This window comes from Anaerostipes caccae L1-92 (genome assembly GCF_014467075.1).
In the GTDB taxonomy this organism is placed as follows: domain Bacteria; phylum Bacillota; class Clostridia; order Lachnospirales; family Lachnospiraceae; genus Anaerostipes; species Anaerostipes caccae.
In genome coordinates this window covers 2,924,629-3,039,971 of record NZ_AP023027.1, presented here as the reverse complement: position 1 = coordinate 3,039,971, position 115,343 = coordinate 2,924,629, and the positions used below count along the sequence as shown (strand labels likewise).

Genomic DNA, 115,343 nt, shown 5'->3' with positions numbered 1-115,343 from the left:
GGAAATAGCAAGATGCATGAGGTATGCATATGAACAGATATTTCTGAACCAGACAGTTCCTCTTGTAACAGTGCTGGAACAGCTAAGTTACAACGAAGAAGAAGTAGAGGCATGGATTAGACAGATGGGAAGATAACAAGAGGTGAAAGAAAAGTGCCACGAAGTAGAAGCCCGGATTCAATAAAAGCAGAACGGATGTATAAAAGCGGAATGAATCTGGTAGACATAGCAAAAGAGATAGGAAAGCCACCGGGAACCGTAAGACGGTGGAAAAGTACTCAGGGATGGGATAGCGAACGTTCGGGTAAGAAAGCGAACGTTCGGAAACAGGAAACAGAACAGAATATCAAGGAGAGAGAAGCCATTGCGCCGGAAGTGGAACAGGTTATAGACAACCCGAACCTCACGGATAAGCAACGGCTTTTTTGCTGCCTATACATAAAGTGTTTCAACGCAACCAAGGCATACAGAAAAGCATACGGGTGCAGCTATGAAACTGCACTCACAAACGGCCCAGGGCTGCTCAGAAATACACGAATCAAAGAGGAAATACAGCGGCTCAAGCAGGGTAGGCTTAATAAAGCGATGCTGGAAGGACCAGACGTATTTCAATGGTATTTGGATATTGCCCGGGCCGATATAACCGACTTTACCGATTTTGGAAACATGGAAATAGAAACGGATAACGGGCCTATGACCATTTCCTATGTCAATATAAAGGATGCTAGAGAGGTAGACGGTACATTACTCTCAGAGGTATCAAAGGGCAAGGACGGGGTAAAAGTGAAGCTGGCTGACCGGATGAAGGCCATGCAGTGGATCAGCGATCACATGGATCTTGCGACACCTGAGCAGAAAGAGAAAGTCAAGCTGTTGCAGGCGCAGCGTAGGAAGTTGGAAGACGATGGGCCTGAGGAAACCGAGGATGATGGATTCATCGAAGCACTAAAAGGGCAGGTGGATGATCTATGGCAGGAAGAATAAAGAAAGCTGTCTTTAAATTCCTTCCATTTTCTAAGAAACAGAAGCAGGTCTTTACCTGGTGGCTGCCTAACTCACCAGTGCAGAAGCAGGATGGAATCATTGCGGATGGTGCAATCCGGTCGGGAAAGACGCTATGTATGTCACTATCATTCGTCATGTGGGCTATGGAATGTTTTGACGGTCAGAACTTTGCTATGTGCGGAAAGACCATTGGCTCTTTTCGTAGAAACGTGCTGTTCTGGCTCAAACTTATGCTGCGTAGCCGTGGATATAAAGTGGAAGATCACCGGGCAGACAATCTGGTGGTGGTCACACGTAAGGGGAAAGCGAACTATTTTTATGTGTTCGGCGGTAAAGACGAACGTTCACAGGATCTCATTCAAGGAATTACCCTGGCTGGGGTTTTCTTCGATGAAGTGGCACTGATGCCGGAATCCTTTGTAAATCAGGCAACAGGGCGTTGTTCGGTCGATGGATCGAAGTTCTGGTTTAACTGCAATCCAGATGGACCGTATCACTGGTTTAAAACAAACTGGATTGACCGGGCAGAGGAAAAGAGGCTGGTCTATCTTCACTTTACCATGGAAGACAACCTGTCCCTTACAGAGCGTATCAAGGCCCGTTATCGGTCCATGTATAGCGGAGTATTCTATAAGCGGTATATCCTTGGCCTGTGGGCCGTAGCAGAGGGCATTATCTTTGATATGTTCGATGCGGAAAAGCACATTGTAAATGGATCACAGGAGAGCATAGGAAGCAGGTATATAAGCATCGACTATGGTACTCAGAACGCCACGGTGTTCCTGCTGTGGGGAAAGAACCTGAAAGGGAAATGGATTTGCAGCAAGGAATACTATTACTCAGGCCGGGATGAGAGCAGCCAGAAAACGGACAGCGAGTATGCAGACGATCTGGAAGAGTTCACGAAGGGTATAGACATAGAGAGGGTGATTGTCGATCCTGCGGCTGCTTCTTTTATAGCAGAGTTAAAGAAGCGAGGATTCCGGATCAAGAAAGCCAAAAATGATGTGCTGGACGGCATCCGGTTCGTGGGAAACATGCTAAACCTTGGCGTGCTGCTGTTCTCGGAGGACTGCCAGGAAACGATTAAAGAGTTTTCCTCTTATATATGGGACGATAAGGCCCTGGAACGTGGAGAGGATAAACCGATTAAGCAGCATGACCACTGCATGGATGCGGTACGGTACTTTGCATATACGATCATCCGAAGAGAACGGAAATGGAGTTGATGAGGTGTTAGGATTTATCGAAAGAATAAGGCAGGTGATAAAAAAGATGCTTGGGAAAGAAAAGGTCAAGGACGCTTTAGGCGTGGACGTGGCTATTTCGGACAGAATGGGCCAGGCAATAGAACTATGGGCTAAGATGTACGAAAATAAGCCTCCCTGGGTAAAAAAGAATGTACTAAGTTGTGGCCTGTCAGCAGCAGTTGCGGCAGAGATGGCAAGACTGGTCACTTTGGAATTACAGACAGAGGTAAGCGGAAATGATTTCTTAGATACCGAATACCAAGCGGTTATAGAAGACATCCGCAGATATTGTGAGTATGGCTGTGCAAAAGGCGGACTTGCCTTTAAACCATATGTGACAGACGGACATATCGAAGTGGATACAGTACAGGCAGACAGATTTTTCCCGACTGGATACAATAGTCGGGGAGAGATCACGTCTGCTGTATTCGTAGAGACGCTTAACAAAGGGAAGCAGACATACACCAGACTGGAACTCCACGAGTGGAATGGCAGTAGCTACACGATCCATAACAGAGTGTATGTAAAGAGCGATACGGATACAACGGAGAACCTCGGGCGGGAAGTTTCACTCACTGCGGTGCCGGAGTGGGCGGATCTGGAACCGGAAACGAACATCGAGAACGTAGAAAAACCACTGTTTGCTTACTTCAAGGTACCAAACGCAAATAACATAGACGATCAATCGCCGCTTGGCGTTTCTGTCTATTCTAGGGCTGTAAGCGACATAAGAGAAGCAGATCGGCAATGGACCCGAATTGTTTGGGAATACGAAGGTTCGGAACTTGCTGTGGATGTGGATAATGGCATGTTCAAGAAAAATGAAAGAACCGGAGAGTGGGACCTACCGGAAGGCCGTGAAAGGCTATTTAGGATCATGGATTTTGAAGACAACGATGAAAAGTATAAAGTATACTCTCCAGCGATCAGAGACGAGAGCCTTTTCAATGGATTTAATAACATCCTACGTCGTATAGAGTTTAACTGTGGTCTAGCATACGGAACACTGAGCAACCCGGAAAATGTTGACAAGACAGCCGAAGAGATCAAAGCAAGTAAACAGAGATCGTACAGCACGGTATCAGACATACAAAAATCTTTGCAAAAAGCACTGGAACATTTAGTCTATTCCATGGATGTTCTGGCGCAGCTTGGCGGGCTTCCCGGAGGGAAAAAGTATGAACTATCATTCAACTGGGATGATTCGATCGTAATAGATAAGGAGCAGGAACTCTTATCTATGCAGCAGGACGCAACTGGCGGATTCATTCGTAAAGAGCTGTATGTCGCTAAGAAATACGGTGTTTCCGAAGAAGAAGCACTAAAAATGATGCCATCACAACAGAATAATCCGTTTGGTATACAGGAAGAGTAGGTGATAGCTTATGCTTGATCCCGAATACCTGGATAAATGCAGTGACCAACTCCTAGCCTTAATAGATGAACTGTCGATCTCTCTTATCGGGGACATTGCCCGCCGAATTGCAAAGACAAAGCACATCACAGACACAGCAAAACATCAGGCTCATGTCCTGCAGAACGCCGGAATGGTCTATCAAGACGCTATTAAACGGATTGGACAGACAACCGGATATATAGATCGGGAGATAGACCGTCTATTTAAAGAGGCCGGGGTTAAAAATATCAAAAATGAATCTGTCATTTACAAAATGGCTGGAATGGAACCGAAGGAGTTGCACCAGTCAAAGGAAATGCAGCAGATTCTAAACGCCAATCTTAGAAAGACCAAGGGAGAGATAAAGAATCTTACTCTCACAACGGCAAATAAGGCTCAGAGCGCTTACATAAATGCATGCAACAGTGCCATGCTCAAGGTGCAGACAGGGGCATTTTCTTACGATAAGGCCATAGCGGATGCAATAAAGGAGGCAGCAGGCCAAGGCACGGAGGTGTTATTTCCATCCGGTCATGTAGATAAGCTGGATGTGGCTGTCAGACGGGCCGTATTGACAGGCGTGAACCAGTCGGCAGCAGAAATGACGCTTGCATATGCGCAGGAAATGGGCTGTGATTATGTAGAAGTAACTGCGCATAGCGGTGCCAGACCATCGCACGCACTCTGGCAGGGGCTGGTGTTCTGTATATCTGGGAAAGATCCTAACTACCCTCCATTTTCCATGACCGGATATGGAACAGGGGAGGGGCTTTGCGGATGGAATTGCAGGCATAACTTTCACGTCTTTATTCCTGGCGTGTCTGTGCGAGCATATACAGATGCAATGCTTCAAGACTATGACACGAAGAAATATGAGTATAAAGGTAAAAAATATAAAGAATATGAAGTTTCACAGATGCAGCGTTTCCAGGAGAGACAGATCAGAGGGACAAAGCGAAAGCTGACCGGATACGATGCCGGGATCAAGGCAGCAGGAAACGACGAGGTATTGAAAAATACCTTGCAGCAGCGCTTTGAATCCGAATCGGTGAGGCTCAAATGGCAGGAAAAGAAACTCAAGGAATTTTGTAAGCAGACGGGCCGACGGGTAGAATCTGCAAGGACTCAGGTTCATGCAGTTCTGGACAGTAGTGGAAATATCGTGGGATTCAATCGGAGCGTGGCTCAGAAGGCTGTATGGGCTAACAAACGGTATCAAAAGGTAGAAAACAGTAGTATAATAAAGGTATCAGACAAACAGTTCGGAAAGAAGATTGGAAAACATACCAAAGAATACGGTCTGAACCCTAAGAGTACCAAGGACAGACAGACTATGCGGCACACGATTTTAGACATTGTTGAAAATGCCAGTGAGGTCAGAAGCGGAGAATGGAGAGGTCAGGCAGGGGAGACTTTCTTCTATATAAAAGGGAAAGACGTTGTTGTGGCAAAAGAAAGTGGAGAATTTGTCACAATACTGAAAGGAGGAATTGACAATGTTAGGGTTAAGAACGCAAGAAAGCGATAAATTCAATAGGTTCTGGGAGCTTGTGCAGATGGAGGCAAAAAGCCAAGGCAAGGTATTCTTTGCTGACTGTGGAGAAGGGAATATCTTAGAGACTCCTGATTTGGAATGTGAAGATATGCGAGGATGGCTGATTCCAAAAGAGAAAGCCAAAGAATTTGAGACGGAATGGCAGCAGGGGAAAGTATCTGACAAATGGACAGAATTTATTTTTTGGGCGGAATGGTCTGAAAATGACGGAAATATCAAGATAAGATTTGAAACCTACTAAATACTACCTGATAAAATCTCAGGTGGTATTTTTGCCCATTTTGAAAGGAGAATCACATTGGTAGAAAAAAGTTTCATTAACAAAAAGGACAGTGAAATCTGCATGTCAATAGATGAGTATAACCAGCAGATCGCTGAAACTCATGATAAATACATGATGAAGATAGACACATTAAAAAATGAAAATAAGCAGTTAAAAGCGATGAACCGATTTCTAAATACAGCACTTGTGGAGGCATTAAATTATCTAAAAGAGGAAGATTAGAGAGGCGGTGGTCCGATCATCTCCCAGCGGCAGGGCTACGCCGTACTGACACGCTCATGGCGTGTTATTTTTATGCAACAAATTAATCGGTCAGGAGATTAGACCTTAAATAGTCGGTTTCGGGGTGGATGGTTACACACCTAAAACAACCTAATGCGAAAGGAGAACAGAAACATGAAAACAGAATTTTTAAAAGGCTTAAATCTTTCACAGGATGTCATTGACCAGATCATGGCAGAAAACGGGAAAGACATTGCTGCAGAACAGAGAAAAACGACCAAGGCAGAACAGGCTCGTGACAGCTATAAGGAACAGGTAGATGATTTACAAACCCGACTTGATGATGCTGATAAGCAGATCGAAGAATTTAAAGACATGGACGTGGAAAGTATTCAGAAGGCAGCAGACGATTGGAAACAGAAAGCAGAAGATGCAGAGGCAGAAGCAAATAAAAAGATCCAGGCCATGCAGTTTGATTATGCGCTCTCAGAGGCTCTTACAGGGGCAAAGGCTAAGAATACCAAGGCAGTCAAGGCTTTACTTGATATGGATGGCCTGAAATTCAATGAGGGAGAGATCATCGGCCTGGATAAACAGCTTGAGACTTTAAAAAACGAAAATGATTATCTATTTGAAAGCGATAAGCCGGCCCCTAGAATTGTCAAGGGGACAGGTGGCGGTGATCCGTTGCCAGGGGCAGAGGTAACAAAAGAAGCATTTAACAAAATGGGATACAGGGATAGAGTTGCCTTGAAAAAGGAAGATCCTGATCTGTATGCCGAACTAAGAAAATAGAAAGGAAGGTAACAATGGCAGTAACAAAATTAGAGAACATTATTGACCCGGAGGTCATGGCGGATATGATTTCCGCCAAAGTGCCGAAGAAAATCAAGATCACGCCGATTGCAGCAGTAGATACAACGCTCAGCGGAGTTCCTGGCGATACGATTACAGTACCAAAGTACGCATACATCGGAGATGCGGAAGACGTAGCCGAAGGCGTGGAAATGGGGACAACCGTTTTAACGGCATCTACAACGACCGCCAAGGTTAAGAAAGCGGCAAAAGCCGTAGAGTTGACCGATGAAGCAATTTTATCTGGATATGGAGATCCACAGGGGGAGGCAACAAATCAGATTGCCTTGTCTATCGCATCCAAAGTGGATAATGATGCCATGGATGCGTTGCAGACTGCAAAGCTGGCATATGACGGCTCTGCAAATGTGATTAATTACGATGGAATTGTAGACGCTGTGGACTTGTTTGAGGAAGAGGATCAGCTCGCTAAGATCATGTATGTACATCCAAAACAGATTACACAGTTAAGAAAAGACCCGGATTTCAAGGACATTAAGCAGTATCCACTTGAAGTTGTAATGAGGGGTGTCATCGGTGAAATCTGCGGGTGTCAGGTCGTTCCGTCTAAGAAAGTCCCTGTAAAAAGGGTAAATAGCATTGATTGCTATATCTGTCCGATCGTAAAAACACAGTCCGACCAGGAAGTAGACGAGGATACTGCGGCACTTACAATTTACATGAAACGTGACGTAAACTTTGAGCCTGACCGAAATGTAAAAGCAAGGACTACCCTTGTGACTGCGGATGAACATTACACTGTTGTCCTGTCAAACGATGCAAAAGTTGTGCTTGCGAAGTTTGCAAAGACACCAGCAACACCAGCATCATAGAAGGAGGTAATACGGTATGGTAGAGTACGCAGACTATAAGTTTTACCAGGAACAGTTCCATGGCAGCACCATACCGGAAGCTGCCTTTTCTTCTACCATTCTTCGGGCAAGTATCTATGTAAAGTACATCACGTTCGGCAGGATAGATGATACAGAGATCCCGGAAGAGGCCAGGCTGGCTGCCTGTGCTGTTGCGGAGGTTATGTATAAAGCCGATGCAGTAGGACAGCAGGAGAAGAAGTCCGAGACGGTCGGAAATGTCTCTGTATCCTATGTAACGGAGCAGCAGGACGGACAAACAAGAGAGGCGGCAGCGGCAAAGAAACAGTATGCAGCTGCTTATCCGTACTTAATCCATACCGGGTTGTTATACAGGGGGTGTCGGTAATGGTTACAAACGCAGACATAACACTCTACAACAAGGTATATGACCGGGATACCGGGACGAACCGCTATTACCGGACAGTCCTAAAAGGCGTGAACTGGCAGGATACCACAGCCGTGCAGCCCACAGACAAGGGGATTGTAAGTGCTGATGTGGCAGAAATCTATATCCCGTTTACGGCAGAGACAGAGAAGCAGTTCAGGAAACCGAAAAACTTTGTGAAGGAGACAGAAAAGACGGGATTTTTTACGGTCGAAGCCGGGGACCTGGTGGTCCGTGGCATCGTGGAAGATGAACTGACCAGCGCAAAGGACGAAGAACGGTTGAAAAATGCCTATGATGATGTGCGGGTGATCGCCGTTGTGGAGACGAACGACAACGGCAGCCCGGAAATGCAGCATTGGAAGGTGACGGCTGAATGAAGATAAAAGTCAAGATTGCTCCTGCAAACGTAATCCTTACAGAAAGGAACCTGCAGAAAGGTGGTCCCGGTCAGAGACTTGCTGTGCATGAAGTGCGCAGAATATCGGATGCATACGTCCCTTTTCTCAACGGTCCACTGAAAAATACTGCGATTGAGACAACGTACTGCATAAAGTACATCACCCCATATGCAAAGAAGAATTACGAAGAAAATAAGGGCAAGGGACTGCGTGGAAAACATTGGGACAAGAGAGCGTTTGCCGACAGAGGGCGAGAGGTTCTGGTATCTATTGCGAGGTTTGTAGGAGGAAAGCCAAAATGACGATTGTGGAGGCTATACGGAACATTGTTAAGCAATGCCCGTATCTAGATGAGTATTGCAAAGGGATCGGGGTGGATTACCTGGGTAGTGACACAACGTACTACTCGATAGAATCCGTTCCATCACAAACAGTTTTGAAAAAAGATATTGTCGGAAATACCAAACGGCAACATCTATTTAATTTTGCCAGTCGGGAGCTATACGGCGAAGAAGTGCGGCAGAACCTTGAAAACATCGGGTTCTTTGAGCACTTTTCAGACTGGCTGGAACAATTCTCTGAGGCCGGGGAGTTCCCGGAATTGGAGAAAGGTAAGGAAGCAATAAAAATCGAAGCGATTACGAGCGGTTATGCGTTTGATACGGAGCTTGACAAGGCAAAGTATCAGATTCAGTGCCGCTTTATTTATTACCAGGAAAGGAAGGTATAACATGGCATTAAAAAGTGTAAGACAGAGAAGGATGCAGGCGAACTATCTGGACATTGGGACCGCAGAGGCAGAAAATTTTGTCCTGATGGGGACAGGGTTCACGGATCTTAATGAGGAACCGGGAGCGCAGACCAGTTCAAAACGGTACGTAAACGATGCATCTACCAGCAAGGGAATCACCGGGTACGAGTGGCAGGCACCGTACACAGCGGACCAGATTCGATCAGAAGAGGCGATTGCCTATATCTGTGAGATCGGAGAACTTTTAAAAACAGGAGCAGATGCAGAGACAGACTACGTGATCGTAGATCTGGATCAGAAGGAAAGCGCAGAGAATACCTACCATGCCCGCAAGTTCCACGTGGCGATCGAAGTAGCCAGCTTTGGAAACGAAGATGGAGAAATGAACTGTGAAGGTAACCTGTTAGGTATCGGGGATGTAGTCGAGGGAACATTTAATACCAGCACTAAGAAATTTACAGCGAAAGGCGATACACCCTCTTAAAGCCGTAACCGGGGTGGCGTTGAATAAAACAACGCTGTCCCTTGCAGTTGCGGCGAAAGAGACACTTACGGCAACCGTAGAGCCTGCAGATGCTACAGACAAGACAGTTACATGGTTCAGCACGGATACTGGTATTGCAAAGGTATCTGATACTGGGGAAGTGACCGGGGTTGCAGCAGGGGCCGCGGATGTGACAGTGACAACGACAGATGGAAATAAGACGGCAACCTGCGCCATTACGGTAACAGCAGGAGCATAGAGAAAAAGACAGTGAACATGGAGGAGTAAAGGATATGAACAAGATTTTTAAATGGAATGGGGCAGAGTTTAAATTCTCTGCTCTGGATGCGGATATGATAGAGCGATTTAACAATGTGAAGCAGCAGACGTTTGAAGAACTAATGGAATATGAAAAGAAACATGGGATTGACGGAGCCTTAAATGCAGAGGGTGTCCGGGCAGAATGTAAGATTATTGACCAGACATTTGATAAGTTGCTGGGAGATGGTGCGGCAAAGAAAATGTTTTCTGATACAGACATCCATGAGCGGGTTGCTGCATTTAACAAACTTGTGAAATCGCCACTATGAAATTGATACCATTACAAGATATGCACACCACGAGAAAGTGCTTGATATAAGGGGTTTTGAGAACAGACCGATTTGAGGTCTTATTTTTTTTCCCTGCAAAATCTTTGAGGATAATTTACAGAGTTTCACAATGCACAACGCTTGAACGATTGCTTATGAAAGTTATCGTTCAGAAGTAAAGTGAAAAATGTCTATCGTTCAAGTATGCACACCGTATCTGTCAGAATTAGTATAAAATTAAATTATACATAATTAATAATAACATGCCAATAAATATATAAAAAATTTACATCTGTATTCACTATTACAGATTGAAATTGCACACCATCTTATGCTATAATATTAAAAACCCTGATTAGAACCATATCTAATGTGGATTAAATAATGATGGAGGAGACTTATGAGCAACAAAGGAACGAAAAACTATGGTAGACCTTGTGGGAAAGTCAAAACTGCCAAAATTGAAATAGCCATTGAGCCAGAAATCAAAAAAGAATTTATGCAATTATTAAGTGAAGAAGGCAAAAAAGCATCGATAGAAATTGGCGTATGGATTAGGGAATACATTAAAGAGAAAAATCAAAAGGAGTAATATCAATGAGAGTACTATCCCTATTTTGTGGTTGTGGTGGTTTGGACAAAGGATTTGATGAAACAGGCTACAATATTGTATGGGCTAATGATTTTGATAAATATGCAGTAGAAACATATAAGGCAAATTTTGGCGATAATGTCATATTGGGCGATATAAATGAAATTGAGTTGAACTCTTTACCTGAGTTTGATGTTTTGATAGGTGGATTTCCGTGTCAGCCTTTTAGCATGATGGGGGCTGAAAAAGGATTTGAGGATACGAGAGGAACACTTTTTTTCAGAATTGCTGAGATTTTAAAATATAAGATTGATCAAGGTAGAAAACCGAGAACTGTGATTCTTGAGAATGTTAGATCGTTAAGAACACACAATAAAGGAAAGACATTTAAAACTATAAAAAGAGTTTTAGAAAACGAGCTGAATTACAAAGTGTTTGATCAAGTTCTTAATACTGCAGATTATGGAATCCCTCAGACTAGAAATCGTACATATATAGTGTGCTTTGCAAATGATAATGCAGAGTTTGAATTTCCAGACAAACAAGAATTAAATCTGACATTGCAAGATTTATTAGAGACAGAGGTGGATGATAAATACTTCTTATCCGAAAGAATATTACCAACTATTTTATCTGACGGTACTGGAGGGTACAAAGCTAAATCGGAAATAGATTTGAAAATAGCAAGACCATTGTGTGCAACCATGGCCAAAATGCATAGAGCATGTCAAGATAACTACGTTACTCAGAATAATCGTGTTAGAAGATTGACTCCTCGAGAATGTGCAAGATTACAAGGATTTCCAGATGATTTTGTTATCCCTGTATCTGATTCCCAAGCTTATAAGCAGTTTGGAAATGCTGTAACAGTTAATGTTTCTAGAGCTGTTGCTGCGAAAGTTAGACAAGAATTAGAAAGGTTGGACGAATGGAATGATGAATAATTACAATGATGAAATAGCAGAAATTACATCTATTTTGTCAGCGTCATATGAAGGTGTAAATGATTATGATAAAGAACAGGCAATAAGCGTTGCAGAACGAATGGCATTGTCAATCGGCAATGAAATGCTTGATGGCAGAACATCAGAGTTTAAGCAAAAAGTTAAAAAATCATCTAAACTACAGAAATATCTTACAAGGCTTTATGATGAATGCTGCAGAGATGGTAATTGCGATTCTTGCCCAATAAATAAGTATTGTAATTCTTATATCAAATCAAGAATAGAAAGCTATGATAGAAATGCTCCTGTCATGATTGATTTGTTTTGTGGAGCAGGGGGTTTATCATTAGGTTTTACTCAAAATGGATTTATAACAAGCTTAGCTAACGATATTGAACCTTGTTGCGTTGATACTTATGCACATAATCATCCGGATACGCCTCGGGAAAACATTATCTTAGGAGATATTAACAATGTTATAGAAAATATCACTGAGCTTCAAAGATTCTCAAGTGTGGATGTAGTTGTAGGTGGTCCTCCTTGCCAGGGATTTAGTATGGCAAATAGACAACGTCTTATTGATGATCCAAGAAACAAGCTCTACAAGAGTTATGTGAAAGTTGTAAGCATTGTTTCTCCGAAATTTTTTGTTATGGAAAATGTTAAGGGCATGAAATCTGTATCTTCTCAAGTTATAGAGGACTTTACTAATATTGGATATAAGGTATCATGTAGAATTTTAAATGCAAAAGATTTTGGTGTTCCACAGAATAGAGAAAGATTAATTTTCATAGGTAATAAACTTGGAATAGACAATGAGGTTTTATTTGATGAAATAGAATCTCTGTCGAAGACAATACCGGATTATAACCTTGCAGATGCATTGTATGGGTTACGTTCATTAAGGGCTTCAAGGAAAAGAAATTCTACCGAGCTTGATTCAGAGGTATCGGGAAGAAAGATAGAAGGCGCAGTAAATACAGTTATGACGCCATACCTTGCAATGATTAATCAGAATAGAAACTGCAAGGTCACATTTAATCACAAAGCTAGATTTAATAATGATAGAGATATCGAAATTTATGGAAGATTGAATCAAGGTGATAGGTCGGATGATCCTAAAATCGCTGATATAATGCCATATAGTCGCAGAAACGGAATATTCAAAGACAAGTATTTTAAACTTGAAGAAAATAAAGTTTGTAAGACTATAACAGCACATATGAAATTTGATTGCAATATGTATATTCATCCAACACAAGCAAGAGGATTAACACCGAGAGAAGCTGCAAGGGTTCAATCGTACCCAGACGATTATTTCTTTAGGGGTGCTTATACAAAAACATATATGCAGATAGGCAATTCAGTACCTCCTTTATTAGGAAGAGCAATTGCTACGGTCATAAAAAAATATTTATAAGGAGGAATAGCAAATGGATTTTAATTCAGCAGTTTCATTGGTTGTGTCTGTGCTTGATTCTACGGGAACTATTATTGATTCGAATGATTATGACGGGTTAATAATAAAGAAATTAGAGGCTTCTAATACACTTGATGATAATAGAACAACAAATCAAACACATATTGCTATTACTGGAAATCAGATAGATATTTTTCCTTATTTGAGGTCTGATGGGTATTTTAACAACATCGAGTCAGATGCAACGTTAAAAAAATACTTTATTACCCAAGTTCCCATGTTTTTATATGAGAGCAATATTAAATATTTAAGTGGTGATAATCAGACAGAAATATTCTTCAGTGATGCAAAAAAGAAAAGTTGTACATCAATTGTAAGAAGTCGAAGAAAGAATCAAGCAGATCAAATACAAGTTTCCTTGATAAATTTTGATGGGGAAGATTTTGTCAGCTTCAGAAAAATGATTCATGCGGGTTCGTATTTGATTATTATGAAGAAAAAGACTCAGTTTAGTTACGATGTATTTGGCGTAATTCCTAATAGAGGCATTGATGGAGACGGACAGTTGTCTTTGCTTAACAATCAGTTTTTCAAATTGGCAACTAATACACCTGTAAATGTTGAGGAATTACAAGGAAATGGTACGGATGGACTTTCTTATGCTCAAAAAGAGCAACTTAGAAAAACAAGTGGCGAAAATATTCTTTTATATGGTGTTCCTGGTTCTGGAAAGAGTTGGACAATCCAGCACGAATATTGTGATGTTGAGGAGTGTATGGAGCGTTTAGTTTTCCATCCAGATTATATGTACTCTGATTTTGTGGGTCAAATTCTTCCTGTTGTAAAAAAAGATGACGAAGGCAAGGAAAAGGTGCGATACGAGTTCAAACCGGGACCATTTACCAAGATTTTAAAGAAGGCATATGAAGACCCACAAAGGTCATATTATCTTGTCATCGAAGAAATTAATAGAGGTAACGCACCGGCTATCTTTGGTGAGATATTCCAGCTGCTTGATAGAATGGATAAAGATAAGGATGGCTTTAAAAAAGGTACAAGTGAATACGGAATTACTAATGAAAATATTGCTTTAGAGGTATATGGTGATTCAGAAAGAAAGGTTCGTATACCTGCTAACCTCTCTATTCTTGGTACAATGAATACATCTGACCAAAATGTTTTTACTCTTGATACAGCTTTCCAACGCAGATGGATTATGAGAATGATAAAGAATTCTTTTGTTAAGCATGAATATGCTGACAAACCGATTCTTGATACTACTGTATCTTGGAAACAGTTCTGTGAGGCAATTAATGAAGAAATCCTGCGTAGAAATAATGTGACGTCTTCTGAAGATAAGCGTTTAGGTGCTTACTTTGTATCTGCAGATGACTTAGCTTATGTTGAAACACAAGATGGGGATTCTGAGAAACAAATCATAGAGGCTGAACATAAGAATGCTCGATTTGCAGAAAAGGTAATTAAATATCTTTGGGATGATGCATTCAAATTTTCTCATCCGGATACATTTGATACTCGCAGATATAAGAGTCTTGAAACGGTAATTGAAACATTTAATGCTTCAAAAGGCAATGATAGATTTAAGGTATATCATGAGAATTTAAGAAAGCTGATTATTGAAGGTGTAGATGAGAATAATTCAGTTTCTGATGAAGATAACGAATAATTACGAAAGGAGGAAAACCGATGGACTTAGGATTGAATTTGAAAGTCAGATGTCATGTTAATAAAAATGGTGATGGCGACCGCTTTGTTGGAGTAAAAGCTGACACAAATAATGCTATGGTTTTCTTCCCAATGGGTTATCGTTTGCCAGATAGTGAAGAAGATATAAGAGAAGATATTCTAAAACTTATAGAGGTAATATCTACTTTTAATGATTCGAAAGATAGACTTTTAGCTATGGATGAGTTTGCAGCACCACAGTCTGTAAACTTTCCTGTAAATGCATATATGAATATTATCCGATACTTTTTGGAACAGAGTGATTACTACAAGGAGAGAGAACAGGTAAGGAAAACTGCTGACCGAGGGAAAATAGATTTTCCTGCATCTCTTAGAAAAAATGTGAAGTTTTTTCAAGAAGATGGCTCGCCTTTCTTTGATAGATATACTGTAAAGGGCTCCAGTCCAAATGAGAAAAATCTGATTACTCAAATCCATAAGTACTGCGTATATGAGGCTTTTAGTACATTGGGGTGGTTGTTTACACCGCATCTTCCTCCAGATCCTCATATTACATTAGAATCAGAACGCTTTTTATTTGCTTTGAGAAAAAAACTTAGCGTTACTCATAACGACAAGGATAAGTTGTTATTTCAAGCGATGATTCAGATGCTGGAATACTTAGATACAGAGAATGATAATAAACAGTATTATTTTGGAACAGATAGATTTGAGTATGTCTGGGAAAAACTCATAGATGAAGTTTTTGGAATCCGGGGAAAAGAAGAATTCTTCCCAAGAACCAAATGGAATCTCAAATTTAATGCAAATAAAGACAATCACGCATTAGAGCCGGATAGTATCATGATATGTGATGATAAAATTTATGTTCTTGATGCAAAGTATTATAGATATGGTGTGACTGGTGAGCCAAGGCATCTTCCAGAATCGTCATCAATAAATAAGCAAATTACATATGGCGAATACATTGATAATTGCCAAGAACTTAAAACCAAGTATGGAGATTTGCCTATATACAATGCTTTTTTAATGCCATTTAATAGAGGCGAGAATCCTTTTAATGTATCTGATGATTATTTCTTGAATATCGGTGAAGCAACAGGTGAATGGAAAAATGATGCTAAATTATATGAGCATGTTCAAGGTGTTGTTATTGATATACGATTTTTAATGAATAATTATACGGGGTCGCATAAAAGCAAAATTAGAAAATTGGCCAAGGTCATAGATGAAGAGTTGGCTAAAAATAATGGTTCTTTGCCAGAGGTAGATTAATCTAGAAACCAAGACAAGTGGAATTATCCGCCTGCCTTGGTTATTTTTTTTTGTCTAGAGCGATAGTCTCGCTGATTACTTGCATTCCTACAAGCATCACAGCAATACTTTTTTCTGCTATTTGATGTTTTGACAAGGAAGAAATTGGTGCAAGAAGGGTTTGCACATTTTCTATATATTTCCGATTTTGGTTTCATGTAGAAGAGAGAAAAATATAAAGCAGTCAAGAGATTAGGAGCCTTCCATGAAGGTTCTAATGTTACTGGATTATATATTGGTTTCATTCGAGAAACATGGTGATTGATTTCTTGTGACAGCACATGTTTAGCAATAATTAACAGTGCTTTTTTCATTTTATCATCAAGATCTAAATTTGATGTTCCATAGAATTCTATGCCCAAATCAAATGAGACATTCTTAATAACCCCATTAGAATTCATAAAATGAAAAAGAAAATCAATTAGCAACCTTTGAATTTTGGATACATGATGGCAATTCTTATAGGCTACTGTAATCTTCCTGTATCTTGAGTCATCAATGCCTGGATAAGAATACATAAATTTTTCTCCAGTTGAAATGTCTTCATATTCATCAACACGCAAGTTAAACGATTTCCCATATATGATGTCCGGAATACTATAATAATCTTCATTATCTATTGTGATATAGTCAGAACTATCATTTATTGTAATTACAGAATCTAAAGTTTTAAATACAGAATCATGATATCCGGTATATGTTTGTTTTTCAGTAATTTTCATTTCTATTGGTGGTGCTAGTAATAAAAATAGGGTTAAACGAAGGATCTCATCATAATTGATTGTGACATTTTGTAATTCATTCATGAGTAATAATGCAGCTTTGATGTGGTAGGTTACTTGTATAAGATGGCTAAAATCTACAATATTAGTTTCATTAGGTGGCATTTTGAAAAAGTAGCCGTAGTTTTCAAAAAACTCCAATAAGGCTTTTGCATTGTTTGAGGGTAATGATAGAAATTTTCCTAATATATTTTTATGAATGATTGATCCAAATTCAGTAGTTAAACATAGCCCATCGTTTCCGCTAAAGGAAAAAAATAGTTGTTCATCACTATCAGAGACGACGGTAAGAATATTTTTTGAAACGAAATGTGGATTGTCATTTTTTTGGATCTCAAAATGACATTTTTGTCCAATAAATGAAAAATAATCTGTTCCTAAATTAAAAAAATTTTCAGCATCTATCATATAATATGCTCCTTAATTAAGCTCTCCTGCATAAAGGGGGAGCTTTTTTATGTGTAATAGTAAGTGAAAAATAATTGAAATATAGTTTTTACTACTTACTATTATATATCTTATTTGCAGAAATACAAGTGTAAACCCTCAAAAGTAAGTGATAATGTTAGAAATTTACTTACTTATATGAAATGACTAAAATAAGGGCATAAGCAAAACAAAAACGAGGTGATTTCAATGGCAAATATCCGTGATTCCGATTACATTGCAAGCATCATGCAGTCAGTTTCTGTTATTAGCTCTGAACTTGATAGTCGAGTAGCTGAGTCTGTGTTTGAGAAATATGGGGCTAATAGCGTTTATGACTTAAACCCAACCTACCTGCCAGATGTATTTTCGGAGCTTTACGCAATCGAAGCCGATCTTCGATAGGAATACTGCCCAATCTTTTTTAATTATCACAATCGTTATATATAACGAGGACGTCCTTTTTACGTTTTTTCGTGGCTACTAAGTAGAGGAATATGATTTGGACAACCAATCTTGAACCATACGGTTCGAAATTAAAGGCTTCTTTGTATAAGACTACAAATTAAAGTCTTCCCTTTAGGGGAGAACCCCACAAATAAGAAATAGAAAATCGTGTCGGAGTGCGCAATCAGACAGGATATCTCATAGGTTTCGATTCACTGTGATAAAGACAGTGGACGAGCCGTGCAGAGATACCCTTACTTTGTTGCGCTCTTTTTAGGCTTAACGGGTCTGTGTGTATCTCTACAACAGACCTATTTTTATATCTTGTCATGATTGCCTTCCGAGTTAGGAGGCAATTTATGAAAATTTTTAAGACAAATACCACAAAAAGAGGAACTTACACTTACACATTTACAAACGTAGATGGAAACGAAGAAAAGGTGACACTTCGTCCCGGTGAAAACGGAATAACAGAGGCAGATATTAAAATGCTTCATTCCTTAGATGACAGCGAGGTTTACTACAATCTCAAAAATCTTAGACCGGAAAGAACTGCAGAAGAAAAAGCAACTATTAAGGCTTGGACAGAAGAGTACATAAAAAAAGAAACAGCCTATCGTGGATATGCACCATGCGATGATGAAGTTAAGGCAGCAGTCAAAGAGGCATTTCCGAGCAATTACAATCTTTCACTTGATTATCGGTTTGGTGATGATGAATCGGATACAGATATGAGTAAAAGCAAAATCTTATTAGAGGTAGCGACAACTATAGAAGAAAAGGAAGAAAGTCCAGAAACATTGCGTGTTCGAGAACTTATCAGTCAGCTGACACCGAAACAAAGAGATGTTGTTCAAAAGGTGTGGTTTGAAGAAATGTCATTTACTGATGTTGCTAAGGAAAAAGGGACATCTCCGGCCAATATTAAACAGACATATGACAGAGCCATTGAGTTCATCCGAAAAAACTTTTAAAAAATTTTTCGGTAAAAGTTAAAAAAGCGTTATTTTCCTTTGCCTGTTACTTGTAAGGGAGAACGCCTTACAGAAAGGATGGTGCAGATATGGCATTGAAACACAAAATCACAATCAATGTTTCAGACTCCAACGGTAAGAAAGCCAACGTCCTCAGAGCAGCGGATATGCGATTGCCGTCAAGAATTGCAAGATTCTTATTCGGTGACTTCACACAGGTATATTTGCTTGCTCCCGGACAGACGGTTGAATCCGTGGATGTAAGAGAAATCAAGGAAGGAGGTAAGTCTAATGGGAAAAATGAAAGAGTTAGCTGAACAGGTAACAGAACTTAAAAAATGTGGTGAAATTCTTATTGGTATTTCAGAAACACTGACTGAGATGTTCTCGGCAGCAGATATAGAAAAGCCAATAAAAGATGAACCTAAGCCGGAATCAGCAGAGAAAAGACCACTGACATTAGAAGAAGTTAGAGCAGTACTCGCTCGTAGGTCAAGAGATGGACATACGGAGGAAGTAAAAGCGGTTATTTCTAGCTTTGGTGCAGATAAGCTATCTGCGATTGACCCTTCACAGTACGAAGAATTACTTAAAAAGGTGGAGATGATCTGATGGCGGCACACGCAATACTTTCTGCATCAGCAAGCCACAGGTGGTTAAACTGTCCGCCTTCAGCAAGGCTTTGTGCAGATAAGGAAGATCCGGCAAGCGAGTATGCACTGCAGGGTACCGATGCCCATACGCTTTGCGAACATAAGCTGAAAAAAGCAATCGGTATGAAAAGCAGAAATCCGACAAACAACCTTACTTACTACGATGAAGAGATGGAACAGTGTGCTGAAGAATATGCACAGTATTGTTCCTCTGTAGTAGAAGATGCAAAGAAAATCTGCAAAGATCCGGTGGTGCTGATAGAACAGAAACTTGATTTTTCCAAGTATGTTCCAGAGGGGTTCGGAACCGGTGACTGTGTCATTATCGGTGACGGTACTCTGTATGTGATTGATTATAAGCACGGAAAGGGTGTGGAAGTTTCAGCACAAAACAACCCACAGATGATGTGCTATGCACTTGGTACTTTGAATCTCTTTGATGGAATTTATGACATCACGGAAGTATCCATGACAATCTTTCAGCCGCGCAGGGAAAATGTGAGTACCTTCGTTATGAAGAAAGAAGATTTATATTCCTGGGCAGATACCATTCTTGCTCCGACCGCACAACTTGCATTTAAGGGCGAAGGTGAATTTAAAGCAGGAAATCACTGTCAGTTCTGTAAGGCCAAAGCAACCTGCAGAAAGCGTGCTGAGTACAACATGGAACTTGCAAAATATGACTTTGAGATGCCATCCACTTTAGATGACACAGAAATCTCAGTCATTTTGGAAAAGGCAGATGAGCTTGTTGCATGGGTAACAGATATTAAAGAATATGCTCTTGCACAGGCAATGAACGGAACACACTACGATGGCTTCAAAATAGTCGAGGGACGTTCCAACCGCAAATACACCGATGAAGAGAAAGTGGCAGAAACTGTAACAAAGGCAGGACACAATCCATATGAACAAAGGCTGTTAGGGATTACAGCAATGACTTCTCTTCTCGGCAAGACAAAGTTCAATGAACTTTTAGGCAATTTGGTTTATAAGCCACAGGGCAAACCAACACTCGTTCCGGAGAGTGACAAGCGTCCAGAAATGAATACAGCAAAAGACGATTTTAGTGAAAATTAGGAGGAATTTATATTATGGCAAAGTTTAATAATCCAATGAAAGTAATAACAGGACCTAACACAAGATGGAGTTATGCAAATGTGTGGGAACCTAAATCAATTAATGGCAGTACACCGAAGTACAGTGTCAGCCTTATCATTCCGAAGTCAGATAAGGTAACCGTGGAGAAAATCAAGAAAGCAATTCAGGCTGCATATGAGGAAGGTCAATCGAAATTAAAAGGAAACGGCAAGACAGTACCGGCACTTTCAGTACTTAAGACTCCTCTTCGTGACGGAGATTTGGAGCGTCCGGATGATGAGACATATGCAAATAGCTACTTTATCAATGCAAATTCTGCAACAGCACCGGGCATTGTAGATGCAGACAGAAATACCATCATTGATCGTAGTGAGGTTTACAGCGGTGTATACGGCAGAGCATCTATCAATCTTTACGCATTCAATTCCAATGGCAATAAGGGTATCGCCTGCGGGCTTAACAATCTTCAGAAGATTAAGGACGGAGAACCTCTTGGCGGCAAGTCTAGAGCAGAGGACGATTTTGCAACTGAAGACGATGATGATTTCTTGGCTTAAGGAAAGGAACGGTGACAAGTTATGACAACAAGTGAATGGATTTTTATGACATTGTTGGTGGTGATTTGGGGTTGTTTTGGTATTTCGATGCTTATTTCAACCATTCAAGGTTTCATCTATGACAAAAGACGTGAAAAGCGTGAACTGGAAAGAGATGCAAGAAACCGTGAATACCACGAGGAACGAATGAAGAACTTGAAGTAACACATTGACGTGGCGGCAGAGAATTCCTTTGCCGCCTTTGTCTGCTATGGAGGAATATTATGAGTCAAATTAAGACAATATCAATTGATATAGAAACTTATTCGGATGTGGATTTACAGAAGTGTGGCGTATATAAATATGTTCAGTCTGACAGCTTTGAAATATTATTATTCGGATATTCCGTGGACGGTGGTGAGGTTAGTGTTGTAGATTTGAAACAAGGTGAAAAAATACCTATGGAAATCATAATGGCATTGACCGATGAGAATATAACAAAATGGGCATTTAATGCTAATTTCGAGAGGGTGTGTTTGTCAGAATACCTCAGACGCTTTTATCCTAAAAAGTTTGTAAGCTACAGCATCCCAGAAGATTCGGTTGGTAATTATCTTGATCCATCATCATGGAAATGTTCTATGGTGTGGTCTGCATATATGGGACTTCCTTTGTTACTTGCAGGAGCGGGTGCTGTTTTAGGACTTGAGGAACAAAAACTGACAGAGGGCAAAGAACTCATCAGATACTTCTGTGTTCCATGTAAACCTACTAAGGTCAATGGCGGAAGAACCAGAAATCTACCGCAGCACGATATGATTAAGTGGGAGATGTTTAAGAAATATAACAAGCGAGACGTAGAGGTGGAGATGTCCATCCAAGACAAACTACGTCACTTCCCTGTTCCAAATTTTGTTTGGGAAGAATATCACCTTGACCAAGAAATCAATGACCGAGGCATTACACTTGATATGGATGTAGTAACGAACGCAATCGCTTTTGACGAAAAATCAAAGGCCGTTCTGGCGGATAAAATGCAGGAAATGACCGGTCTTGAAAATCCAAACTCGGTACAGCAGATGAAACAGTGGCTCAGCTGTAACGGCTTGGAAATGGACAGCCTTGGCAAAAAGGAAGTGGCAGCAGTATTAAATACTGCACCGGAACCATTAAAGACTGTATTAACACTTCGTCAGCAGCTTGCAAAATCATCCGTCAAGAAATATCAAGCTATGGCAAATGCAGTGTGTTCTGACGGGAGAGCAAGAGGAATGTTTATGTTTTATGGTGCAAATAGAAGTGGAAGATGGGCCGGAAGGCTCATTCAGTTACAAAATCTGCCTCAAAACCATATGTCTGATTTAGAAGAGGCTCGTTCTCTTGTTAAACAGGGAAATTACGAGGCAATGAATATGCTTTATGACGATGTTCCGGATACATTATCACAGCTTATTCGTACTGCTTTTGTGCCGCGAAAAGGGATGGAATTTATTGTATCGGACTTTTCTGCAATTGAAGCAAGAGTTCTTTCACACCTTGCAGGAGAAAAATGGAGAACAGATGTCTTTGCTAGTGGCGGTGATATTTACTGTGCATCGGCAAGCCAGATGTTTAAGGTACCGGTTGAAAAGCATGGTGTGAACGGTCACTTAAGGCAAAAAGGAAAAATTGCAGAACTTGCACTTGGTTATGGCGGATCTGTTGGAGCCTTAAAGTCAATGGGGGCTCTGGATATGGGACTTGAAGAGGATGAATTAAAACCGCTTGTAGATATGTGGCGTGAGGCAAACCCCAATATCGTAAAGTTGTGGTGGGATGTTGACAGAGCCGTTAAAAAAGCAGTAAAGCAAAGAGAACCATCAAGCATTGGTTCTATCACATTTTCATACAAAAGTGGAATGCTATTCATTGGACTTCCCAGCGGCAGATGCCTTTCATATGTAAAACCTAAAATGGGAATTAATCAATTCGGTTCTGAATCTGTTACTTATGAAGGAGTCGGAGGTACAAAGAAATGGGAGCGAATTGAAAGCTACGGACCTAAGTTTGTTGAAAATATCGTACAAGCAATCAGCCGTGATATTTTGATGTATGCTATCAGAACATTATCACATTGCTTTATCTGCGGTCATGTCCATGATGAATTGATTATTGAGTGCAGTAAAAGCGTGTCATTAGATGTTATCTGTGAACAGATGGGTAGAACACCACCTTGGATTGAGGGCATTTTACTTCGTGCTGATGGGTACGAAACAGAATTTTATAAAAAAGATTAATTTTTTTCTGGGCGAAGTTAAAATCTCGCCCTTTTTCTTTGCCTGTTACTTAGAGGGATACACCTCGAATATCTAACAGGAGGTAATTCATATGAACGAATTACAAATTTTTAAGAATGCGGAGTTTGGCTCAATCCGCACAACAACAATCAATGGGGAGCCATATTTTGTAGGACGTGATATTGCAGAGATTCTCGGCTATAGCAATACCAAGGACGCAATTTCAACCCATGTAGATGAGGAAGACAGAACTGTAATCCAAAGGTCGGAAAACACGACCTTAGAAATTCCCAATAGAGGATTAACGGTTATAAACGAAAGCGGTCTTTACAGTTTGATTCTTTCAAGCAAAATGCCTAATGCTAAGAAGTTCAAACACTGGGTGACATCAGAAGTTCTTCCGGCAATCCGAAAACACGGAGTATTTGCAGTTGATGAGGTGCTTGCAAATCCGGATGTTCTTATTAATGCTCTTATGGAACTTAAGAAAGAACGAGAGGAAAAATCAGCATTGCAGCAGATTGTTGCGATTCAGAATCAGCAGATTATAGAAATGAAGCCGAAAGCCAGTTATTACGATGTGGTTCTTAATTGTAAGGATTTAGTAGCAATCTCGGTTATTGCAAAAGATTATGGTTGGACAGCAAATCACATGAACCAGTATTTGCACGAAAAAGGCATTCAGTTTAAGCAAGGTAAGAAAATTTGGCTCTTGTATAAGGAATATGCGGAAATGGGACTTACATCAACTAAGACACATACTTACAGTGGTTCTGACGGTTCAGCTCATTCCAAGCCTCATACTTATTGGACACAAAAGGGTCGCTTATTCATTTATGACCTTTTAAAGAAAGATGGAATATTACCAATCATGGAACAGGAGGATTAACGGATGAATATCGATAAGAAAAATTTAGAGGGATACATAGATATGACATCCTTCGGGGCAATTTCAAATATCAAAAAGAAAGAAAAGGCGGTCCAAAAGGCTGCCAACTTCTGCTTGTATGACGGGTATAGACCACTTGTATATATCTGCAGTCCGTATCGTGGAGACATTACGAAGAATGTCGAAAAAGCAAGAAAGTATTCACGCTTTGCCATTGAAAATAAAGCAATTCCTATGACTCCGCATCTTCTGTATCCACAGTTTATGGATGATAGTAATCCGGAAGAGAGATACCTAGTCACTCACACAATTAATTATGTCCTTCTAGGCAAATGCAGTGAAGTGTGGGTGTTTGGAGAAGATATATCGGAAGGAATGGCTCGTGAGATAGCATTAGCAGAAAAACGCAGAATGAAAATCAGATATTTTACAGAAACGATGAAGGAGGTAACAAGATGAAGTTGACTATTTTTAGTGCAAACTGCGTAGGAAATGCGGCAAATGCACTATATCCGAATAAAGCAGAAATTTCAAATGCAGATGACATGATAGCGGTTATTGCCAGAGATCATGTGTGCGCCGAATTTAAAAGGTTTCATCGTTCTGTGGATGATTTTATTTATTCAGATGTTGAAGTGATGGATTGTGATAATGACCATAGTGATAATCCAAAGGACTGGATTACTGCAGAAAAATATGAAGAACTCTTCCCGGATGTATCGTTCATCTTAGTTCCAAGCAGAAATGATGGAAAGGTAAAAGGCAATAGGTCTGCAAGACCAAGACATCATATTTACTTTCCTCATGGCAAAATTACATCTGCCGATGAAGTAGTAGGCATTAAAACAAAACTTCAAGAGTATGCTCCATTTTTTGATGACAATGCACTCGATGCAGCAAGGTTTATCTTTGGTCATGCTCCGGACGATATTGTTTGGCATGAAGGAAGCAGGACCATAGAGGAATTTTTGGATGAACTGGACTTTGCCGAATATGACAAAGCTACGCAGGGCATTACCGAAGGTTCCAGAAACAGTACCATGAGCCATATTGCCGGAAGATTGATTAAGAGATATGGCAATACAGAAAAGGCACATGATATTTATCTGGAAAAGGCGCAGCTTTGCAATCCACCGCTTGAAGACAGTGAACTTGCTCTGATTTGGAGCAGTGCTGTTAAGTTCGGAAAGAAGGTGCAGTCACAGGTTGGCTATGTGTCACCGGAAGAGTTTAATAAGGGATTTAGTCTAAAGCCGGATGATTACTCAGATATTGGACAGGCAAAAGTGTTGTCTCGTGAATATGCGGGTGAACTTGTATTTACCGATTCCACAGATTATATGCGATATGACGGTACGCATTGGGCAGAGTCAAAGCAGATGGCTGTGGGTGCCTGTGAGGAGTTCCTGGATGAACAGCTAAAGGAAGCAATAGCCGCAGTGGAGAAAGCAAAGAAAATGCTCCTTGATGCGGGCATCGATAAAGATACTGTTATGGCAGGCGGCAAGGCACTGGAAAAAGCTATTGATGAAGGAAGTGAAAAAGCATTCAAGGAATTTGTGATTGCATCAAAATATTATGCCTTTGTTATGAAACGAAGGGATATGAAGTTTGTAACTTCTGCACTTCAGGCAGCAAAGCCAATGCTCCTTAAGAAAATCGCAGATTTTGACAGCCAGGAGTTCCTCTTAAATGCTCCCGATGCTACTTACGATTTGCAGGACGGAAGCAGTAAGGAGCATGCGGCAGCAGATCTGATCACGAAGATGACTGCAGTTTCTCCAAGTACAGAGGGCATGGATTTATGGAAGGATGCCCTGGACAGCTTTTTCTGCTGTGATAAGGAACTGATCGATTATGTGCAGCAGATTGTGGGACTTTCAGCTATTGGAAAAGTGTATGTGGAGGCATTGGTAATTGCCTATGGCGAAGGAAGCAACGGTAAGAGCACTTTCTGGAATACCATTGCCAGAGTACTAGGAACATACAGCGGAACTATTTCCGCAGATGCTTTGACCGTGGGATGTAAGCGTAATGTAAAGCCGGAGATGGCAGAACTGAAAGGTAAGAGATTAGTCATTGCTGCCGAACTGGAAGAAGGAATGCGTCTGAATACTTCTATTGTAAAACAGCTATGCTCCACAGATGAAGTGACAGCTGAAAAGAAATATAAGGATCCATTCAAATATGTGCCGACACACACCCTCGTGTTATATACCAATCATCTCCCAAGGGTGGGAGCCAATGATGATGGCATATGGCGAAGGCTTATTGTGATACCGTTCAATGCTAAAATCACTGGCAGCAGTGACAGAAAAAATTATGCTGATTACCTTTATGAAAATGCAGGAGGTGCCGTACTTACATGGATTATTGATGGTGCTGCGAAAGCCATCAAAAATAAGTATAAGCTGAAGACTCCGAAGGTGGTGGAAGATGCCATCAATAAATATCGTGAGAATAATGACTGGTTTTCTACGTTTGTTGAGGAATGCTGTGAGGTGGATGCCACTTATACGCAGAAGTCGGGCGAGTTCTACCAGGAGTATCGTTCTTACTGTGCAAGGACGGGTGAATATACGAGAAGTACCACTGATTTCTATACGGCACTTGAGAATGCAGGCTTTAACCGAAAGAAAACAAAAGGCTGCAACTATGTGCTTGGAATACGCTTAAAATCAGACTTTTTAGAAGATTAATGTTTTTAAGGGTGGAGGTCGTAGGAGGTCTATGTATAAAACCCCTTTAGGGCAGAATTTTTGGCAAAAATCTCTCTATATAAAGTTTTAGAAATGACTTCATCGACCTCCACCATAAAAGAAATTGGAGGTACTTATGCGAGAAAAAGAAATAGAAAAAAGACTTGTGGCAGAAGTTAAAAAGAATGGCGGTATTTGTCCTAAGTTTGTATCTCCTGGATATGCAGGTATGCCGGACAGAATCATTCTGCTTCCGAAAGGCAAGATTGCTTTTGCAGAACTTAAGGCACCGGGGCAGAAACCGAGACCTTTGCAGGCCGCAAGGCATAAAATTTTGATGGGACTAGGGTTTAGAGTATATGTCATTGATGGAACGGAACAGATTGGAGGTGTGATTCGTGAAATACAATCCACATGATTATCAAAGGTATGCGACAGAATATATTGAATCACATCCGGCAGCTGCAGTCTTTCTTGATATGGGTTTAGGAAAAACAAGCATCACGCTGACTGCACTTAACAATCTGCTGTTTGATTATTTTGATGTGCATCGCATCTTAGTAGTAGCACCGCTTCGTGTGGCAAGAAATACATGGTCGGATGAAATTGAAAAATGGGATCATCTTCATAATCTTACCTTTGCGATTGCAGTTGGAACAGAAAAAGAAAGAATTGCAGCACTAACGCAAAAATCGGATATCACAATGATCAACCGTGAAAATCTGCAGTGGCTGATAGAAAAGAGTGGACAACCCTTTGAGTATGACATGGTGGTAATTGATGAACTGAGTTCCTTTAAGAATCATCAAGCAAAGCGATTTAAGGCACTGATGAAAGTAAGACCCAAGGTCAAAAGAATCGTGGGACTTACAGGAACACCAAGCAGCAACGGTCTTATGGATTTGTTTGCAGAATTCAAAATCTTAGATATGGGAGCAAGGCTTGGACGATTCATCGGTCAATATCGCAACTCATATTTTAAACCGGATAAGGTGAACGGTCCTATTGTTTACAGCTATAAGCCTCTTCCCGGAGCAGAAGATGCGATTTATCAAAAGATATCTGACATCACGATTTCCATGAAGGCAGCAGATCATTTGAAAATGCCGGAACTCATAAATACAAAATATATGGTGCATCTGTCAGATAAGGAAAAGAAAAAGTATGAAGATATGAAAGCAGAACTTGTTCTTGCACTTCCGGAAGGTGAGATTACAGCAGCAAATGCAGCATCTCTTTCAAATAAGCTTTCACAGATGGCAAACGGTGCAGTCTATGCAGATGATGAGAGCATTCTGTCCGTCCATGAAAGAAAGCTGGACGCTTTGGAGGACATTATTGAATCTGCCAATGGAAAACCTCTGCTGGTTGCATATTGGTTTAAGCATGACCTTATGAGAATCGAGCAACGTTTGAATGAAAAGAAGATTCCGTTTCAAAAACTTGATACAGATGCCAGTATGAAAAGATGGAATAAGGGAGAACTTCCTGTGGCACTGATTCATCCGGCATCAGCGGGACATGGACTTAATCTTCAAAGTGGCGGTTCTACACTTGTATGGTTTGGAATCACCTGGAGCCTAGAACTTTATCAGCAGACCGTAGCAAGACTTTATCGGCAAGGTCAAGAGAGCAGAACAGTAACCATAATTCATATCCTAACTCAAGGTACGGTTGATGAGAAAATCATGAAAGCACTGGCTGATAAAGACAGCACACAATCGGCACTGATCGATGCAGTAAAAGCAGAATTGTAAATCAAAGACAATCAGAGTCAATCCGAGGGAAATTTAAATCTTCGGAGGTTAGGCTTATGACAGCAAGAGAATTTTTAAACCAGCCGTTTGAATTGCAAAGGGTAATTAGAATAAAAGAAAAAAGGATACAGTGCTATCGAGAACTGGCAAGCAGTCCGTCTTCCCCAAGTTTGGAACCACATTATTCAGCTACCAGAAATACAAAAGCACCATTTGTGAGATATCTTGAAAAGATTAATGTTTTGGAAGAAGAACTGATAAAAGATTATTTAAAGTTAGAAGATTTAAAGCATATGGTAGATGTAGCAATTGATGGCATGGAAGATCCGATGGAAGAACTCGTACTTCGATATAGGTATTCCAAACTTATGAAGATTGATGACATCGCAAGAGAAATGCAGTATTCAGTCAGATGGATTAAACGTGTACATGCCAGAGCATTGGTGCATTTTGAAAAAAGCCACCCTAGTTCACCCTCAGGCCACTGTTAGTTCCAGTGAAAATGCAGTAAAATGGTATTGTAGAAAATTATATAAAAACGACAGAGCCTTTGTAGGAGCAATCCCGCAGAGGCTTTTGTTATGTCTGGAAGGAGGTGCAGGTGTGCCAAGAAGACCAAAGAGTCCCTGCAGTTATCCTGGCTGTCCTAATTTAACAGAGGGTAGATATTGCAAGGAGCATGAGAAACTAATGAACCAATCCTACGAGAAGTATGGCAGAGATAAAGCTGTACGCCGTAGGTACGGAAGAGCATGGAAACGAATCCGTGACAGTTATGTTAAGGAACATCCTTTCTGTGAGATTTGTTTTGAAAAAGGAATCATTGTTCCGGTGGATGAAGTTCATCACAAGCTGCCGCTGTCAGAGGGTGGCAATCATAACAAAGATAATCTGATCTCTCTTTGCAAATCATGTCATGCAAAGATTCATGCCGAGCGTGGTGATTATCAAGGTGGCAAAAAACATCGAGTTTACGGATATGATGACTGACCCCAGGGGCGGTCAAAATCTCTGACACCGGGACCACCGGGGAACGGCGTGGGGTCTTGCGTGTAAAAAAGGCGAAATCAAAAGGGTAATAAAGGAGGGACATGAGACGTGCCTACAAAATCAAATAACATAGGTGGCCGTGGCGGTGCCAGACCTGGTGCCGGACGTAAGAAATCGGCTGTCAAAGAAAAAGCAAATAACGGAAATCCGGGCGGAAGAAAATTAGAAGTTCTGGATATCCCGGAAGTAGAAGGTGTGGAGATGCCAAAGCCACATGATTTCTTATCGGCCGAACAGCGTGACGGTTCGCAGCTGCAGGCATCCGAGATTTATGAAGAAACATGGCAGTGGCTTAAGAAAATAGGATGTGCAAGCAAGGTATCGACACAGCTGATTGAGCGATATGCAATGTGTTCTGCTCGTTGGATTCAGTGTGAAGAGATGACAAATAAGCTGGGATTTCTTTCCAAGCATCCGACCACACAGAAACCAATCCCATCTCCGTTTATCAATATCGGCATCAACTATATGAACCAAGCCGTAAGGCTGTGGAATGAAATATTTCAGATTGTCAAAGAGAACTGCAGTACCGATTATGACGATGCAGCTCCACAAGACGATTTGATGGAACGTTTGCTCAGGGCAAGGGAAGGAAGGTAAAGATGATAGAAAAAGTAAATCCAATGCACCCAGATAAAATTTGTGACAGAGTAGCCGGTGCGATTGTTGACATGGCATATAAATTACATGATAATCCAAAGATTGCTGTGGAAGTACTTATCGGACATGGGTACGGACACATCATTATTGAAACAAATGTAGATTTTGAAAAAGAAGATATTGCAATGATATTTGAACGTATCGCAGGCGGTAAGAATGAGATTCGCTGTGATATACGAATTTATCCGCAGGACGAGCATCTTTCAAAAAATCAAGAGGACAAAATACGCTGTGGTGATAATGGCATCTTTAAGGGAATGCCGCTAACGGATGAACAGAAAGAATTGTCTAAGATTGCAAGAGAAATCTACACTTCTTATCCGTTTGATGGAAAGTACATTCTTGATGGTGACCGTCTTATCATCTGCCAGAGCAATGCAAAAACTACAGATTTGAAATGCACATATCCAAACGCTGAAGTAAATCCACTTGGCGATTGGACTGGCGGCACAAATGTAGATACCGGAGCAACAAACAGAAAACTTGGTTCTGATATGGCTGATTCAATTACAGGCGGTGGCCTTCATGGGAAAGACCTATCCAAGGCTGATGTGTCCGTTAATATCTATGCTTTCTTAAAAGCACAGATTACAGGTAAACCTGTGCAGCTTGCCTGTGCGATTGGTGATGAGTTTATTGACGGCAGACCTTATTCTGAAATCGTGGAAATCGCAAGAGAATATATTCATTCCATCGGTGGATTTGAAAAGTTCGCTGAGTGGGGATTGTTTTAGGAGGCAGCTATGAGCAAGACAACAACAGAAATGCAGCTTGTAGCTGTAACAAAACTTATTCCTTATGTAAATAATGCAAGAACTCACTCTGCAGAACAGATTATGAAGCTTCGCTCCTCTTTACGTGAGTTTGGTTTTATCAATCCGGTCATTATCGACAGAGACTATAACGTGATTGCCGGACATGGAAGAATCATGGCTGCCAAAGAAGAAGGAATCAAAGAAGTACCATGTGTATTTGTAGATTACCTTACCGAGGCACAAAAGAAAGCCTACATTCTTGCAGATAACCGAATGGCAATGGATGCAGGCTGGGATGAAGAACTATTAAGAGTTGAAATCGAGGCTTTGCAAGATGCTGATTTTGATATTGGACTCACAGGATTTGATGAAAATGACCTTGCTGATTTATTTGGAAATGATGATACATCCGATGTAAAAGATGATGAGTATGATTTGTCTGTCGCACTTGAAAAAGCTGCTTTTGTAGAAAAGGGAGATATCTGGACGGTTGGCAGGCATAGACTTATGTGCGGAGATGCTACATCAATTGAAGATGTGGATGCACTTATGGACGGTAAGAAAGCCAATCTTGTGATTACAGATCCTCCATACAATGTTGCCTTTGAAAGTTCAGATGGACTTTCCATCAAGAACGATAAAATGGCAAATGATAAGTTCTATGAGTTTTTGCTGTCTGCATTTAAGAATATGGCAAACCATCTTGAAAGCGGTGGCTCTGCTTATGTATTTCATGCAGATACAGAAGGTTTGAATTTCAGAAGAGCCTTCATTGACGCTGGATTTCATTTAAGTGGATGTTGTATTTGGGTAAAGAACTCGCTTGTTCTTGGAAGAAGTGATTATCAGTGGCAGCACGAACCTGTGCTATATGGATTCTTACCCGGTAAACATTACTGGAGCAAGGCGGCAGGCAGAAGTCAGACTACGATTTGGAACTTCGATAAGCCAAAGAAAAACAAAAATCATCCGACTTCTAAGCCATTAGATTTACTTGCTTATCCTGTGGGCAATTCAAGTCGAGAGAATGCTATTATTATCGATACTTTTGGTGGTAGTGGCTCAACCCTTATGACCTGTGAAAAAACAAACCGTATCTGTTATACGATGGAACTTGATGAAAAGTACGCATCGGTTATCTTACGAAGATATGTGGAAGATACGGGTGATGCAGAGAATGTATTCGTTATTAGAAACGGAGAGAAACTTGCTTACTCCGACCTTGTAAAAGAGGTGGAGGGAGCGGATGGAGAATAACAATTTAACACTTGGGAGTCTGTTTGATGGTTCAGGTGGATTTCCTTTAGGAGGCTTGATTTCCGGTATTACCCCTTTGTGGGCATCGGAGATTGAGCCTTTTCCTATTCGTGTAACAACGAAAAGACTGCCGCAGGTAAAACACTATGGAGATATCTCTAAGATGAACGGAGCAGATTTGAAACCTGTCGATATCATTACCTTTGGCAGTCCATGCCAGGATATGAGTATTGCGGGCAAGCGTGACGGCTTATCCGGTTCCCGTTCTTCCCTGTTTTATGAGGCAGTCAGAATCATAAAAGAAATGAGGTGTAAGACAAATGGACAAAAACCAAGATTTATCGTCTGGGAAAATGTCCCCGGAGCATTTAGCTCCAACAAAGGCGAAGACTTCCGTGCGGTTCTCGAAGAGGTCTGCAAAATCAAAGACGAATCAGTGTCAGTGCCTAAACCTACAAAGTGGAACAGCGCAGGAAAGATCATGGGAGATGGTTACTCCGTTGCCTGGAGACAGTTTGATGCTCAGTTTTGGGGAGTACCCCAGAGAAGAAAACGTATCTACCTTGTCGCAGATTTTGCAGATTGGTGTGCCGGAAAAATATTATTTGAGTCAGAAGGCTTGTCTGGGTATTCTCCGAAGAGCATCCGTTCGTGGCAAAGTTCTGCCGCCACTTCTTCAGAAAGCACTGGAGATGCAGGCATCGGCTTAATGTTTGAAAACCACGGACAAGACAGCAGATACACAGGGCCACTTGATGTATCACAGACAGTTTTATCAACCTATGGAACTGGTGGCAATAATCAGCCGTTTATTGTGGAAGATGTGAAAAGTTTTGATGTAAGACTAACCTCCGAAGGTACAAGAAATGCAAGAAATAATGTATATGAAACAGATACATCAAGAACCATTGATACCGGCGGTAATTTTCCGGACTCCAATCAAGGCGGAGTGGCAGTAGTTGCTTATGGCATCTGTTCCAAGGACAGCAATTCCATGAAATCAGATAATCCGAACAGCGGATTTTATGAAGCAGATACAAGCAGAACGATTGATGGCAATGGCGGAAATCCTGTCTGCAATCAGGGCGGTATTGCTGTAATTGAAGGAAACGGTACTCGTCCTTCTCATAAGGGTGACGGGTACAAGGAATCGGATGTCATGTACACGCTGAATGCGACAGAACAGCACGCAGTGGCATTTGCAGATGTTCATGCAACCTTATCTGCTAATGACGGACCTAAAGGACCATCTTCTCAGATGTTAGGAACTCCGGAAGAAAACTTTGTCGGAGAACCTGCCTATGGTATCGGCAGACCTGCTATGAACCAAGGCTACAATGCAAAGTTCAGTTTTCAGATTGAAGAGGAAGTTGAGCCGACTATTGTTGCTGCAGGTGCAAGTGGAGTGGCGCATCCGGTGTACTGCACAAGCAAAGCATCTTTCCATACGATTGCAGAGGAGAACCTAGCCGGAACACTGGTGGCAACGGATTACAAAGATCCTCCGATTGTAAACGAGCCAAGGTACATCGTAAGAAGACTCACGCCTACGGAATGTGCAAGACTGCAAGGGTTTCCGGATTGGTGGTGTGACGGTCTTGAAATAGAAAATCCTACAGATGAGGATATTTCTATGTGGAGAGAAATCTTTCAGACACACGCTGACGCACTCGGAAAGAAGACAAAGCCTAAGTCTGATAATCAAATCAGAAAATGGCTTAAGAATTCACATTCGGATTCAGCGGAATATAAGATGTGGGGCAATGGTGTGGCACTTCCTAATGTTGTATTTGTGCTTTCCGGCATAGCCTATTATGCACAAAAGGAAGCAGAATAAATCGGTCAATATTCTACTTCGATATTCACAGATATCGCTTGATATATATGTGGTTTAGAGTGATTAATACAGTACCGAAAAATAAAGGAGGTACTCAGCATGAGAGTAGAATTTAACAGAACAGGTGCAGAAAGGAAAGTGCTAGTTACAACCATTTCTGAAATTCTTGGAACAAAGGCAAAGTACATGGGAATGCCAACTGCGGCATATGACTTTGGAGGTCTTATCGTTGATAAGACCGGAGCATTAGAGTTTGACGAGAACGTTTTTCCAAAGGATATCAAAGATCTTTTGCAGAAACTTGCCGACAGAGGCTTTGCCGCAGAGGATAATGAAGTATCTGAAGAGCAGGAAGAAACGCCACAGGGCGAAGATGTGGGGCTTACGGTGGCGATTCCAATTGAGCATGTTGGAGTCGGTAACCTTACAAACCTTCTGGATGCAAAAGGTGATCTCATTAAAAAGGCACTTGGCATCAAAGATACTCCTATCGAAATTACAGAAGAAACAATTTCATTTCCTTGGTTTGAAACTCTGCCAGACTGCGATACTGCAAAAGCCTACACCGATTTCATTTCTGCACTTTGTAAAATGAGCAAGGAACAGAAGAGAATCAATGCCACGGAAAAGAAAGCCGATAATGAAAAATACGCATTCAGATGTTTCCTTTTAAGACTTGGATTTATTGGAGCGGAGTACAAGTTGGATAGAAAGATTCTGTTGCAGAACCTTGAAGGCTCATCCGCATTTAAAAATGGTGCAAAGAAGGAGGCAGCAGGCGATGAGATTTCCGAGTAAAGAGATTGTGGCAAAGGTACTTCAAGAATATCCGGTCGGTTGCCGAGTAGAACTTACCCATATGGATGATGTGCAGGCACCACCGATTGGAACAAAAGGAACAGTTATTGGTGTTGATGATACAGCAAGCATTATGGTCGCTTGGGATAACGGTTCCGGCTTGAATGTGGTTTATGGAGAAGACAGATGCAGAAGGATTGAGGAATAAGCCTATGGATAAGAAGATAAAAGAACAGATTTTATATATCAGATCCACCGGCCTTACCAATATGTTTGATGTTCCTATGGTGCAGAGACTTGCGAATGAATATGGTTTCTATGAACTTGTGGTATTTCTGGAAGATAATCGTGCGGATTATGTCCATTTTATCCTTTACGGTGATGACTAAAATACACAGATTTTTTCTGAAATAATTGTTACATATATGCCAGTAATTGACTTGCTATTATGTGCTTTTAGAGTGATATATAGTACTACCAAAAGGAAAGAAAGCAAGGAGGTACACGAATATGTGGAAAGAAGGAACAATCGGAATTCCTAAGAAGGACGGCGGATACAAGAGCGTCAAATACTGGGTGAAACATTTTGAAGAGCCTAGCGAAGACTACGGCATCAACGGTGGCAAGATTTCAAAACTCAGCCTTAAGATGGATGGCGTGTGGATTGCCAACTACGACAGAGGATGGGATATCAAGCCGACCTGCGAAGAAGCAGAACTTGCCCTTTGCATTTTGCTGAACGATTTTAATTAAAGTGAATAACGAAATGTTATCGGGAACGGAAGCTGAAAGGCTTCTGTATCTCGTATAGGAATATTTATTGTTGTCACCAATGATGGTGGCTATTTTTATTTACGGAGGTGGTGTGATTGCGAAAACTAAAGAATTACAAACCGACAGAGTTCATGGCAAAGATCTCCCACTATGATGAAACAATGGCAGATTATGCTGTCAGCTTTATTGAACAGCTTTGTCATACCAAAGGAACATGGGCGGGAAAGAAGTTTGAACTGATTGATTGGCAAGAGCAGATTATAAGAGATTTGTTTGGGGTACTTAAGCCAAACGGATATCGTCAGTTTAATACAGCCTATATTGAAATACCTAAGAAACAAGGTAAGAGTGAGCTTGCAGCTGCCGTAGCACTGCTTCTTCTCTGTGGTGACGGAGAAGAAAGAGCAGAGGTTTACGGATGTGCAGCAGACAGAAACCAAGCAAAGATTGTATTTGATGTGGCGGTTGATATGGTTAAATTCTCCCCTGCACTGATGAAGAGGGTGAAAATCCTTGAATCACAGAAAAAGATTATTTTTAAGCCAACCAATAGTTCTTATCAAGTGCTTTCTGCCGATGTGGCCAATAAGCATGGATTTAACACACACGGTGTTATCTTTGATGAACTTCATACGCAGCCAAACAGAAAACTGTATGATGTTATGACACAAGGTAGTGGTGATGCCAGAATGCAGCCACTGTATTTTCTGATTACTACAGCTGGAAATGATACAAATTCTATCTGTTACGAAATTCATCAAAAGGCACTGGATATACAGGCAGGGCGAAAGATTGACCCTACCTTTTATTCTGTCATATATGGAGCAGATGAATCGGAAGATTGGACGGATCCAAAAGTTTGGGAAAAAGCCAATCCATCACTTGGCATTACAGTAGGAATTGATAAGGTTCAGGCGGCATGTGATTCAGCAAGGCAGAATCCGGGAGAGGAGAACTCTTTTAGACAGCTGAGATTGAATCAGTGGGTGAAACAATCGGTACGATGGATGCCAATGGAAAAGTGGGATGCTTGTGATTTTAAGGTTGATGAAGATGAACTGGAAGGTCGTGTCTGCTATGGTGGTCTTGACCTATCATCTACAACCGATATCACGGCATTTGTATTGGTATTCCCGCCTACGAATGAAGAAGATAAGTACATCATTTTGCCTTACTTTTGGGTGCCGGAAGATACGCTTGACCTAAGAGTCAGACGAGATCATGTGCCGTATGATTTGTGGGAGAGAAAAGGCTATCTGCAAACTACAGAGGGAAATGTAGTTCATTATGGGTATATTGAGCAGTTCATTGAATCGTTAGGTGAACGATTTAATATCCGAGAGATTGCTTTTGACCGTTGGGGTGCTGTTCAAATGGTACAGAACCTTGAAGGCATGGGATTTACAGTTGTTCCGTTCGGACAGGGATTTAAAGATATGAGTCCGCCGACCAAAGAACTGATGAAGTTAGTGCTTGAAGAAAAAATCGCACATGGCGGACATCCTGTACTTAGATGGAATATGGATAACATCTTTATACGGACAGACCCTGCCGGAAACATCAAGGCAGATAAAGAAAAATCAACAGAAAAGATAGACGGTGCTATTGCAACGATTATGGCACTGGATAGAGCAATCAGAAATGGGAATGTCAATACGGAATCTGTATACGATAACCGAGGCATTCTTTTTATTTAAGAAGGAGCGTGAGCAGATATGGGTATTTTAAGCGGATTATTTCATTCAAGGGATAAGCCGAAGGACAGTACAAATGGCAGCAATTATCGATTCTTATTCGGTGGAACAACCTCCGGCAATCGTGTGACCGAACAATCTGCAATGCAGATGACAGCAGTATATGCCTGCGTGAGAATTTTATCCGAGGCAATCGCAGGACTTCCGTTACACCTTTATCACTACACAGAAACAGGTAGTAAGGAAAAGGCAATCAAACATCCGTTGTATTTTTTACTTCATGATGAGCCAAATCCGGAGATGACATCATTTGTATTCAGAGAAACGATGATGACACATCTTCTCCTTTATGGAAATGCCTACTCACAAATTATTCGTAACGGCAAAGGTGAAGTTATCGGTTTATATCCGCTCATGCCAAATAGAATGACGGTGGATCGAGATGATAAAGGTCAGATTTATTATCAGTACCTAGTATCCGATTCAGATGCGCCGACTATGAAAGAAGGAACGGTTAATCTTAAAAAGGAAGATGTACTTCATATTCCCGGTCTTGGATTTGATGGTCTTGTTGGATATTCACCAATTGCAATGGCTAAGAATGCGATTGGACTTTCCATTGCCACAGAAGAATATGGTGCTAAGTTCTTTGCTAATGGTGCAACACCCGGAGGAATCTTAGAGTATCCTGGAACAGTAAAAGACCCGGACAGAGTAAGGGAAAGTTGGAATAAGGGGTTCAGCGGAAGAAATTCTCACAAGGTTGCCATCTTGGAGGAAGGAATGAAATATACTCCGATTTCCATTTCTCCAAATGAAGCACAGTTTTTAGAAACAAGAAAATTTCAGATTGATGAGATAGCTCGAATTTTTAGGATTCCTCCCCATATGGTAGGTGACCTTGAAAAGTCGAGCTTTTCTAATATTGAGCAGCAGTCACTGGAGTTTGTGAAATACACGCTTGAGCCGTGGCTGATGAGATGGGAGCAGAGCATCAACCGAGCACTTCTCTCACCAAATGAAAAATCCACATACTTTGTCAAGTTCAATGTGGACGGACTTCTTCGTGGTGATTATCAGAGCCGTATGAGCGGATATGCCACTGCAAGACAGAATGGCTGGATGTCAGCAAATGATATCCGTGAACTTGAAAACCTCGACTTGATTCCGGTCGAGGAGGGTGGAAATTTATACCTCATCAATGGAAACATGACAAAACTTGCCGATGCGGGAATCTTTGCAAAAGGCGGAAAGGAGCAATCAGATGAAGAAGTTCTGGAAGTGGAAGAACCAGACGAATCAGAAGGAACAGACAACGGAGAGGACGTTGTTTCTCAACGGGACAATCGCAGAGGAAAGCTGGTTTGATGATGATGTGACACCTCAGCTATTCAGAGATGAACTGAATGCAGGAAGTGGTGATATCACGGTTTGGATCAACTCTCCGGGCGGTGACTGTATTGCGGCAGCACAAATTTACAACATGCTGATGGAATACAAAGGAAATGTCATAGTTAAGATTGACGGCATTGCAGCAAGTGCAGCCTCTGTTATTGCTATGGCAGGTACAAAGGTTTGTGTATCCCCTGTTTCAATGCTGATGATCCATAATCCATCAGCAGGAATTTATGGAAATACAGCGGTAATGCAAAAGGCAATTGAAATGCTGGATGAAGTAAAAGAGTCAATTGTCAATGCCTATGAAATTAAGACCGGCATGAGCAGAGCCAAGATTTCTCACCTTATGGATGCAGAAACCTGGATGGATGCCAACAGTGCCGTTGAGATGGGATTTGCAGATGAAATCTTACAGAGAAGTGTGACAGATGAAATCGAAATTCCACAGGTCAACATGGTTTATTCGCAGGTTGCAGTTACGAACTCACTTATGAGCAAGATTGCAAAGAAATGCAGGATTGAACCAAAAGCAGAAGAAACAAAAACAAAAGCCGATTCACTTATGGATCGCCTAAATTTAATGAAAAATTGGAGGTAATTATACTATGACTATTCAGGAATTAAGAGAAGCAAGAAACAAGGCATGGGAAGGTGCTAAAGCATTTGTAGAAAGCAAGCGTGATAAAGACGGATTGCTTTCTGAAGAAGATGCAAAGACCTATGCCGAAATGGAAAAGAAGGTCAAGGATTACAGCCTTGAAATCGAAAGAATGGAGCAGATGGATGCGCTCGAAAACGAGATGCGTAAGCCTATCAATACTCCAATCGTTACAAAGCCGGCAACTGATAAACCAAAAGATGTAAGAACAGGACGTGCATCTGATGAGTATAAGGAAGGAATGCTTAAGGCACTTCGTTCCAACTTCAAGCAGATTACAAATATTTTGCAGGAAGGCGTAGATGCTGACGGCGGATATTTAGTACCGGAAGAATATGACAATAGATTGATTGATGTACTTGATGAAGAAAACATTATGAGAAAACTTGGTCATAAGATTACAACTTCCGGTGAACACAAGATCAACATTGCAGCTACAAAGCCTGCAGCTGCATGGATCGAAGAAGGCGGCGCATTGCAGTTTGGCGAGGCAACATTTGATCAGATTTTGCTCGATGCTCACAAACTCCATGTTGCCATCAAAGTAACAGAAGAGTTGTTATATGATAATGCATTCGGTCTTGAAAATTACATTATCACTCAGTTCGGTAAGGCACTTGCAAATGCCGAAGAAGATGCATTCCTTAATGGTAGTGGTGTCGGTCAACCGCTTGGACTTTTCGCTGATAAGGGCGGTGGTACTGTAGCAGGAAGTACGACAACACTCAAGGCGGAAGATATCATCAGTCTCGTGTATTCGTTGAAACGCCCATATAGAAAAAATGCATCTTTCATAATGAACGATCAGACAGTTGCATCCATTCGTACTCTTAAGGACAACAATGGTGCATTTATGTGGCAACCTGCACTTACACAGGGAGAGCCGGACAGACTTCTTGGCTATGCCGTTTATACATCTCCGTTCTGCCCTGTCGATGGTATCGCTTTTGGTGATTATCAATATTACAACATCGGTGACAGAGGTACTCGTTCTTTCAAACAGCTTACAGAACTTTTTGCCGGAAATGGCATGATTGGTTTTGTAGCAAAGGAAAGAGTCGATGGTAAGCTTATCCTTCCGGAGGCTGTTCAGATTCTTAAAGTAACCGGAAAGGCTGCTTCTAAGGCAGGAGCGTAACGTAAATAAATCAAGGCAGTGCTGTTTATAGAACGGTACTGCCTTGGATGTAATTAGAGGTGGTGATTGAATTGATTGTAGGAATTGATGAGATGAAGGGATATCTTCGAGTTGACTTTGATGACGATGATGAGTTGATTGGACATTTTATTGTAACAGGTGAAAATCTCTGTGCAGATATTGCCAGATTATCAGTGGAAGAATTATCCGAGATACCATCGTCAAAGATTGCAGTTATGTATGCTGTTGCTTATTTATATGAACATCGAGAAGATGCAGACCACCATCAGCTTACAATCTCCCTTCGCTCACTGCTTGAGGGTGTAAGAAGGAGCGTGTTCTGATGGATATAGCACTTCTAAATGTAAAAATCACAATACAGAAAAGTGAAGTCATTACTGATTCCATCGGCAATCACAAGAATGTATGGACTGACTTTTATTCTTGCTTTGCTACAGTTAGCGGTGAGGGTGGTTCAGAAAAAGCAGTTGCAGGACTTATTGTAGATGATTCGGATATTTCCTTTACGGTCAGATACTGCAAAAAGCTGTCTGATGTCGATTCCACCAAATGCAGAATCATCTTTGACAGTAATGTCTATAACATCGTATCAATTGACCATATGAATTTTAAGAGGAAATCTCTGAAATTCAAGTGCGAGAAAGAGAGGCAGAAGTAATGGCAAATACAAAGATTGATAACCTTGCCAATGAGATTATGGAAGGCTTGAAAGAATATGCTGACCTCGCTTCTGATGATGTGAAAAAGGCAGTCAGAAAGGCAGGCAATACCGTCAGAAAAGAAATTGCTGCATCTGCTCCCATTGATACCGGAAAGTATGCGAAGTCATGGAGTGTGAAGAAAACCAAGGAAACATCAAATTCTTTGGAAGTAACAGTTCATTCAAAGAACAGATATCAGCTTGCTCATCTTCTGGAGCATGGTCATGCAAAACGTGGCGGAGGCAGAGTTGCGGCAAGACCCCATATCGCACAGACAGAACAGTCTGCCGTGGAAACACTGGAGTCTGAAATAGCGAAAGCACTGGGAGGTCACTGATGAATAAAATATTACAGATGCTTAAGGAGATGGACATTCCTTTTGCCTATGACCACTTTGCAGAAGGCGAAAGTCCGGATCCACCGTTTATTTGTTACCTCATTCCCGGCTCTGATAATTTTTCAGCTGATGGAAGAGTGTATCAAAAAATAAATGAAATTCATATTGAACTTTATACTGATTTCAAGGACTTGTCGGTAGAAAGTAAAGTAGAATCCGTGCTTGATAAGTATGGCATTTTTTATGACCACACAGAAACGTGGATAGAAAGTGAAAAGATGTACGAAGTCCTATATTCATTTGAAATGGAGGCATAAAGCTATGGCTAATAAAGTAAAATACAATCTAAAAAATGTTCATGCCGCAAAGCTGACAAAAGGTGAAGATGGAAGTTATTCGTATGAAACACCAAAGGCAATCCCCGGTGCTGTAAGCATCAGTTTGGATGCGGAGGGTGATTCTTCTCCGTTCTATGCGGATGGCATTGTATATTTCCGTTCTGTATCTAATAACGGATACAGCGGTGATTTGGAAATTGCACTTATCCCGGAATGGTTCAGAACGGAAATCTTGAAAGAAGAACTTGATAAGAATGGTGTTCTTGTTGAGAACTCTAATATTGCAGAAACAGAGAAATTTGCACTGCTATTTGAATTTGACGGAGATGTGAAGTGCATCCGTCACGTTTTATATAATTGCTCTGCATCTCGTCCTTCTATCGAGTCAGAAACAAAAGAGGATACGATTGAACCAGGAACAGAAACATTATCTCTTACGGCAGATCCTAGAGAAGATGGTCTTGTAAAATCAAGAACTGGGGATACCACTACTGATGCAACCTATAACGATTGGTACAAGTCTGTATATGTTCCAGTAGCAAAAACTGAAGCTGCAAACGGAGGTAAATAATCATGCTGAAGAAAGTAATTAAAATCGGAGATAAAGATGTGGCTTTCCGCTCTTCTGCAACGGTGCCTCGTCTTTATCGTGCAAAGTTTAAACGAGATATCTTTAAGGACTTAGCAAAACTTGAAAAATCATATAAAGGCAGCAAGGATGATGGAGAGGAATTTGCCATTGACGATTTGGAGATTTTCGAGAATGTGGCATATATCATGGCATATCATGCGGATAATACCATTCCGGATAATATTGATGACTGGCTTGACCAGTTTGAGATGTTCTCAATTTATGAGGTACTGCCGGAGATTCTTGCTTTGTGGGGAACGAATCTTATTACTGATATTGACTCTAAAAAAAACTTAAACGCTCAAGCCGTGAGATGACAACTCCCCTGTTCCTGCTAAGATGCCTTGAAATTGGCATTTCGATTACAGACCTTGATTATCTGACTATCGGGATGGTGATGGACATTTGGACGGAGAAAGCAAATGACTCCGTGAAGTATGACAGTTTAGCTACGCAGGAGGATTTTGATAAGTTCTAATACATTGAATTTTTTGGCTTATGGAGATATAATATTAGCGAAGATTTTTACACTAGATGTAAAAATTGTTCTCCAACCTTGCATTTTGATTAAATGCAGAGATAATCCTTTTCAGGATTCAGCTAAGAAGGTGACGTAGTGTCCGCTATCTTGTGCGTAATCATATATTAGGAGTCAAGGAGAAAGGAGAAACGTTCATGGCAAAGAAAAAAGGAGTGTCTGCAAAGACACATACAAAACAACAACTTGATGATTATGCAAATCAGAACAATCCAAACAACAAAGCTTACAAGGCCAGAATGTCAAATGATAAGATGACAAAGAAAGTCTCTCGTAAGCAGGATGCTAAACGTCAAGCCAAGCGTCAAGCAGAATTTGAAGCTGAGCATGGTGTTATGTATCCGCTTGATTGGATGTGCTATAGCAATCCTTATGATTTTGACTAATCATTAAATATGAACGAAAAGAGCATCAATCAGAAATGGTTGGTGCTCTTCTTATGCTCGGAAGATACCGGGCTTTTATTTTGCAAATTTTTAAGGAGGTAGACGCCAATGGCAAACAGAATCAAAGGTATCACTGTCGAAATTGGCGGTGATACTACCAAGCTGCAGACTGCCCTTAAGGGAGTCAACGGACAGATTAAAAATACGCAGTCTGCATTAAAGGATGTTGAAAGACTTCTAAAACTAGATCCTACAAATACAAATCTGCTTGCTCAGAAACAGAAACTGTTAACGCAGGCTATTGGTGAAACCAAAGAGAAACTTGCTACATTAAAAACTGCCGCAGAGCAAGCAAACGAACAGCTGCAAAAAGGCGAGATTTCACAGGAACAGTACGATGCCCTTCAAAGAGAGATTGCAGAAACTGAGGCAGAACTCAAACGACTGGAATCCCAGGCATCTAAGACTAATCAGACTCTTACAAAAATAGGTGAGGTCGGTTCAAAGGTTGAGTCTTTCGGTAATGGAGTTACGAATGTCGGCAAGAAAGTATCTGTTGCATCGGCAGCGGTAACTGCGATGGGCGGTGCTGCAGTAAAGACTGCCGCTGATTTTGAATCTTCCATGAGCCAGGTACAGGCTACGATGGGAATTACCAAAGATTCCATGTCCAAGGTAAATGGTCAGTCTGTTAATACAATGGATACATTGTCCGACCTTGCAAAGACGATGGGTGCAAAAACAGCATATTCTGCAAGTGAGTGTGCTGAGGCTTTAAATTATTTAGCACTTGCCGGATATGATACACAGCAGATGTGTGACACGCTTCCGATCGTTCTTAACTTAGCGGCAGCAGGTAATATTGATCTTGCATCTGCATCGGATATGGTAACGGATGCGATGTCTGCTCTTGGTATGGAAGTGAAAGATGCCGACAAGATGGTTGACCAGATGGCAAAAACTGCATCAACTACCAACACCTCCGTTGGTCAGCTTGGTGAAGGTATTCTTACAATCGGTGCTACAGCAAAATCCGTTAAAGGCGGAACAGCAGAACTTAACACTGCACTTGGTATTCTTGCAAACAACGGTATTAAAGGTGCAGAGGGTGGTACGCATTTAAGAAACGTTATTCTTTCACTTCAAAATCCTACTGACGGTGCATCGAAACTCATGAATCAATTAGGTGTATCTGTCTATGATTCCGAAGGAAATATGAGGAGTCTGAATGATATTCTTGGAGATTTGAATTCTTCAATGGATGGCATGACCTCCGAAGAAAAAGCAAACATCATCAGCAAGATTTTTAATAAGACCGATCTTTCATCAGTAAATGCACTGCTTGCCAATACAGGGGATACCTGGACGGATTTGCAGACTGCTATTGAAAACAGTGGCGGAGCGGCACAGCAAATGGCTGATACGCAGCTTGATAACTTAAAAGGTCAGCTTACCATTTTAAAGTCGGCAGTTGAGGGATTTGCCATTTCTATCGGTGAAGCACTCATGCCGATGATAAAGAATATCGTGGCAAAGGTTCAGTCTTTCGTAGATTGGCTGAATAACCTTGATGAAGGTACAAGGCAGGTCATTGTAAAGATTGGTCTTTTTGTAGCTGCACTGGGACCGGTACTTGTAATTCTTGGAACGGTCATATCAAAAGTCGGTGTGGCCATGCAGGCGTTCAGTAAGTTTGGTTTGAAGATAACAAGCCTTATTTCTAATGCCGGAGGACTATCCGGTGTTATGGGAAAGGTTGGTGCGGCAATTGGCGGCATCTCCGCACCTGTCGTTGCAGTTGTGGCGATTATCGGAACATTAGTTGCAGCTTTTATCCATCTATGGAAAACGAATGAGGAGTTCCGTGACAGTATTATTGCTATCTGGAATCGCATCAAAGAAATCTTCAGCGGATTTGCAAAAGGCATCACAGACAGACTCAATGCATTAGGCTTTGATTTCCAGAACTTCAAGGAAGTTGTATCTGCCATTTGGAACGCATTATGCAGTTTCCTTGCTCCGGTGTTTGAAGGCGTGTTTACGCAGATTGCCAATATTCTGGAGGGTGTTCTTGGAGTTATCACTGGAATCCTTGATGTATTTATCGGTATCTTTACCGGCAACTGGTCGCAGGTATGGGAAGGTGTCAAAGGCATCTTCGGTTCGGTTTGGGATTTCATCAAGAATACCTTTACCAACTATATGAATGCAATAAGAAATATTGCAGATGTAGTGCTTGGATGGTTTGGCACATCGTGGAATGAAGTATGGACAGGCATTAAGGATTTCTTTGTCGGCATCTGGACGGGTATTTCCACCTTTTTTACAAACCTATGGGAAGGCATCAAGAATACCGTCCAAACAGGGATTATGTTTATTGCATCTATCCTTGAGGCGGCATTTGACATCATCACTTTGCCATTCCGATTTATTTGGGAGAACTGTAAGGAAATTGTTATTGCTGTTTGGGATGCAATCAAAGAAAAGGTTACAACCGTAATCAATGCAGTTTCGTCCGTTGTCAGCACCGTGATGAATGCTATCAAGACAGTATTTACTACGGTTTGGAATGCCATAAAGTCGGTTGTGACAACGGTGGTGAATGCTATCAAAACAGTTGTAACCACAGTATTTAATGCAATCAAAAACACAGCGACTACAGTATGGAATGCGATAAAGACTGCCGTTACGACTCCGGTTAATGCTATTAAGAATACGGTCAGCACAGTATTTAATGCTGTGAAAAGTACGGTATCCTCTGTGTTTAACAGCATCAAGAGTACTGCCACCTCTGTATGGAATGGAATCAAGTCGGCTATTATTACACCGATTGAGGCGGTAAAAAATAAAGTCAAGAGTGTGGTTGATGCCATTAAGGGATTCTTCTCCGGCATGAAACTGTCACTTCCTAAGATTAAGCTGCCGCATTTCAAAGTGACAGGCAAGCTTTCTATTGCACCTCCGTCCGTACCGCATCTTTCAATTGATTGGTATAAGGAAGGCGGTATCATGACAAAACCGACTGCGTTTGGCATGAACGGTTCTTCTCTTATGATGGGAGGAGAAGCAGGAGCAGAGGCGATACTTCCGCTTTCCGGATTCTATAAACAGCTTGAGTCAATGCTTGACAGCAAACTGAATATGAGCGGTATGGAAAAGTATCTGGCCATTATTGCAGACAATAGTTCTAAGGGAATTTATCTGGAAGATGGAACGCTTGTAGGACATTTGCTTCCGGCCATTGATGACGGACTTGGAAAACAGCAGAAGATAACAAGGAGGCTTGCACTATGATACCGGATATTTATATTGATGATGAATCCATGCTTAAGAATGGATGGGTAAGAGAAACGGTCGATTTTCCGATACCGCAGTCACAGGCAGAAACGGTTACTGTACCAGGACGCAATTCTCCTATCCGATTTAACGAGGCTCTTGGCTTGGTATCTTTCAAACCGAGAGCCTTTACTTTGACATTCTCTATGCTTGGAACAAGAGTAAAGTTTGATGAACTTACTGCCAAGATGAGTAATCGCTATGCCGGAAGACTGTGTAGAGTAAGGACGAGCGAAGAACCAAATCTTTATGCAGTGGGAACTTTGCAGCTGTCATCTTCCTATGATCCGCTTACCGGAAAAGGTCAGCTTGTGATGGAAAGCAGTGATGCAGATTCCTATAGATACCATGTGGATATGACGGAGGTTGTTTTTTCTGGAAGCGGAACAGTGGTGCTTGTAAGTGATTATATGCCTGTAGTTCCTACTGTGATAACAACAGCTGATACAGCACTTTCATGGAAGATAGGAACAGATACTTTTCATAAGACACTGAGCAGCGGTACATGGGTGATTCCGGAGCTGCAGCTAACTCGCGGAAATAACAGCATCAAGGTTGAAAGCAGTGGCAATACCACATTCCGCTATAGGGAGGGATGCCTATGAGTGTATTCAAAGTATATGTGGACGGTCAGATTTTTTATCATCCTAATTTATCAAAACTTGCTATTACGCAGGCAGTAGTCAGTGAAGATGCAGAAAACATCGACAGCTTTACACTCTCTGCCCCATTTAATCATCCGTACATTGATTCCATTAAACCGATGGCGTCTGTGATTCAGTGCAAAAAGGATGACGAGGTGGTATTTGAAGGAAGGGCACTTGATGATGGTTCAGATTTTTATAACACTCATACCTGGACTTGTGAATCAGCACTTGCTTATCTGAAGGATACCTTGCAGCCACCTTTTTCATATAAAGGTACGCTGAGAGGATTATTTGAACAGTTTATTTCCGTTCATAATAATAGTGTGGAAAAGCAGAAACAGTTCAAAATCGGGAATGTCACTGTAACCGATGATAATGACTATGTTTCTTACAGCAGTTCCGATTATACCGTTACATTGGATGCTATCAAGAATAAGCTGATAGGTACACATGGAGGTTATCTGCAGGTGCGATATGAAAAAGACGGAAAGTACATTGACTATCTTGAGGACTTCAAATTAAAGTCACTGCAGACCGTAGAATTTGGCAAGAACATCATTGATGTCAAGATTACCAAAGACCATACGGAAAGAGCGACTGCACTGATTCCTCTTGGAGCAAAGAAATCAGTTGTTGACGAAGAAGGCAATGAAACGGAATTAGATGAACGGGTAGATATTACTTCTGTCAATGATGGCAGGAACTATATCTATGATGAACTATCCGTTAAAGAAATCGGCTGGATATGGGTTACGGAAGTCTGGGATGATGTAACACTTCCCGGAAATCTTCTAAGGAAAGCAAAGAGCCGCCTTTCCGATATGACTCAGGGAGTCACAAGCATTGAACTTGTCATTGTAGATGAATCTGATGCAGGTGCGGATATCGGAGATATACGGGCAAGGATGTATGTGGAATGCATCTCAAAGCCACATGGCATAAACGGAACATATCTTGTTGTCAGCAAAACAAGAGATTATCTAAATCCTGCTGGGAATACAATAACGATTGGTGCAAGCGGCATTACATTGACATCGCAGACAGTAAAGCAGGATAAAAACATCTCAGCACTGGAAGATGACCTCCTTGGCAAGACCTATCAGATAGAAAGCATTCATGGGGAGATTGATTCCATCAATGCAAATAAGATGTACAGAACTGAACTTGTTGTGAATGGAGTAAACATCTTCAAAAACAAAGGTCAGAAAAGCACGATGCTGTGTAAGGTCTATTCCTGGGATAAAGACATAACGGATACTTTATCGGCAGAATGCTTTATCTGGCATAGAAAGTCCTCCGATGAAGAGGCAGATGCCGAGTGGGATAAGAACCATATCGGTATGAAACAAATAACGATTACTACCGAGGACGTATATGACAATGCGTCCTTTTATTGTGAAGTAAAAATTTAAGGAGGAATTTTCAAATGGCAACCATTTTAACATCCAGTCAGCAGACCTTTGTTGACATTACGGATCAGAGAAAATTATCGGCATATATTACATCCAATCTTCCGAAGACGCAAAGTGAAGATCCAAATGTACTGCCGCATACTTACGCTCCTAGCTGGGCAAGCACGAATCTTGTACTGACACCTGTGCTGTTCCTTGACCAGACAAATGTATCTCCGACAGCAAGCGGCGTAACGATTTCATGGAAGAGAAAAGATGGTGTATCTTCTGAAACAGCATTGACAAGTGGTGAAACAGTGAAAAATGGAGTATTGACGGTCAATCAGAATAAGCTGTCAGCATCAAGCTCCGGCATGATTACCTACATCTGCTATATCAGCTACTATGATTCTGAAACCAAGAATACGATAAACATTACTGCCGATATTACCTATACCTTGGTGAAGAATGCGGCAAATGCAAAATTATGTACCGTAAGCAGTGACACTTATGTCTTTAAGTATGATACTTCACAGGCTCTTGTTGGTGCATCGCAGGCAACACTTACTGCACAGGTGCAAGGTGTAACTGTTGCCAAATGGCAGTATAAAAACAATAGTGGAACATGGACGGATTATCCGACAACTTCCGATAATACTTCCATTACAGGCGGAACATTGGTAGTAAAGCCTGCCCATAATATTTTTGTAAACAATGTGGCACAGATTAGAGTAACAACTTCAGAGAGTGATGTATTCGATACTATCACAATTACGAAAATCTATGATGGTGCTAAAGGTGATAAGGGTAATCCGGGTTCTGCCGGAACAGGAGGTCTATCTGTTGTTCTTGGAAATGAAACACAGTCGATTGCCTGTACCTCTGCTGGAAAGACAGCAGCTGCAAGTACGATTTCCATTCCTTTTACAGGATATGTCGGTATTACACAGACGGCTTGTACTTGTGCTGTGGGAACACTTCCTGCAGGCATCACAGTCAAAACCAATACAGCATCTACAGCAAGTGCGGCAGGAAAGTTAGAACTATCAGTAGCGGCATCCTCCGACCTTGGAAATGCATCAGTACTTTCAGGTGATATTACACTTACATTCACTATTTCCGGTAAAACCATCACAAAGGTGTTTACATGGACAAAATCCAAAGCAGGAAGCAATGGTGCATCTGCAGTTGTATTTTCTGTTTATGCACCCAATGGAACAATCGTACAGAATCAATCTGGAACTATTCAGCTTGCAACATCTGCCTATGTGGGTTCATCTGTTATTACAAGTGCCACATATCAATGGGCAAAATACTCTGGTGGTTCATGGACGAATATCAGCGGAGCAACAGTGGGTACGCTGACTGTCAGCGGAGCAGACATCGTTAATATTCAGTCCTACCGATGCACGATGACCTATAGCGGAAAGAATTATGTTGATGTTATTACAGTGGAAGATAAGTCAGACCCTTATGTATCGGAGATGCTCTCTATCGGAGGGTATACAGTTAAGAATAATCTTGGTGGTTTAGTACCGTATATTATCGTTCGTACCAATCAGAAAGAAGTGGATCCATTGCTCGGAAATATCAGTGAAACTGCACCATCTACTCCGACAAGCGGAATGTTCTGGTATAAGGTCGACCATACGGCAAAGACAGTAACCTTGATAAAATATAACGGAACAACGTGGGTGAATGCGACAGAAAAGCAGAGCCTTACTTACACCTGGTACGCACAGGATAAAGACGGTAAAGAAGTGACCTTTTCCAAGACGGGTAAGGTCATCTATCTTTCGGCAGAAGATATCGACAGCTTACTTACATTGCAGTGCGATGTTTCAAAATGATGGGAGGTGGTCTGAATGGCACTTCTTACATCATGTCAACATACATTTCAGAGTGTTGCGGCTTATGAGGATGCCTTGGGTGATGTAGAAACACTGAAAGTTCAAGTGCATGAGTGCTACTCTGAGATTACCAAAACATCCAATGAAATATTAAGTTCTGTAAAGGATACCTATATAGAAAAATCTGATATGGAGAAAATTCAGCAGGACTTTCAGACAAGCATTACACAAAACAGCAGTGAGATTCGTATGGACTTCACTGCTGTTACTGATGAAATTAAAAATAACGTGGCTTCAAACCAAGAACTTTTAGAAGAGTACATCAGATTTAAAGGAGCACTTATTGAACTTGGAAAAGTCGGTAATGCATTTACAGCAGAGCTTTCTAATAATGAACTTGCCTTTAAGGAGAACGGACAGAAGATTGCTTACATTTCGAATCAGAGTCTTGTTATTACGAATGCAGAAATTAGAAATAAGCTGTCTCTTGGAAATGACTCTAGGGGATGGTTTGATTTTATACCAAGAACTAACGGAAACCTTTCAATCAAGTGGAGAGGGCCGGCATCATAAAGGAGGATTAATTCATGGCTTCAAGCGGAAGTATCACAACAGGACAAAAAGAAGGCCGTTCCATTACATTATCGTGGACGCTTTCCAGTCAGAATATAGAAAAGAATACATCTACCATTGCCTGGACACTAAAAGGTTCGGGAGGAAGTACTACTTCTTGGGTTATGGCAGGCGGGTTCAAAGCTGTTATTAATGGTACAACGGTATATTCGACTTCAACGGATAATCGTATTAAATTGTATAACGGAACGGTAGTCGCATCCGGTTCAACTACGATTACCCATAACGCTGATGGTACAAAATCCTTTAGCTTAAGCTGTGAGGCGGGCGTTTATTCCTATGCGGTCAGTGTGTCTGCAAGCGGTACACATACGCTCAATACAATTCCCAGAGCATCTTCGGCATCAGCGACTAATGTAAATATGGGTAGTGCTGCAACAATTACGATAAGCAGAGCATCATCTTCTTTTACGCATACATTGACCTATAAATTTGGAAGTGCAACAGGTACGATTGCAAGCAAGACTTCATCAACATCGGTATCGTGGACACCACCTATATCGCTAGCAAATCAAATACCTTCTGCCATATCCGGTACCTGCACAATCACTTGCGATACCTATAGCGGCTCAACGAAAGTTGGGTCAAAGACCTGTACGCATACTTTGACAGTTCCGGCATCGGTAAAGCCTGTTATTGACAATTTGTCAGCAACAAGAGTAGATGGAAGTGTTCCGTCAGCATGGGGAATCTATGTGCAGACAAAATCCAGGGCAACATTAAAAATTGAAGGAGCAGCCGGAAGTTATGGTTCAACGGTAAAATCTTATAACATCAGTGGTGGTGGATATTCTGGAACAGCTTCATCGCTTACAACGGGCTTTTTAAATTCGTCCGGGACGATTACTTTCACGGCAACGGTCACTGATTCAAGGGGAAGAGTATCTGATGCAAAAACCGTGTCGATATCAGTAATTGCCTATTCTGCCCCTAGTTTTTCAAGCTATCAATCACAGAGAGCGACCAGCAATGGAACTGCAAATGATGATGGAACATATGTCAGAGGTCTTCTATCTTACAGCTTTGCATCATGCAGCAGCAAGAATACAGTGACAAGAAAAACAGAATACCGTAAATCCGGCACTGCAGAATGGACGAATGCAAATGTTTCATTTAGCAGCGGTACTGCCTTTACCTTTGGCGGAGGCAGTATTTCAACAGAAACGTCATATGAAATCAGATATACCATTACCGATGCTTTCTCATCCATATCTGTTGTTGATGTGGTTTCAACGGCCGCTGTAGTAATGGACTTCAAAAGCGGAGGAAAAGGCGTAGCCGTTGGCAAGGTGTCTGAAACAGACAACTGTTTTGAAGTATCTGAAAAGTGGGATGTAAAGGTTTATGGAAAGCTGCTTAAAAAATTCATTATGGAACAGATGTATCCAGTTGGAAGTATTTATATGAGCGTCAGTTCCACAAATCCGTCCACTTATTTTGGAGGAACATGGACTGCCTGGGGAACCGGAAGAGTGCCTGTTGGTGTCAATGCAAATGATACAAATTTCGCTACAGTTGAAAAGACCGGAGGTGCAGCAACCGTAATACTTACGACAGCACAAATGCCATCACATACCCATGCAAAAGGTACGCTTGCAACAAATGAAACAGGTTCACATACACATAACCTTAAGAATCAAAAGACAACTTGGGGTGCAAGCAGTGGAAATAAAGTAATTATTGATGCAACATCCGGTTATACAGCCATTACAAACAAGGCAACAACCAGTGCGGGGGCTCACTCTCATACAATTTCCGGTTCAACAGCGTCTGCCGGAAGCGGAAGTGCTCATAACAACTTACAGCCATATATCACCTGTTATATGTGGAAACGCACAGCTTAATATTTATTGCTAGATCAAGCGATTGCTCAAATGGGGGCAGTCGCTTTTTCTATACAAATTTTTAGAAACGGAGGAATTATTAATGAAGGAATTTTGGAACATGATTCAGTTTGTATTTGCCGGAATCGGAGGGTGGCTTGGCTACTTCTTAGGAGGATGTGATGGCTTACTTATCGCTCTCATTTTATTTGCAGTCACGGACTATATCACGGGAGTGATGTGTGCCATCTCAGATAAGAAACTGTCAAGTGCAGTTGGCTTTAAGGGAATCTGCAGAAAGGTGCTGATTTTCCTGCTTGTCGGGATTGCAAACATTCTTGATGTGCAGGTGATTGGTACAGGCAGTGTCCTTAGAACAGCAGTAATCTTCTTTTACATTTCCAATGAAGGTGTGAGCCTTCTTGAAAATGCAGGACATTTGGGACTTCCTATCCCGGTAAAAATCAAATCAGTATTGGAACAGCTCCATGACAGAGCAGAAAGTGAGGAAAAATAATATGGCTTATACAAACAGCAAAATGGTGTCCTACACCAAACTTAGTCCGAACCATTCCGGACAGAGAACACATTCCATTGATAGAATCACACCGCATTGTGTGGTTGGTCAGTGCAGTGTAGAAACTTTAGGAAATATTTTTGCACCTACTTCAAGACAGGCAAGCTGCAACTATGGTATCGGACCTGATGGCAGAGTCGGAATGTATGTAGAAGAGAAGAACCGCTCTTGGTGTTCATCTTCTAATGCCAATGATCAGAGAGCCGTCACGATTGAGTGTGCATCCGATACAAAACATCCATATACGATGAACAGCACGGTATATGCAACTCTTATCAAACTTTGCACAGATATCTGCAGAAGAAATGGCAAAAAGAAACTTTTGTGGTTTGGAGATAAAAACAAGTCACTGAACTATTCGCCAAAATCTGATGAGATGGTACTTACAGTTCACAGATGGTTTGCGAATAAGTCCTGTCCGGGAGACTGGCTTTATTCAAGACTTGGTGATCTTGCTGCAAAGGTTACTGCGGAACTAGGCGGTTCATCTTCCGGTGGAACTACAGCGACAGGATTGTACCGAGTAAGAAAGACTTGGGCAGATGTCAAATCACAGAAGGGCGCATTTAAGTCATTGGAAAATGCAAAGAGATGTGCAAAGGCAAATCCTGGATATTCTGTATTTGATACAAATGGAAAAGTAGTATATGGAACTTCTGCCTCAAGTACCAAAACGGTAGACGAGCTTGCAAGAGAGGTCATTCAAGGCAAATGGGGTAACGGAGCAGATAGAAAGAACAGACTTACCAAAGCCGGATATAACTACGATGCCGTGCAGAAGAGAGTGAATGAACTCTTGAGATAACTGAATAACTCAGCAATCATTATGCCCGTTGGAGATTAATTTCTCTGACGGGCATTTTTTTGCGTGAAAAGTTAAAATTTGAGCCATTTTCTTTGCCTGTTACTTAGGAGGTGGTTCTACTTATGAACGATATGAAAAAATCACAAATTATAAATATGAGGGCAGAAGGTCTTGGATATAGAGTAATTGCAAAGGAACTTAATATTTCAGAAAACACCATCAAGTCTTTCTGCCGTAGAAACAACCTTGCTAAGTCAGAAACAGTTGTGCCAGCAACAATTCCTAATTGCTCATCAGAGAAAGTCTATTGCAAGAATTGTGGAAAGGCGGTGCCACAGAATGATAAGAGAAAGAAAAAACAGTTCTGCTCAGATAAATGCCGTATGACGTGGTGGAACTCTCATCGTGAAGAAGTTCATCATAAAAATATAACGACAAAGGTATGCCCAGGTTGTCATAGGAAGTTTCAAGTGTATGGAAAGGTTGATAGAAAGTACTGTTCCCATGCTTGCTACATCACCGACAGATTCGGAGGTGGAAGCAATGAGTAAGGAGCAGATGAAACAGGAAAAGCTGTATCAGATAACCATGAGTATAGCAAAAAAGATGCTTGATGATGGACTTATAACTAAGGAAGAGTACACCATAATTGATACAAAAATGCAGGAAAAATATCAGCCAACTTTGGGTACATTATTTGCCGATATTGACTTGATATAAGTGGGCTTTAGAGTGATATATGTGTAAGGAAGGAGGTTGATTTCATGCGTACAATTACCAAGATTGAGAGTACGATACCAACTATAAAGAAAAGAAAAAAGGTTGCTGCATACGCTAGAATTTCAATGGAATCAGAGCGAATGAATCACTCGCTTTCTGCACAGATAAGTTACTACAATGATTTCATTCAAAAGAATCCGGACTGGGAATTTGCTGGAGTATATGCCGATAATGGTATCAGCGGAACAAGTACAGTCAAGCGTGATGAGTTCAGACGAATGATTGCAGATGCTGAGCAAGGAAAAATTGATATTATTCTTACAAAGTCAATACAGCGATTTGCAAGAAATACAGTGGATTTGCTTGAAACAGTAAGACATCTAAAAAATTTAGGAATTGAGGTCAGATTTGAAAAAGAGAATATCAATTCTTTAAGTGGTAATGGAGAGTTGATGCTTTCCATACTTGCTTCTTTTGCTCAAGAAGAGAGCCGTTCTATATCGGATAATGTGAAGTGGGGCATTCGTAAAAGGATGCAGGAAGGTATGCTAAATGCAAGTGGACACTTCAACATCTACGGATATGAATGGCAAGGAGATGAGTTAATCATTGTTCCGAAAGAAGCAGAGGTGGTAAAGAGAATTTATCAAAATTTTCTTGATGGAAAATCAAGACTGGAAACGGAAAGAGAACTTGAAGCTGAGGGTATTCGTACTAGGCAAGGCTGCGTGATGAGAGATTCTAATATCAAGAAGATATTAACCAACATTACTTATACGGGTAACATGCTTTTTCAGAAGGAATTTATATCAGACCCCATCAATAAAAAGCGTAAGCAAAATCGTGGAGAATTGCCACAGTATTGGGTGGAAGATACCCACGAGGCAATTATTGACCTTGAGACATTTCAGTATATACAAGATGAAATGGCAAGACGCAGACAGCTGGGAGCGTTGGCAAATAAGAGCCTTAACATTTCTTGTTTTACGGGAAAGATTAAATGCCCTTACTGTGGTGTCAGCTATATGCATAACACCAGAAAGCCACGAACTCCAAACGGAAAAAGATTAGAGTTTTGGGTATGTGGTTCAAGAAAGAAAAAAGGCGGACACTGCGAAGTAGGAGCAAGTATTAACCAGGATAATATGAAAAAGGTTCTTGCCGAGGTTCTAGATATTGATGAATTTGATGATGAAGTTTTCCTTGATAAGGTAGACTTTATCAATGTTCCAAAGAGGTATACTCTGGAGATTCATTTGCAAGATGGAACTATTGTTACTAGGCCTTGCGAGAATACGGGTCATCAAGATTGTTGGACTAAAGAATATCGAGATAAGGTGTCTAAGCAAAGAAGAAAGAAGAATACAAATCCAAAAGGTGCATCGGTATTTACAAGTAAATTAAAATGCAAGCATTGTGGCTGCAATTATAGGCGATGCACTCAGCCATCAACTTCATCGGAAGATGGCAAATTTTATTATTGGCGATGTGCTGAAAGAACCGCTTGTAAGGCACAAGGACTAAGAGAAGATTTTTTGAAATCTCAGCTTGCAGAAGTTCTCGGAATGGCAGAATGGGACGAGAAGGTTTTTGCAGAAAAAGTAGAGCAAATAAACATTGACGGCTATCAGCTAGAAGTTGTTGGAAAAGATGGAATAGTAACACCGATGACCTTTGAACCACCGAAGCGTGGCGGCAGGCATTGCTCAGAAGAACAAAAAGAACATATGCGACAGATTATGAAAGAAAAATGGACACCGGAGCGTAAGGCCGAGATGAGTCAGCGTATGAAAAATATGAGGAAGGAGCGTGGCAGAAATTGGCGAAAAGAAAAGTAACGCAAATACCTGCAACCATCAATAAATTTACTGCCAAGCCTGTGGACAGTAAGAAAAAACGAAAGGTTGCAGGATATGCCCGTGTAAGTACAGACCATGAGGATCAAACTACAAGTTATGTTGCACAGGTAGACTATTATACAAATTATATAAAAGGCAGAGATGATTGGGAATTTGCTGGACTATATTCTGATGAAGGAATCAGTGCAACAAATACGAAGCATAGAGATGGCTTCAATACTATGATTGCTGATGCGCTTGCCGGAAAGATTGACCTTATTATTACAAAGTCAGTCAGCCGATTTGCAAGAAATACTGTTGATTCCCTTTCTACCATCAGAAAACTAAAAGAACACAATATTGAATGCTACTTTGAAAAAGAGAACATATGGACGTTTGACAGCAAGGGAGAACTACTACTTACCATTATGAGTTCTCTTGCACAGGAAGAAAGTAGATCCATTTCGGAGAATGTCACATGGGGACACAGAAAGCGTTTTGCAGATGGAAAAGTCAGCTTTGCCTACAGCAGATTTCTCGGCTATGATAAAGCCCCAGATGGCAGTCTTGTAATCAATGAGGAACAGGCACAAACGGTAAAACTGATTTATAAGCTATTCTTAGATGGACTTACAATGCATTCCATAGCAAATGAATTGACAAAGAGAGGATTGAAAACTCCTGCAAGTAAAGATAACTGGAGCCAGTCAACAGTTCGCAGTATTCTAACTAACGAAAAGTATAAGGGTGATGCACTTTTGCAGAAGTCGTACACAGTGGACTTTCTTACGAAAAAGACTAAAACCAATGAGGGTGAAGTCCCACAGTATTATGTAGAAAACAATCATCCGGCAATTATTGAACCGGAGTTATTCGACTTAGTACAAGCTGAAATTCAGCGAAGAGGCAAAGGAAGTACAAGGTACAGCGGAGTGTCAATCTTTTCTTCCAAGGTGCAGTGTGCTGAGTGTGGTGGTTGGTATGGCAGCAAGGTTTGGCATTCTAACGATAAATACAGGAGAATTATTTATCAGTGCAATAACAAGTTCAGGCACAAGACCGGATGCTCAACTCCACATTTGACGGAGTTTGAAATCAAAGAATATTTTGTAAAGGCGATGAATCAGCTTATTACAGAAAAAGCAGAAATCCTTGATAATCTTCAACTGATACGAACTACACTTTGTGACAAGGCAGACCTTGTTAAAAAGAAAGAATCCTTGGAAGAAGAGATAGCTATTGCGGTGGAAATGACGCAGAATATTGTAGCGGAGAATGCGAGAGTGGCTCAGAACCAGGACGAGTACAACAAAAAGTATAATTCCTTGGTAGAGCGATACAATAAGCTAAAAGAAGAATACGATACTGTCTGTACTACAATATCTGAAAAAGATGCTAAGTACGAGCAGATGGGTAGATTCATCACAGTTCTCAACGGACAATCGGAACTGATAACCGAATTTGACGAGGCACTTTGGAGCAGCCTTGTGGAAAAGATTGTCGTAAAAAGCAAGGAAGAAGTAACAGTAGTTTTCAAGGACGGGACAGAAATTAAAGTTGAATAAATACAGTAGAGTTGCACTCAGACCTGTTGGTCTGGGTGCTTTTTCTGTTTACGGAAATGTAACATTTCAGCAATTGAAAAATTACGCATTATATGTTAGAATAAATTATCTTATTTGTGCAATAAATTCATAAGCACGAGGAGAGTGAATATGCTAAAGAACAATATAGAAGTAGATGTAAAAGTTAAATGTATAGAAAACGGAATTACACAGGCTCAGCTTGCAGAGAAATCCGATACATCAAGTCCATATGTTAATCGAATTATCAAAAAGAATGATGGTGTTGTTAACAAGACATTCATTCGTATGATGGAAGAACTTGGATATGATGTTGAGCTTACTTATGTGAGGAAAAAGGAGGAATAAATAATGGCTTATGAGTCACCATTAACTATAGCAGAGGTTGTAAGGGATATATCAGCTAATAAGTATGTACTCCCATCGATTCAAAGAGAATTTGTATGGAATACTTCACAGATAGAGAGACTTTTTGATAGTGTAATGCAAGATTATCCGTTTGGTGCATTCTTGTTTTGGGAACTTGATAGAGAACAGAATACTCTTTATGAATTTTACTCTTTTTTACAAAATTATCATGAAAAAAATGCTAGACATAATCCAAAAGTGAATCTTACAGGAAACGATAATGTGATGGCGGTTTTAGATGGACAACAGAGGCTGACATCTATATTTATTGGATTAAAAGGCACATATGCATATAAAATGCCATTCAAACAATGGAAAAATGAATCTGCATTTCCGGAAAGAAAACTGTATTTAAATATAGTGGAACCTGCAGACAGTGAAACAGATAAATATGAATTTTCATTTCTTACAGCAGAAGAAGTGGAGAATGACAATAGTCACTATTGGTTTGAAGTAGGAGATATTCTAAATATGACCGAATTAGGTGATGTCATGGATTTCCTTATGCAAAATATTGCATTTTCAGGTATTTATACAAAGGAACAGAGTGTTTTTGCAAATGCCACATTGTCGCAGCTATTTAAGGTAATACATACACAACCAAGTATCAGCTATTATAAGGTTAGATCTAATGAGTTGGATAAAGTACTCCAAATTTTTATACGAGTAAATAGTGGTGGCACAGTGCTTAGTTATTCTGATCTTTTGTTATCCATTGCTACTGCACAGTGGGAAACTTTAGATGCCAGAAAAGAAATTACAGAGTTTGTTGATTATATTAACGCTATTGGTTCAGGGTTCAATGTAAATAAGGATTTTATTTTGAAAGCAGCGTTAGTTCTTACCGGATTCAGTAATATTGCATTCAAGGTAGACAACTTTAACAAGCAGAACATGCTCATGATAGAGCAGAATTGGCATACAATTAAGACATCAATCACTCAAGCATTTCTGCTTGTATCAAGTTTTGGATTTTCAAGAGATAGTTTGAAATCCAATAATGCGGTTATTCCAATTGCATACTACCTTATGACGATAGGTAATCCAAATAATTTTGAGGTTTCATCAACAACTGTAAGCAATAGAAAGAAAATAAAGAAATGGCTCACAATGTCCTTAATAAAACGAACCTTCAGTGGTCAACCAGATAATGTTCTTAGACCTTTGCGTGAAATTATAAAATCAAATGGAAACAAAGAATTCCCACTGGATGAGATTATTAACAAGCTGAGGGGAACAAGTAAAACTATTGTATTTACGGATGATGATATTGAAAACTTGTTAGAACTTCAATATGGAAGAGCAGATACCTTGATGGTTTTGATGATGTTATATCCTTCTTTGGATTACAATAATAAGTTTCATATTGATCATATATATCCAAAGAGTAAATTTACAAGAACAGCTCTAGGGAAAAGAGATGTGCCAACTAATCAAATTGATGAATATATAAATCAAGTAAATGATTTAAGTAATCTTCAGATGCTTGCAGCCATTCCGAATATAGAAAAACAAGATAAAGATTTTTCTGACTGGTTTGAATCCAATTACCTAACTGATACAGATAAAATCCAATATAGAAAAATAAATTATCTGCCGGAGATGGATTATACTTACGGAAACTTCATTAAGTTTATGGAAGAGAGAAAAAAATTATTGAGGAAACAATTGGAAACAGAATTGCTTTAATGAAAGGGTGATAAATTGTGTATGAGAGTTTAATAAAGTACTTACCGTTGTTATCAAGTGATGGTATAGGTGACTGGGTAATTGATAAAGAAAATGATGGAACATCTGAGCATCCTATCCAAATGCCATATGTGAATTACTCAAAAATGGTGCATCAGTTTATTGACGATCTTTATTCATTTATTGATAAGCATCCAGAAATGAAATTGAATCATTATTCAGATATTCTTAATGAGAATGGAATCAAATGGGAATCAAAATCTATGACTGATGCATTAGTAGATGATTTGGATGGAAAATGTGTAATGGCATTACTTGTAGGAGCTGTAAGAGCAGAAAGATTTTGTGACGGTGCTTTATTATCTCTTTTTAAAGACGGAACTATTGCAAAATGGCTCAAAAGACTAAATGAACTTAATTAATGTGGAGAAATATTCTATGAATGAAAATGATAAAAAAGATGAATTGGAAAATATTCCACATAAGATTATAGCTGAAAGAAAGCCGCTTGTAATATTTAAAACTGACGCAGATATTTATGGTAGAAACATATCAGAGATGAGTAATTTCTTTGATGGATATGTTCAAAAAATGTCCCTTGCTATTCGTGAGTCAGATGGACTACAAGTAATAACGGATTTACCCTTTTCAGATTTAAATTTAATAGGCGAGGCAATAAATAAAGCAGATATTATTATAAACGGAAATGTTACATTGTTGCCGGATTTCGAGAGCTTGCCTTCAGATGTACGAAGTAAATTGAAAAAAGGAGTATACTCTGTTGGTGAATCAAAGCAAGTAGATGGAAACATGAGAGCAGTAATACTTGACGAGAATGGAGTTCGAGTAAAAGATATTACACTAAAAAAGGCACTTAATAGTCCTGCTAATATCGAAACTATGCGCAGTATAGGTAATCAGCTACAGATGAGGCAGATTTATGCCAAGTTGTCAGATATCGAAGAATTTCAGACATATCAAATTGAAAGAGATCGTGACAGAGATATTATTGTTCCATTTTTAGATGCTCGATCTCTTGTCCTTGAGGCAGCTACTAAAGAGTCTGAAACTGAAAGAGTACAAATGCTTAAAGAGGCTGATGGCAAAATTCGTTCAGCTTTGAATTCTGTTTATCGTGATATTGAAACAACATCAAAAAGCTTTGCTAAAAGAGTTAATATACCATTCTTAGGATTTGGAAAACAAATTAATACATATATGAGTTATATTTCTGATGACTTACAGATTGCAACCAAATATGTAGGAGTGAGGATGCAAATATTAGAGTATTTGGGGGAAAGCAAAACAGCCAAAACTATTTTACAGCAATTCAACCATACAATGCTTGATTTTATAGAAAAACCAATAACCAGAAAGGGATTATCTGCAGCAACTCTAATGCAGGACTATTTTCCGTATAACAATGAGAATGTTGATTGTTGGTATAAGTTTTCTAAAGAGATGAAACCAGCAATAGAATCAAGCATGAAGCAATTGGAACTTGAAACGAAGGATTATAACAATCAAGAGATATATGTAGTATCCGTGGAGGATGGAAATAATGAGTGAGAATCTAAAAAAATGTAAAGTATGTGGTAGAACAATCACTGATAAAAATAACGTAACTGGTTTGTGCCCTAAGCACCAAAAAGCTGCAAATACGGGAGCTGCTGCAGTTGGGCTAGCTGGTTTAGGATTTGCCATCAAAAAGTTTGGTCCTAAAATGGCCAAAGCAGCTTTGAAAATTATTAAAAAATAATTTTTGGAAAAGGAGGCCTCTTGTATGGTCGCACAAGTTAATCGTTCAATAATGCACCCTGTGCAAATCGTTCAAGGGGTTTCAAATGCACCCTATGCATACCGTTCATTGGTGCAATGGTTCGATTGTATCAATTTTGTAAGGGCAATAGAACCTGCGAGAGGCACAGGTGGAATCTTATAATAAACTTGTCCAGTCCATGGCAGGTGACTAATGAATATTCTGACGGATCAGCTGCCGGAAACCGTTCTGGTGGCTGGTCAGGAACATAAGATCAATACAGACTTCCGAGTGTCGATCCGTTTTGAGGAGATGATACAGGATAAAAACATCACGGAAGAACAGCGGTTTTTTGTGGAAGATATTCTGAATATCCCGGAGTTTGATGGAGACGAGAAAAAAGCCAGGCTGCTTGCGAAATACAATAGCGGCCTGGTTTTGTATTATCCAGAGATACCGGAGGACCTTGACGGAGCCATTTCACAAATGTTGTGGTTTTATCAGTGCGGGAAAACAGAAGAACAGAAGCAGTCCGGAAAAGGAAAGAAACAGGATCAGATTTATAGCTTTACTCATGATGCGGATTATATCTATGCTGCATTTATGGAACAGTACGGCATAGATCTGAACGCTGTCGAATTGCACTGGTGGAAGTTCTCGGCCATGTTCGCCGGATTAAAAGAAGACTGCTTAATATCGAAAGTGATGGGATACCGGGCAGCAGATACCGCAGGTATGGATAAGGAACAGAAAAAGTTCTATAAGAAGATGAAAGAAATATATAAGCTACCGGAGAATGTGTCCGAAGAAGACAGGATGTTGGAAGAAGAGGTTACGCAGGCCCTTTTGAGCGGTGGGGACCTAAGCAATATTTTATAAATAAAAACACTGTAACACAGAGGTTGCAGGGGAGCGGAACTCTACGCCCAGGAAGATAGAGACGTGAACATAGAAGACAGACGCAGGCAAAAAAGAAAGGAGAATATATGCCTGACGGAAGTATTGAAATCGAAGTTGAGTTAAATTCGGAAAAAGCCGAAAAAGAACTCAAACAACTATCGAGAACACTGGACACAGAGACGAAAAAAGCGGCGAAATCCGCAGAAACTGCGACCAAGCAGGCGGCAAAGTCCGCAGAAACCTCTGTAAAACAAGCAAGCAAAACAACAGAACAGGCGGCAAAAAAAGCCGGGAAGACAGCGGAAACAGCCGCAAAGCAAGCCGGAGAGAAAGCCTCGCAGAGCACGAAAAAGGCCGGAGAGGAACAGAAGCGGTCTTATAAGCAAACGGAGGCACAAGCGAAGAAAAGTGCGGAAAATGCAGAGAAATATTGGTCTGGTGCTGCCAGCAAGATAAAACCTGCGGTATCTACCGGAATGAAAGCAACCGGAGCCGCAGTTATTGCGGGCGGTGCGGCATCTTTGAAAGCAAGTATTTCGTTTGAAAGTGCTTTTGCTGGTGTAAAAAAGACAGTAAATGCCACGGATAAAGAACTGAATATCATGCGAAAAGACATTTTAAATATGTCGAAAGAGATGCCAACCTCTGCAAATGAGATCGCAGGGGTAGCAGAGGCAGCCGGACAGCTTGGCATTAAGACGAAGAATATCGCAGGATTCTCTAAAACCATGGTTATGCTTGGAGATTCTACGAACATGTCCGCAGATACGGCGGCAACCTCTCTGGCAAGGCTGGCAAACATCACACGGATGCCACAGACGCAGTTTGGACGGCTGGGATCTGTAATTGTAGATTTAGGAAATAATCTGGCCACAACAGAGCAAGAGATTACGGATATGGCTCTTAGACTTGCAGGAGCTGGACATCAGGTTGGAATGTCAGAAGCAGATATACTTTCCTTTGCTGGGGCGTTATCTTCTGTAGGGATCGAGGCAGAAGCTGGTGGAACGGCATTTTCTACCCTAATGTCGAAAATGAATCTTGCAACTACCAAGGGCGGTGACGAATTAAACGACTTTGCGAAAGTGTCTGGCATGACGGCGGATCAGTTCAAAAAGGCATTTAAAGAAGATGCAGCAGGAGCTATTATTTCCTTCATCCAAGGCTTGGATAAGGTAAATAAGAGTGGCGGCAGTGCAATAAAAGTCCTGGACGATATGGGGCTTTCCGATATCCGTATGAGGGATGCACTGTTAAGAGCAGCGGGAGCATCTGGGACATTTACAGAAGCCTTAAAGATCGGCAATAATGCGTGGAACGAAAATAAGGCCCTTACGAACGAAGCTGGGCAGCGGTACAAGACGCTAGAAAGTCGGATCAAAATACTTGGAAATAAGTTTACTGCGCTCGGAATTGCAGTGGGAGATGAACTCAAAGGACCGCTTGCGGATGGAGTGGCAGCGGCATCGGATGCGATCGGAGGACTGGCGGACCAGATAGAAGCGCACGGGCTTAAATCCATCATTCCGAAAGAGACGATTACCACGGTCAAAAATCTTGGCTCTGCGGCAAAGACAGTCGCAGGTGGCGGTCTGAAAGTATTGGGATCTGCGGCGAAGTTCCTAGGAGAGAACATGCAGACGGCACTTCCGTTAGCAACAAGTCTTTTGGTTGTGCTTAAAGGCTACAAAGCTGCACAGGCCGTTTCTGGAAGTGTAAGCGCACTGGGGACAGCATTAAAAGCACTCAATGCTCTGGAAAAAGCGAACGCAATCACTCTTGTGGCACAGCAGGGAGGACTTACAGCATTACAGACTGTGGTTGGAATTTTTACGGGGAAGATTACACTTGCTACAGCGGCAACGGGAGCCTTTAATGCTGCATGTACTGCCCTTGGTGGACCCATCGGCATGGTCGTACTGGCAGCAGGGGCCTTGACAGCAGGGATTGCAGCATATGCCTTGACTGTTCCACGGGCAGAGACAGAAGCCGATAAGTTTGGAAAGACTTGTGAAAGAGTGAAGAAAGCACAGGATGATATGGGAGCATCCATAAAGTCACTTCACAAAGAGAATGAAAAAACTGTGGAATCTACCAGAGCACAGGGAGTAGAAGCGGATAACCTGTTTAACCAGCTACAAAGGTTAATAAAGGTAGAAAATAAGAGCGCAGGGACAAAGGCAAGGATAAAAAGTGTTGTAAAAGAACTGAACGATCTCATGCCAGAACTTGGGCTAAAGTATGACGCAGAGAGAGATAAGTTAAATAAGTCCACAGAAGCAATAAAAAATAATATTGATGCTCTGAAAGAACAAGCAATGGCAAAGGCTTATCAGGCTGGAATGGAAAAATCAGCGAAAAAGGTTGCCGAGGCAGAAATAGAGCATGAAAAAGCAATCAATAATCAAACAGAAGCGTTGCGAAGGCGCGATAAAGCGCAAGAGAAGTTTAACAAACTGAAGGATAAATATGGTCTTGGGTCTGGGAATCTGGAACTTCAGAAGGCAGGAGCTGCTCTGGATAGATATAATCAAGCTTTAGATGATGCAGACGATGCTGTAGATAAAAGTAAAAAGAACATGGAGTCCGCATATGGTGAGTTGGGAACATGGACGGATAAATTTACCGCGCAAACAAACTTCAATGATTTCAAGGCGAACCTGGATAATCTTGCTAAAGAGGCAGGAATAAAAGCATCTAAAATACCGGAATCCATTGGGAAAGGGATTCAGGATGGTATCTATGCTAATCCGACGACCGGAAAAGAACTAAAACAGCTAATAAAGCTGGATGATCTGGTAAACAGCGAAGATCTTGCAAAGATGCAAGAAGCTGGAATGAAGATACCGGAGTATCTGTCACAGGGTATGGCAGACGGGTCTATTTCCTTTAAGGCAGCAGCACAACAGTTGAAAAATGGAATCAACTGGTCTGACATGATTGAAAAGGCAAAATCTGAGGGTGTGCAAGTTCCGAACAGTATTGCAGAGGGAATCCAGTCGGGTGAGTATGCGGTACCGACCTCGGTATCAGCAGTAAAGAATCTCGTGAATTTTGAGGATTTAAAGGCAAAGGCACAAAATGGTGGTATTCAGGTACCGGAATATTTGGCTAATGGAATTACTTCTGGAAGTATGAAGCCAGCAGAAGCAGCAAAAGCATTAGCAAATCTGATGGATTTCCAGGCAGCGGTTGATAAGGCAGGACTACAAGGGGCACAGATCCCTACAGAGTTGGCTACAAAGGTAGCGCAAGGAAAGACCAGCGTAGACAATGCAGTCACTCAAATGATGAGCGGTCAGGGATTATCAACAGACACCTTTGGTGTAAAGAACGTTATTGACGGCGTAGCAAAAAGCACAGGAGACTCTGCAAAGAAAATAGAAACAAATATGAAGGTGAAGCCTGTAGACAACAGTGGTGCGGCTTCATCTTCTTTTAAACCTTTTAAAACAGAATCGGCTAAGGCAGTCGGAGAAACAAAGAAAAATACCGATTCAATCAAGAAAAATTCAAAAATTCCAGCGACGAATAACTCAGGCGCGGGAAAAAAAACAGAGAGTTCTTTTACGAATGAACTTTCAAAGGGCGCAGGGAAGGCCAAGGCGGCAACTGCAAAAGTGAGTAGTTCTGCAGCAAGCGGATTTTCTGGCGGTGCCTCTAAGGCCAAGGCGGCAGGAGCGAAGCTAAGCAGCGCATATGTCTCTGGCATTTCTTCCAAGAACGGGCAGGCTACCGCAAAAGGAAAAGAGCTTTCAAGCAAAACTGCCAGCGGCGTGATTGCAAACAAAGGAAAGATCAAGACGGCGGCGCAGAGTGCTGTGAATGGAGCGAAGAAAGTAAGCACAGGTGGATTCAATAGTGTCGGAAAGAACATTTCCTCTGGAATCGCCTCCGGAATCAATGCGAACTCCGGCGTTGTTTCTTCTGCGGCACGGAAGGTAATTCAGCAGGCCAAGGCAGCGGCAGAAGCAGAGGCTGGCATCCATTCTCCATCTACTCTGTTTAAAAATGCAATCGGAAAATTCCTTACTCTTGGTATAGCATCCGGAATGACGGATAATGCCGGGAAAGCAGCAAAAGCAGCCATGAAGGTGATAAATGTAACAATAGGCGCTGCGAAGAAAGGCATCCCGTCACCAGGGAAGATGTTCAAAATCCTAAAAGGTGAAACGATCCCGAAAGGCATTGCAAAGGGTGTCAGAGAGGGGCAGAGTGAGCTTGTAGCAGAAATGCAAGGAGTCATTTCTACAGCACTGTCTGCGGCAAAGAATGCTACATATAAAGGCAATTACTCCGAGATCGGAAGTAATCTCTTGAGTGGTCTGAGCGACTCCCTAAGCATCGCAAAACAGCGGTCAAGCGAGACAGTGCAGCAGATCATTGACCAGGCATACAACAAGCAGGTAAAGGCAAGCGAAAAGGCCGAAGCAAAGCTGCAGAAAAGAATAGATAAGCTTGGCAACAAAAAGGAAAATAAGAAAAAGAAAGCCAAGCTTAAACAGGAGTTAAAGGATCTTAAAGCTGCGAATGCAAAGAAGGAGAAGCAGCTAAAAGAGGCCGGAGAAAAGGCCGCAAACGCCTATAATACCGCCTTTGAGAAAGAAGCGGACCGCCTGACCAAGATTGCCGAGGAGAAGATCCAGGAGCTTTCAGAGAAGTACCAGGAACAGTACAACGAGATCAAGAGCCTGCGGGACAATCTTACAAGCAAGCAACAGAGTTACGGCAGTCTTTATGATCTGGACCAGAACCTCTATGACATAGAAGACTACCAGAAACGCCTGAAAGCCTTGGAAAACAAAATTCCTGATTCCATGATGCAGCGTATCCTTGGCATGGATGTGGAAGAAGGGCGACAGTATATGGCCTGGTTCCAGTCCCTTACGGCGGCAGAGCAGAAAGCTTATACGGACAAGTGGAACAAACAGCAATCCATGGCAGAAAGCTTTTCAGAGTCCTTCTTTAAAGACGACTTTGAGAAGATTAATAAGGAATATCAAGCAGCAATAAAAAAAGAAACAGATAATCTGAATGCCGAGATGAAAAAGGCCGGGGCTAACGTTGCTAAAGGTTTGGCAGCTGGAATAACCGGAGAAACCCGGAATCTGAGCAAAGCCATGAAAAAGCTTTGCAAAGATATTGTAAAAGCCGCAAAAAAAGAACTGAAAATAAAATCCCCATCTCGTGTATTCGCCCAGATCGGAAAGTTTACGATCCAGGGAGCGGAAAAGGGGCAGGAGAAAGAGGCACCGAGACTGTATCGGCAGGTTGAAACTGTTGCGGATACCATGGCGGCACGTTTTGCAAAAGCAAAGCTAAATATACCGGAGTTGCAAAGTCGGATGCAGACAGCGGTATCAAAGCAGATGGGAAAGATCACAGCCAGTGTGCAGCCACAGGTTGTTTATGCCGGAGGAGGTACAACGACAATAGAGAAGACGGTATACACAGGGCCAGAAAAGATAGAAGTTGTAACAAACATAGAGGGCCGAGAGGCGGCAAGGACGCTGGCCCCATTTATGGATAGCCGATTGAACAGCATGGCAGATAGAAAAGCAAGAGGAGGCGTGTAATGGAAGATAGAGGAACATTAGGCGTATTAATTGGTGGCAAGCATACGCTTAGAGATTGGAATCTGGGGTGGTTGTCGATCACCCTTGGATTCCCGGAGGCAAAGACGTATGAGCAGGACATACCAGGAGCTGATGGCTCACTGGATCTCACTGAGGCAATGACTCCGGGAGATGTAAAATACAAGCAAAGATCCCTCACCATGGAGTTTGACCAGCTGGACAAAGATTACTTTGATTGGAACTCTAAAGTCTCCGAGATTGCAAATTATTTGGTAGGCCAGAAGTTTAAAATCTTCCTGGACAGTGATCCTGCGTTCTACTACATAGGACGCCTCAAACTGGATTCTGAGAAGTCGGAGAAGGCAGAGAGCAAGATCACACTGTCAGGCGAGGTTGACCCATATAAGTATGAAAAATATAGCAGTCTGGAAGACTGGACCTGGGACGACTTCAATTTTGAAACAGGGATTGTGAGAGAGTATAAGGATTTGAAGATAAACGGCAGCTATAAACTCTATATTCCTGGGCGCAGAAAGAAGATCGTGCCCGTGATCGAGTGCAGCGCAGCTATGCAGGTGACATACAACGAGAAGATATATAGCCTTCCTTTGGGAAGGAGCAAGGTATTTGACATATGGCTTAGTGAAGGAGATAACTATCTTGTTTTCACAGGCACTGGAACAGTGAGTGTAGATTACAGAGGAGGGAGCTTATAAATGTATAGAGTTCTATGTGATGGAAAGGTGCTGCACGATGTGCGGGACGAAGACTATATGCTACTGGGGCCAAAAGTGGCTTTAGAGCTTAACAAAACCGGGAACTTTGATTTTTCAATTCTCCCACGGCATCCGAATGTAGATGTTATCAATAAGCTGAAATCAAAAATTGAAGTCTATGAGGATTCAGAACTATTGTTTTCGGGCAGATCCTTAACGGATGAAATAGATTTTCAGAGGACCGGGCAAGTTTCCTGTGAGGGGGAGCTTGCTTTTTTGTTAGATTCCGTACAGCGGGCGCACACATACGGAAGCGAATCTTCGGAAGTGCATAAGGCAGATAACAATATAGATATTTTCAAAGCCCTTATTGCAGAACATAATTCACAGATGGGAGCAGAAAAGCAATTCACGATTGGGACCATAGATATTGATAGTGTCCCGATTACAAAATTATCTACGAATTATGAAATAACATGGGATTTTATAAATACAAATTTTATAGGGAAATATCCTGGATATTTGCGTGTGCGGCATGAAAACGGCATCCGCTATCTGGATTATGTGAAGCAGTATGGAAAAGTGAGCAATCAGGTGATCCGGTTCGGAGAAAATTTGCTGGACCTTAAAAAGTACACTAAGGCAGAAAACATAAAGACTGCAATCATTCCGGTTGGTGGAAATGGTGTTACAAACATTGCTTCTGCAAACGGCGGGAAAGATTATATCTATAACCAGGAGGCGGTTGATCTCTATGGATGGATCTACGAAAAGGTGGATTTTCCGGATGCCGTTGATCCGAAAGACTTGCTTGCAAAAGGGCAGGAGTATCTTAAAACCTGTGTGAATCTAGCAATCACAATAGAACTCACAGCGGTAGATTTACACATGATTGACGTGGATATAAATGCTATCAGGCTGGGAGATCTGGTTCCCTGCGTGTCACAGCAGCACGGATTGTTGAGCACTATGGGGGATGTCTCTACATATTACTTGGTCAGCAAGTATGAAATTGATCTGGAAAACCCGGCTAATAATAAGATTGTGCTGGGGCGGACGATCAGTAGCCTGACCGATAAGGTGGCAGGAACTTCCAATTTGACGAACATCGTGCAGGGAATGGCCGGGAGCGTGAACACCGCTGTAAACACAGCAAACAACGCCGCAAACACTGTGGAACAGATCCGGGTAGAGATGGATGCAGTAACAAACAAGTTGTGGCCTGTTGGCAGTATCTACATTTCCGTAAACAATGCGAATCCAGCGTCGTTTTTCGGCGGCAGCTGGGTACAATTCGCTACTGGAAAAACAATCGTGGGAGTAGATACCGGGCAAGGAGAGTTTAATGCCGTGGAGAAATCAGGTGGGCATAAGGAATTGCAAAGCCATGCACATGGGATGAATAATCATGTGCATAGCCTAAATAACCATACACATACTGTTCCGAATCATGTTCATACGATGCAGGGGGCTGGAAATCATTATCATTATCTCGGAATTAACAAAGATGCTGTACAAAAAGGAACGTCTTACAATAAGCCGAACAATTTTGAAAGCGGCAGTACATCATATAAGTCAAACACAACAGGCAATCACGCACATACAATGAACTCTTCCGGGACATGTACCACGGGAGGAAATAGTGGAAACACAGGCGGAAACAGCGGGAATACAACTTCCGCAGGCGGTGGTAATGCAGGAAACTTACAACCATATATAACTGTCTATATGTGGAAAAGGACAGGGTGATAAGAAAGGAGAATTATGTTAAGTTTACAAGAATGTTTAGAAAATATTAAAAATGCTGTACTTGGCAGGGATGTTCGGCAGAGCATCCATGACGGGATCAAAGGCATTAATGACGAAAGCAAGGCTGATATGGAGGCGAAGCAAGCAGTCATAGACACATATACAGCAAAACAGGATGCACTTGACGAAAAATATGACCGTCTATTAGACGAAATGTCACAGGCGAATCCTTCTCTTGCGGAGGTGGTCGACGCTCGACAAAATGAGGCCGGGACTGTATTTACGAATTTAAGAGAGAGACTAAATGATGCAGACCAGAAGCAGACAAATAGTAGTGCCGAGTTGTCTACAGAGATAAATAATACAAGAGCTGATCTGGATATGAGAATTGAAGCAAATCAGGCTTTAATTTCACAAAATCAGACTAGAATTTCTACCATGGATACTAACCTGACAAATTTAAGAAATGACGTAAACAGTTACAAAACAACAACAAATAACAGGCTGACAAACTTAGAAAATGATAGTGGATGGAAAGGTTTAGCTGTAAATATGCTGGCTTTCACAGAATATAGCAGTGGTTCAGGGCTTGTAATTCGTAATGTTGGGAAAATTGTAAATATTGTGGGAACTCTTACGACAAAAAGTTTGGTGGGAAATAAAACCGTGATAGATAATGGAGAAGAAGCAGTGCTTCTACTTCAGGGCATGGAACTTCCAGAAAATTATAGACCTAAAATCGGAGTTGTTACTATTCACCAAGGCAGCGGGAAAGCAATTTTTATGACCCAAGTTAGCCCGGATGGAACAATTAAAATCGGTAGATATAGAGAAGGAAACACATATCCTTCGACCCTGCCGAACAATGTATGGTTACCAATCAACATTATGTATATAGCAAAATAAGAAAGGAGATAAGATGTTAGAAACTAAAAGATCAATCACGCTCACCGGAGAAATCAAAGTCAAGGATTCCGATCGCACCGTAGTCTATCTGAACGCCACAGTCGCAGAAAACGGAGACGGGGACAACATAAACCAGAACATTCAGGATTCAAAACTCTACGAAGCAAACAAAGACAGCGTGCGGCGGGAAATCGCAGAGTTTACACAGCAGTTCTACGAAGCGCAGGACGCCAGGGCAACAGAGACACCAGAACAGCAGTAAGGCCGCAGGGCCTTTTGCAGACATAAGGAGAGCGAAGTGTTACAACAAATTTTAGCAGCGTGCGGAGCAATTAGTATAATCGGCGGGGCCGGGGCGGTGATCTACAAGGTCATTCACCCGGCCTTTAAATTTAAGAACCGGGTGGAAAAGTTGGAGGATCACTCGGAAAAGGATTACAAAAGGATCGTGGCGATAGAGGAGATGCAGCGGCAGCAATCAAAGAGCCTGGCTGCATTGCTAAACCACCAGATCACAGGAAATGGTATCGAAAACATGAAAAAGATAAGAGATGAACTATTAGAAAGTATCATCGACCAATAAGAAAGGAAGGTATGAATATGAGAGATTGGAAGAAGTGGGGCAGAGCCGCAGGAATCAGGGCTGTTAAGACGATGGCACAGACTGCAGTAGCAACGATAGGAACCACGGCTGTAATGTCCTCTGTGGACTGGAAAATGGTATTGTCCACGGCGGTATTGGCCGGGATTGTATCTGTACTTACATCCGTAGCAGGGTTACCGGAGGAGGGCGAGTAATCGTCCTCTTTTTTTTCAGGAAGGAGAAAAAATATGGCATTAAAATTTAAAAAGAAGTTTGCCCATAAAAGCAACTACGGCGGCAAAAGAAGCACAAAGGATATAGATTATATCGTTGTGCATTATACCGGAAACTCTAAAGATACGGCCTTGAATAACTGTAAATACTTCCAGGGAGCATCCAAGGGAGCGTCCGCACACTACTTTGTAGACGGCGGGAAATACGTCTATAAGTCCGTGGCAGTAAACCGGGTGGCCTGGGCAGTCGGCGGCTGTTATTCCACCGTGGGAGCTGCGGGAAACTACTATAAGAAGTGCACGAATGCAAACAGCTTATCTGTAGAGATGTGCAACGTTACTAGGAAAGTGCCAGCAAATGTTAGGGACCAGACAATCGAACTGGTAAAATTCCTAATGCAGAAATATGGCGTTCCAGCATCCCACGTGATCCGGCACTGGGACGTAAACGGGAAGAATTGCCCTATGCCATGGATCGGAGCAGACAACAATGGTTGGAAAACTTTTAAAAATGCTATCGGAGGGCAAAGTGTAAAATACACAACCGTAAAAAAGACATCCTCTAAAAATGCAATACGGTGGATGCAGGGAAAACTAAATTCACTAGCATCTGGTGCAGACATTGCGGTAGACGGAGAATGGGGACCAGCAACACAGAAAAAGTTGGAAAGATACTGGAAGCAGCTCGGATGGAAGAAAGGCAGCTATGCCGGGAAAAAGACCTGCACGGCTCTTTACAAAAATAGAAAGAAATAGAATGGGCATCTGGAATCCTCCGGTATGCTTATTTTTTTAACTACCTTACATGCAAATAATAATCAAGGAAAGGAATTATAAAATGTTAGTTGAAGTAAAAAGAATTGACAAACAGGAAAAAACAGTAGTTAGTAGTTTGGACGTTGCAAATACTTTTGGAAAAAGGCATGACAATGTATTAAAAGATATTCGAGAACTTGGTTGTAGTGAAGAGTTCCGACTCCTAAATTTTGAGGAGTCAAAATATCTAAACGAACAGAAGCATAAGCAGCCGATGTACTATTTGACACGAGATGGGTTCACTCTTTTGGTTATGGGTTACACCGGCGAAACAGCAATGAAATTTAAAGAGGCGTATATAAAACAGTTCAATGCAATGGAACGTACTTTACAAGGGAAACTAATCGAAAGGGAAAAAGGTATTGCGGTTCGGCAATCTCTCACAAAGGCATTACAGCAGTCTACAGAAAATGAGAGGATGCATGGTCATGCCTATTCCACATATACGAATTGTATTTACAAAGTACTATTCGGGATGAACGCAAGACAACTCCGTGAAAAGTATGGAATAGATAAAAAGGAGAATCTTAGGGATTACTTATTAGAGGAGGACTTGAGAGCTGTGCAGTCTATGGAGTGTTTAGTGAGCGGATTGGTTGACTGCGGCTGGGGATATGACCAGATCAAAGAGTTTATACAGCAGAATAATAGTGCAAAGATTGCAGCTTAATAGTTTCAGGGCCGGGAGAAATCCCGGTCTTTTTTGTGCTCTGAAATGATGTATAATAAGCAGAAGAAAAGCCTCGGAGCAATCCGGGGCTTTTTTTAGTGGCAGAATTAGCATGACTATAGCATTATCATATATTTTAAATCCCAATATGGGTCTGCCGTTTACTTTATTATAACTATTTTATTCTAATCTTTCAATAAATTTTCAACCGTTTTTTTGAAACTCTCGTTTTCTTTGATGTAGTCAGGAACTATTTCCAGACCGCCATCCTCAATGCAATTTGCAACAGCATCCCAGGAGTAAGCTATTACTTGTTTTCCATCTTTAAATAAACAGGAGGAAAAAGCGTAATAGGTATAGTTTGCACATACTAGAAAACCATGGACTTCCTGCGCTTCTTTGAGTACGTCAAGAACATCTTTTTGTCTCTCTATGCTCATGGCTGTCCTGAAATCAAATTTCATAGCAGATTCTGCAAGGTCCCAGAAAACAATTTTGGCCTTATTATCTTCTTCACGCTTGTCTTTACTACTAAAATGCTTGTCATAAATATGATTAAAATTATTGGCCTGAATTAGTTGCTCTTTAGTGAGACCACTATCTTTAATTTGTCGAGCAATAGACTTTTCCATGATTTCTATTTCCGAATTTAAATCTACAAATTTCATATTAATCCTCCTCAATTCTGACCGGAAATACTTCCACCCCATAAATATTGACCATCGCTCCAAAATTCGTTTATTTTATAATCGACTTCTGAATCAATGTTACGGTATTTTTCATATGAGTCAAGTATCTGTACTCGCTCCTTATGTTTAATTGCACGGCCATTCTTTTCTCTAATGATCCTAGTTTCTTCTTGAATGTTAAGTTCCATCAGGTTTGCTACCATACCGAATTTATTTCCTCTACTAGTGAGACCCCTCCATTCATCAATAAACCATTTTGATGAATCCATATCACAAAACTTTTGTTTTGCAAAAGAAAAATCATATTTTTCACAAAATTCGATTCCTTTGTTTCTGATGTCATTTGCCCAAGCAACCTGTTTTTCGGTTCCTTTGAGTTCTGCCATTTTCATTTTTGCTTCCCTCCATGCTTTCTTCAATGCGGAGGAAATCGTTTCTTTAAATCTTTTTACCAGCTCCCATGCTCTTTTCATGATTTTTGATAAGTTATATTTTTTCATCTTCGTTTCCTCCTTATTAACTCGTTTCCTTTACTGTAATTATAGTATAAACCAAAAACGGTCTAAAGTCAACAGGAGAATTAAACTTTTTTCAGTTTATTTTTTCGTTTCTACATATTTGATAATGTTACCAGGCTGCATATCTAGCAATTCACAAATCTTATCTAACGTTTTAATTCCAACTGGCTCACCGTTTCTGATTTTCGTCATTGCGGACTGGCCTATAATGTTTTCTTTTAAAATCCTCGTACTATTATATCCTGCCTCTTTCAAAGATTCGATTACATCAATTTTATATACAATCATCTTTTTCCCTCCTTTTATATAAGTATATAGTACACAATAAAAATGGTCAACAAAAATAAACTGAAAAAAGTTTAAAAAAGAATTGACAATAAACCAAAAATGGTTTATACTATAATTACAGTAAAGGAAACGAGTTAATAAGGAGGAAACGAAGATGAAAAAATATAACTTATCAAAAATCATGAAAAGAGCATGGGAGCTGGTAAAAAGATTTAAAGAAACGATTTCCTCCGCATTGAAGAAAGCATGGAGGGAAGCGAAAATGAAAATAACAAAACTCAAAGGCAGCGAAAAACAGATTGCCTGGGCAAAAGAACTTATCGAAAAAATGAGCACAGAATTTACATCTTACTTAAACATGGTACCGAAAGAACAAAAAGAAAAAGCGGAAGAAATTTTAAACAAAATCGTTGAAATCACAAAGGAATCCTATGCAGGTGATGTGATTGAGCTTTTAAGCAAAAATAACAAAGCCTCTGACGAGTATTACAGATCTTTTTACACACAAATGAGAATTAGCGGAAATGCTCTTTGCATGAGATTAAAGAAGGAAGTTTTTGGAAGATAGCAATTAATGAAGGGAGAAGATAACATGACAATAGAATTATATAAAAATTATGGTGTTTTATCCGCAGAAAAAAGAACGATTTATACATACGGAAACAAATCTGAACAGGCAGATTTTAGCGAAAAAATAGAAGTAAAAATACCGGATGGATGGGAAGTCGAAAAAAACGAAACTGACATAGTCATTACTGCGCCATGGGGTTGGGTATACACCCCGAACGAGCTATTGTATGATAACGACGGAGCACCTTGTTTTCTCGGAACGGACAAGGATGGAAGATTTTTTAACATTGAGCTCGGAGAAGAAAGAGGCGATAAAAATGGAAATTAATCATTATACGATAAACACGCAACATAATAGAGTATCAGGTACGGAAGATGTGCGAAATGAAACAATCGAATACCTAACAAACTTGATCAGAAACACTAATGAGGGAGATCCTATCGAGTTGCTAGACGGAGCAACGATGGAATTGACAACTGAGCAAGGCGGTTATGTCGCGACAATTAAAGTCGGTGGTGATGTTGTATTAGCCACCGCAGGTGCTTGTAACAAACTACAAGCGAAAAAAATATGGAAGACGATGCTGAAAATTGCTGAACCGGCCCTTCCTGACAAAGTAGAGCCATTCCCGGTTCAGCCACCTTTTATCCTAGATCTTCTTTTCCCTGGCGCATTACTGCACCAAGATATTTTATCATGGACAGGCGATTTCACAAGATGCCTTGGACACTTATTGTTAGGCGAAAAACAAAAATAAAACGGAGGTAATAAATATGAATAATATAATAGAAAAAGCACAGGCAATGGACCAGTTTGGCAACAACCTTCCCGATGTAGAGCAGGGGGGGCAAATAGAGCTTGGTGAGATCTGGGACGGCACAGGAGACGTGCCGCAGGAGTCTTGGAGCATCCAGATCACGGACAGTGATTGGATCAATTACTGCTTTGAGATCGTAGAGAAAAACAGTGATCCACTCAAGACTGTAATCAGGATCACGGACATAGAACTGATATAATGTATAGGCCCGGCAGGTAGCCGGGCATGGCGTAAAAGCATGGGATATAATAGCTGTAAGACCCTATAAGAAGCGGGTAGTTTGTCGTAAATTTGTCGGCAGTGTCTTACAGACCGCATAAAACCGTGGTTCCGTGTTTCATAAACAATAACAAGAGTTGTATTGAAATATATCAGAGTTTTCAACATCGCTGACAGGGATCAGATAAACAATAACAAGAGTTGTATTGAAATTTGTGACCCCTCCATCCCCTATTACAATGCCTTGGAGATAAACAATAACAAGAGTTGTATTGAAATGAGGTTATAGACGATAAAACAGTCGTCTATATTACGATAAACAATAACAAGAGTTGTCCTAAAAGCATTAGTGAAGTTCAATAAAACAATATTCTGCTTAAAATTAACAATCTTTCTTTATCCCAAAGATCCGGTTCCCCGGATCTTTATTACATAGTTACAAGGATACCTGATTTTTGACAGAGATCTTTTTTTGACCAGTTACAGCCACGATGATCACCAGTTGCGGAATAGGATCCCGTTAAGGTATAATGATATATATGACCAGCGGATATAGATGCAATACAAAAGAGGGATTTGAATGTTAAACCAACGACAAATTGAAATTTTATTAGAATTCTGCAATCACTCCGATGAGTTCCTGACTGCGTCTCATTTTGCAAAGAAACTGGACGTGAGTCTCAGGACCGTTCAGGGGGACATGAAAGTGATCCGAAAGGAACTTGCGGATGAGACATGTGCGGAATTGGTTTCCAAGGCTTCCAAGGGAAGCTGTATCCAAGTGAAAAACTATGATGAGTTTTCCGCATTCGTGAATTCTCTGTACCAGCAGTACACAACAGTATCTCTTAATTATCCTACAAGCCGGATCAGCAAGATACTGCTTTTGCTTCTGAACAGACACAGGGCTGTATCTGTTATGGAATTGGAAGACAAGCTTTATATTTCGAGATCCACACTGCAGAATGATTTAAAGAAAGTAGAGGAAGTCCTTGAAAAGTTCCAGCTGGAACTATTAAAAAGCAGCAATAAAGTCATGATTGACGGATATGAGATCAATAAGAGACGATGCCTGGCGGAACAGGATCTCTATCTGGCCCATATCAAAAACGAACAGGGCATGGTATATATTGATGAGAGACAGCTTGCAAAGATTAAAAATATACTGACTGATATTTTTGTAAACTATAAGTATCACATTATGGACACGGACTTCAACAATGCGATCCTGTTTTTAAATATCATGATCTGCCGGATGGGTGAAGGATTTTACATACAGCCGGGCGAACTGGATATTTCGGAACAGCTGGGCAATGAATACGAGATAGCCAAAGCAGTCTTCGGGAAGATCAGCCGGAGATTCTTCATAAAAGTACCGGATGAGGAGATACGGTATTTTTCTCTATACTTGAAGGGACAGGGAAATAACAGAGATTCCGATACGATTACTCAGGAGATGGATAATTTTATTTCTGAAGCTTTTGAAGAAATCCGGCGGAACTTTGGGGTAGATTTTACGGACAACATAAATCTGCGGATCACATTGGCGCTGCACTGTATGTCATTGAGTATCCGAATCAAATATGATATGCAGGTCAAAAATGATATGCTCAACTATATCCGGGAGACTTTCCCGCTTGGTTATGATATTGGGGCTTATTTTGCATTTCTGCTTCATCAGCAGTATGGAAAGAGGGTGTCAGAAGATGAAGTGGCGCTTCTGGCCGTCCATTTTTACAGCAGCCTTCTGGAATTGAACAGCCGCCAGGGGAATAAACGGATTCTCGTGATCTCCGCTTTGAAAAACAGTATGACGCTTTTGATGAAACAGACCCTGCTGAAATGGTTCTCGGAGTATGTCTCTGTTATAGACTTCGTCAATCCTATGGATGTGACGGAAGACATGCTGGACGAATATGATATCTTTCTGACCACAGAAAAAGAAGAATTTTTTGAGAAGGGGCTGGCAATGTATGTGGATACATTCCCCAATCAGCATGATTATATGAATATTAAGCTGAATATTGATGGATTTAAGGATATAGAAGATGTGGCAGATATTTTTCATCCGGAGCTGTTTTCCAGTGTGAAGTCTTCGAATAAGGAAGAAGTGCTCAGTATGCTCTGCGAAAAATCCACTGCTTATTTCCAGGTAGAAAATCTTCATTCCCAGGTTTTACAGAGGGAAGAAATCGGCAGTACCTTTTTCAGCAAGCAGATCGCAGTGCCTCATCCGATGTATGCGGTTTCATCCGATACGTTTGTGGCAGTATGCGTATCGAAAGAACCTATCATTTGGGATGAAGAGAAAAATGAGGTTCACTTGGTGATGCTGATGCACATCGGAAAAAATAATCCGCAGGCATTTCAGCTTTGGGATTATTTCTCCAAAATGTTTGCCGATAAGTCTCTGGTGGAACGTCTGGTAGAAGATCCGTCTTATCCTAATTTTATCCGGCTGGTAAAAGGGGCTTTGGAGACAGGCATCAACAGCACGGAGACAATTTAAGATCGTTTAATAAAATCAGGGCAGAAATTCATTTTTGGGATTTCTGCTCTGATTTTATGTTATAGAGAGAAGGCCGGGCAGTTTTAAATTAACCCAATTTCACGTTTTTCCATTGCAACTGATTGGACTTTTTTGTCGGATAAAATGGATTTAGAATAGAATTAAGCTCAAGGAGGAGAAAAATGAACAGGAGAAGCAATAAGATTCTGAAGGATCTGATCCTCGGTATTCATGCAGACGTTTCCGGATTAGAGGAGAAATATCATATACAGGAGAGAACGATACGGGCAGATATAAAAGAGCTGAATAAAGATCTGGAAGCATATGAGCTGCCGGTCATTGCCTCGGATCTTGACGGAAAGCTGTGGATTGACACAGATAAAAAAGTTGATATCCGGGCCTATGAGAAATTTATATCCGAGTACGACTTTTATACTTATTACCTTTCAAAAAAGGAACGTTCCACCATTCTGGCAATGATTCTTCTGAATGCTAGCGGATATGTGACGGTGGACCAGCTGAAAGAAAAGATCGGCGTCAGCCGCAATACCCTGCTTCAAGATCTTCAGGAATTGAAAATCTGGTTTAAAGAAAATGGAATGACGCTGGTATCCCAGGTAAGGAGGGGATATATTATTGAGGCATCGGAGCTGGATGTACGGAAAGGTATCTTAAAGCTTTTAGAAGTAAACGGCGACGACAATTATTACAAGAACGGATATGATCTGAGTGTTTTTTGGAATCTTCTGTTAAAAGAGGCAGACAGCCTGGAAATTTACGAGAAGATGAAAAACTGTATTCTGGAAGAAGAGGAAGAGACACAGATATTTTTTGCCGACTATTCTTTTTTTGAGGCTGTGACAGAGCTTACGATTGTAGCCAACCGGATCGTACGAAAGCATTTTCTTCCGGGGTATTTCACCAACGAATGGAATTATTTAAAAGAAGGCTCCAAGTACACGTTCAGCAAAGGACTGTTCGGGAAAATTTCTGACATGTTTCAGATGGATGTGCGTGAGGTCGAAATCCTTTACTATACAGAATGCCTGAACGGAAAAAGTTATTTGAAAGATGATGCACAGAAAACAAATGCTCTGGAATTAAGAGTCATGATAGCGGAAACGATTTATCAGATTTCCAGCTGTTTTGGAATTGACTTTTATCTGGACTTTACTCTCTATGACCTGCTGGTGGCCCATATGAGGTCCGCGGTGCACCGTCTGAAAAACAGCGAAGTTTTGGTGAATCCGCTGAAGGATACTTTAATGCAGGATTATCCTGAGATTTTTGAGAGTGTGAAGCAGCATCTCGGCTCACTGGAGGATTATGTGGGCCAGAAGTTTTCAGAAGACGAAATGTCCTTTATGGTACTGTATTTTGCCTCTGTGATGGAAAAAGAAAAGGCAGAGACAGAAAAGAGCAGGAAAGTAAAAGTGGCTCTTGTATGTGCAACCGGAAGAGGGACTGCACAATTTATGATGGCGAAACTGAAGACGCTGGATGATATGATCGAGATCGTAAGTATCTCTTCTTTCCATAATATGAGGGAGATCGAGAAAAACGGAACCCAGATGATCATATCAACGATCCCGCTGGATGATGTGAACATCCCTTATGTGGAAGTCCGGTCTCCTATGCTCGAGAAGGACGATATCCTGGATATTCAGAGAAAGGTCCTGGAAATACGGGAGGGAGACGGTGGAGAAGGTAAAGAACGGGAGCCGGAAATCACAAGTCCTCCTGATGTCAATATTCAGGGTGCGTTCTATGATCTGCTGAATGAGCAGAGGATTCAGGTGGGATACGAGGCAAAAGATTGGGAAGACGCGGTCCGTCAGTCGGGGAATCTGCTGCATTCCACAGGCGCAGTGGAGCCTGGATACGTAGATGAAATGGTTATGAATATCAAAAGAAACGGTCCTTATATTGTCGTCTGTCCGGAAACGGCGCTGCCGCACGCAAGCGCGGAACAGGGCGTCATTGAGGAGGCGGCATCGATCCTGAGATTAAAAGAACCGATTGATTTTCACAGCGGAAATAATGATCCGGTGCGGTATGTGATCGGGATGAGCATTCAGAGTGCAAAAAGTATCAACAGCGCAATCTATGACCTGATGATGATTTTCGGGAATGAACAGATCCGCAGAATATTAGATTCTCTGCCGGATGCAGAAGCCGTTTTAAATACGATCAAACGATTAAATTCAAAATATAATGAGGAGAAAGACAATGAAAATGATAACCAGTAACACAGACAAACATTACCTTGCAGTTTCTTTGTCAGGTTCAGATGATAAAGAAGTTTTGGGGAAAATGGCTGAGGCCATGTTTCAGGAGGGATATGTAACGGAAGGATTTCATGATGCCATCATCCAACGGGAGGAGAATTTTCCGACCGGACTTCCAACCGGAGAGATCAATGTGGCCATCCCGCATACAGATCCCGAATATGTAAAAAAGCCGGCCATCTGTCTGGGCGTCCTCGATCAGCCGGTAGAATTTTGCGTCATGGGAATGGAGGGTGAGAAAACCAGCGTATCTCTTTTGTTTATGCTGGCGATCAAGAAAAAAGAAGACCAGCTGGGGCTGCTCCAAAAACTTATCGAGGCGTGCCAGGATCAGGAGGTTTTAAAAGTTTTAAGAACAGGCAGTGTGGATAAGATCGATGAAGTCCTGGGTGACTTAATAGATTAGCACATAAAAACGAACTTATTAATATTTTTTATATAAAGGAGAATATATCATGAAAAAAATCTTAATCGCATGTGGATCAGGAGTCGCTACATCAACGGTTGCAAACCAGAAAATTTCAGCTTACCTGGATGAGCACGGATTTGCGGGGAAATACAAGATCGAACAGTGCCAGGTTTCCGAAGTCGTTGAGAAATCCGGAAATGTTGATTTCTGTGTTTCTACTACTTTAGTAAGCGGTGATGTCAAATGTCCGGTGCTGGCAGGACTTCCCCTGCTGACCGGGGTAGGGCTGGACAAACTGTACGCTTCCATTTTGGAAGAGATGCAAAAGTAAAAACAGGCAGATAAAAGGAGGATTATTATGCAGGCAATTATTGATGTATTCAGCTATATTAACTCACTCGGCGCCAGTGTCATGATGCCGATCATTTTAACGATCATAGGTGTGGTTTTAGGTGCCAAATTTGGCAAGGCCCTTCGTGGAGGCCTGACGGTAGGTATCGGGTTTATCGGATTGAATCTGGTTACAGGACTGATGGGCGAAAACCTGGCTCCCGCGGTACAGCAGATGGCTCAGAGATTTGGATTGGCCCTCTCCACCGTGGATATCGGCTGGCCGGCAGCATCAGCGATCGCTTTTGGTACGACAATCGGGCTGATCATTATTCCGATCGGTCTGATCGTTAATATTGTCATGCTGCTGACCAACACGACACAGACCCTGGACGTGGATATATGGAACTACTGGCATTTTGCCTTTACCGGTTCTCTGATCTATGTTCTGACAGGAAATTTTGCTTATGGAATTATCGCAGCGATTTTAAATATGGTGATCATCATGGTAATCGGTGACTACACGGCGCCGAAAGTAGAGGAAACCCTGGGCATGCCGGGAGTGTCCCTTCCTCATGGGTTTACAGCGGCATTTGTGCCGATTGCTATCGTCGTAGACAAGATCATCGACGTTATTCCGGGAGTGAAAAATATTAACATCGATATTGAAAAGCTTCAGAAACGTTTTGGTGTATTCGGAGAACCGATGCTGGTTGGAACTGTTTTGGGAATCATCATTGCAGCTTTGGCAGGAAATAATGTACAGACGGTACTGCAGATTGGTGTCACCCTCGGTGCTGTCATGGTATTGATCCCCAAAATGGCAGCATTGTTAATGGAAGGCCTCATGCCGATTTCTGATGCGGCCCAGGAATTTGTATCTTCTAAGTTTGCGAACAGAGGAAAAATTTACATCGGACTGGATTCAGCCGTAGGTGTTGGGCATCCGGTATGTTTAACAGTATCCCTGATCCTGGTTCCATTGGCAGTCTTTTTGGCAGTGATCCTTCCTGGAAATACTGTGCTTCCGATGACTGACTTATCTGTACTGCCATATATGTTTGTTCTGATCGTGCCGCTGGTAGGAGGAAACGGCTTCCGGGCACTGATCACAGGAATCGTCTGCCTGGTTGGAGGACTTTATATTTCTACCAATCTGGCACCATCTATCACCGCGGTTGCAAAATCCGTAAACTTTGCAATCCCTAAGGGAGCCGCTACGATTTCTTCTATCTGTGACGGGGCAAACCCATTGTCATGGGTACTTGTAAAGGCACATTCTGTGGGAGCAGTCGGACTCATCATTGCGGTAGCAGTTGCAGTTGGATTAGCTCTGATGAACAGAAAACGCATTATCAAAGAAGCAAAAGAATTACATGCTGAGGCATAAAGAAAGGTAAAAAATGATGAAGCGCTATGTATATCAACCATCACATTTTTCTATACAAATGACGGCACCCGGGATTTTTACTGCGGCCATCGGAGTGTTCTGCCTTTATCAGTTTTTGGCCGCAGGACATCATCTGCTGTATTTACTGGTTTTTGGACTGTGTCTCTATAATGTCTTTAATGTATTTGTGTCACTCAGCAATCCGTCTGAAGTCCGCATTGACAGCGGGAAGACCGTAGTGTTCTGTGCTTACGGGAGGAGACATACATATGAGATCAGTCAGATCAGCAAGTACAGCATGAGGCCGCTGGCAGGAGGAACAAAAATGTATATGACCTTTGACGGCGGCGGGATCATGAGGGGAAGATACTGGGTAAGAATTTCCGAATTTTCTGATGAAAAGGAGCTGGAAGAATTCTTTTATGATCTGGATGCACAGATCAACCCGGACTCTCTGGTCTCAAAAGCAAGAACCCAGGGACGGGAACGGTTAAAAAAAACGGGAGGATGTAAATGTTAGTTTCATTAAAAGAATTACTTGACCAGGCAAAAATAGAAAAGAAAGCAGTCGGCGCATTTAACGGAACCACACTGGAAGCAATCCGGGGGATTATTCAGGCGGCAGAGGAGCTGGAATGCCCGGTGATCCTGCAGCATGCCCAGAGTCATGACGAATTGATCGATCTTGACGAGATCGGACCAATCCTTAAATATTATGCAAAACGGGCCAAAGTGCCGGTTGCGCTTCATCTGGATCACGGAAGCAGCTTTGAACGCTGTGTCCAGGCACTTCATCTCGGATTTACTTCCGTCATGTATGATGCTTCTGCAAAAAGTTTTGAAGACAATGTAAAAGAAACAGCAGAGATCGTTAAAATTGCCCATGCAGTCGGCGCCGGCGTGGAAGCTGAATTAGGGCATATCTTTACTTCCCAGGTTGTTCAGGGAGAAGGAGCCGGATCTGACGGCAAAGATGATTATGATGATTTAGATTCCATTTATACAGATCCTGAGGTTGCAGGGGAATTTGTGGGGAAGACTGGAGTCGACTGCCTGGCTGTGGCATTCGGAACGACCCATGGGGTGTATCTGACCGAACCTAAGCTGGATCTTCCCCGGGTTGCAAAAATCCGTGATGCGGCCGGAGTGCCTCTTGTAATGCACGGAGGCTCCGGTGTGTCAGATGAAGATTACAAGGTGGCCATCGAAAATGGTATCTGTAAGGTAAACTATTATACTTACATGAATACGGCCGGGGGAAGGGCTTCAAAAGAATACTGGGAAGATGAAGCAAAACCGCTGTTTTATGATTCCATGTCCCTGGCAGCCACAGAGGCAGTCAAAGAGGATGTAAAAAAAGCGCTGAAAGTATTCCAGAAGAAATGATTTGGAGGGAAAGAAAGAATGGCAGTATATAAAGATACGATCAAAGTACAGTCACATGGCAAAACACCTACCTATATTGATGTGACTCCGGAAGTAAAAAGGGTGATTAAAGAAAGCGGGATTAAAAGCGGACTCTGTGCGGTCATTTCTCCACATACGACCTGTTCTGTGTTTTTTGAGGAATTTGTCCACGACTACAATGAGAATGGGGATGAGTTTTTACAGGAAGACTTAAACAATGCTTTAGCAAAGATCATTCCGGATCATGTGAGCGCGGATCAATACCATTATCCGGGAGAAGAACACTATAAAGAAGTGGAAACCTGGCCGGATTTGGATTTCTGGCTTCCGGGAGGAGACAGAACCGCATTATTCAACGGAGATGCACATTTGAGATCTACGATTCTCGGGTCCAGCGAGATCTTTGATGTGGAGGACGGCAAATTAGGAGTCGGTGTTACAGGATATGTTTATTTTGTAGACTTTGACCGCACGCGTCCCCGGGAAAGAAAATGTAAAATAGTTGTCATTGGAGAGTAAGGAGGAGAACATGGGAAATATGCAGTCACCGTTTTTGATTGTAAATCCAAAGTCATATTTATACGGAAACGAGAGTCTTAAATTGGCGAAGGCCGCAGATCAGGCGGCTAAAGATACCGGACTGCCGATTATCTTTACTTGTCCATATGCAGATGTGAGAATGATCCGTGAGAATACGGAAAACATCATTGTATGCGTACAGTCTATGGACCCGCTCACACCAGGACGGGGAATGGGGCATGTTCTTCCGGAATCTTTAAAGGAAGCAGGAGCGGATGCAGTTTTTCTGAACCATGCCGAAAATCCTAAGACGCTGTCTGACCTATATGCATGTATCCGGCGCGCAGCCGAGCTTGACATGACTTCTATCGTATGTGCGGACTCCATTACGGAAGCAAAAGCCGTGGCGTGTATGAACCCGGATGTTGTCCTGGCGGAACCGACGGATCTGATCGGAACCGGTCAGGTAGCAGACGATGCTTATACAATGGAAGCAATCGATCAGGTACGAAAAGTAAATCCTGATGTGCTGGTGGTGGTTGCCTCCGGAGTCAGCACGGCAGAGGACTGTTACAATATGATTCGGCTTGGAGCCGACGGCACGGGAGGAACGTCAGGGATTTTAAATGCGCCTTCACCGGCTGTCAGGATCAGGGAGATGGCAGAAGCGATCGTGAGAGCAGTGAAAGCTTCTGATTAGATGAAATAAATTTTAGGAATACCCATAATTTCTGCGGGCAGAAATTATGGGTTTTTTGTGCAAAGGAAAGAATAAATAATGAGAAAATAGAAAAATATAGTATGAGTTATTTACTACTATTTCCGTCGCGCTTTTGAAATGCGCTCCTCCAAAAGTGATAAATAACTTTCGAAAAGTGGCACCTTTTTTGGCAGAAACCCTTCTCTAACAGACATTACGTCCATTTTCCACATGATTGGAGTGAGGCATTCTAAGAGCCGAACGGAAATCATGTGGAAAATGTCATGATAGATTCTACAGGAGGAATGCCTGATGGAACGAGGATTCAGGACCGGAATATTAATACAATACCATTTACACGAAGAAATCCGGTTTTAGCAGATGTATTCCACCGATTAGGATATATGGAGCGTCAGGGAAGCGGACTGAATAAAATAACGAGTGCTTATAAAAGTGCGATAAACTTTCGAGAAGGATTGGAACCAAAATTTTTTTCTGACAGGGTGGAGTTTACTGTTACACTGCAAAACCTGAACTATAAAAGTGAAGCTAAAAGTGAAGCTAAAAGTGAAGCTAAAAGTGAAGCTAAAATTTTGGAATTGACAGATTTAGAGCGAAAGTTATGCAAATATCTTCAAAAAAATCCAGAGATTACCCAGATGGAAATAAAAGAAAAATTTGGATTATCCAGAAGCAAGGTGCAGAGGATAACCAAAAAATTAATAGATAAAGGATTTATTGTTCGTGAAGGGTCACGGCGAAAAGGAAAGTGGAAAGTCTTTTAAACGAAAAGGGACACGATCAGTCTTATGACAATCGTGCCCCTTTTTGTTAATCACTGTTTATTCGTTGATAATCGTCACCAGCTCTGCTGCCTTTCTACTTACATTTTCTATGGACTGAATGCTAAGTCCGATAACATTCACTTCGTTATGGTTCTGTTCATACGCTTCTCCAAAGGTAGAAATAAAAGCCTTTCTTAAATCAGATCCGTAATTTACTTTCAACAAGTTAAACTCTCTTGCCTTCTGAATCGTTTCAAACGGAATCCCGGAACCGCCATGCATTACGAGCGGTACGGGGGAAACCTTTGAGATCTCATCTAATAACGGAAGATCTACTTTTGGAGTCAGATCCAGACCGTGAACGTTTCCCACGGAAACCGCAAGCAGATCGCAGCCGGTTCTTTCCACAAAGTCAGCGACCATTTCCGGATCTGTTTTGCTGTCCGCTTCATTTACAATATCCTCTTCTTTTCCCTGCAGCGCACCAAGCTCTGCCTCTACCGGAACACCATAAAAGTGGCAGTATTCTACTGCGCGTTTCACTTCTTTAATATTTTCTTCAAACGGAAGATGGGAGGCATCGATCATAATAGAAGTAAAGCCTGCATCCACACATGCCTTTACGTGTTCATAAGACTTTCCGTGATCCAGATGAAGACCAATCGGCACATCACTGTCTTTCAGTGCATCTTTTGCCAGATAAGTGATCGTGTCCGGACTTGAGAGCCGCAGATTATTGGAAGATATTTGGATATATCCCGGAAGTCCTGCCTGATTTAATCCTTTGGCGATGGCATAAGTCATTTCCAGGTTGGTTGTATTGAACGCAGGCAGAATATAATGGTTGTCTTTTGCATATTTCATCAGGTCAAAGCCGTTTACAATTTTCATTTTCATATAGCGGCATATACAAAAAGCCGCTTCCTCCTATCTAATCTGAAATTTTCATTTTTACCGTTCACCAGTACGTACTAAGCTTGATTCGATTATAACAATGAAAATACCTTGAATAATTTAATTTATTGCGCAAAGTATCCCGCAAAATAAGTGCAGAATGAAAGGAGGATCTGCGTAATAAATTGCGCAGTCAATCATGCAAAATGCTGTCAGGTACTGCGGTATTGATTGTGCAAACATTTGTGAAAAACAGCAGAGTCGGCATGATATACTTCAATTACATCGAAGGCCAGATGAAAAGGAGGTAAGGGAATGAAGGTCATTGCAGTATCCCACGGAAGCTATTCAAAAGGGCTGGTGGAGAGTACCCAAATGCTTGTCGGAGAACAGGAAAACCTGGTGGCGTATGGACTGTTTCCGGAACAGACGGTGGCAACACTGACAGAAAAACTGGAAGCGGAAATTCAAAATACGAAAGAAGGGGAAGAAATACTCTTCGTATCGGATCTGTTCCACGGAAGCCCGTTTAATGCGATAGTTTCTTTGATGGAACACCATGACATTTACCATGTAACAGGAATTAATCTTCCGTTAATGGTAGAAGTGATGATGGGACGTTATGCTGGGAAAAGCGCAGAAGAGATTTGCGCAGGGCTTCTTGAAGCAGCGCCGGGAACAGTAAAAGATGTAAGAAAGCTATTTGAGGAGGTAGACGAGGAATGAAAAATGTTGTATTAGCCAGAGTCGATGACCGGCTGATCCATGGGGAAGTTGTCTCAGTGTGGACTCCGAGCTTAAATGTCAACAGGATCATCGTAGTCGATGATGAAGTTGCGGCAGATAAGTTCAACAAACGAGTGATCAAGGCACTTGCTCCAAATGGTGTAAAAGTAAATGTATACGGAACAGAAAAGGGAGCAGAGGTTCTTAAGAAAGACCCGAAAGAAGCGGGAGAGAGAGTCATGATCCTCACGAAAACTCCTATCACTTATGACCGTATGACAGATTTAGGACTCGAACTGACCGATGTGAATCTGGGAGGAATGGGACTTAGAGGAGAGAGGACACCATTTATTAAAAATGTAGCCTGTGATCCGGATGAAATTGCTTCGATTAAAAATTTGATGGCGAAGAATGTTCATGTTTATTATCAGCTGGTACCGGAACAGCAGGTGATTGAAGTTACTGGATACTTGGATAAATAGAAGGAGGAAGTATATATGGAAAAGATGACCATCATACAGGCAGCCTTATGCGGGGTTGTTTACTGGCTGGCAGTTGGAAACCTGCCGTTTGTAGGCCTTTGGTCTTTACAGAGACCGCTGGTCTGCGGTATGATTACCGGTTTGATTCTGGGTCATCCGGTACAGGGAGCCGTGATCGGAGCAACCATCAACTTAGTTTACCTTGGGTTTATGTCTGCAGGAGGAAGTATGCCGGCTGATATGGGACTGGCAGGAGTCCTGGGAACAGCCTATGCGATTGTCGGCGGATTGGACACCGATACCGCTCTGGCACTGGCAGTTCCGATCGGTATTCTCGGAACGATCGTCTGGGCAGGACGTATGACCTTTGACTGCTTCTTTGTACATATTGCAGATAAGTATATAGAAAAAGAACAGTATAACAAAATCTGGCGGGCAAATGTCTTATTTCCACAGATTATGTGCTTTCTTATGACGGCAATCCCGTGTGCTCTTGCTGCATATTTTGGTTCTAACTATATCCAGGGAATCCTGAATATGTTAAGCGGAAAAGTGCTGACCGTCTTCCAAATCATAGGTGGTTTAATGCCTGCACTCGGAATTGCAATCACACTGCAGTACATCTTTAAAGGAGAATCCAAAGTATTTTTGTTTGTAGGATTTTTATTGGCTGTGTATTCAAAACTTCCGCTGCTGACACTGGGTATTATCGCACTGCTTGTGGCAGTTGTGTACGTTCAGGTTACTTCCGCTATGGAGCCGGCGAAGGCAGCAGTCATTGACGATGAAGATGATGAGGAGGACGATTAAGATGGAAAATAAAAAGAAAAGTTTGATCCCAAAGGCCGCCTTGATCAAAGCCTGGTTCATTTGGGAGACATTTCCCCAGACGTGTTATAACTACGAAAGAATGATGGGGCAGGTTGTTGCCCATATGTTCTCAGCGATTATTAATTTCTTATATAAAGATAACCCGGCAAAGCGAAAAGAGGTCATGAAACGGGAAATTGAATTCTTCAATGTACATATTGAATTCGGCGCATGTATCCTCGGTATGGCGGTTGCCCTGGAAGAACAGAAGGCCATGGGTGAAGAAATACCCGACGAGTTTATTACGAACTTAAAGACTTCTTTGATGGGACCTTTAGCCGGTATGGGTGATACGATCTGGCAGGGCGTTGTGATTCCGATCCTCTTAGCTGTGTGTATTGACTTAACCCGTTCCGGAAGCGGAAATATATGGGGAGCCATTATTTACGCGGTTGTCATCATTGCAGCGGCATATGGCCTCAGCTACTGGAACTTTATGTTCGGATATAAAGCCGGAAGTGAAGCGATCATGGACTTCCTTGAAAAGGGAATTCTTAATAAGCTGATCAAAGGTGCTTCTATCATGGGCTGCATGGTAATGGGCGGTCTTGTTGTAAATTATGTAAAAGCAAGCTGCGGACTGAAAGTGGTAAGTTCTACATCAACTTATGACATTCAGACAAGCTTCTTAGACGCGATCTGTCCAAGTATCCTTCCGCTTGCAGTGACCATGCTTGTTTACTATCTGATGAACAAGAGAAGATGGTCTTCCCTGAAAATCATCGGGCTGATCGTTGTGATCGGTGTGGTAGGCGGAGTGACAGGAATCCTGGCATATTAAGTTCAGAAAGAGTGAGATAGATGAAAGCAATCGTATTAAATCAACCAAAAAATTTTGCTGTCAAAGAGATTGAATTACCAGAGTTAAAAGAAGACGAGGTGCTGATCCGGATCAAAGATTCCGGAATCTGCACCAACGATGTACGGGACTTCAACGGAGACTGCAGTTACAGCTACCCGAGGATCGGCGGTCATGAGTACTGCGGAGTAATCGAGGAACTGGGAAGCGGAGTCAATGAAAAACGTTACTCCAAAGGGCAGAAAGTGGTCCAGTATATCATTGATGACTGTAAGGAATGTTTTTTCTGCAAGCACGGAGAAGAAAATATCTGTGAAGAACATCCAAAGAGTAAGATTTTTACGAATCCTGACGGGCTGTCAGGATATGGGGGATTTGCGGAATTCGTTGTGGCAAAGGCGGAAGATCTGTTTGTATATCCGGACAGTACAACTTTTGAAAAAATGGCATTTACCGAGCCACTGGCATGTGTGGTCAACAGTATCAACCGTACGAATATTCAGTTTGGAGACGATGTGGCGGTCATCGGAGGCGGTACCATGGGGATGCTTCACGTCATGCTTGCCAGATTAAAGGGAGCCAGAGTGATTTTAAGTGAGCCTCTTAGGGAGCGAAGAGACAGGGCGCTGAAACTCGGATGTGACGATGTGATCGATCCGACGAAGGAAGATGCCGTAAAGAGAGTAAAAGAATTAACCGGCGGCAGAGGTGCGCAGGTGGTATTCAATACGACAGCGATCCCGGCCATTGCGGCACAGGCTGTGGAAATGACTTCCCCCGGAGGAATGAGCGTCATGTTCAGCTCCATGCATCCCAATGATCCGGTGCCGATAGATATGGGGGCTGTTCATTCTTACCAGAAAACGGTGACAGGCGCTGTCAGCCCAACGATTACATCTTTTCATCAGGCAGTGCAGCTGATCGGAAAGGGGCTGATTGATCCAACCGTGCTCACAGAACAGATTTTTGATTACAGAGATTTTGACAAAGCCATTGCGGCGGCAATGAAGCCGGATACTTATAAAGTAATCCTCAGATTTGGAGAATAGCGAATGGAACAGTATATTGGAATTGATATAGGGACTTCTTCTGCAAAACTGACCTTGATTAATGACGCAGGAGAGATCAGAAAAGAAAGCAGCAGAGAGTATGAAATTTCACAGCCAAAACCGGGATGGAAGGAAATTGATCCGGAAAGCTGGATGGATGCGGTGGAAGAAGCCATGGCGGAACTTCTTTCAGGAGAAGATCCGGAGCACATCGGAGCCATTGGTGTCACGGGACAGATGCATACCGCAGTATTTCTGGGATGGGACGGAGTGCCTATACGTCCGGCATTGATGTGGAATGACACAAGGACCATGGATCTTGTAAAGGAAACAAAAGAAAAGATCTCTAAGGTCCCGGAAGTTTCCTATATCTCCAATATCATTTCCACCGGAAGTCCGGCGATCAATCTGCTGTGGCTGAAGAAAAATGAACCGGAACAATTTCGGAAGATGAAAACATTTTTGATTGGACCGGACTATATCGTTTTTCGGCTGACGGGGCAGTGCCAGACTGACTACTGCGAGGCATCCACTTCTTCTTTGTTTGATTTAAAGACTGGAACGTGGTCTTCAAAGATCCGGGAAATCTTAGGGTTTCCGGAGGAGATTTATCCAAAGGTAAAAGGAAGCCAGGAGACGGCGGGATATGTGGCCGAAGTATGGAGGCGGAAGTTCGGTTTCAAAAACCTGGTGAAGGTTATCGTGGGTACCGGGGATAACCCGGCGGCAGCCATATCCACAGGGTGTTTTTCAAACAGGTATCCGGTTCTTTCCCTCGGTACATCCGGTGTTCTCATGTTTCCAAAAGAAAAAATAGATTTCGGGACAAAAGGAAAGAATATTATGTTTTCTGCAGACGGAAAGAACATCATGACGCTGGTACAGGGTGTGGTACAGTCAACGGGAAGCAGCTTTGGCTGGTGGGTCAGACAGATCTTAAAGACAGATGATTTTTCTGCCGAAACCAGCGAAGTGGACATGGAAAGTCTCGGGGAAAACAATCTGATCTTTTATCCCCATCTTGCAGGTGACAAGACGATCTACAGAGATCCAGCACTGAGGGGAGCTTTGATCGGTATCGGAACTGAAACTACAAGACAGGATATCACGGCTGCGGTCATGGAAGGGATCTGTTTCGGTGTGAGACAACTTACAGAAGTCATGCACATTGGGAAGACAGCGCTTCAAAGTCTTAAAGTGACCGGTGGAGGTTCTAAAAATGAAGTATGGATGCAGATCCTTGCGGATGTGCTGAATACGAAAGTAGAACAGCTGGAAAGCGGGGCAGGAGCGGGATACGGCATTGCGCTCATGGCAGCATCAGTTTCAGGGCGGGATGTAACACTGGAGCAGATGGTTGGCAGAACCGTCCGCACAAAAAAATGTTTTAATCCAAGAAGATATCATGCAGAGCTTTATGAAATAAAATACCAAAAGTATAAAAAAGTTTATAAAGCGCTGACAGATGTGTTTGATGATCAGAAAGGGTGAATTGGAAATGAAGACATGTGATATCTGTGATGCACCTTTGGGAATGTTTAAGAAATTTCGATATGCGGAAGGATACATCTGCAAAGCGTGCTATGAGAAGGCCAGCAATCATTTTACAGAGACGATTGCAAAGAAAAGTTATGGTGAGATCAGAAAATTGTGTGAAAGGCAGGGCGGGCTCACAGAAGATTTTGAGATTACAGGGCGGATAGGGAATTATATTTTGTTTGATGAGAAAAACAGGAAGATCTGCCTTCTCAACAACCGGATCAACCAAAAACAGGTTTCAGAGCCGGAATTTTATCCGCTGGATAAGATCAGCGAGTGCCGGATCGATTACAGACCTTTCATGCCTTTGGGAGAACTGGAAGATAAAATTAAGTCAAAAGAAGCAGGCACGATTCACTCTCTGAAAGTTCTGATCAAACTGGAGGACGGCCAGGAAAAACAAATTCCTTTGATATCAAACCCTGTCAGGATAAAAAGCTTTGCTATGAAACAGTCCTTTTCATTTGCAAAACGGATTGCGGAAGAAATCGAAAGGCTGAAAGGTGAATCTGTCCAGGCATGATCAGGGAGGAAAAAGATGAAGCAGTTTGATTTTAAAGTGCAGTCGCCTGTTGGAATCCATGCGCGTCCGGCTGTGCTTCTGGTAGAAAAAGCGCGGACGTACCAGAGTAAAATAATTCTGGAAAAGGGAACTCAGAGAGCGAACGCCAAAAATATGATTTCTCTTTTGACACTGAGAGCTCGTCAGCATGAAATCGTAACGTTTATGATTGAAGGACCGGATGAAGACAGGGCGGCAGAGGAATTGAAAGAGTTTTGTATCCATAATCTTTAATAATACAGCATCTTTATCAACGGAACCGGCAGCGTTGATAAGGGTGCTGTTTTGTATACATAAATATAAAAGTGTATATTAAAGAAATAAGTAGAATTTATTGTAAATAAATGGTAAAATTAAGCTGCGGAGTAAATCGAAAGTGCTTACAGGAGGAGACAAAATGGCAAAAAATGATGGAGGATTTAATGTAACTGTTGAATATAAAGAATGGATAAAAAATGTTAAAAAAAGAATAAAGCAGAGTCAAATAAAAGCCTCTGTTAAAGTGAACCATGAACTGATGGATTTATATAGGGATTTAGGAAGAGACATTGTAAAAAAACAGGAAAATACAAAATGGGGTGATGGATTTTTGGTAGCTATGAGTAAAGATTTGAAAAGAGCATTTCCAGGTATGAATGGTTTTTCTGTGCAGAATTTAAAAAGTATCCGTTATTGGTACAAATTTTACAGTGGTTTAAAAATTGGCTTACAACCTGTAAGCCAATTAAATGAAGCAGAAAGAATGATAAAAAGTATTCCATGGGGACATAATCAACGGATTATGTATAAATGTAAAAGTATTAATGAAGCATTGTTTTATGTCCAAAAAACAATGGATAATAACTGGAGCAGAAATTTGCTGGAACATCAAATTGATAGTCATTTATATGAACGTCAGGGGAAAGCAATATCAAACTTTCAGACAAAATTACCAGACCCACAATCTGACTTAGCTTTACAAACTTTAAAGGATCCATACAATTTTGACTTTTTGACTATACGAGAGGAATACGATGAGAAGGAATTAGAAGATGCTTTAATAAATCAAATCACCCAGTTTTTGTTAGAACTAGGAACTGGTTTTGCTTTTCTATCACGTTAAACTTCATTGCTATGTGGTTTTAGAATTAAAGACAGAAAAATTTAAGCCTGAGTTTGCAGGGAAACTAAATTTTTATGTGACAGCGGTAAACAAAAATATGAAAGAGAAACAGGATAACCAGACAATAGGAATTTTGATTTGTAAAGATAAGGATAATGTAGTAGCAGAATATGCGTTAGATGATATTTTACAGCCTATTGGGATAGCACAGTATGAATTCACTAAAATTTTGAAGGGAGAATTCAAGAATAATCTGCCAACGATTGAAGAAATCGAACAAGAGCTTGCAAAATGATAATCTGCGTACTGGGAGCCGGGCTGTCTATACCTGAAAACCCACTAAATACTTGATAACAGTTGATCAAAGTGGTATATTTAATCTTAGTATGGAATCATATCAGTTGGGAAAATTCCCTTGCTAAGGAGGAAAAGGATGGACAACCTCGCAAAAGAGATTGAAGAGTTAAAGAGAGAACGAAATGCGGTCTTATTGGCCCATTATTATGTAGATGACGCTGTACAGGAGATTGCAGACTATGTTGGGGATTCGTATTACCTCGCAAAGGTAGCGCTTAAGGAGTCGAAAGATGTGATCTGTTTTGCCGGTGTAAGCTTTATGGGAGAAAGCGCGAAGATCCTGAATCCCGACAGAACTGTGATCATGCCGGACCAGCTGGCGGACTGCCCGATGGCCCATATGGTGGATTTGGACAAGATACAGAAGGTAAGGGATGAATATGATGATCTGGCAGTGGTCTGTTATATTAATTCCACAGCAGAGATCAAATCCTATTCCGATGTCTGTGTGACATCATCCAATGCTATGAAGATTGTAAAATCTCTTCCACAGAAGAATATATTCTTTATTCCGGATGAGAATCTTGGCAGATATATCGGATCAAAACTTCCTGAGAAGAACTTTATTTACAACGACGGATTCTGTCATGTACATACAAGTATTACTGCAGACAACGTAAAAAAAGCCAAAGAAGCGCATCCGGACGCAGAGATCCTTGTGCATCCGGAGTGTACGATGGATGTGGTGGAACTGGCCGACTATGTGGGAAGCACATCAGGGATCATAGATTATGCCACTGCATCCGATGCGGATAAGTTTATTATCTGTACAGAGATGGGTGTTTTATATGAACTGAAACAGAAGAATCCGAACAAGACGTTTTATTCTGTGGGGCACAGACAGTTCTGTCCGAACATGAAGAGGATCACTCTTGAAAATGTCAGAGATACACTGAGAGACATGAAAAACCAGGTGGAACTGGATGAGACACTGCGTCTTGACGCAAAGAAAGCGTTGGATGAGATGCTGCGAATCGCACAGTAGATATTAACAGCCTCTTATCCGGGGGAAAGGATTAATTTTAATTATGAGATCAGCAGATGTAATTGTGGTTGGAACCGGGGCAGCCGGATTGTTTCACGCCTTGTTTCTTCCAAGAGATTACAGAGTCATTATGATTACCAAGACAGAAGTAGAGGAGAGTGATTCCTTCCTGGCTCAGGGAGGAATTTCTGCACTGCGCAATGAAGAAGATTACGACCGCTACTTTGAAGATACCATGAAGGCCGGCCATTATGAGAACGACAAAGCGGCTGTAGACAAGATGATCACCCGTTCCAGGGAAATTATCGATGACCTTATCGGATTCGGTGTTCAGTTTGATCAGAGAGATGGAGAGACAGAATATACCCGGGAAGGGGGACACTCCATTTTCCGGATTCTTCATCACGATGATGTGACAGGGAAAGAAATCACCGGCAAGCTCTATGAGGAAGTGAAACGGAGGGATAACATTGAGATCCTGACCCATTCTACAATGATCGATCTGATCGAGGAAAAAGGAGCCTGCCGGGGAGTTGTCTATGTGACACCCAAAGGAGATGTGGACTGTATTTATGCAGGGAAGACTGTACTCGCAACGGGAGGCATGGGAGGTCTGTTTAAACACTCCACCAATTACAGGCATCTCACCGCAGACGGATTGGCTATCTGCCTTCGCCATAACGTGGAGATACAGAATATCAATTACATACAGATACATCCGACGACTTTTTATTCGGACAAGCCGGGAAGGAGTTTTTTGATTTCAGAGTCTGTCAGAGGAGAAGGAGCCTATTTATTCAATAAAGACGGGGAACGGTTTGTAGATGAACTGCTGCCCAGGGATATTGTGACAGCAGCTATACGTGAACAGATGGAGAAAGACGGAACCGATTATGTGCGGCTGTCTGTGACTCATCTGGACGGGGATCGGATCAGAAAAAGATTTCCTAATATTTATAAGCAGTGTCTGGAAGAGGGATATGACATGACGAAGGAATGGATTCCGGTGACTCCCGCACAGCATTATTTTATGGGAGGGATTAAGGTAGATTTAAGCAGTCGTACTTCCATGGAGGATTTATACGCAGTGGGAGAGGCCAGCTGCAACGGAGTACATGGAAAGAACCGGCTGGCCAGCAATTCTCTTCTGGAATCTCTTGTTTTTGCCCTGGAGTCTGCAGAAGATATTGCAAAGTCGCCGAAAAAACCTTCAGAGTGTCAGGTTGATTTAGCACAGTATCATGACATTTCCGGTATACAGGAGGAAAACAAACACCTTGTACTGGAAGAGATCAAAAGAAAGGATGGGGATTTCTATGATAAATGGTGTAACAATGGCGGTAAACATTGATGAGTATCTGCTGAACGCATTAAAAGAGGACATCACCGGAGAGGACGTCAGCACCAACGCTGTCATGCCAAAACCGAGACAGGGACAGGTCGAACTGATCTGTAAAGAAGACGGGATTGTCGCGGGTTTGGAAGTGTTCCACCGTGTGTTTACCCTGCTGGATGAAAATGTAACCTTTGAGACAGAGCTGAGCGACGGAGACGAAATCAAAGCCGGACAGCTTATGGGAGTTCTCAGGGGAGATATCCGTGTCCTGCTGTCAGGGGAGAGGACGGCCCTTAACTACCTTCAGAGAATGAGCGGGATCGCAACATTTACCAATTCCCTTGTAAAAGAATTAGAAGGTTCCTCCACGCAGCTTCTGGATACGAGAAAGACAACACCGAATATGCGTCCGTTTGAGAAATATGCGGTAACAGTCGGAGGCGGCAAGAATCACCGCTACAACCTTTCCGACGGGGTGATGCTGAAAGACAATCATATCGGTGCTGCCGGAGGAGTCCGGGAGGCAGTCTATGCGGCAAGAGCCTATGCTCCGTTTGTGCGGAAGATTGAGGTGGAGACCGAAAATCTTGCCATGGTAAATGACGCTCTGGAGGCAGGTGCGGATATTATTATGCTGGATAATATGTCAGATGAAATGATGAAAGAGGCGGTTGAAATTATCGGAAGCCGTGCTCTCACGGAGTGTTCCGGCAACGTGACGAAGGAACGGTTAAAAAAGATCAGGGAGATCGGAGTGGATTTCGTATCTTCCGGGGCTTTGACCCATTCGGCTCCAATCCTGGATATTTCACTGAAAAACCTGAAACCGACAGAATAACAGAAAAGTGATATGGGAAGGCCAGAAAATACAGGATATTTTCTGGCCTTTTTCAGCGCCTTTTACTGATAGTGGAAGGGATGTCTTTAAGTGAGCGTTGACAGAAATCATAGGAAAGTCTAAAATAATAATAAATAATATATATCAATAAATAATAATAAAAGGAGTTCCTATGCTTTCCAAGACTGCATCAAAAATAATGAGAGTGCTGATTCATCAGGATGATGAATTTATCACCTATGAAAGAATTGCAGGGATGCTGGAGATTTCCGAGCGGAGTGTACACAATTATATGAAAGAGGCAGCTGAATTCTGTGAAGAAAATGGATATCGGCTTGTCCGCCGGAGGGGAAAGGGGGTCTGTCTTCAGGCAGGACTGCACAGAAAAGAATTGGAACACTTATTTCCGAAAGACCAGATCCCCTGTGAAACAAGAAAATACCGGATGTGCTATATTATCAGGACTCTGATTGAAAATGGGGAGCCTTACACCGGATCTTTGTTTGCCGAGGAGCTGTTTGTTTCCAAATCCACGATCTGTACAGATATCGAGAAGGCAAATAAGATGTTAGAGCCGGACAGGGTATGCATTCGGCGGATCGTTGGAAAAGGAATTATTATACAGGGCCGGGAATTTGACCTGAGAAAAGTTCTGGTGTGCCAAAACCAGAAAGTATATCTGGAAGAAGTTCCAAAGTCAGCCGCAGTGCCGGATTACAGAATCGATCCGGTGACATATGCAAGATTTTTATCTCAGTACAGAAAGAGCACAGCTGATAAGGTGATTGCCTGTATTCAGCAGCTGGAGAGACAGATCGGCACGCAGTTTAATGATTATACATTTTGTATGCTGGCTGAATATACGAGCAGTCAGATGAACCGGCTGAGAGGAGGGCATTGTCTGGAGGAGTCTATGATCAGCAGACTGACACTGGTAGAGGAGATCGCCGACTGGACAGATATATTCACGGGACTTCTGAACAGGCAATTCAGGATGAACATTGATCCGAGGGAGGGATTGTATTTGTATCTTCTGCTTCTTGGAGCGGAAGTACAGAACAGCAGCCGCATAGTAAACAAAAAATTTCTGATCGAAAAGGAGATCGATATCGAGGACGCTGCCCAGAACATGATTCAGTATATTTCTTCCATCGTGGGCAGAGATTTCAGGGAAGATCCTCTGCTGAAGACGAGTACAGCCCTATTTCTGAACAGTTCTTTCATAAGAGTTAAGTTTGGGTTTGAGATTAAAAATCCTTTTTTGGATGAGATAAAGAGGACATACTCAGCCATATTTTCAGCTTGTTTTACGGCAAGCAAAGAGTATGAAAGCCTTGTGGGCGCATTTCCGACAGAAGATGAGATCTCCTATATGGCAATTCTTTTTGGCGGCGCTATGGTTCAGAATAAGAGGGACATTAATACAGTTGTTATCGGCAGCGGCGGTGTGGGGATCGCTCAGATCATTGCCAGAAAGATCGAACATAAGATTATGGACATCAATGTCACATCGGTACTCCCCGCAAATGCAGGAGTCATGATCGATGAGAGCCAGTATGACCTTGTGATCACCACGGTCCCCTCACTGAAGATTAAACACCCTTATGTGGTTTATACGACTCCGCTTGTGGGAGAACAGGATGTCTTCAGGATCAAGAAAGTTTGTCATGAGATGAAAGAAAAGAAGAAGAATCTGGAAAAACGGTGGACTATTAAAAACTTGATGGAGGACGAACTGATCTTTCTGGAGTCAGGGACAATGACGAAAAAGGCTCTGTTACATAAGGTGTGCAGAAAGCTGAAGGACGGGGGCTATGTAAAGGATGGATTTTATGAGGATGTACTGAGGAGAGAAGAGATCAGCGCATCTGTGCTCGGAGGAGGCGTTGCAGTTCCCCATGGCATGGCAAATCTCGTTGAAAAGCCGGCTGTGGCAATTATAAAGACGGACCACAAAGTTGAGTGGGATGAGGGAAGCGTGGATGTAATATTTTTGCTGGCGCTGAATTTTGAAGATATTCAGTCCACCAGAGCCTTTTTTGAAACATTTTATGAAATGACTATGGAAAAGAATGCGGCAAAACTCATAAGGAAAGCAGGCAGCAAAGAAGAGATCAAAAATATTATCATGATGAATTCGGATTAAGAAGGTGTCTTTTGGGCACTTTCTTTTTTTATTTCATTAGGAAAGTTCTGCGGCCTTCCCTATGAAATAAAAAATGCTCCGCGGGCTGTACACAGATGTGTGAGGAAATTATTTGACTGCTATGTCATAAACTGCAGTTGTTTACCTGCAATTTTTGGTTTTGAATCGGTGCAGTGCTGCGTTTTTGCAGATATACAACTGCAAAAAGAGAACGAAAGAGACATTGAATAATAAGATAAATAAATATAAAATAATAATAAACAAAGACAAATAATAAAAAGGAAAGGAAAGCGATGAAAAAAGCAGCGGAAAAAGAACTCATGGTTTCTGCATCTGTTTCCTGCATGGATCTGTGTCATTTGGCAGATGCCATAGAGGAAGCCGAGGGATCGGGAATCTCGTTTTTTCACTATGATATGGTGGATGGAAGGTTTAATGATTGTTTCATATTATCGGAAACACTCTTAAAACAGATGAGAGGCATAACCAGCCTCCCAATAGAAGCCCATCTGGCCGCTTTTGAGCCGGAGCGCTATATCGGCATGTATGCCGATGCGGGAGCGGATTACATAGCGGTACACTATGAGGCGATGAAAGATCCTCTCAGGGTGTTTGAACAGATCAGGGAAGCGGGTGCCCGGCCGGTATTGGCATATAAATCCACGACACCTCCGGGGGAGGATTTCATCACACTGGCAGGTGAGGCGGCCTGGATCTTAAAACTCACAGTCAACCCCGGATTTTCAGGACAAAAGATGCAGGAGGGGGCGCTCGGCCACATCAGGCAGATGAGGGCGATGCTGAACAGCGCAGGACTGAAGACGAAGATTCAGGCAGACGGAAACATCAATCAGGATACAATTCCGAGGGCGGTGGAAGCCGGAGCGGACATCCTGACCGGGGGAACATCGGGATTGTTTCTTGACGGAAAGACAGTAAAACAGTGCTGTGAAGACATGCTAAAAGCAGCAGAAGAAGCAAAAGGAGCAAAGAACCATGGAATTAATGAATGAAGGGCTGGTCGTATTTGACCTGGAAGCGGCATCACCGGAAGAAACAGTCTCTAAGATTGCCGGAGTAATGGAAGAACAGGGTCGTTTGAATGACAGGGCGGCATATGTGGCGGATGTGATAAAGAGAGAGGAGGGAGCACCGACAAGCATAGGATTTCTGATCGCCACGCCCCATGCCAAATCAGTTCATGTAAAGGAACCGTCGCTGGCATTTGCAAGGCTGAAAGACCCGGTGCAGTGGGCGGATGAAAAAGTGCAGATGGTCTTTCAGATCGCAGTTCCGGACCCGGGACAGGGAGATAAGCATCTGGAGATTCTGGCGAAACTGTCAAGAAAGATTATTCATGACGACTTCAGAGAGCAGCTCATGAACGCAGCCAATGAAAAAGAAGTGTTGGAACTGATACAATAAGGAGGAGAGAGAAGATGAACGAACTTGCAGGTATTTTCAAAGATACAAGAAAACATCTGATGAACGGAGTGTCCCATATGATCCCGTTTGTAGTGACCGGAGGTATTTTAATGGCAGTTGCCGTCATGGCATACGGACAGGGAGGTGTTCCGCCGGAGGGGACCTGGATGGCAACTTTATGGAACTTTGGTTCTACCGCGCTGAATTTGATGGTACCGGTTCTGTCGGCATATATTGCGGCATCCATCGCAGACCGTGCGGGTATCTGTCCCGGATTTGTCGGAGGAATGATCTCCATCAGTGTTGGAGCCGGATTCCTGGGAGGAATCGTAACAGGGCTTCTTGGCGGAATTGTATGCTATTATTTGAAAAAGGTCAAAGTGCCGAAAGCATTGAGTTCCATCATGCCCATCATGATCATTCCGATCGTCGGTTCTTTAGTAACCATGGGATTTATGCAGTATGTTCTTGGAGCTCCGATCGCAGGAATTATGGACGGAATGACAAAAGTTATGGAGCATTTGGGAAATGGGAACAAAGTAATTTTAGGCGCAGTATGCGGACTGCTTGCAGGATTTGACTTTGGAGGACCGTTTAACAAGGTAGCATATACATTCGGTGTGGCTACAGTAAGTGCCGGTGTGTATACATATGCAGGGCCTATGGCAGTGACCATGACAGCACCGCCTCTCGGATGTGCTCTGGCAGCATTTTTGGCAAAGAAAAAGTTTACCCAGGAAGAAAGAGAAGCAGCAAAGAGTGCGGTTGCTATGGGGTGTGTAGGGATTACGGAGGGAGCGATTCCGTTTGCAGCCAATGACCCGCTGCGTGTGATTCCATCAACCATGATCGGTGCGGCTGCAGGCGGAGCCGTGGGCTATCTGTTTAATATTACAAATCCTGTTGCCTGGTCCGGCCTGATTATGATTCCTGTCCTTGGAAATCCGATTGGATTTCTTGTGTCCCTTGCCATTGCCGTCGGCGTAACTGCGGGGCTGATGATCCTGCTGAAAAAGGACATTACAGAAGAGGCAGCAGGCACAGACGAAGGGGATTTAGACATTGATCTTTCCTTCGAATAAATAACAGTAGAAAACCAATAGGAGGTATTTTATCATGAAATTTTTAGCGGTTACGGCATGTCCGTCAGGGGTAGCACATACCTATATGTCAGCAGAGGCGCTGGAAAAGGCAGCAAAAAAGCACGGAATTGAGATTAAAGTAGAGACTCAGGGGTCCATCGGGATAGAGAATCAGATCACACCGGAGGATCTGGCCGGAACGGATGCAGTGATCCTGACAAAAGACATGCCAATAAAAGATGAGGAAAGGTTTCAGAATATCCCGAAGGTCCGGGTGGGAGTCAGCGACGCTGTAAAGAAAGCGGAGGCGATTATTACAAAGTTGGAAAAGATGGTGAAGGAACTTTAAAAGAAAACAGGGGCGGCTTAAAAAAGCCGCTCTTTTCTGATTATGTATTGAAAAACAATAAAAAATAATATATAATAATATAAAACAATAAACAGAAACAGGGAAGGAGCAGTATATGGAGGGTGTTTTTCAGACAGACCGAATAAAATACTTAAAAGATAAAATGTTATCAGAACCAAGGTATGCTTCCATTGAGCAGGCGCTCATTATAACGGACAGCTACAAACAACATGAGGATCAGCCGAGGATCATTCAGAGAGCACTGGCTTTAAAAGCATCATTGGAGAAGATCAAGATCAGTGCAGAACCGGAGGAACTGATTGTGGGCAACCGTACGGCAGGAGTCCGTTATGGGGTTGTCTTTCCGGAAAGCGGAAGCACTTGGGTGGATCAGGAGTTTGAGACTCTTCCCACAAGGCCGCAGGATAAGTTTCATGTCCATCCGGAGGATATTGAAACATTCAGAAAAGAGATTAAACCCTACTGGGAAGGAAAGTCTCTGGAAGATGTCCTCAATGAGAGATATGGAAAAGAAATAAATGAAATATCGAAAGTAGTAAAGATAAACCAAAAGGACCATGCTCAGGGGCATATCTGCCCCAACTGCGTGACATGGCTGAAGCTCGGTCCGGCAGGACTGCAGAAACAGGCAAGGGAGAAACTGAACTCCTGCAGTGAGGAACAGAAAAATTTCTATGAAAGTGTCATTCTGGTGATGGAAGGCGTCAGAAGCTTTATGCTGCGCTATCATGACCTTATGATGGGACTCTCGGAAGAACAGGACGATGAAGCCAAGAAGGAATCTATGATCCGTGTGGCAAAAAACTGCAAAAAACTGAGCCAGCATCCGGCAGAGACTTTTCATGAAGCGGTACAGTCTGTATGGTTTTTGTTCGTTGTCCTCCAGATGGAATCCAACGCTTCTTCATTTTCACCGGGTCGTCTGGACCGCCACCTGATCTCTTACTATGAAAATGACATAAAAGAAGAAAGAATTACAAAACAGGATGCACTGGAGATCATCGAATGTATGTGGCTCAAATTCAATGAGATCGTTTATATGAGAAATTCCCACGGTGCGAAATATTTCGCAGGATTTCCGATCGGATTCAATATAGCTGTCGGAGGTCAGGATGAGCATGGAAATGATTATTCCAATGATCTTTCGTTCTTATTTCTGGAGGCCCAGAAACATCTTGGACTTCCTCAGCCGAATCTTTCTGTCAGGCTCCACGAAGGCACAGGGGATGATCTTCTCTTTGAAGCGGTCCGTGTCGTGTCAAAGGGCAGCGGAATGCCACAGTTTTTTAATGACAAAGCAGTGATTCCGTCCGTCATGGAGCTGGGAATTGAAGAAAAAGATGCCATGGATTATGCCATTGTTGGATGCGTGGAGCTGACCACCCAGGGAAACAATCTCGGATGGAGCGATTCTGCTATGTTTAATCTGAATAAGGCACTGGAAGCCGCAATGACCGGCGGAATCTGTCTGCTTACAGGAGAGAAGATTGCCCCTGATTACGGAAGCCTTGAGACTTATGAGACGTTTGAGGAACTGGAAGAGGCATTCCAAAAACAGATTGATTACTTCATGGACAAAATGATTCTGGCCTGTGAGGAAGTAGAGAAAGCACACATTGACCTGCTGCCGTCTCCGTTTCTCTCAGCGTCCATAGACGACTGTATGGAAAAAGGAATGGATGTGACGGCGGGGGGAGCAAAATACAACCTATCCGGTATCCAGATGATCCAGGTTGCAAATCTTGCAGACAGCCTGGCGGCAGTAAAACAGATGGTCTATGATGATAAGAAAATTGAGCCGGAGAGACTGCTTCATGCATTAAAGACAAATTTTGAAGAAGATGAGGTCTTGAGGACCATGCTCTTAAATAAAGTGCCTAAGTACGGAAATGACGTGGACTGGGTGGATGCCATGGGTACTAAATGGGCCGAATACTTTAAAAACCGGCTTCGCACATTTAAAAACTACCGCGGAGGACCATACCACACGGGAATGTATACGGTCTCAGCCCATGTACCCATGGGAGAAAATGTTGGGGCATCACCGGACGGACGTTATGCAGGAGAGCCTCTCGCCGACGGGGGAATGTCTCCGGTCTACGGAAGAGATATGAAAGGGCCGACAGCAGTTCTGAAATCCGTTTCAAAATTGGATAAAAATCTTACGACAAACGGCGGGCTGCTGAATATGAAATTTCTGCCGGAATTCTTTAAAAATGAATCCGGTATCCGCAAATTTGCGGGATTTCTGCGAAGCTTTGTAGATCTGGAAATCCCACATATACAGTTTAATGTTGTACGGAGAGAGGATCTCATAGCGGCAAAGAAAAATCCGGAGCAGTATAGAGGTCTTACGGTCCGGGTGGCCGGGTATACCGCATATTTCACAGAACTGGCGGATGAACTGCAGAATGAGATCATCGCCCGTACCAGCTATGGAGATATTTGATATGAAAGGTACAATTTTTGATATACGCAGATTTTCCACCCATGACGGGGACGGCATACGAACGACAGTCTTTTTCAAAGGCTGTCCCCTGTCCTGCGTGTGGTGCCAGAACCCGGAGGGAATTTCATTAAGACGGCGCCCACTGTATTTTGAGAACCGATGCATACACTGTAAAATCTGTGCGGCAGAAAGTGTCAGCGGAGGAATGAAGTGCCGTGGAGATACGATGTTCATGAATATTGATGCGCCGGAAGACTGGGAACATCTGATTGAACTGTGTCCGTCAGGTGCTCTCGCGATGGATTCCAGAGAGTACAGTGTGAAAGAAGTGATGGAGGAGATCAGAAAAGACACGGTATTTTACAGGCATGACGGCGGAGTCACTCTGTCTGGGGGAGAGCCGCTGCACCAATCGGAATTTGCGCTGGAAATACTGAAGCAGTGCAAAAAGGAAGGAATCCATACTGCCATAGAGACTTCTCTGTACGCAGAACAGGAAGTACTTAGAAAACTTCTGCCGTATCTGGATTTGATCTATGCAGATTTTAAAATAGCGGATGAGGAAAGACACAAAAAGTATGTGGGAGTGCCAAACCAAAAGATCAAAGAAAATATAAAGTATCTGCTGGAATCCGAAAAAAGGGACCAGGTTATCATAAGGACTCCGATGATTCCGGGCCTTACCGCTTACAGAGAAAATATTACCGAAATTGCCGTATATATCAGCGGGACAGATCCCGATGTCTCGTATGAAATTTTAAACTATAACCCCCTGGCGGAAGCCAAATATCATTTGATTGGCAAAGAGTTCTGTTTTGCCGAAAATCCGAAGATGTATTCCAAATCACAGATGAAAGAATTCGAGAGCTGGGCAAGGCAGGGCGGTGTAAGTAATGTGATCATGGAAATTTAAATTAAGGAGAATAATATGAAATTTATTATTGATGATGCAAATGTGGAAGCTATTAAAAACTTATATGAGTATTTTCCTGTGGAAGGGGTAACCACCAACCCGTCCATCTTAGCCAAGAGCAAACGGCCTCCATATGAGGTGCTCGGTGAAATTCGTGAGTTTATTGGGAAGGATGCTGATTTACATGTGCAGGTAGTATCAAAATGTGCCGAAGATATGGTCACAGAAGCCGAAGAAATGCTGAAAAGACTTGGAGAGAATACATATATTAAAGTTCCCACTACAAGGGAAGGATTAAAGGCAATGAAACTTCTGTCTTCCAAAGGGGTGAAGATAACGGCTACGGCCATCTATACTCCGATGCAGGCGTTCTTAGCGGCAAAGGCAGGCTCCTCTTATGCAGCGCCGTATGTAAACCGTATCGATAATCTGGGGGCCGATGGAATTGAGACGGTGAAGAAGATTCACGATATTTTTCAAAACAACGGGCTTAAAACCGAAGTGCTGGCTGCAAGTTTTAAGAATTCACAGCAGGTACTGGAACTCTGTGCCTATGGGATCGGTGCTGCAACCATCGCACCGGATGTCATAGAGGGACTGATCAAAAACGATGCTGTAACCGCTGCAGTAGGCGCATTTACAAAGGACTTTGAAGGATTGTGCGGCGAAGGAAAGACTATGAAGGACTGCTGCTAAAACAGCATAGAAAAACAGAGACTGATGGAGGCCTTTCCAGAGCCGACTGGAGATAATGGATAAAAACTCATACATCTATTTTAAGTATTTTTTCAGAATTCCCACTAATTCTTTTATGTCAACAGGTTTCGCTATATGGGCGTTCATGCCACACTCTAAGCAATGCTGGATATCCTCAGAAAAGGTATCAGCACTCATAGCAATGATAGGAACAGATGAAGCGTCAGGGTGATCCAGCAACCGGATTTCTTTGGCTGCCTCATATCCTGTCATGTGAGGCATTCTAATGTCCATCAGAACAGCACTGTAGTATCCTTTAGGTGATGTCTGGAACTTCTCCAGACATATCCGTCCATCCTCTGCCCATTCAAGTTCTGCACCCAGATCAGACAGAAGTTCTTTTGCGACCTCCCAGTTCAGTTCGTTATCTTCAGCGAGCAGGATCCGACGGCCTGACAGATCAAAATTCTGATCCGGAATCTGTTCTTTTATCTGTTCATTTTCCATAAACTGACGCAGACTATAGAATAAAGTTGATTTAAAGAGCGGTTTGGAAATAAAACCATTAATACCTGCCTCACGGGCTTCTATTTCAAATTCACTCCAATCATATGCAGAAATCAACAGAATAGGTATTTCATTTCCTACTTTACGGCGGATCTCCTGTGCGATCTGAAGGCCATTCATATCAGGCAGTTTCCAGTCCAATAGGATGATTTGATAGTCAGTTCTTTTTCTGTGATGTTCCATTATCATTTCCATGGCCCTGTTCCCGCTCAGCGTCCAATCAGTTTTTATACCCATGGATCTTAGTGTATTTGCAGCGGTCTGGCATAATGATTTGTCATCATCAACTATGAGCATGTTCCAAGAGGGAAGAACCATATTCACATTCAAGGCAGGGGCTTTTTCAAAATCAAGTTTGATATGAAACTCTGTTCCTTTGTTTGGTTCGCTCTGTACGTCGATTGTTCCGTCCATGGCGTCCACTATGTATTTTGTGATTGCCATTCCCAAACCGGCGCCTTCTGTTTTACGGGTTCTTGTTCCGTCAGCCCGGCTATAGGACTGATAAATCTTTTTGAGAAATTCCGGTGACATACCGATTCCATTGTCCCTAACATTAATATGAAGACGGACGTAATCTTCTCCTCTTGGGGAGTTCTCCTCGCATATGAATAATCGGATAGAACCTTTTTCAGGGGTGTATTTAGTGGCATTAGACAAAAGATTAAGCAGAATCTGGTTTAGGCGGACTCCATCACACCATACATTCTCTGTGAAAATATTTTCGATATGCACATCAAAGCTTTGCTGTTTTGCCTTCGTCTGCGGCTGCATAATGCTTACAATTCCATCGACCACCTCCCTTAAGGAGATTTGTTCTGCAGTTAATGTCAATTTACCGCTTTCGATTTTAGACATATCTAAGACATCGTTTATAAGTCCAAGCAGATGCCTGCTCGACAATGCAATTTTTCTCAGACAGTTCTTTACTTGCTTTGGGTCATCTATATGGGCTGTTGCAATCGCAGTCATACCTGTAATTGCATTCATAGGAGTACGGATATCATGACTCATGTTGGCCAGGAATTCACTCTTTGCCTTACTTGCTTTAAGGGCTTTCTGCTGGGCTTTGTCCAACTCCTGCAGCTGCACGCGGGTTATGAAAAAATAACGGAAAAATATCCATACCAGACTAATTAATATAGAAACACAGGCCAGCAAAGTAATGACCAGACGCTGAAAGCTAAGGCTGTTTATGGTCTCATCCAATATGCTGTATGGCATCACTGTTATCAGATGCCACTCAGAATAAGGTAAAGGCATACTATAAATCTGACGGTCTTCTTTACTGCCCTTTATTACTGCAGAGTACTCTTTATTATCTTTCAGGGCGGTATCAAACTCTCTCAGAGAATTATCTGAGGATAATGTTTTCTCTGCAGATTTATGCTGCTTTTGCAGCAGGTCAAAATAGCCCCATAATTCAGTGTTGGGATTGCGTATTACGAAAGTTCCGTCCGGACGAATGATATGATAATATATCAAATCTCCCTCGTTTTCTAAGGAAAGAAAATCAGTGATATAATCCAATGGAACAGCGGCTGTCAGACCGATGCATTTCTCGCCATTCTGCATAGGATAATCAGCCTGGATACCAAACAACACCACATTCTTACCAGCTGAATCAACACCTACAGCAACTCTTCTTTCACCTCGTTTTAATGATTTGACAAAAGGTTTGGGATTAATCGGATGTATCGGGTCTCCATAGAGAGTTTCGAAGTTTCCTTCATTAGAACATATTGCTAAATAGTTAAAATCTCTTACCTTTGCTCTGTAGACAAGTTCTTTATATAAGCTCTTTTTGTTATGATTTTTTGACGAAACTACAGAAACAAGACCATCCATCTGATCAAAGCGCAGTTTTATGACACTTTTAAAATGCCTGGACATTTGCTTATTCATTCCGGACATATAGATCTCTCCAATTTCATGGATGGTCTTTCGGCTTTGCCGATTCATATAAATCCCCAGCAGGGTGAACACAGCTATACTGAAAAGCAGAAGCCCTATGAAGCTGCGGATTAAAAATCGTATAGTAGGATTCTTTTTTTTACTTCTGTTCATTGATGCTGTTCCTCCCTGGCTATCCCGTTTTCTTTTTTATTATCTTCTGTTTCGAAGCCGAGAAAGCGTGTTTTCACTTGATTTTTTGTGGTTTTTGCCTGATACATAAGACTGTCTGCAGTTTTAAACAGTTCTTTTGTTCTTCCGGTTCCGTATACTCCTCCTATACTTACGGTCAAATGAATTTCGGGATATTCATCGATAACCAGCATATCAACGGCATGTCTGATGTCTTCCAGTTTTTTCTTAAATACATCTGCCGGAATACGGTAAAATATAATTATAAATTCATCACCGCCATAGCGGATTACAGTATCTGTCTTCCGCACACCCGATGAAATGGTCTCAGCAACATTTTGCAGCACGCTGTCACCTACATAATGTCCGTATTGGTCATTAACATACTTAAAGTTATCAACATCAATAACGACAACAGCTTCGGCATCATCTGAGTCCTCAAAATGTTCGTCATAATATCGGCGGTTGCAGACACCGGTCAGTGAATCAATATACAATAACTGCAGCTGACGCTGTTCTTCATATATTGAAATATATTTTTTACGGGCAAACAGTTTGTAAAAGTCTGTTATATTATTAATTTCCTGTATATTTTCAGCTTTATGATCAAAAGAGGAATCCTTTAACCGGAGTTCAATTTTATCCGAAATTTCAATCAGGCACTGCAGCAGAACTGGATTGAATCTTCCACATTCTTCCGACAAAATCATTTTTAATGCTTTCTTGTGAGAATATGCTTTTTTATAGCACCGTTCACTGGTCAAAGCATCATATACATCAGCTAATCCAACTACCTGAGCAGCAATTGGAATTTGGTCTTTTTTCAGCCCATCAGGATATCCGCTTCCATCATAGCGTTCATGATGCCAACGGCATATTTGGGAAGAAATTTTAATAAACGGCAGTTCCTGCTGTTCAGCTGGCAATTCCGACAGTATTTCAGCACCGACGGCAGAGTGGGTTTTTATAATCTTGAATTCCTCCCCTGTAAGGCGTCCGGGTTTATTCAAAATTGCATCAGGAATTGAAATCTTCCCAATATCGTGAAGGGATGAGGCAGTGCTAATTAAAGTAATATCAGATTCAGATAAAGGATAACGATCTGTGAGCTGAATCAGATGCCTGAGCAAAAGTTCTGTGATGGTATTTACATGCAGCACATGCAAACCACTCTCTCCATTACGAAATTCAACGATGTGAGACAAAATTGAGATCATCAGCTTATTATGTCTCTCCTGTTCATAAAACTGTTCTGCGATAATCGTTTCGAGACGGCGTTGTCTTGCATATAGAATCATAGTATTGGATATACGGCGGCGGATGATCGTTGAATCAAATGGCCGGCTGATATAATCAAATGCACCCAAGTTGTAAGCGTGTTTAATATTTTCAGGGGAATTATCAGCAGAAATCATGATTACAGCAAGTGTTTCATTCCATTGCTGTTTGTTTATGAAGGATAGTACTTCAAATCCATTCATCTTGGGCATCATGATATCCAAAAGCAGGAGAGAGAAATCTGATCTCCTCCGGGAAAGGATTTTAACTGCCGCTAAACCGTTATCAGCTTCTATAATTTCATACTGATCCTTCAATATATCTCTCAGAAGGGCCCGATTCATTTCAGAATCATCCACGATTAAGATTTTTTGTTTTTCCATAGTGCTTTAATCTCTTTCATAAAAATTCTACTATTTTATTATAAATGAATGTTCTGGAGCTATTCAATAAGCATATTGGTAAGGTGAACATATAGCTTCTAACTTTTTTCGATGACAAGGCAGTATAAACGAAGTATAATGAAAAAAATGGAAAGGAAATAGAATATGAAGCCACAAGAAACAAAGTATTCTTTTATTTATAGGGAAATTAAGCAGAGTATTATAAATGGACGGATACTTCCAGGTGACTGTCTGCCTTCTTCAAGAATGCTCTGCAGTCAATTCCATGTAAGCAGATATACAATCAACCGGGTTTTTGATGCATTGAAAAAAGAGGGACTGATTGACATAAAACCCCGGCTTGCTCCGATCGTCCTACCGGGGAAAGTCGTTTCTGAACCAGAGAACATGCTGTTTGATGTTCTGAGCAAAAGGAAAAGTATCATGCAAATATACAAAACTTTTGCTTTCATATCACCTCCACTGCTGGTTTTTGCTGCACAGGACTGTAACTTGGAGATAATGCCTCATTATAAGCAGGCTATGAAAGCATCACGCCTTGGAACTGCAGCCAGCGGCTGGCGGCCTTCTTTTGCCTTTTTAAAAGAAGTATTGGAAATCGGTGGGAATCCCTTGCTTGCTAATCTCTACTCTGCCTTTGAACTTTATCATTTTCTGAATTTTTTTATGGAGAAATGTCCTTATTTTTTAGAGACTTATCTGCAGGGTTCAGACTCGATGACAGCAGATATAATTGATATATTAAAGGGCAGGGACCCAGTTGTGAAACACAGTCAGCTAGACAAATTATTTCAAAGATTTGCAGATTCAATTGCAGTTACCTTAGAGTATTTAGCTGATTCCACACCTGGATGTCCTGTATCGTCTGATGTACCGTTTCTATGGAAACCAACACGCGGTAAAGACTACTTTTACTCAAGAATTATCAGTGATCTGAATCAGAAAATTGGCAGCGGGGAATATCCCTGCGGAACCTATCTCCCATTTGAAAAGCAGCTGGCCGGACAGTACGATGTTTCTGTATCTACGATCAGGAAAGCACTAAATGAATTAGAGCAGAGAGGGCTTGTAAAAACTTTAAATGCAAAGGGAACTATTGTTATAGAGCCAGATGATTCACGGGTGAATCAAATGCTTCCGAATCCAAGGCGTACACAGGAAGCTCTGCAGTATTTTCATGCACTGCAGCTGCTTACATTGATTATTTATCCGGCAGCACTGGCAGCCGGTCCTAAATTTACTGTATCGGAAGTGGCAGAGTTAGAAGAGAAATTTATACTTCCAGATTCCATTTGTATCATAGATATATTTGAAGCTCTCTTAAAACATATTGAATTAGAGCCTCTGCGTGCTATATTAATCGAGGCATTTCGTCTTACCGAATGGGGACATTATATTGCTTATTATGCCAATAAAAAACTAGTAATTCAGAAAATAAATAAACTGATTATTGCCGCAGTTCAGCATTTGCATGATGGGAAAGTCGACTCTTTTGCAAATGGAATGACAGACTGCTATCGTTATGTCCTGGAACGGGCCAAGGAGTATATGATTAAAAAATATAACTTTTACAGGGTAGCTTATATACAGGTTCCGGAAAAATATCAGATGTATGAAATGGACAACGTTTAGACACGAAAAAGACACCGCAGAATACGGTGTCTTTTTCGAAAGAATATTATACTGTGATAACACCCATTCCCTGTAGTATGGAGAACAGGAGAATGGCAATGATACAAATCGGTGCAAAAAATTTAATCATTGGAATATATAAATTTTTACGTTTGAAATCTCCTGAACTTTCTACTTCATCAATGATCTCTTTTGGCTTGATCACATAAGCGGCAAACATGCAGGTGCAGAATGCTGCAATCGGCATCAGGACACTGTTGCTCAGGAAGTCAAAGAAATCCAGAAAACTGAAGCCAAGAAGCTTGATATGACTCCATATGCCAAATCCCAGAGATGACGGCACTGCCATGATCATTGCAATGACAAACATGGTAATGCAGGCTCTGATCCGGGATAAATGAAACTTATCCATTACGATGGAGACCAGCGTTTCTAAAAGAGAAATCGCAGAAGTCAGCGCCGCGAAGAAAACTAAAATGAAGAAGACAGCTCCGATAACAGTTCCCAGGGCCATGCTGTTAAAAACTTTTGGAAGCATTTTAAACATCAGGGATGGTCCGGATGCAAGCA

124 protein-coding genes and 1 pseudogene (2 of these 125 only partly in view) are annotated in these 115,343 nt (G+C 41.7%); 117 read left to right on the top strand and 8 right to left on the bottom strand.

Going from position 1 to position 115,343, the window contains the following annotated elements; translation table 11 throughout:
• The 21 genes from ANCC_RS14750 to ANCC_RS14650 all read left to right on the top strand — a co-directional run.
• Window positions 1-136: the end of a macro domain-containing protein gene (locus ANCC_RS14750; RefSeq protein ID WP_006566292.1), read on the top strand. The gene continues 458 nt to the left of window position 1, outside the view; the window shows 136 of its 594 coding nt (coding positions 459-594); its start codon lies off the left edge, out of view; it ends in the stop codon at window positions 134-136.
• Between the two features lie 17 nt (window positions 137-153).
• Window positions 154-984: a terminase small subunit gene (locus ANCC_RS14745; RefSeq protein WP_022261328.1), complete on the top strand. Its 831-nt coding sequence runs from the start codon at window positions 154-156 to the stop codon at window positions 982-984.
• Window positions 969-2,234, top strand: coding sequence for a PBSX family phage terminase large subunit (locus tag ANCC_RS14740; protein WP_006566290.1), 1,266 nt, complete (start codon window positions 969-971; stop codon window positions 2,232-2,234). Before ANCC_RS14745 ends, ANCC_RS14740 begins: the two co-directional genes overlap by 16 nt.
• A 4-nt stretch (window positions 2,235-2,238) precedes the next feature.
• Window positions 2,239-3,630, top strand: coding sequence for a phage portal protein (locus ANCC_RS14735; RefSeq protein ID WP_006566289.1), 1,392 nt, complete (start codon window positions 2,239-2,241; stop codon window positions 3,628-3,630).
• 10 nt (window positions 3,631-3,640) lie between these two features.
• Window positions 3,641-5,179, top strand: coding sequence for a phage minor capsid protein (locus tag ANCC_RS14730; protein ID WP_006566288.1), 1,539 nt, complete (start codon window positions 3,641-3,643; stop codon window positions 5,177-5,179).
• Window positions 5,148-5,447 (top strand): hypothetical protein, encoded by a 300-nt coding sequence (locus ANCC_RS14725; protein ID WP_006566287.1) that lies wholly within the window; start codon window positions 5,148-5,150, stop codon window positions 5,445-5,447. Before ANCC_RS14730 ends, ANCC_RS14725 begins: the two co-directional genes overlap by 32 nt.
• A gap of 57 nt (window positions 5,448-5,504) precedes the next feature.
• Entirely contained in the window at window positions 5,505-5,711 is a 207-nt protein-coding gene (locus ANCC_RS14720; protein WP_006566286.1) for a hypothetical protein, read from the top strand.
• Window positions 5,712-5,885: 174 nt separating this feature from the next.
• Entirely contained in the window at window positions 5,886-6,506 is a 621-nt protein-coding gene (locus ANCC_RS14715; RefSeq protein WP_022261327.1) for a phage scaffolding protein, read from the top strand.
• A 14-nt stretch (window positions 6,507-6,520) separates the two neighbouring features.
• Window positions 6,521-7,399: a N4-gp56 family major capsid protein gene (locus ANCC_RS14710; protein WP_006566284.1), complete on the top strand. Its 879-nt coding sequence runs from the start codon at window positions 6,521-6,523 to the stop codon at window positions 7,397-7,399.
• Window positions 7,400-7,415: 16 nt separating this feature from the next.
• Window positions 7,416-7,787, top strand: a complete 372-nt coding sequence (locus tag ANCC_RS14705) for a head-tail connector protein (RefSeq protein WP_006566283.1) — start codon at window positions 7,416-7,418, stop codon at window positions 7,785-7,787.
• Window positions 7,787-8,206 carry a DUF6751 family protein gene (locus ANCC_RS14700; RefSeq protein ID WP_006566282.1) on the top strand — a complete coding sequence of 140 codons (420 nt, stop codon included), beginning with the start codon at window positions 7,787-7,789 and terminating at the stop codon, window positions 8,204-8,206. Before ANCC_RS14705 ends, ANCC_RS14700 begins: the two co-directional genes overlap by 1 nt.
• Window positions 8,203-8,529, top strand: a complete 327-nt coding sequence (locus ANCC_RS14695; protein ID WP_006566281.1) for a minor capsid protein — start codon at window positions 8,203-8,205, stop codon at window positions 8,527-8,529. Before ANCC_RS14700 ends, ANCC_RS14695 begins: the two co-directional genes overlap by 4 nt.
• Window positions 8,526-8,957 (top strand): hypothetical protein, encoded by a 432-nt coding sequence (locus ANCC_RS14690; protein WP_006566280.1) that lies wholly within the window; start codon window positions 8,526-8,528, stop codon window positions 8,955-8,957. Before ANCC_RS14695 ends, ANCC_RS14690 begins: the two co-directional genes overlap by 4 nt.
• A gap of 1 nt (window position 8,958) precedes the next feature.
• The gene (locus ANCC_RS14685; RefSeq protein WP_006566279.1) at window positions 8,959-9,462 is read left to right on the top strand and encodes a hypothetical protein; all 504 of its coding nucleotides are present in this window, start codon (window positions 8,959-8,961) and stop codon (window positions 9,460-9,462) included.
• Between the two features lie 13 nt (window positions 9,463-9,475).
• The gene (locus tag ANCC_RS14680; RefSeq protein ID WP_006566278.1) at window positions 9,476-9,721 is read left to right on the top strand and encodes an Ig-like domain-containing protein; all 246 of its coding nucleotides are present in this window, start codon (window positions 9,476-9,478) and stop codon (window positions 9,719-9,721) included.
• Window positions 9,722-9,755: 34 nt separating this feature from the next.
• Window positions 9,756-10,052 (top strand): DUF6673 family protein, encoded by a 297-nt coding sequence (locus ANCC_RS14675; RefSeq protein WP_006566277.1) that lies wholly within the window; start codon window positions 9,756-9,758, stop codon window positions 10,050-10,052.
• 400 nt (window positions 10,053-10,452) lie between these two features.
• The gene (locus ANCC_RS14670) at window positions 10,453-10,644 is read left to right on the top strand and encodes a hypothetical protein (RefSeq protein WP_006566276.1); all 192 of its coding nucleotides are present in this window, start codon (window positions 10,453-10,455) and stop codon (window positions 10,642-10,644) included.
• Between the two features lie 5 nt (window positions 10,645-10,649).
• A complete protein-coding gene (locus tag ANCC_RS14665; RefSeq protein ID WP_006566275.1) occupies window positions 10,650-11,588 on the top strand; it encodes a DNA cytosine methyltransferase in 939 nt (312 codons plus the stop codon).
• Complete coding sequence (locus ANCC_RS14660) at window positions 11,578-13,008, top strand: DNA cytosine methyltransferase (RefSeq protein ID WP_006566274.1); 1,431 nt, start codon at window positions 11,578-11,580, stop codon at window positions 13,006-13,008. The genes ANCC_RS14665 and ANCC_RS14660 overlap by 11 nt, the downstream gene beginning before the upstream one ends.
• 13 nt (window positions 13,009-13,021) lie before the next feature.
• A complete protein-coding gene (locus ANCC_RS14655) occupies window positions 13,022-14,695 on the top strand; it encodes an McrB family protein (RefSeq protein WP_006566273.1) in 1,674 nt (557 codons plus the stop codon).
• A gap of 20 nt (window positions 14,696-14,715) precedes the next feature.
• Window positions 14,716-15,990 (top strand): LlaJI family restriction endonuclease, encoded by a 1,275-nt coding sequence (locus ANCC_RS14650; protein ID WP_006566272.1) that lies wholly within the window; start codon window positions 14,716-14,718, stop codon window positions 15,988-15,990.
• Between the two features lie 23 nt (window positions 15,991-16,013).
• On the opposite strand, the gene ANCC_RS14645 is transcribed toward ANCC_RS14650, so the two are convergent.
• Entirely contained in the window at window positions 16,014-17,219 is a 1,206-nt protein-coding gene (locus tag ANCC_RS14645) for a CGNR zinc finger domain-containing protein (protein WP_006566271.1), read from the bottom strand.
• Window positions 17,220-17,447: 228 nt separating this feature from the next.
• Between ANCC_RS14645 and ANCC_RS14640 the strand changes: the two genes are divergently transcribed.
• From ANCC_RS14640 to ANCC_RS14340, 61 genes are all read left to right on the top strand, one after another.
• On the top strand, window positions 17,448-17,642 hold the full coding sequence (locus ANCC_RS14640; RefSeq protein ID WP_006566270.1) for a hypothetical protein: 195 nt from the start codon (window positions 17,448-17,450) through the stop codon (window positions 17,640-17,642).
• A 401-nt stretch (window positions 17,643-18,043) separates the two neighbouring features.
• Window positions 18,044-18,658, top strand: a complete 615-nt coding sequence (locus ANCC_RS14635; RefSeq protein ID WP_009269305.1) for a sigma-70 family RNA polymerase sigma factor — start codon at window positions 18,044-18,046, stop codon at window positions 18,656-18,658.
• An 89-nt stretch (window positions 18,659-18,747) separates the two neighbouring features.
• The gene (locus tag ANCC_RS14630; RefSeq protein WP_006566268.1) at window positions 18,748-18,975 is read left to right on the top strand and encodes a hypothetical protein; all 228 of its coding nucleotides are present in this window, start codon (window positions 18,748-18,750) and stop codon (window positions 18,973-18,975) included.
• Window positions 18,950-19,270 carry a hypothetical protein gene (locus tag ANCC_RS14625; RefSeq protein ID WP_009269304.1) on the top strand — a complete coding sequence of 107 codons (321 nt, stop codon included), beginning with the start codon at window positions 18,950-18,952 and terminating at the stop codon, window positions 19,268-19,270. The genes ANCC_RS14630 and ANCC_RS14625 overlap by 26 nt, the downstream gene beginning before the upstream one ends.
• A complete protein-coding gene (locus ANCC_RS14620) occupies window positions 19,270-20,391 on the top strand; it encodes a DUF2800 domain-containing protein (protein ID WP_006566266.1) in 1,122 nt (373 codons plus the stop codon). Before ANCC_RS14625 ends, ANCC_RS14620 begins: the two co-directional genes overlap by 1 nt.
• 14 nt (window positions 20,392-20,405) lie before the next feature.
• Window positions 20,406-20,969 carry a DUF2815 family protein gene (locus tag ANCC_RS14615; protein WP_006566265.1) on the top strand — a complete coding sequence of 188 codons (564 nt, stop codon included), beginning with the start codon at window positions 20,406-20,408 and terminating at the stop codon, window positions 20,967-20,969.
• 21 nt (window positions 20,970-20,990) lie between these two features.
• On the top strand, window positions 20,991-21,173 hold the full coding sequence (locus ANCC_RS14610) for a hypothetical protein (RefSeq protein ID WP_006566264.1): 183 nt from the start codon (window positions 20,991-20,993) through the stop codon (window positions 21,171-21,173).
• Between the two features lie 59 nt (window positions 21,174-21,232).
• A complete protein-coding gene (locus ANCC_RS14605; protein WP_006566263.1) occupies window positions 21,233-23,224 on the top strand; it encodes a DNA polymerase in 1,992 nt (663 codons plus the stop codon).
• 91 nt (window positions 23,225-23,315) lie between these two features.
• Window positions 23,316-24,113, top strand: a complete 798-nt coding sequence (locus ANCC_RS14600; protein WP_006566262.1) for a phage antirepressor — start codon at window positions 23,316-23,318, stop codon at window positions 24,111-24,113.
• Window positions 24,114-24,116: 3 nt separating this feature from the next.
• Window positions 24,117-24,572 (top strand): DUF7768 domain-containing protein, encoded by a 456-nt coding sequence (locus tag ANCC_RS14595; protein ID WP_006566261.1) that lies wholly within the window; start codon window positions 24,117-24,119, stop codon window positions 24,570-24,572.
• Window positions 24,569-26,812 carry a phage/plasmid primase, P4 family gene (locus ANCC_RS14590; protein ID WP_006566260.1) on the top strand — a complete coding sequence of 748 codons (2,244 nt, stop codon included), beginning with the start codon at window positions 24,569-24,571 and terminating at the stop codon, window positions 26,810-26,812. The genes ANCC_RS14595 and ANCC_RS14590 overlap by 4 nt, the downstream gene beginning before the upstream one ends.
• Before the next feature lie 136 nt (window positions 26,813-26,948).
• Window positions 26,949-27,230, top strand: a complete 282-nt coding sequence (locus ANCC_RS14585; RefSeq protein ID WP_006566259.1) for a VRR-NUC domain-containing protein — start codon at window positions 26,949-26,951, stop codon at window positions 27,228-27,230.
• The gene (locus ANCC_RS14580) at window positions 27,211-28,569 is read left to right on the top strand and encodes a DEAD/DEAH box helicase (protein WP_006566258.1); all 1,359 of its coding nucleotides are present in this window, start codon (window positions 27,211-27,213) and stop codon (window positions 28,567-28,569) included. Before ANCC_RS14585 ends, ANCC_RS14580 begins: the two co-directional genes overlap by 20 nt.
• A 56-nt stretch (window positions 28,570-28,625) precedes the next feature.
• Window positions 28,626-29,060: a hypothetical protein gene (locus ANCC_RS14575; RefSeq protein WP_006566257.1), complete on the top strand. Its 435-nt coding sequence runs from the start codon at window positions 28,626-28,628 to the stop codon at window positions 29,058-29,060.
• Between the two features lie 112 nt (window positions 29,061-29,172).
• Window positions 29,173-29,559 (top strand): HNH endonuclease, encoded by a 387-nt coding sequence (locus tag ANCC_RS14570; protein WP_050754278.1) that lies wholly within the window; start codon window positions 29,173-29,175, stop codon window positions 29,557-29,559.
• A 108-nt stretch (window positions 29,560-29,667) separates the two neighbouring features.
• Window positions 29,668-30,219, top strand: a complete 552-nt coding sequence (locus ANCC_RS14565) for a P27 family phage terminase small subunit (protein ID WP_006566255.1) — start codon at window positions 29,668-29,670, stop codon at window positions 30,217-30,219.
• A 2-nt stretch (window positions 30,220-30,221) separates the two neighbouring features.
• On the top strand, window positions 30,222-31,013 hold the full coding sequence (locus tag ANCC_RS14560; RefSeq protein WP_006566254.1) for an S-adenosylmethionine synthetase N-terminal domain-containing protein: 792 nt from the start codon (window positions 30,222-30,224) through the stop codon (window positions 31,011-31,013).
• A gap of 9 nt (window positions 31,014-31,022) precedes the next feature.
• Entirely contained in the window at window positions 31,023-32,291 is a 1,269-nt protein-coding gene (locus tag ANCC_RS14555) for a site-specific DNA-methyltransferase (RefSeq protein ID WP_006566253.1), read from the top strand.
• Window positions 32,281-34,128, top strand: coding sequence for a DNA cytosine methyltransferase (locus ANCC_RS14550; RefSeq protein ID WP_006566252.1), 1,848 nt, complete (start codon window positions 32,281-32,283; stop codon window positions 34,126-34,128). Before ANCC_RS14555 ends, ANCC_RS14550 begins: the two co-directional genes overlap by 11 nt.
• 99 nt (window positions 34,129-34,227) lie before the next feature.
• On the top strand, window positions 34,228-34,926 hold the full coding sequence (locus tag ANCC_RS14545) for a hypothetical protein (RefSeq protein ID WP_006566251.1): 699 nt from the start codon (window positions 34,228-34,230) through the stop codon (window positions 34,924-34,926).
• Window positions 34,910-35,134 carry a DUF4314 domain-containing protein gene (locus tag ANCC_RS14540; RefSeq protein WP_006566250.1) on the top strand — a complete coding sequence of 75 codons (225 nt, stop codon included), beginning with the start codon at window positions 34,910-34,912 and terminating at the stop codon, window positions 35,132-35,134. The genes ANCC_RS14545 and ANCC_RS14540 overlap by 17 nt, the downstream gene beginning before the upstream one ends.
• 4 nt (window positions 35,135-35,138) lie before the next feature.
• Window positions 35,139-35,315, top strand: coding sequence for a DUF5049 domain-containing protein (locus ANCC_RS14535; RefSeq protein ID WP_006566249.1), 177 nt, complete (start codon window positions 35,139-35,141; stop codon window positions 35,313-35,315).
• Between the two features lie 121 nt (window positions 35,316-35,436).
• The gene (locus ANCC_RS14530; protein ID WP_006566248.1) at window positions 35,437-35,679 is read left to right on the top strand and encodes a DUF7678 domain-containing protein; all 243 of its coding nucleotides are present in this window, start codon (window positions 35,437-35,439) and stop codon (window positions 35,677-35,679) included.
• A 152-nt stretch (window positions 35,680-35,831) separates the two neighbouring features.
• Window positions 35,832-37,397, top strand: a complete 1,566-nt coding sequence (locus tag ANCC_RS14525; RefSeq protein WP_006566247.1) for a terminase large subunit — start codon at window positions 35,832-35,834, stop codon at window positions 37,395-37,397.
• An 18-nt stretch (window positions 37,398-37,415) separates the two neighbouring features.
• Complete coding sequence (locus ANCC_RS14520) at window positions 37,416-38,762, top strand: phage portal protein (RefSeq protein WP_006566246.1); 1,347 nt, start codon at window positions 37,416-37,418, stop codon at window positions 38,760-38,762.
• Window positions 38,659-39,390, top strand: coding sequence for a head maturation protease, ClpP-related (locus tag ANCC_RS14515; protein WP_083774634.1), 732 nt, complete (start codon window positions 38,659-38,661; stop codon window positions 39,388-39,390). The genes ANCC_RS14520 and ANCC_RS14515 overlap by 104 nt, the downstream gene beginning before the upstream one ends.
• A 7-nt stretch (window positions 39,391-39,397) precedes the next feature.
• Window positions 39,398-40,588 carry a phage major capsid protein gene (locus ANCC_RS14510; RefSeq protein WP_006566244.1) on the top strand — a complete coding sequence of 397 codons (1,191 nt, stop codon included), beginning with the start codon at window positions 39,398-39,400 and terminating at the stop codon, window positions 40,586-40,588.
• Between the two features lie 71 nt (window positions 40,589-40,659).
• A complete protein-coding gene (locus tag ANCC_RS14505; protein WP_009269299.1) occupies window positions 40,660-40,932 on the top strand; it encodes a head-tail connector protein in 273 nt (90 codons plus the stop codon).
• A complete protein-coding gene (locus ANCC_RS14500; protein ID WP_006566242.1) occupies window positions 40,932-41,267 on the top strand; it encodes a phage head closure protein in 336 nt (111 codons plus the stop codon). Before ANCC_RS14505 ends, ANCC_RS14500 begins: the two co-directional genes overlap by 1 nt.
• On the top strand, window positions 41,267-41,647 hold the full coding sequence (locus ANCC_RS14495) for an HK97 gp10 family phage protein (RefSeq protein ID WP_006566241.1): 381 nt from the start codon (window positions 41,267-41,269) through the stop codon (window positions 41,645-41,647). The genes ANCC_RS14500 and ANCC_RS14495 overlap by 1 nt, the downstream gene beginning before the upstream one ends.
• Entirely contained in the window at window positions 41,647-41,964 is a 318-nt protein-coding gene (locus ANCC_RS14490; RefSeq protein WP_006566240.1) for a hypothetical protein, read from the top strand. Before ANCC_RS14495 ends, ANCC_RS14490 begins: the two co-directional genes overlap by 1 nt.
• Before the next feature lie 4 nt (window positions 41,965-41,968).
• Window positions 41,969-42,556 carry a major tail protein gene (locus tag ANCC_RS14485; RefSeq protein ID WP_006566239.1) on the top strand — a complete coding sequence of 196 codons (588 nt, stop codon included), beginning with the start codon at window positions 41,969-41,971 and terminating at the stop codon, window positions 42,554-42,556.
• 2 nt (window positions 42,557-42,558) lie between these two features.
• Window positions 42,559-42,933 carry a hypothetical protein gene (locus ANCC_RS14480; RefSeq protein ID WP_006566238.1) on the top strand — a complete coding sequence of 125 codons (375 nt, stop codon included), beginning with the start codon at window positions 42,559-42,561 and terminating at the stop codon, window positions 42,931-42,933.
• A gap of 358 nt (window positions 42,934-43,291) precedes the next feature.
• Complete coding sequence (locus tag ANCC_RS14475; RefSeq protein WP_009269298.1) at window positions 43,292-43,540, top strand: hypothetical protein; 249 nt, start codon at window positions 43,292-43,294, stop codon at window positions 43,538-43,540.
• 108 nt (window positions 43,541-43,648) lie between these two features.
• Window positions 43,649-46,834 (top strand): phage tail tape measure protein, encoded by a 3,186-nt coding sequence (locus ANCC_RS14470; RefSeq protein ID WP_006566235.1) that lies wholly within the window; start codon window positions 43,649-43,651, stop codon window positions 46,832-46,834.
• Window positions 46,831-47,481, top strand: a complete 651-nt coding sequence (locus ANCC_RS14465) for a hypothetical protein (RefSeq protein ID WP_006566234.1) — start codon at window positions 46,831-46,833, stop codon at window positions 47,479-47,481. The genes ANCC_RS14470 and ANCC_RS14465 overlap by 4 nt, the downstream gene beginning before the upstream one ends.
• Window positions 47,478-48,935: a phage tail protein gene (locus tag ANCC_RS14460; RefSeq protein ID WP_006566233.1), complete on the top strand. Its 1,458-nt coding sequence runs from the start codon at window positions 47,478-47,480 to the stop codon at window positions 48,933-48,935. The genes ANCC_RS14465 and ANCC_RS14460 overlap by 4 nt, the downstream gene beginning before the upstream one ends.
• A gap of 14 nt (window positions 48,936-48,949) precedes the next feature.
• Window positions 48,950-50,764, top strand: a complete 1,815-nt coding sequence (locus tag ANCC_RS14455) for an autotransporter outer membrane beta-barrel domain-containing protein (RefSeq protein WP_006566232.1) — start codon at window positions 48,950-48,952, stop codon at window positions 50,762-50,764.
• Between the two features lie 15 nt (window positions 50,765-50,779).
• The gene (locus ANCC_RS14450) at window positions 50,780-51,337 is read left to right on the top strand and encodes a hypothetical protein (RefSeq protein WP_006566231.1); all 558 of its coding nucleotides are present in this window, start codon (window positions 50,780-50,782) and stop codon (window positions 51,335-51,337) included.
• A gap of 14 nt (window positions 51,338-51,351) precedes the next feature.
• Window positions 51,352-53,241: a DUF859 family phage minor structural protein gene (locus tag ANCC_RS14445; protein WP_039946348.1), complete on the top strand. Its 1,890-nt coding sequence runs from the start codon at window positions 51,352-51,354 to the stop codon at window positions 53,239-53,241.
• 82 nt (window positions 53,242-53,323) lie between these two features.
• Complete coding sequence (locus ANCC_RS14440) at window positions 53,324-53,737, top strand: phage holin family protein (protein ID WP_009269296.1); 414 nt, start codon at window positions 53,324-53,326, stop codon at window positions 53,735-53,737.
• A 1-nt stretch (window position 53,738) separates the two neighbouring features.
• Window positions 53,739-54,602, top strand: coding sequence for an N-acetylmuramoyl-L-alanine amidase (locus tag ANCC_RS14435; protein WP_009269295.1), 864 nt, complete (start codon window positions 53,739-53,741; stop codon window positions 54,600-54,602).
• A gap of 122 nt (window positions 54,603-54,724) precedes the next feature.
• Window positions 54,725-55,153, top strand: coding sequence for a DNA gyrase inhibitor YacG (locus ANCC_RS14430; protein ID WP_006566227.1), 429 nt, complete (start codon window positions 54,725-54,727; stop codon window positions 55,151-55,153).
• A complete protein-coding gene (locus ANCC_RS14425; protein ID WP_006566226.1) occupies window positions 55,146-55,322 on the top strand; it encodes an SHOCT domain-containing protein in 177 nt (58 codons plus the stop codon). The genes ANCC_RS14430 and ANCC_RS14425 overlap by 8 nt, the downstream gene beginning before the upstream one ends.
• Before the next feature lie 44 nt (window positions 55,323-55,366).
• Window positions 55,367-57,160: a recombinase family protein gene (locus tag ANCC_RS14420; protein ID WP_006566225.1), complete on the top strand. Its 1,794-nt coding sequence runs from the start codon at window positions 55,367-55,369 to the stop codon at window positions 57,158-57,160.
• Window positions 57,142-58,725 carry a recombinase family protein gene (locus tag ANCC_RS14415; RefSeq protein WP_006566224.1) on the top strand — a complete coding sequence of 528 codons (1,584 nt, stop codon included), beginning with the start codon at window positions 57,142-57,144 and terminating at the stop codon, window positions 58,723-58,725. Before ANCC_RS14420 ends, ANCC_RS14415 begins: the two co-directional genes overlap by 19 nt.
• Before the next feature lie 150 nt (window positions 58,726-58,875).
• Entirely contained in the window at window positions 58,876-59,091 is a 216-nt protein-coding gene (locus ANCC_RS14410; RefSeq protein ID WP_006566223.1) for a helix-turn-helix domain-containing protein, read from the top strand.
• 3 nt (window positions 59,092-59,094) lie between these two features.
• On the top strand, window positions 59,095-60,840 hold the full coding sequence (locus ANCC_RS14405) for a DUF262 domain-containing protein (protein ID WP_006566222.1): 1,746 nt from the start codon (window positions 59,095-59,097) through the stop codon (window positions 60,838-60,840).
• Window positions 60,841-60,857: 17 nt separating this feature from the next.
• Window positions 60,858-61,262, top strand: coding sequence for a DUF6508 domain-containing protein (locus ANCC_RS14400; protein WP_006566221.1), 405 nt, complete (start codon window positions 60,858-60,860; stop codon window positions 61,260-61,262).
• Between the two features lie 16 nt (window positions 61,263-61,278).
• Window positions 61,279-62,409 (top strand): hypothetical protein, encoded by a 1,131-nt coding sequence (locus ANCC_RS14395; protein ID WP_009269294.1) that lies wholly within the window; start codon window positions 61,279-61,281, stop codon window positions 62,407-62,409.
• Window positions 62,402-62,599: a hypothetical protein gene (locus ANCC_RS14390; protein ID WP_009269293.1), complete on the top strand. Its 198-nt coding sequence runs from the start codon at window positions 62,402-62,404 to the stop codon at window positions 62,597-62,599. Before ANCC_RS14395 ends, ANCC_RS14390 begins: the two co-directional genes overlap by 8 nt.
• Before the next feature lie 213 nt (window positions 62,600-62,812).
• Window positions 62,813-63,478 carry a bacteriophage Gp15 family protein gene (locus tag ANCC_RS14385; RefSeq protein ID WP_006566218.1) on the top strand — a complete coding sequence of 222 codons (666 nt, stop codon included), beginning with the start codon at window positions 62,813-62,815 and terminating at the stop codon, window positions 63,476-63,478.
• 107 nt (window positions 63,479-63,585) lie between these two features.
• Window positions 63,586-69,075 carry a phage tail tape measure protein gene (locus ANCC_RS14380; RefSeq protein WP_006566217.1) on the top strand — a complete coding sequence of 1,830 codons (5,490 nt, stop codon included), beginning with the start codon at window positions 63,586-63,588 and terminating at the stop codon, window positions 69,073-69,075.
• Window positions 69,075-69,791, top strand: a complete 717-nt coding sequence (locus ANCC_RS14375) for a phage tail domain-containing protein (protein ID WP_006566216.1) — start codon at window positions 69,075-69,077, stop codon at window positions 69,789-69,791. The genes ANCC_RS14380 and ANCC_RS14375 overlap by 1 nt, the downstream gene beginning before the upstream one ends.
• Complete coding sequence (locus ANCC_RS14370; protein ID WP_006566215.1) at window positions 69,792-71,540, top strand: phage tail spike protein; 1,749 nt, start codon at window positions 69,792-69,794, stop codon at window positions 71,538-71,540.
• A gap of 15 nt (window positions 71,541-71,555) precedes the next feature.
• Window positions 71,556-72,446: a hypothetical protein gene (locus ANCC_RS14365; RefSeq protein ID WP_006566214.1), complete on the top strand. Its 891-nt coding sequence runs from the start codon at window positions 71,556-71,558 to the stop codon at window positions 72,444-72,446.
• A 13-nt stretch (window positions 72,447-72,459) separates the two neighbouring features.
• Entirely contained in the window at window positions 72,460-72,708 is a 249-nt protein-coding gene (locus ANCC_RS14360) for a hypothetical protein (protein WP_006566213.1), read from the top strand.
• 36 nt (window positions 72,709-72,744) lie between these two features.
• A complete protein-coding gene (locus tag ANCC_RS14355) occupies window positions 72,745-73,029 on the top strand; it encodes a hypothetical protein (RefSeq protein WP_006566212.1) in 285 nt (94 codons plus the stop codon).
• A gap of 11 nt (window positions 73,030-73,040) precedes the next feature.
• On the top strand, window positions 73,041-73,244 hold the full coding sequence (locus ANCC_RS14350; protein WP_006566211.1) for a holin: 204 nt from the start codon (window positions 73,041-73,043) through the stop codon (window positions 73,242-73,244).
• A gap of 33 nt (window positions 73,245-73,277) precedes the next feature.
• A complete protein-coding gene (locus ANCC_RS14345; RefSeq protein WP_006566210.1) occupies window positions 73,278-74,018 on the top strand; it encodes a peptidoglycan recognition protein family protein in 741 nt (246 codons plus the stop codon).
• A gap of 82 nt (window positions 74,019-74,100) precedes the next feature.
• Window positions 74,101-74,748, top strand: a complete 648-nt coding sequence (locus ANCC_RS14340) for a Rha family transcriptional regulator (RefSeq protein ID WP_039946338.1) — start codon at window positions 74,101-74,103, stop codon at window positions 74,746-74,748.
• A 185-nt stretch (window positions 74,749-74,933) separates the two neighbouring features.
• Here the strand turns inward: ANCC_RS14340 and ANCC_RS14335 are convergent, their stop codons facing one another.
• From ANCC_RS14335 to ANCC_RS14325, 3 genes are all read right to left on the bottom strand, one after another.
• Window positions 74,934-75,416 carry a hypothetical protein gene (locus ANCC_RS14335; RefSeq protein ID WP_006566208.1) on the bottom strand — a complete coding sequence of 161 codons (483 nt, stop codon included), beginning with the start codon at window positions 75,414-75,416 and terminating at the stop codon, window positions 74,934-74,936.
• A gap of 11 nt (window positions 75,417-75,427) precedes the next feature.
• Window positions 75,428-75,937, bottom strand: a complete 510-nt coding sequence (locus ANCC_RS14330; protein WP_182483070.1) for a hypothetical protein — start codon at window positions 75,935-75,937, stop codon at window positions 75,428-75,430.
• Between the two features lie 96 nt (window positions 75,938-76,033).
• Window positions 76,034-76,243: a helix-turn-helix domain-containing protein gene (locus ANCC_RS14325; protein ID WP_039946334.1), complete on the bottom strand. Its 210-nt coding sequence runs from the start codon at window positions 76,241-76,243 to the stop codon at window positions 76,034-76,036.
• Between the two features lie 154 nt (window positions 76,244-76,397).
• Here ANCC_RS14325 and ANCC_RS14320 point away from each other — a divergent pair, with 154 nt between their 5' ends.
• From ANCC_RS14320 to ANCC_RS14255, 14 genes are all read left to right on the top strand, one after another.
• Entirely contained in the window at window positions 76,398-76,811 is a 414-nt protein-coding gene (locus ANCC_RS14320; protein ID WP_039946331.1) for a hypothetical protein, read from the top strand.
• A 24-nt stretch (window positions 76,812-76,835) separates the two neighbouring features.
• On the top strand, window positions 76,836-77,141 hold the full coding sequence (locus ANCC_RS14315) for a hypothetical protein (protein WP_156782913.1): 306 nt from the start codon (window positions 76,836-76,838) through the stop codon (window positions 77,139-77,141).
• Window positions 77,131-77,571 carry a hypothetical protein gene (locus ANCC_RS14310; protein ID WP_006566202.1) on the top strand — a complete coding sequence of 147 codons (441 nt, stop codon included), beginning with the start codon at window positions 77,131-77,133 and terminating at the stop codon, window positions 77,569-77,571. The genes ANCC_RS14315 and ANCC_RS14310 overlap by 11 nt, the downstream gene beginning before the upstream one ends.
• A 16-nt stretch (window positions 77,572-77,587) precedes the next feature.
• Window positions 77,588-77,830, top strand: a complete 243-nt coding sequence (locus ANCC_RS14305) for a hypothetical protein (RefSeq protein WP_006566201.1) — start codon at window positions 77,588-77,590, stop codon at window positions 77,828-77,830.
• 600 nt (window positions 77,831-78,430) lie between these two features.
• Complete coding sequence (locus tag ANCC_RS14300; protein WP_006566200.1) at window positions 78,431-80,359, top strand: BglG family transcription antiterminator; 1,929 nt, start codon at window positions 78,431-78,433, stop codon at window positions 80,357-80,359.
• A gap of 182 nt (window positions 80,360-80,541) precedes the next feature.
• Window positions 80,542-82,608, top strand: coding sequence for a BglG family transcription antiterminator (locus tag ANCC_RS14295; protein ID WP_006566199.1), 2,067 nt, complete (start codon window positions 80,542-80,544; stop codon window positions 82,606-82,608).
• On the top strand, window positions 82,589-83,053 hold the full coding sequence (locus tag ANCC_RS14290; protein ID WP_006566198.1) for a PTS sugar transporter subunit IIA: 465 nt from the start codon (window positions 82,589-82,591) through the stop codon (window positions 83,051-83,053). Before ANCC_RS14295 ends, ANCC_RS14290 begins: the two co-directional genes overlap by 20 nt.
• A gap of 49 nt (window positions 83,054-83,102) precedes the next feature.
• On the top strand, window positions 83,103-83,387 hold the full coding sequence (locus tag ANCC_RS14285) for a PTS sugar transporter subunit IIB (RefSeq protein WP_006566197.1): 285 nt from the start codon (window positions 83,103-83,105) through the stop codon (window positions 83,385-83,387).
• A 27-nt stretch (window positions 83,388-83,414) separates the two neighbouring features.
• The gene (locus ANCC_RS14280) at window positions 83,415-84,776 is read left to right on the top strand and encodes a PTS galactitol transporter subunit IIC (protein ID WP_006566196.1); all 1,362 of its coding nucleotides are present in this window, start codon (window positions 83,415-83,417) and stop codon (window positions 84,774-84,776) included.
• A 13-nt stretch (window positions 84,777-84,789) separates the two neighbouring features.
• Window positions 84,790-85,296 carry a hypothetical protein gene (locus ANCC_RS14275; protein ID WP_156340152.1) on the top strand — a complete coding sequence of 169 codons (507 nt, stop codon included), beginning with the start codon at window positions 84,790-84,792 and terminating at the stop codon, window positions 85,294-85,296.
• Window positions 85,290-86,162: a class II fructose-bisphosphate aldolase gene (locus ANCC_RS14270; RefSeq protein ID WP_006566194.1), complete on the top strand. Its 873-nt coding sequence runs from the start codon at window positions 85,290-85,292 to the stop codon at window positions 86,160-86,162. The genes ANCC_RS14275 and ANCC_RS14270 overlap by 7 nt, the downstream gene beginning before the upstream one ends.
• An 18-nt stretch (window positions 86,163-86,180) precedes the next feature.
• Window positions 86,181-86,702: a YjbQ family protein gene (locus ANCC_RS14265; protein ID WP_006566193.1), complete on the top strand. Its 522-nt coding sequence runs from the start codon at window positions 86,181-86,183 to the stop codon at window positions 86,700-86,702.
• A gap of 10 nt (window positions 86,703-86,712) precedes the next feature.
• Window positions 86,713-87,402 carry a triose-phosphate isomerase gene (locus tag ANCC_RS14260; protein ID WP_009290960.1) on the top strand — a complete coding sequence of 230 codons (690 nt, stop codon included), beginning with the start codon at window positions 86,713-86,715 and terminating at the stop codon, window positions 87,400-87,402.
• A 284-nt stretch (window positions 87,403-87,686) separates the two neighbouring features.
• Window positions 87,687-88,187 carry an ATP-binding protein gene (locus ANCC_RS14255; protein WP_006566191.1) on the top strand — a complete coding sequence of 167 codons (501 nt, stop codon included), beginning with the start codon at window positions 87,687-87,689 and terminating at the stop codon, window positions 88,185-88,187.
• A 57-nt stretch (window positions 88,188-88,244) separates the two neighbouring features.
• Here ANCC_RS14255 and ANCC_RS14250 read toward each other — a convergent pair whose 3' ends face one another.
• The gene (locus ANCC_RS14250) at window positions 88,245-89,084 is read right to left on the bottom strand and encodes a class II aldolase (RefSeq protein WP_006566190.1); all 840 of its coding nucleotides are present in this window, start codon (window positions 89,082-89,084) and stop codon (window positions 88,245-88,247) included.
• Between the two features lie 312 nt (window positions 89,085-89,396).
• Here ANCC_RS14250 and ANCC_RS14245 point away from each other — a divergent pair, with 312 nt between their 5' ends.
• The 20 genes and pseudogenes from ANCC_RS14245 (at window position 89,397) to ANCC_RS14150 (ending at window position 108,807) form a co-directional block, all read left to right on the top strand.
• On the top strand, window positions 89,397-89,807 hold the full coding sequence (locus ANCC_RS14245) for a PTS sugar transporter subunit IIA (protein WP_006566189.1): 411 nt from the start codon (window positions 89,397-89,399) through the stop codon (window positions 89,805-89,807).
• Window positions 89,804-90,289, top strand: a complete 486-nt coding sequence (locus tag ANCC_RS14240) for a PTS sugar transporter subunit IIB (protein ID WP_006566188.1) — start codon at window positions 89,804-89,806, stop codon at window positions 90,287-90,289. The genes ANCC_RS14245 and ANCC_RS14240 overlap by 4 nt, the downstream gene beginning before the upstream one ends.
• 15 nt (window positions 90,290-90,304) lie before the next feature.
• Window positions 90,305-91,099, top strand: coding sequence for a PTS mannose/fructose/sorbose/N-acetylgalactosamine transporter subunit IIC (locus ANCC_RS14235; protein WP_006566187.1), 795 nt, complete (start codon window positions 90,305-90,307; stop codon window positions 91,097-91,099).
• A gap of 1 nt (window position 91,100) precedes the next feature.
• Entirely contained in the window at window positions 91,101-91,940 is an 840-nt protein-coding gene (locus ANCC_RS14230) for a PTS system mannose/fructose/sorbose family transporter subunit IID (protein WP_039946325.1), read from the top strand.
• 20 nt (window positions 91,941-91,960) lie between these two features.
• Complete coding sequence (locus ANCC_RS14225) at window positions 91,961-93,007, top strand: zinc-dependent alcohol dehydrogenase (protein ID WP_006566185.1); 1,047 nt, start codon at window positions 91,961-91,963, stop codon at window positions 93,005-93,007.
• Window positions 93,008-93,010: 3 nt separating this feature from the next.
• Window positions 93,011-94,498, top strand: coding sequence for a xylulokinase (xylB, locus tag ANCC_RS14220; protein WP_006566184.1), 1,488 nt, complete (start codon window positions 93,011-93,013; stop codon window positions 94,496-94,498).
• A gap of 7 nt (window positions 94,499-94,505) precedes the next feature.
• Window positions 94,506-95,069, top strand: a complete 564-nt coding sequence (locus tag ANCC_RS14215) for a DUF4428 domain-containing protein (protein WP_156782911.1) — start codon at window positions 94,506-94,508, stop codon at window positions 95,067-95,069.
• 15 nt (window positions 95,070-95,084) lie between these two features.
• Complete coding sequence (locus ANCC_RS14210; protein ID WP_006566182.1) at window positions 95,085-95,342, top strand: HPr family phosphocarrier protein; 258 nt, start codon at window positions 95,085-95,087, stop codon at window positions 95,340-95,342.
• A 163-nt stretch (window positions 95,343-95,505) separates the two neighbouring features.
• A pseudogene (locus tag ANCC_RS14205) lies at window positions 95,506-96,505 on the top strand (PDDEXK nuclease domain-containing protein).
• A gap of 138 nt (window positions 96,506-96,643) precedes the next feature.
• Window positions 96,644-97,552, top strand: a complete 909-nt coding sequence (gene nadA / locus ANCC_RS14200; RefSeq protein ID WP_006566179.1) for a quinolinate synthase NadA — start codon at window positions 96,644-96,646, stop codon at window positions 97,550-97,552.
• Window positions 97,553-97,595: 43 nt separating this feature from the next.
• On the top strand, window positions 97,596-98,903 hold the full coding sequence (locus ANCC_RS14195) for an L-aspartate oxidase (RefSeq protein ID WP_006566178.1): 1,308 nt from the start codon (window positions 97,596-97,598) through the stop codon (window positions 98,901-98,903).
• Complete coding sequence (nadC, locus tag ANCC_RS14190) at window positions 98,872-99,726, top strand: carboxylating nicotinate-nucleotide diphosphorylase (protein WP_278566199.1); 855 nt, start codon at window positions 98,872-98,874, stop codon at window positions 99,724-99,726. Before ANCC_RS14195 ends, nadC begins: the two co-directional genes overlap by 32 nt.
• Before the next feature lie 172 nt (window positions 99,727-99,898).
• Window positions 99,899-101,872: a BglG family transcription antiterminator gene (locus ANCC_RS14185; protein WP_006566176.1), complete on the top strand. Its 1,974-nt coding sequence runs from the start codon at window positions 99,899-99,901 to the stop codon at window positions 101,870-101,872.
• Between the two features lie 293 nt (window positions 101,873-102,165).
• On the top strand, window positions 102,166-102,885 hold the full coding sequence (locus ANCC_RS14180) for a ribulose-phosphate 3-epimerase (RefSeq protein WP_006566175.1): 720 nt from the start codon (window positions 102,166-102,168) through the stop codon (window positions 102,883-102,885).
• A complete protein-coding gene (locus tag ANCC_RS14175; protein ID WP_006566174.1) occupies window positions 102,869-103,297 on the top strand; it encodes a PTS sugar transporter subunit IIA in 429 nt (142 codons plus the stop codon). Before ANCC_RS14180 ends, ANCC_RS14175 begins: the two co-directional genes overlap by 17 nt.
• Window positions 103,298-103,311: 14 nt before the next feature.
• Window positions 103,312-104,379 carry a PTS fructose transporter subunit IIC gene (locus ANCC_RS14170; RefSeq protein WP_006566173.1) on the top strand — a complete coding sequence of 356 codons (1,068 nt, stop codon included), beginning with the start codon at window positions 103,312-103,314 and terminating at the stop codon, window positions 104,377-104,379.
• A gap of 34 nt (window positions 104,380-104,413) precedes the next feature.
• Window positions 104,414-104,728 carry a PTS fructose-like transporter subunit IIB gene (locus ANCC_RS14165; protein ID WP_006566172.1) on the top strand — a complete coding sequence of 105 codons (315 nt, stop codon included), beginning with the start codon at window positions 104,414-104,416 and terminating at the stop codon, window positions 104,726-104,728.
• Window positions 104,729-104,843: 115 nt separating this feature from the next.
• Window positions 104,844-107,198, top strand: a complete 2,355-nt coding sequence (locus ANCC_RS14160) for a glycyl radical protein (RefSeq protein WP_006566170.1) — start codon at window positions 104,844-104,846, stop codon at window positions 107,196-107,198.
• Between the two features lies 1 nt (window position 107,199).
• Entirely contained in the window at window positions 107,200-108,111 is a 912-nt protein-coding gene (locus ANCC_RS14155) for a glycyl-radical enzyme activating protein (RefSeq protein WP_182483071.1), read from the top strand.
• A 15-nt stretch (window positions 108,112-108,126) separates the two neighbouring features.
• Window positions 108,127-108,807 carry a transaldolase family protein gene (locus tag ANCC_RS14150; protein WP_006566168.1) on the top strand — a complete coding sequence of 227 codons (681 nt, stop codon included), beginning with the start codon at window positions 108,127-108,129 and terminating at the stop codon, window positions 108,805-108,807.
• A 75-nt stretch (window positions 108,808-108,882) separates the two neighbouring features.
• Here the strand turns inward: ANCC_RS14150 and ANCC_RS14145 are convergent, their stop codons facing one another.
• Both ANCC_RS14145 and ANCC_RS14140 read right to left on the bottom strand, forming a co-directional pair.
• Entirely contained in the window at window positions 108,883-111,441 is a 2,559-nt protein-coding gene (locus ANCC_RS14145; RefSeq protein WP_006566167.1) for a hybrid sensor histidine kinase/response regulator, read from the bottom strand.
• Window positions 111,438-113,120, bottom strand: coding sequence for a GGDEF/HDGYP domain-containing response regulator (locus ANCC_RS14140; protein ID WP_006566166.1), 1,683 nt, complete (start codon window positions 113,118-113,120; stop codon window positions 111,438-111,440). The genes ANCC_RS14145 and ANCC_RS14140 overlap by 4 nt, the downstream gene beginning before the upstream one ends.
• Window positions 113,121-113,285: 165 nt before the next feature.
• Between ANCC_RS14140 and ANCC_RS14135 the strand changes: the two genes are divergently transcribed.
• Entirely contained in the window at window positions 113,286-114,773 is a 1,488-nt protein-coding gene (locus tag ANCC_RS14135) for a GntR family transcriptional regulator (protein ID WP_006566165.1), read from the top strand.
• A 46-nt stretch (window positions 114,774-114,819) separates the two neighbouring features.
• Here ANCC_RS14135 and ANCC_RS14130 read toward each other — a convergent pair whose 3' ends face one another.
• On the bottom strand, window positions 114,820-115,343 hold the final stretch of the coding sequence (locus ANCC_RS14130) for a sodium-dependent transporter (protein WP_006566164.1). 832 nt of this gene lie beyond the right edge of the window; the window shows 524 of its 1,356 coding nt (coding positions 833-1,356); the start codon falls outside the window, past its right edge; it ends in the stop codon at window positions 114,820-114,822.

Excerpts from the sequence above, each read along its gene's own strand:
- ANCC_RS14620 (WP_006566266.1), top strand. The coding sequence starts at position 19,270 with ATGGCGGCACACGCAATACTTTCTGCATCAGCAAGCCACAGGTGGTTA.
- ANCC_RS14710 (WP_006566284.1), top strand. The coding sequence starts at position 6,521 with ATGGCAGTAACAAAATTAGAGAACATTATTGACCCGGAGGTCATGGCG.
- ANCC_RS14475 (WP_009269298.1), top strand. The coding sequence starts at position 43,292 with ATGGCAAAGAAAAAAGGAGTGTCTGCAAAGACACATACAAAACAACAA.
- ANCC_RS14155 (WP_182483071.1), top strand. The coding sequence starts at position 107,200 with ATGAAAGGTACAATTTTTGATATACGCAGATTTTCCACCCATGACGGG.
- ANCC_RS14235 (WP_006566187.1), top strand. The coding sequence starts at position 90,305 with ATGGAAAAGATGACCATCATACAGGCAGCCTTATGCGGGGTTGTTTAC.
- ANCC_RS14325 (WP_039946334.1), bottom strand. The coding sequence starts at position 76,243 with ATGATTGTATATAAAATTGATGTAATCGAATCTTTGAAAGAGGCAGGA.
- ANCC_RS14445 (WP_039946348.1), top strand. The coding sequence starts at position 51,352 with ATGGCTTCAAGCGGAAGTATCACAACAGGACAAAAAGAAGGCCGTTCC.
- ANCC_RS14525 (WP_006566247.1), top strand. The coding sequence starts at position 35,832 with ATGGCAAAGATCTCCCACTATGATGAAACAATGGCAGATTATGCTGTC.
- ANCC_RS14275 (WP_156340152.1), top strand. The coding sequence starts at position 84,790 with ATGATGAAGCGCTATGTATATCAACCATCACATTTTTCTATACAAATG.
- ANCC_RS14170 (WP_006566173.1), top strand. The coding sequence starts at position 103,312 with ATGAACGAACTTGCAGGTATTTTCAAAGATACAAGAAAACATCTGATG.
- ANCC_RS14295 (WP_006566199.1), top strand. The coding sequence starts at position 80,542 with ATGAACAGGAGAAGCAATAAGATTCTGAAGGATCTGATCCTCGGTATT.
- ANCC_RS14335 (WP_006566208.1), bottom strand. The coding sequence starts at position 75,416 with ATGAAATTTGTAGATTTAAATTCGGAAATAGAAATCATGGAAAAGTCT.
- ANCC_RS14150 (WP_006566168.1), top strand. The coding sequence starts at position 108,127 with ATGAAATTTATTATTGATGATGCAAATGTGGAAGCTATTAAAAACTTA.
- ANCC_RS14695 (WP_006566281.1), top strand. The coding sequence starts at position 8,203 with ATGAAGATAAAAGTCAAGATTGCTCCTGCAAACGTAATCCTTACAGAA.
- ANCC_RS14725 (WP_006566287.1), top strand. The coding sequence starts at position 5,148 with ATGTTAGGGTTAAGAACGCAAGAAAGCGATAAATTCAATAGGTTCTGG.
- ANCC_RS14285 (WP_006566197.1), top strand. The coding sequence starts at position 83,103 with ATGAAAAAAATCTTAATCGCATGTGGATCAGGAGTCGCTACATCAACG.
- ANCC_RS14465 (WP_006566234.1), top strand. The coding sequence starts at position 46,831 with ATGATACCGGATATTTATATTGATGATGAATCCATGCTTAAGAATGGA.
- ANCC_RS14520 (WP_006566246.1), top strand. The coding sequence starts at position 37,416 with ATGGGTATTTTAAGCGGATTATTTCATTCAAGGGATAAGCCGAAGGAC.
- ANCC_RS14160 (WP_006566170.1), top strand. The coding sequence starts at position 104,844 with ATGGAGGGTGTTTTTCAGACAGACCGAATAAAATACTTAAAAGATAAA.
- ANCC_RS14370 (WP_006566215.1), top strand. The coding sequence starts at position 69,792 with ATGTATAGAGTTCTATGTGATGGAAAGGTGCTGCACGATGTGCGGGAC.
- ANCC_RS14605 (WP_006566263.1), top strand. The coding sequence starts at position 21,233 with ATGAGTCAAATTAAGACAATATCAATTGATATAGAAACTTATTCGGAT.
- ANCC_RS14310 (WP_006566202.1), top strand. The coding sequence starts at position 77,131 with ATGGAAATTAATCATTATACGATAAACACGCAACATAATAGAGTATCA.
- ANCC_RS14410 (WP_006566223.1), top strand. The coding sequence starts at position 58,876 with ATGCTAAAGAACAATATAGAAGTAGATGTAAAAGTTAAATGTATAGAA.
- ANCC_RS14305 (WP_006566201.1), top strand. The coding sequence starts at position 77,588 with ATGAATAATATAATAGAAAAAGCACAGGCAATGGACCAGTTTGGCAAC.
- ANCC_RS14460 (WP_006566233.1), top strand. The coding sequence starts at position 47,478 with ATGAGTGTATTCAAAGTATATGTGGACGGTCAGATTTTTTATCATCCT.
- ANCC_RS14610 (WP_006566264.1), top strand. The coding sequence starts at position 20,991 with ATGACAACAAGTGAATGGATTTTTATGACATTGTTGGTGGTGATTTGG.
- ANCC_RS14240 (WP_006566188.1), top strand. The coding sequence starts at position 89,804 with ATGAAAAATGTTGTATTAGCCAGAGTCGATGACCGGCTGATCCATGGG.
- ANCC_RS14670 (WP_006566276.1), top strand. The coding sequence starts at position 10,453 with ATGAGCAACAAAGGAACGAAAAACTATGGTAGACCTTGTGGGAAAGTC.
- ANCC_RS14730 (WP_006566288.1), top strand. The coding sequence starts at position 3,641 with ATGCTTGATCCCGAATACCTGGATAAATGCAGTGACCAACTCCTAGCC.
- ANCC_RS14480 (WP_006566238.1), top strand. The coding sequence starts at position 42,559 with ATGCTGAAGAAAGTAATTAAAATCGGAGATAAAGATGTGGCTTTCCGC.
- ANCC_RS14560 (WP_006566254.1), top strand. The coding sequence starts at position 30,222 with ATGATAGAAAAAGTAAATCCAATGCACCCAGATAAAATTTGTGACAGA.
- ANCC_RS14660 (WP_006566274.1), top strand. The coding sequence starts at position 11,578 with ATGATGAATAATTACAATGATGAAATAGCAGAAATTACATCTATTTTG.
- ANCC_RS14655 (WP_006566273.1), top strand. The coding sequence starts at position 13,022 with ATGGATTTTAATTCAGCAGTTTCATTGGTTGTGTCTGTGCTTGATTCT.
- ANCC_RS14690 (WP_006566280.1), top strand. The coding sequence starts at position 8,526 with ATGACGATTGTGGAGGCTATACGGAACATTGTTAAGCAATGCCCGTAT.
- ANCC_RS14575 (WP_006566257.1), top strand. The coding sequence starts at position 28,626 with ATGACAGCAAGAGAATTTTTAAACCAGCCGTTTGAATTGCAAAGGGTA.
- ANCC_RS14290 (WP_006566198.1), top strand. The coding sequence starts at position 82,589 with ATGAAAATGATAACCAGTAACACAGACAAACATTACCTTGCAGTTTCT.
- ANCC_RS14385 (WP_006566218.1), top strand. The coding sequence starts at position 62,813 with ATGAATATTCTGACGGATCAGCTGCCGGAAACCGTTCTGGTGGCTGGT.
- ANCC_RS14420 (WP_006566225.1), top strand. The coding sequence starts at position 55,367 with ATGCGTACAATTACCAAGATTGAGAGTACGATACCAACTATAAAGAAA.
- ANCC_RS14265 (WP_006566193.1), top strand. The coding sequence starts at position 86,181 with ATGGCAGTATATAAAGATACGATCAAAGTACAGTCACATGGCAAAACA.
- ANCC_RS14535 (WP_006566249.1), top strand. The coding sequence starts at position 35,139 with ATGGATAAGAAGATAAAAGAACAGATTTTATATATCAGATCCACCGGC.
- ANCC_RS14635 (WP_009269305.1), top strand. The coding sequence starts at position 18,044 with ATGAAAATTTTTAAGACAAATACCACAAAAAGAGGAACTTACACTTAC.
- ANCC_RS14625 (WP_009269304.1), top strand. The coding sequence starts at position 18,950 with ATGGGAAAAATGAAAGAGTTAGCTGAACAGGTAACAGAACTTAAAAAA.
- ANCC_RS14255 (WP_006566191.1), top strand. The coding sequence starts at position 87,687 with ATGATAGATTCTACAGGAGGAATGCCTGATGGAACGAGGATTCAGGAC.
- ANCC_RS14245 (WP_006566189.1), top strand. The coding sequence starts at position 89,397 with ATGAAGGTCATTGCAGTATCCCACGGAAGCTATTCAAAAGGGCTGGTG.
- ANCC_RS14375 (WP_006566216.1), top strand. The coding sequence starts at position 69,075 with ATGGAAGATAGAGGAACATTAGGCGTATTAATTGGTGGCAAGCATACG.
- ANCC_RS14530 (WP_006566248.1), top strand. The coding sequence starts at position 35,437 with ATGTGGAAAGAAGGAACAATCGGAATTCCTAAGAAGGACGGCGGATAC.
- ANCC_RS14185 (WP_006566176.1), top strand. The coding sequence starts at position 99,899 with ATGCTTTCCAAGACTGCATCAAAAATAATGAGAGTGCTGATTCATCAG.
- ANCC_RS14515 (WP_083774634.1), top strand. The coding sequence starts at position 38,659 with ATGAAGAAGTTCTGGAAGTGGAAGAACCAGACGAATCAGAAGGAACAG.
- ANCC_RS14715 (WP_022261327.1), top strand. The coding sequence starts at position 5,886 with ATGAAAACAGAATTTTTAAAAGGCTTAAATCTTTCACAGGATGTCATT.
- ANCC_RS14230 (WP_039946325.1), top strand. The coding sequence starts at position 91,101 with ATGGAAAATAAAAAGAAAAGTTTGATCCCAAAGGCCGCCTTGATCAAA.
- ANCC_RS14675 (WP_006566277.1), top strand. The coding sequence starts at position 9,756 with ATGAACAAGATTTTTAAATGGAATGGGGCAGAGTTTAAATTCTCTGCT.
- ANCC_RS14315 (WP_156782913.1), top strand. The coding sequence starts at position 76,836 with ATGACAATAGAATTATATAAAAATTATGGTGTTTTATCCGCAGAAAAA.
- ANCC_RS14140 (WP_006566166.1), bottom strand. The coding sequence starts at position 113,120 with ATGGAAAAACAAAAAATCTTAATCGTGGATGATTCTGAAATGAATCGG.
- ANCC_RS14210 (WP_006566182.1), top strand. The coding sequence starts at position 95,085 with ATGAAGCAGTTTGATTTTAAAGTGCAGTCGCCTGTTGGAATCCATGCG.
- ANCC_RS14145 (WP_006566167.1), bottom strand. The coding sequence starts at position 111,441 with ATGAACAGAAGTAAAAAAAAGAATCCTACTATACGATTTTTAATCCGC.
- ANCC_RS14365 (WP_006566214.1), top strand. The coding sequence starts at position 71,556 with ATGTTAAGTTTACAAGAATGTTTAGAAAATATTAAAAATGCTGTACTT.
- ANCC_RS14645 (WP_006566271.1), bottom strand. The coding sequence starts at position 17,219 with ATGATAGATGCTGAAAATTTTTTTAATTTAGGAACAGATTATTTTTCA.
- ANCC_RS14195 (WP_006566178.1), top strand. The coding sequence starts at position 97,596 with ATGAGATCAGCAGATGTAATTGTGGTTGGAACCGGGGCAGCCGGATTG.
- ANCC_RS14330 (WP_182483070.1), bottom strand. The coding sequence starts at position 75,937 with ATGAAAAAATATAACTTATCAAAAATCATGAAAAGAGCATGGGAGCTG.
- ANCC_RS14350 (WP_006566211.1), top strand. The coding sequence starts at position 73,041 with ATGAATATGAGAGATTGGAAGAAGTGGGGCAGAGCCGCAGGAATCAGG.
- ANCC_RS14595 (WP_006566261.1), top strand. The coding sequence starts at position 24,117 with ATGAATATCGATAAGAAAAATTTAGAGGGATACATAGATATGACATCC.
- ANCC_RS14650 (WP_006566272.1), top strand. The coding sequence starts at position 14,716 with ATGGACTTAGGATTGAATTTGAAAGTCAGATGTCATGTTAATAAAAAT.
- ANCC_RS14430 (WP_006566227.1), top strand. The coding sequence starts at position 54,725 with ATGAACGATATGAAAAAATCACAAATTATAAATATGAGGGCAGAAGGT.
- ANCC_RS14165 (WP_006566172.1), top strand. The coding sequence starts at position 104,414 with ATGAAATTTTTAGCGGTTACGGCATGTCCGTCAGGGGTAGCACATACC.
- ANCC_RS14440 (WP_009269296.1), top strand. The coding sequence starts at position 53,324 with ATGAAGGAATTTTGGAACATGATTCAGTTTGTATTTGCCGGAATCGGA.
- ANCC_RS14490 (WP_006566240.1), top strand. The coding sequence starts at position 41,647 with ATGAATAAAATATTACAGATGCTTAAGGAGATGGACATTCCTTTTGCC.
- ANCC_RS14435 (WP_009269295.1), top strand. The coding sequence starts at position 53,739 with ATGGCTTATACAAACAGCAAAATGGTGTCCTACACCAAACTTAGTCCG.
- ANCC_RS14250 (WP_006566190.1), bottom strand. The coding sequence starts at position 89,084 with ATGAAAATGAAAATTGTAAACGGCTTTGACCTGATGAAATATGCAAAA.
- ANCC_RS14360 (WP_006566213.1), top strand. The coding sequence starts at position 72,460 with ATGTTAGAAACTAAAAGATCAATCACGCTCACCGGAGAAATCAAAGTC.
- ANCC_RS14455 (WP_006566232.1), top strand. The coding sequence starts at position 48,950 with ATGGCAACCATTTTAACATCCAGTCAGCAGACCTTTGTTGACATTACG.
- ANCC_RS14615 (WP_006566265.1), top strand. The coding sequence starts at position 20,406 with ATGGCAAAGTTTAATAATCCAATGAAAGTAATAACAGGACCTAACACA.
- ANCC_RS14345 (WP_006566210.1), top strand. The coding sequence starts at position 73,278 with ATGGCATTAAAATTTAAAAAGAAGTTTGCCCATAAAAGCAACTACGGC.
- ANCC_RS14495 (WP_006566241.1), top strand. The coding sequence starts at position 41,267 with ATGGCAAATACAAAGATTGATAACCTTGCCAATGAGATTATGGAAGGC.
- ANCC_RS14740 (WP_006566290.1), top strand. The coding sequence starts at position 969 with ATGGCAGGAAGAATAAAGAAAGCTGTCTTTAAATTCCTTCCATTTTCT.
- ANCC_RS14500 (WP_006566242.1), top strand. The coding sequence starts at position 40,932 with ATGGATATAGCACTTCTAAATGTAAAAATCACAATACAGAAAAGTGAA.
- ANCC_RS14665 (WP_006566275.1), top strand. The coding sequence starts at position 10,650 with ATGAGAGTACTATCCCTATTTTGTGGTTGTGGTGGTTTGGACAAAGGA.
- ANCC_RS14550 (WP_006566252.1), top strand. The coding sequence starts at position 32,281 with ATGGAGAATAACAATTTAACACTTGGGAGTCTGTTTGATGGTTCAGGT.
- ANCC_RS14425 (WP_006566226.1), top strand. The coding sequence starts at position 55,146 with ATGAGTAAGGAGCAGATGAAACAGGAAAAGCTGTATCAGATAACCATG.
- ANCC_RS14450 (WP_006566231.1), top strand. The coding sequence starts at position 50,780 with ATGGCACTTCTTACATCATGTCAACATACATTTCAGAGTGTTGCGGCT.
- ANCC_RS14630 (WP_006566268.1), top strand. The coding sequence starts at position 18,748 with ATGGCATTGAAACACAAAATCACAATCAATGTTTCAGACTCCAACGGT.
- ANCC_RS14215 (WP_156782911.1), top strand. The coding sequence starts at position 94,506 with ATGAAGACATGTGATATCTGTGATGCACCTTTGGGAATGTTTAAGAAA.
- ANCC_RS14705 (WP_006566283.1), top strand. The coding sequence starts at position 7,416 with ATGGTAGAGTACGCAGACTATAAGTTTTACCAGGAACAGTTCCATGGC.
- ANCC_RS14300 (WP_006566200.1), top strand. The coding sequence starts at position 78,431 with ATGTTAAACCAACGACAAATTGAAATTTTATTAGAATTCTGCAATCAC.
- ANCC_RS14540 (WP_006566250.1), top strand. The coding sequence starts at position 34,910 with ATGAGATTTCCGAGTAAAGAGATTGTGGCAAAGGTACTTCAAGAATAT.
- ANCC_RS14545 (WP_006566251.1), top strand. The coding sequence starts at position 34,228 with ATGAGAGTAGAATTTAACAGAACAGGTGCAGAAAGGAAAGTGCTAGTT.
- ANCC_RS14260 (WP_009290960.1), top strand. The coding sequence starts at position 86,713 with ATGGGAAATATGCAGTCACCGTTTTTGATTGTAAATCCAAAGTCATAT.
- ANCC_RS14175 (WP_006566174.1), top strand. The coding sequence starts at position 102,869 with ATGGAATTAATGAATGAAGGGCTGGTCGTATTTGACCTGGAAGCGGCA.
- ANCC_RS14590 (WP_006566260.1), top strand. The coding sequence starts at position 24,569 with ATGAAGTTGACTATTTTTAGTGCAAACTGCGTAGGAAATGCGGCAAAT.
- ANCC_RS14390 (WP_009269293.1), top strand. The coding sequence starts at position 62,402 with ATGAGTGAGAATCTAAAAAAATGTAAAGTATGTGGTAGAACAATCACT.
- ANCC_RS14585 (WP_006566259.1), top strand. The coding sequence starts at position 26,949 with ATGCGAGAAAAAGAAATAGAAAAAAGACTTGTGGCAGAAGTTAAAAAG.
- ANCC_RS14395 (WP_009269294.1), top strand. The coding sequence starts at position 61,279 with ATGAATGAAAATGATAAAAAAGATGAATTGGAAAATATTCCACATAAG.
- xylB (WP_006566184.1), top strand. The coding sequence starts at position 93,011 with ATGGAACAGTATATTGGAATTGATATAGGGACTTCTTCTGCAAAACTG.
- ANCC_RS14280 (WP_006566196.1), top strand. The coding sequence starts at position 83,415 with ATGCAGGCAATTATTGATGTATTCAGCTATATTAACTCACTCGGCGCC.
- ANCC_RS14700 (WP_006566282.1), top strand. The coding sequence starts at position 7,787 with ATGGTTACAAACGCAGACATAACACTCTACAACAAGGTATATGACCGG.
- ANCC_RS14180 (WP_006566175.1), top strand. The coding sequence starts at position 102,166 with ATGAAAAAAGCAGCGGAAAAAGAACTCATGGTTTCTGCATCTGTTTCC.
- ANCC_RS14640 (WP_006566270.1), top strand. The coding sequence starts at position 17,448 with ATGGCAAATATCCGTGATTCCGATTACATTGCAAGCATCATGCAGTCA.
- ANCC_RS14225 (WP_006566185.1), top strand. The coding sequence starts at position 91,961 with ATGAAAGCAATCGTATTAAATCAACCAAAAAATTTTGCTGTCAAAGAG.
- ANCC_RS14485 (WP_006566239.1), top strand. The coding sequence starts at position 41,969 with ATGGCTAATAAAGTAAAATACAATCTAAAAAATGTTCATGCCGCAAAG.
- ANCC_RS14685 (WP_006566279.1), top strand. The coding sequence starts at position 8,959 with ATGGCATTAAAAAGTGTAAGACAGAGAAGGATGCAGGCGAACTATCTG.
- ANCC_RS14135 (WP_006566165.1), top strand. The coding sequence starts at position 113,286 with ATGAAGCCACAAGAAACAAAGTATTCTTTTATTTATAGGGAAATTAAG.
- ANCC_RS14555 (WP_006566253.1), top strand. The coding sequence starts at position 31,023 with ATGAGCAAGACAACAACAGAAATGCAGCTTGTAGCTGTAACAAAACTT.
- ANCC_RS14470 (WP_006566235.1), top strand. The coding sequence starts at position 43,649 with ATGGCAAACAGAATCAAAGGTATCACTGTCGAAATTGGCGGTGATACT.
- ANCC_RS14405 (WP_006566222.1), top strand. The coding sequence starts at position 59,095 with ATGGCTTATGAGTCACCATTAACTATAGCAGAGGTTGTAAGGGATATA.
- ANCC_RS14600 (WP_006566262.1), top strand. The coding sequence starts at position 23,316 with ATGAACGAATTACAAATTTTTAAGAATGCGGAGTTTGGCTCAATCCGC.
- ANCC_RS14380 (WP_006566217.1), top strand. The coding sequence starts at position 63,586 with ATGCCTGACGGAAGTATTGAAATCGAAGTTGAGTTAAATTCGGAAAAA.
- nadA (WP_006566179.1), top strand. The coding sequence starts at position 96,644 with ATGGACAACCTCGCAAAAGAGATTGAAGAGTTAAAGAGAGAACGAAAT.
- ANCC_RS14270 (WP_006566194.1), top strand. The coding sequence starts at position 85,290 with ATGTTAGTTTCATTAAAAGAATTACTTGACCAGGCAAAAATAGAAAAG.
- ANCC_RS14510 (WP_006566244.1), top strand. The coding sequence starts at position 39,398 with ATGACTATTCAGGAATTAAGAGAAGCAAGAAACAAGGCATGGGAAGGT.
- ANCC_RS14340 (WP_039946338.1), top strand. The coding sequence starts at position 74,101 with ATGTTAGTTGAAGTAAAAAGAATTGACAAACAGGAAAAAACAGTAGTT.
- ANCC_RS14320 (WP_039946331.1), top strand. The coding sequence starts at position 76,398 with ATGAAAAAATATAACTTATCAAAAATCATGAAAAGAGCATGGGAGCTG.